90 protein-coding genes and 6 pseudogenes (2 of these 96 only partly in view) are annotated in these 115,343 nt (G+C 71.1%); 49 read left to right on the top strand and 47 right to left on the bottom strand.

The genetic code is table 11. The features are described 5' to 3' along the window. Window positions 1-151, bottom strand: partial view of an MSMEG_1061 family FMN-dependent PPOX-type flavoprotein gene (locus IH50_RS0102115; protein ID WP_030856529.1) — the 5' portion only. 515 nt of this gene lie to the left of the window's left edge; 151 of the gene's 666 nt are visible here — the first part of the coding sequence; the start codon lies at window positions 149-151; its stop codon lies off the left edge, out of view. A 76-nt stretch (window positions 152-227) separates the two neighbouring features. After that, window positions 228-740 (bottom strand): NUDIX hydrolase, encoded by a 513-nt coding sequence (locus IH50_RS0102110; protein ID WP_030856527.1) that lies wholly within the window; start codon window positions 738-740, stop codon window positions 228-230. A 151-nt stretch (window positions 741-891) separates the two neighbouring features. Between IH50_RS0102110 and IH50_RS0102105 the strand changes: the two genes are divergently transcribed. After that, window positions 892-1,620 (top strand): SDR family oxidoreductase, encoded by a 729-nt coding sequence (locus IH50_RS0102105; protein ID WP_030856525.1) that lies wholly within the window; start codon window positions 892-894, stop codon window positions 1,618-1,620. 123 nt (window positions 1,621-1,743) lie between these two features. Here IH50_RS0102105 and IH50_RS0102100 read toward each other — a convergent pair whose 3' ends face one another. The 3 genes from IH50_RS0102100 to IH50_RS0102090 all read right to left on the bottom strand — a co-directional run bounded on the left by IH50_RS0102100 (window position 1,744) and on the right by IH50_RS0102090 (window position 3,813). Further along, the gene (locus IH50_RS0102100) at window positions 1,744-2,226 is read right to left on the bottom strand and encodes a GNAT family N-acetyltransferase (RefSeq protein ID WP_030856522.1); all 483 of its coding nucleotides are present in this window, start codon (window positions 2,224-2,226) and stop codon (window positions 1,744-1,746) included. Between the two features lie 28 nt (window positions 2,227-2,254). Further along, complete coding sequence (locus IH50_RS0102095; RefSeq protein ID WP_030856520.1) at window positions 2,255-3,253, bottom strand: quinone oxidoreductase family protein; 999 nt, start codon at window positions 3,251-3,253, stop codon at window positions 2,255-2,257. A 122-nt stretch (window positions 3,254-3,375) separates the two neighbouring features. Beyond that, complete coding sequence (locus tag IH50_RS0102090; protein ID WP_030856518.1) at window positions 3,376-3,813, bottom strand: Rrf2 family transcriptional regulator; 438 nt, start codon at window positions 3,811-3,813, stop codon at window positions 3,376-3,378. 204 nt (window positions 3,814-4,017) lie between these two features. Here IH50_RS0102090 and IH50_RS43280 point away from each other — a divergent pair. The 6 genes and pseudogenes from IH50_RS43280 to IH50_RS0102070 all read left to right on the top strand — a co-directional run bounded on the left by IH50_RS43280 (window position 4,018) and on the right by IH50_RS0102070 (window position 8,703). Then, window positions 4,018-4,660, top strand: a pseudogene (locus tag IH50_RS43280) (MerR family transcriptional regulator). Then, a complete protein-coding gene (locus IH50_RS0102080; protein ID WP_030856516.1) occupies window positions 4,657-5,871 on the top strand; it encodes a glycosyltransferase in 1,215 nt (404 codons plus the stop codon). The pseudogene IH50_RS43280 and the gene IH50_RS0102080 overlap by 4 nt, the downstream one beginning before the upstream one ends. 178 nt (window positions 5,872-6,049) lie before the next feature. Continuing rightward, window positions 6,050-6,133 (top strand): annotated as a pseudogene (locus IH50_RS42325) (FAD-binding protein); the annotation flags it as partial. 83 nt (window positions 6,134-6,216) lie between these two features. Then, window positions 6,217-6,696 carry a hypothetical protein gene (locus IH50_RS0102075; RefSeq protein ID WP_030856513.1) on the top strand — a complete coding sequence of 160 codons (480 nt, stop codon included), beginning with the start codon at window positions 6,217-6,219 and terminating at the stop codon, window positions 6,694-6,696. 143 nt (window positions 6,697-6,839) lie between these two features. Next, the gene (locus IH50_RS41520; RefSeq protein WP_158801142.1) at window positions 6,840-7,103 is read left to right on the top strand and encodes a hypothetical protein; all 264 of its coding nucleotides are present in this window, start codon (window positions 6,840-6,842) and stop codon (window positions 7,101-7,103) included. Between the two features lie 571 nt (window positions 7,104-7,674). Beyond that, a complete protein-coding gene (locus IH50_RS0102070) occupies window positions 7,675-8,703 on the top strand; it encodes an IS110 family transposase (protein WP_078913800.1) in 1,029 nt (342 codons plus the stop codon). A gap of 1,382 nt (window positions 8,704-10,085) precedes the next feature. Here IH50_RS0102070 and IH50_RS0102065 read toward each other — a convergent pair. After that, entirely contained in the window at window positions 10,086-10,511 is a 426-nt protein-coding gene (locus tag IH50_RS0102065; protein ID WP_030856509.1) for an OsmC family protein, read from the bottom strand. Window positions 10,512-11,038: 527 nt separating this feature from the next. Here IH50_RS0102065 and IH50_RS0102060 point away from each other — a divergent pair. After that, complete coding sequence (locus IH50_RS0102060; RefSeq protein WP_030856507.1) at window positions 11,039-11,722, top strand: response regulator; 684 nt, start codon at window positions 11,039-11,041, stop codon at window positions 11,720-11,722. A gap of 61 nt (window positions 11,723-11,783) precedes the next feature. Here the strand turns inward: IH50_RS0102060 and IH50_RS41515 are convergent, their stop codons facing one another. Continuing rightward, on the bottom strand, window positions 11,784-12,500 hold the full coding sequence (locus IH50_RS41515) for a hypothetical protein (RefSeq protein ID WP_158801140.1): 717 nt from the start codon (window positions 12,498-12,500) through the stop codon (window positions 11,784-11,786). Between the two features lie 424 nt (window positions 12,501-12,924). Between IH50_RS41515 and IH50_RS0102050 the strand changes: the two genes are divergently transcribed. Next, a complete protein-coding gene (locus tag IH50_RS0102050; RefSeq protein WP_051767130.1) occupies window positions 12,925-14,898 on the top strand; it encodes an ATP-binding protein in 1,974 nt (657 codons plus the stop codon). Window position 14,899: 1 nt separating this feature from the next. Here IH50_RS0102050 and IH50_RS40685 read toward each other — a convergent pair whose 3' ends face one another. Next, window positions 14,900-16,282, bottom strand: a complete 1,383-nt coding sequence (locus tag IH50_RS40685; RefSeq protein WP_051767129.1) for a sensor histidine kinase — start codon at window positions 16,280-16,282, stop codon at window positions 14,900-14,902. Window positions 16,283-16,585: 303 nt separating this feature from the next. On the opposite strand from IH50_RS40685, the gene IH50_RS40680 reads away from it, so the two are divergent. From IH50_RS40680 to IH50_RS0102030, 3 genes are all read left to right on the top strand, one after another. Next, entirely contained in the window at window positions 16,586-18,736 is a 2,151-nt protein-coding gene (locus IH50_RS40680; RefSeq protein WP_030856501.1) for an AAA family ATPase, read from the top strand. A 76-nt stretch (window positions 18,737-18,812) separates the two neighbouring features. Next, window positions 18,813-19,166, top strand: coding sequence for a hypothetical protein (locus IH50_RS0102035; RefSeq protein WP_143660383.1), 354 nt, complete (start codon window positions 18,813-18,815; stop codon window positions 19,164-19,166). A 398-nt stretch (window positions 19,167-19,564) separates the two neighbouring features. After that, window positions 19,565-20,095 (top strand): GNAT family N-acetyltransferase, encoded by a 531-nt coding sequence (locus tag IH50_RS0102030; protein ID WP_234328060.1) that lies wholly within the window; start codon window positions 19,565-19,567, stop codon window positions 20,093-20,095. 359 nt (window positions 20,096-20,454) lie between these two features. Here the strand turns inward: IH50_RS0102030 and IH50_RS38635 are convergent. From IH50_RS38635 to IH50_RS38630, 3 genes and pseudogenes are all read right to left on the bottom strand, one after another. After that, window positions 20,455-20,778 (bottom strand): annotated as a pseudogene (locus IH50_RS38635) (cupin domain-containing protein); the annotation flags it as partial. 1,369 nt (window positions 20,779-22,147) lie between these two features. Next, window positions 22,148-22,819, bottom strand: a complete 672-nt coding sequence (locus tag IH50_RS0102020) for a response regulator (RefSeq protein WP_030856497.1) — start codon at window positions 22,817-22,819, stop codon at window positions 22,148-22,150. A gap of 141 nt (window positions 22,820-22,960) precedes the next feature. Further along, window positions 22,961-25,024, bottom strand: a complete 2,064-nt coding sequence (locus IH50_RS38630; RefSeq protein WP_078913797.1) for a sensor histidine kinase — start codon at window positions 25,022-25,024, stop codon at window positions 22,961-22,963. Window positions 25,025-25,336: 312 nt separating this feature from the next. Here IH50_RS38630 and IH50_RS0102010 point away from each other — a divergent pair, with 312 nt between their 5' ends. Beyond that, window positions 25,337-26,926 (top strand): alpha/beta hydrolase, encoded by a 1,590-nt coding sequence (locus IH50_RS0102010; RefSeq protein WP_030856494.1) that lies wholly within the window; start codon window positions 25,337-25,339, stop codon window positions 26,924-26,926. A gap of 801 nt (window positions 26,927-27,727) precedes the next feature. Here the strand turns inward: IH50_RS0102010 and IH50_RS0102005 are convergent. From IH50_RS0102005 to IH50_RS0101995, 3 genes are all read right to left on the bottom strand, one after another. Further along, window positions 27,728-28,843 (bottom strand): MFS transporter, encoded by a 1,116-nt coding sequence (locus IH50_RS0102005; RefSeq protein ID WP_234328059.1) that lies wholly within the window; start codon window positions 28,841-28,843, stop codon window positions 27,728-27,730. Window positions 28,844-29,072: 229 nt separating this feature from the next. Then, window positions 29,073-30,458 (bottom strand): amidohydrolase family protein, encoded by a 1,386-nt coding sequence (locus tag IH50_RS0102000; RefSeq protein ID WP_030856492.1) that lies wholly within the window; start codon window positions 30,456-30,458, stop codon window positions 29,073-29,075. A 211-nt stretch (window positions 30,459-30,669) separates the two neighbouring features. Further along, on the bottom strand, window positions 30,670-31,437 hold the full coding sequence (locus tag IH50_RS0101995; protein WP_030856490.1) for an Atu4866 domain-containing protein: 768 nt from the start codon (window positions 31,435-31,437) through the stop codon (window positions 30,670-30,672). A gap of 389 nt (window positions 31,438-31,826) precedes the next feature. Between IH50_RS0101995 and IH50_RS0101990 the strand changes: the two genes are divergently transcribed. Continuing rightward, window positions 31,827-32,126 (top strand): Atu4866 domain-containing protein, encoded by a 300-nt coding sequence (locus tag IH50_RS0101990; RefSeq protein ID WP_030856489.1) that lies wholly within the window; start codon window positions 31,827-31,829, stop codon window positions 32,124-32,126. 191 nt (window positions 32,127-32,317) lie between these two features. Here the strand turns inward: IH50_RS0101990 and IH50_RS0101985 are convergent, their stop codons facing one another. From IH50_RS0101985 to IH50_RS0101975, 3 genes are all read right to left on the bottom strand, one after another. Beyond that, window positions 32,318-33,190, bottom strand: a complete 873-nt coding sequence (locus tag IH50_RS0101985) for a helix-turn-helix transcriptional regulator (protein WP_030856487.1) — start codon at window positions 33,188-33,190, stop codon at window positions 32,318-32,320. 85 nt (window positions 33,191-33,275) lie between these two features. After that, a complete protein-coding gene (locus tag IH50_RS0101980; RefSeq protein ID WP_030856485.1) occupies window positions 33,276-34,151 on the bottom strand; it encodes a helix-turn-helix transcriptional regulator in 876 nt (291 codons plus the stop codon). 388 nt (window positions 34,152-34,539) lie between these two features. Further along, window positions 34,540-35,217: a GntR family transcriptional regulator gene (locus tag IH50_RS0101975; protein WP_030856484.1), complete on the bottom strand. Its 678-nt coding sequence runs from the start codon at window positions 35,215-35,217 to the stop codon at window positions 34,540-34,542. 150 nt (window positions 35,218-35,367) lie between these two features. Here IH50_RS0101975 and IH50_RS0101970 point away from each other — a divergent pair, with 150 nt between their 5' ends. Both IH50_RS0101970 and IH50_RS0101965 read left to right on the top strand, forming a co-directional pair. Continuing rightward, window positions 35,368-35,790, top strand: a complete 423-nt coding sequence (locus tag IH50_RS0101970) for a VOC family protein (protein ID WP_030856483.1) — start codon at window positions 35,368-35,370, stop codon at window positions 35,788-35,790. Continuing rightward, window positions 35,787-36,548, top strand: coding sequence for an SDR family NAD(P)-dependent oxidoreductase (locus IH50_RS0101965; protein ID WP_030856482.1), 762 nt, complete (start codon window positions 35,787-35,789; stop codon window positions 36,546-36,548). The genes IH50_RS0101970 and IH50_RS0101965 overlap by 4 nt, the downstream gene beginning before the upstream one ends. Before the next feature lie 378 nt (window positions 36,549-36,926). Here IH50_RS0101965 and IH50_RS40675 read toward each other — a convergent pair whose 3' ends face one another. The 4 genes from IH50_RS40675 to IH50_RS0101945 all read right to left on the bottom strand — a co-directional run bounded on the left by IH50_RS40675 (window position 36,927) and on the right by IH50_RS0101945 (window position 42,674). After that, window positions 36,927-39,578 (bottom strand): DUF6493 family protein, encoded by a 2,652-nt coding sequence (locus tag IH50_RS40675; RefSeq protein WP_030856481.1) that lies wholly within the window; start codon window positions 39,576-39,578, stop codon window positions 36,927-36,929. After that, entirely contained in the window at window positions 39,575-40,939 is a 1,365-nt protein-coding gene (locus tag IH50_RS40670) for an SWIM zinc finger family protein (RefSeq protein WP_107061954.1), read from the bottom strand. The genes IH50_RS40675 and IH50_RS40670 overlap by 4 nt, the downstream gene beginning before the upstream one ends. Window positions 40,940-41,043: 104 nt before the next feature. Beyond that, window positions 41,044-41,982, bottom strand: coding sequence for a DUF2071 domain-containing protein (locus IH50_RS38625; RefSeq protein WP_030856479.1), 939 nt, complete (start codon window positions 41,980-41,982; stop codon window positions 41,044-41,046). Window positions 41,983-42,302: 320 nt separating this feature from the next. Continuing rightward, window positions 42,303-42,674, bottom strand: coding sequence for a winged helix-turn-helix transcriptional regulator (locus IH50_RS0101945; RefSeq protein ID WP_030856477.1), 372 nt, complete (start codon window positions 42,672-42,674; stop codon window positions 42,303-42,305). A 79-nt stretch (window positions 42,675-42,753) separates the two neighbouring features. On the opposite strand from IH50_RS0101945, the gene IH50_RS0101940 reads away from it, so the two are divergent. From IH50_RS0101940 to IH50_RS0101925, 4 genes are all read left to right on the top strand, one after another. Continuing rightward, window positions 42,754-43,164 (top strand): RidA family protein, encoded by a 411-nt coding sequence (locus tag IH50_RS0101940; RefSeq protein ID WP_030856476.1) that lies wholly within the window; start codon window positions 42,754-42,756, stop codon window positions 43,162-43,164. 462 nt (window positions 43,165-43,626) lie between these two features. Continuing rightward, the gene (locus tag IH50_RS0101935; protein WP_051767126.1) at window positions 43,627-43,962 is read left to right on the top strand and encodes a beta/gamma crystallin domain-containing protein; all 336 of its coding nucleotides are present in this window, start codon (window positions 43,627-43,629) and stop codon (window positions 43,960-43,962) included. 287 nt (window positions 43,963-44,249) lie between these two features. Beyond that, a complete protein-coding gene (locus IH50_RS38620) occupies window positions 44,250-45,977 on the top strand; it encodes a protein kinase domain-containing protein (RefSeq protein ID WP_391106741.1) in 1,728 nt (575 codons plus the stop codon). 336 nt (window positions 45,978-46,313) lie between these two features. Next, on the top strand, window positions 46,314-47,222 hold the full coding sequence (locus IH50_RS0101925; protein WP_030856473.1) for a DUF1963 domain-containing protein: 909 nt from the start codon (window positions 46,314-46,316) through the stop codon (window positions 47,220-47,222). Between the two features lie 392 nt (window positions 47,223-47,614). On the opposite strand, the gene IH50_RS0101920 is transcribed toward IH50_RS0101925, so the two are convergent. Both IH50_RS0101920 and IH50_RS43450 read right to left on the bottom strand, forming a co-directional pair. Beyond that, complete coding sequence (locus tag IH50_RS0101920; RefSeq protein WP_030856472.1) at window positions 47,615-48,553, bottom strand: DUF1963 domain-containing protein; 939 nt, start codon at window positions 48,551-48,553, stop codon at window positions 47,615-47,617. A gap of 394 nt (window positions 48,554-48,947) precedes the next feature. Beyond that, a pseudogene (locus IH50_RS43450) lies at window positions 48,948-49,138 on the bottom strand (hypothetical protein); the annotation flags it as partial. A gap of 88 nt (window positions 49,139-49,226) precedes the next feature. Between IH50_RS43450 and IH50_RS0101915 the strand changes: the two are divergent. From IH50_RS0101915 to IH50_RS0101885, 7 genes and pseudogenes are all read left to right on the top strand, one after another. Next, window positions 49,227-49,457 (top strand): annotated as a pseudogene (locus IH50_RS0101915) (transposase); the annotation flags it as partial. A 750-nt stretch (window positions 49,458-50,207) separates the two neighbouring features. After that, the gene (locus tag IH50_RS0101910) at window positions 50,208-51,239 is read left to right on the top strand and encodes an IS110 family transposase (protein WP_078913814.1); all 1,032 of its coding nucleotides are present in this window, start codon (window positions 50,208-50,210) and stop codon (window positions 51,237-51,239) included. Between the two features lie 32 nt (window positions 51,240-51,271). Further along, the gene (pcaC, locus tag IH50_RS0101905) at window positions 51,272-52,570 is read left to right on the top strand and encodes a 4-carboxymuconolactone decarboxylase (RefSeq protein WP_030856469.1); all 1,299 of its coding nucleotides are present in this window, start codon (window positions 51,272-51,274) and stop codon (window positions 52,568-52,570) included. A 58-nt stretch (window positions 52,571-52,628) separates the two neighbouring features. Next, on the top strand, window positions 52,629-53,264 hold the full coding sequence (locus IH50_RS0101900; RefSeq protein ID WP_030856468.1) for an MBL fold metallo-hydrolase: 636 nt from the start codon (window positions 52,629-52,631) through the stop codon (window positions 53,262-53,264). A 52-nt stretch (window positions 53,265-53,316) separates the two neighbouring features. Beyond that, window positions 53,317-54,096, top strand: a complete 780-nt coding sequence (locus tag IH50_RS0101895; protein ID WP_030856467.1) for an exodeoxyribonuclease III — start codon at window positions 53,317-53,319, stop codon at window positions 54,094-54,096. A gap of 71 nt (window positions 54,097-54,167) precedes the next feature. Beyond that, entirely contained in the window at window positions 54,168-54,575 is a 408-nt protein-coding gene (locus IH50_RS0101890; protein ID WP_030856466.1) for a DUF6278 family protein, read from the top strand. Window positions 54,576-54,736: 161 nt separating this feature from the next. Further along, a complete protein-coding gene (locus tag IH50_RS0101885) occupies window positions 54,737-55,066 on the top strand; it encodes a hypothetical protein (protein ID WP_030856464.1) in 330 nt (109 codons plus the stop codon). A gap of 261 nt (window positions 55,067-55,327) precedes the next feature. Here IH50_RS0101885 and IH50_RS0101880 read toward each other — a convergent pair whose 3' ends face one another. Continuing rightward, the gene (locus tag IH50_RS0101880) at window positions 55,328-56,083 is read right to left on the bottom strand and encodes a hypothetical protein (RefSeq protein ID WP_030856463.1); all 756 of its coding nucleotides are present in this window, start codon (window positions 56,081-56,083) and stop codon (window positions 55,328-55,330) included. Between the two features lie 152 nt (window positions 56,084-56,235). On the opposite strand from IH50_RS0101880, the gene ggt reads away from it, so the two are divergent. Continuing rightward, window positions 56,236-58,047 (top strand): gamma-glutamyltransferase, encoded by a 1,812-nt coding sequence (gene ggt / locus IH50_RS0101875; protein WP_030856462.1) that lies wholly within the window; start codon window positions 56,236-56,238, stop codon window positions 58,045-58,047. 25 nt (window positions 58,048-58,072) lie between these two features. On the opposite strand, the gene IH50_RS0101870 is transcribed toward ggt, so the two are convergent. Further along, a complete protein-coding gene (locus tag IH50_RS0101870) occupies window positions 58,073-60,601 on the bottom strand; it encodes an ATP-dependent Clp protease ATP-binding subunit (RefSeq protein ID WP_030856461.1) in 2,529 nt (842 codons plus the stop codon). 535 nt (window positions 60,602-61,136) lie between these two features. Beyond that, window positions 61,137-61,907 (bottom strand): type I methionyl aminopeptidase, encoded by a 771-nt coding sequence (gene map, locus IH50_RS0101865; protein WP_030856460.1) that lies wholly within the window; start codon window positions 61,905-61,907, stop codon window positions 61,137-61,139. A gap of 33 nt (window positions 61,908-61,940) precedes the next feature. Between map and IH50_RS0101860 the strand changes: the two genes are divergently transcribed. The 5 genes from IH50_RS0101860 (at window position 61,941) to IH50_RS0101840 (ending at window position 67,046) form a co-directional block, all read left to right on the top strand. Then, window positions 61,941-62,210: a helix-turn-helix domain-containing protein gene (locus IH50_RS0101860; RefSeq protein WP_030856459.1), complete on the top strand. Its 270-nt coding sequence runs from the start codon at window positions 61,941-61,943 to the stop codon at window positions 62,208-62,210. 208 nt (window positions 62,211-62,418) lie between these two features. After that, window positions 62,419-63,261 (top strand): nitrilase-related carbon-nitrogen hydrolase, encoded by an 843-nt coding sequence (locus tag IH50_RS0101855; RefSeq protein WP_030856458.1) that lies wholly within the window; start codon window positions 62,419-62,421, stop codon window positions 63,259-63,261. Further along, entirely contained in the window at window positions 63,258-64,544 is a 1,287-nt protein-coding gene (locus IH50_RS0101850) for an aspartate aminotransferase family protein (protein ID WP_030856456.1), read from the top strand. The genes IH50_RS0101855 and IH50_RS0101850 overlap by 4 nt, the downstream gene beginning before the upstream one ends. Before the next feature lie 88 nt (window positions 64,545-64,632). Next, the gene (hydA, locus tag IH50_RS0101845) at window positions 64,633-66,036 is read left to right on the top strand and encodes a dihydropyrimidinase (RefSeq protein ID WP_030856455.1); all 1,404 of its coding nucleotides are present in this window, start codon (window positions 64,633-64,635) and stop codon (window positions 66,034-66,036) included. Between the two features lie 11 nt (window positions 66,037-66,047). Continuing rightward, the gene (locus IH50_RS0101840; protein WP_030856454.1) at window positions 66,048-67,046 is read left to right on the top strand and encodes a TIGR03842 family LLM class F420-dependent oxidoreductase; all 999 of its coding nucleotides are present in this window, start codon (window positions 66,048-66,050) and stop codon (window positions 67,044-67,046) included. Between the two features lie 563 nt (window positions 67,047-67,609). On the opposite strand, the gene IH50_RS0101830 is transcribed toward IH50_RS0101840, so the two are convergent. The 3 genes from IH50_RS0101830 to IH50_RS0101820 all read right to left on the bottom strand — a co-directional run bounded on the left by IH50_RS0101830 (window position 67,610) and on the right by IH50_RS0101820 (window position 70,739). Continuing rightward, a complete protein-coding gene (locus tag IH50_RS0101830) occupies window positions 67,610-68,482 on the bottom strand; it encodes a CAP domain-containing protein (protein WP_030856453.1) in 873 nt (290 codons plus the stop codon). A gap of 346 nt (window positions 68,483-68,828) precedes the next feature. Then, complete coding sequence (locus IH50_RS0101825; protein ID WP_030856451.1) at window positions 68,829-69,491, bottom strand: hypothetical protein; 663 nt, start codon at window positions 69,489-69,491, stop codon at window positions 68,829-68,831. A 183-nt stretch (window positions 69,492-69,674) separates the two neighbouring features. Next, on the bottom strand, window positions 69,675-70,739 hold the full coding sequence (locus IH50_RS0101820; protein ID WP_030856449.1) for a lipoate--protein ligase family protein: 1,065 nt from the start codon (window positions 70,737-70,739) through the stop codon (window positions 69,675-69,677). Window positions 70,740-70,958: 219 nt separating this feature from the next. On the opposite strand from IH50_RS0101820, the gene IH50_RS0101815 reads away from it, so the two are divergent. Further along, on the top strand, window positions 70,959-72,263 hold the full coding sequence (locus IH50_RS0101815) for an MFS transporter (protein ID WP_030856448.1): 1,305 nt from the start codon (window positions 70,959-70,961) through the stop codon (window positions 72,261-72,263). 123 nt (window positions 72,264-72,386) lie between these two features. Here IH50_RS0101815 and IH50_RS0101810 read toward each other — a convergent pair whose 3' ends face one another. Further along, window positions 72,387-75,671, bottom strand: coding sequence for a GH92 family glycosyl hydrolase (locus IH50_RS0101810; RefSeq protein WP_030856446.1), 3,285 nt, complete (start codon window positions 75,669-75,671; stop codon window positions 72,387-72,389). 419 nt (window positions 75,672-76,090) lie between these two features. On the opposite strand from IH50_RS0101810, the gene IH50_RS0101805 reads away from it, so the two are divergent. The 7 genes from IH50_RS0101805 to IH50_RS0101775 all read left to right on the top strand — a co-directional run bounded on the left by IH50_RS0101805 (window position 76,091) and on the right by IH50_RS0101775 (window position 86,683). Then, a complete protein-coding gene (locus IH50_RS0101805; protein WP_030856443.1) occupies window positions 76,091-77,920 on the top strand; it encodes a gamma-glutamyltransferase family protein in 1,830 nt (609 codons plus the stop codon). 100 nt (window positions 77,921-78,020) lie between these two features. Beyond that, a complete protein-coding gene (locus tag IH50_RS0101800) occupies window positions 78,021-78,866 on the top strand; it encodes an inositol monophosphatase family protein (RefSeq protein WP_030856441.1) in 846 nt (281 codons plus the stop codon). Window positions 78,867-78,968: 102 nt separating this feature from the next. Next, window positions 78,969-80,378: a phytoene desaturase family protein gene (locus IH50_RS0101795; RefSeq protein ID WP_030856440.1), complete on the top strand. Its 1,410-nt coding sequence runs from the start codon at window positions 78,969-78,971 to the stop codon at window positions 80,376-80,378. Further along, complete coding sequence (locus IH50_RS0101790; protein ID WP_030856438.1) at window positions 80,375-80,887, top strand: O-acetyl-ADP-ribose deacetylase; 513 nt, start codon at window positions 80,375-80,377, stop codon at window positions 80,885-80,887. The genes IH50_RS0101795 and IH50_RS0101790 overlap by 4 nt, the downstream gene beginning before the upstream one ends. Window positions 80,888-81,144: 257 nt before the next feature. Beyond that, window positions 81,145-81,588: a DUF3093 domain-containing protein gene (locus IH50_RS0101785; RefSeq protein ID WP_030856437.1), complete on the top strand. Its 444-nt coding sequence runs from the start codon at window positions 81,145-81,147 to the stop codon at window positions 81,586-81,588. Window positions 81,589-81,866: 278 nt separating this feature from the next. Continuing rightward, a complete protein-coding gene (locus IH50_RS0101780) occupies window positions 81,867-85,790 on the top strand; it encodes a glycoside hydrolase family 2 TIM barrel-domain containing protein (protein WP_030856435.1) in 3,924 nt (1,307 codons plus the stop codon). A 38-nt stretch (window positions 85,791-85,828) separates the two neighbouring features. Beyond that, the gene (locus IH50_RS0101775) at window positions 85,829-86,683 is read left to right on the top strand and encodes a DUF72 domain-containing protein (protein WP_030856434.1); all 855 of its coding nucleotides are present in this window, start codon (window positions 85,829-85,831) and stop codon (window positions 86,681-86,683) included. Here IH50_RS0101775 and IH50_RS0101770 read toward each other — a convergent pair. Next, window positions 86,664-87,026, bottom strand: coding sequence for an ArsR/SmtB family transcription factor (locus tag IH50_RS0101770; RefSeq protein WP_030856433.1), 363 nt, complete (start codon window positions 87,024-87,026; stop codon window positions 86,664-86,666). The two genes, IH50_RS0101775 and IH50_RS0101770, sit on opposite strands and share 20 nt — an antisense overlap. Before the next feature lie 34 nt (window positions 87,027-87,060). On the opposite strand from IH50_RS0101770, the gene IH50_RS0101765 reads away from it, so the two are divergent. From IH50_RS0101765 to IH50_RS0101755, 3 genes are all read left to right on the top strand, one after another. Next, window positions 87,061-89,013 carry a heavy metal translocating P-type ATPase gene (locus tag IH50_RS0101765; RefSeq protein WP_030856432.1) on the top strand — a complete coding sequence of 651 codons (1,953 nt, stop codon included), beginning with the start codon at window positions 87,061-87,063 and terminating at the stop codon, window positions 89,011-89,013. A gap of 68 nt (window positions 89,014-89,081) precedes the next feature. Continuing rightward, window positions 89,082-90,584 carry an AlkA N-terminal domain-containing protein gene (locus tag IH50_RS0101760; RefSeq protein WP_030856428.1) on the top strand — a complete coding sequence of 501 codons (1,503 nt, stop codon included), beginning with the start codon at window positions 89,082-89,084 and terminating at the stop codon, window positions 90,582-90,584. Between the two features lie 21 nt (window positions 90,585-90,605). Continuing rightward, a complete protein-coding gene (locus tag IH50_RS0101755) occupies window positions 90,606-91,088 on the top strand; it encodes a methylated-DNA--[protein]-cysteine S-methyltransferase (protein WP_030856427.1) in 483 nt (160 codons plus the stop codon). Here the strand turns inward: IH50_RS0101755 and IH50_RS0101750 are convergent. From IH50_RS0101750 to IH50_RS0101740, 3 genes are all read right to left on the bottom strand, one after another. Next, entirely contained in the window at window positions 91,085-91,810 is a 726-nt protein-coding gene (locus tag IH50_RS0101750) for an SIR2 family NAD-dependent protein deacylase (RefSeq protein ID WP_030856426.1), read from the bottom strand. The genes IH50_RS0101755 and IH50_RS0101750 overlap by 4 nt on opposite strands. Window positions 91,811-91,871: 61 nt before the next feature. Continuing rightward, window positions 91,872-92,375, bottom strand: coding sequence for an NUDIX domain-containing protein (locus tag IH50_RS0101745; protein ID WP_030856424.1), 504 nt, complete (start codon window positions 92,373-92,375; stop codon window positions 91,872-91,874). Between the two features lie 127 nt (window positions 92,376-92,502). Then, complete coding sequence (locus IH50_RS0101740; protein ID WP_037871848.1) at window positions 92,503-93,573, bottom strand: ADP-ribosylglycohydrolase family protein; 1,071 nt, start codon at window positions 93,571-93,573, stop codon at window positions 92,503-92,505. 139 nt (window positions 93,574-93,712) lie between these two features. On the opposite strand from IH50_RS0101740, the gene IH50_RS0101735 reads away from it, so the two are divergent. Beyond that, window positions 93,713-94,888 carry a glycerate kinase gene (locus tag IH50_RS0101735; RefSeq protein ID WP_078913796.1) on the top strand — a complete coding sequence of 392 codons (1,176 nt, stop codon included), beginning with the start codon at window positions 93,713-93,715 and terminating at the stop codon, window positions 94,886-94,888. 239 nt (window positions 94,889-95,127) lie between these two features. Here IH50_RS0101735 and pssA read toward each other — a convergent pair whose 3' ends face one another. From pssA to IH50_RS0101690, 9 genes are all read right to left on the bottom strand, one after another. Further along, window positions 95,128-95,946: a CDP-diacylglycerol--serine O-phosphatidyltransferase gene (pssA, locus tag IH50_RS0101730; RefSeq protein WP_030211852.1), complete on the bottom strand. Its 819-nt coding sequence runs from the start codon at window positions 95,944-95,946 to the stop codon at window positions 95,128-95,130. A 22-nt stretch (window positions 95,947-95,968) separates the two neighbouring features. Further along, on the bottom strand, window positions 95,969-96,625 hold the full coding sequence (locus tag IH50_RS0101725) for a phosphatidylserine decarboxylase (RefSeq protein WP_030856421.1): 657 nt from the start codon (window positions 96,623-96,625) through the stop codon (window positions 95,969-95,971). A gap of 170 nt (window positions 96,626-96,795) precedes the next feature. Next, window positions 96,796-98,001: an acyl-CoA dehydrogenase family protein gene (locus tag IH50_RS0101720; RefSeq protein ID WP_030856420.1), complete on the bottom strand. Its 1,206-nt coding sequence runs from the start codon at window positions 97,999-98,001 to the stop codon at window positions 96,796-96,798. A gap of 2 nt (window positions 98,002-98,003) precedes the next feature. Beyond that, entirely contained in the window at window positions 98,004-98,516 is a 513-nt protein-coding gene (locus IH50_RS0101715; protein WP_030856418.1) for a MaoC family dehydratase, read from the bottom strand. A 5-nt stretch (window positions 98,517-98,521) separates the two neighbouring features. Next, window positions 98,522-99,484 carry an HpcH/HpaI aldolase/citrate lyase family protein gene (locus tag IH50_RS0101710; RefSeq protein ID WP_030856416.1) on the bottom strand — a complete coding sequence of 321 codons (963 nt, stop codon included), beginning with the start codon at window positions 99,482-99,484 and terminating at the stop codon, window positions 98,522-98,524. Next, window positions 99,481-101,508 carry a protein meaA gene (locus IH50_RS0101705; protein WP_030856414.1) on the bottom strand — a complete coding sequence of 676 codons (2,028 nt, stop codon included), beginning with the start codon at window positions 101,506-101,508 and terminating at the stop codon, window positions 99,481-99,483. The genes IH50_RS0101710 and IH50_RS0101705 overlap by 4 nt, the downstream gene beginning before the upstream one ends. Window positions 101,509-101,515: 7 nt before the next feature. Further along, the gene (ccrA, locus tag IH50_RS0101700; protein ID WP_030856413.1) at window positions 101,516-102,859 is read right to left on the bottom strand and encodes a crotonyl-CoA carboxylase/reductase; all 1,344 of its coding nucleotides are present in this window, start codon (window positions 102,857-102,859) and stop codon (window positions 101,516-101,518) included. A 441-nt stretch (window positions 102,860-103,300) separates the two neighbouring features. Continuing rightward, the gene (locus IH50_RS0101695; RefSeq protein ID WP_030856412.1) at window positions 103,301-104,113 is read right to left on the bottom strand and encodes a TetR family transcriptional regulator; all 813 of its coding nucleotides are present in this window, start codon (window positions 104,111-104,113) and stop codon (window positions 103,301-103,303) included. Between the two features lie 163 nt (window positions 104,114-104,276). After that, complete coding sequence (locus tag IH50_RS0101690; RefSeq protein WP_030856411.1) at window positions 104,277-106,082, bottom strand: 3-hydroxyacyl-CoA dehydrogenase family protein; 1,806 nt, start codon at window positions 106,080-106,082, stop codon at window positions 104,277-104,279. Window positions 106,083-106,463: 381 nt separating this feature from the next. Between IH50_RS0101690 and IH50_RS0101685 the strand changes: the two genes are divergently transcribed. Beyond that, window positions 106,464-107,039 (top strand): adenylosuccinate lyase, encoded by a 576-nt coding sequence (locus IH50_RS0101685; RefSeq protein WP_030856409.1) that lies wholly within the window; start codon window positions 106,464-106,466, stop codon window positions 107,037-107,039. A gap of 6 nt (window positions 107,040-107,045) precedes the next feature. Here IH50_RS0101685 and IH50_RS0101680 read toward each other — a convergent pair whose 3' ends face one another. From IH50_RS0101680 to IH50_RS0101665, 4 genes and pseudogenes are all read right to left on the bottom strand, one after another. Continuing rightward, on the bottom strand, window positions 107,046-107,549 hold the full coding sequence (locus IH50_RS0101680) for a GNAT family N-acetyltransferase (RefSeq protein WP_030856407.1): 504 nt from the start codon (window positions 107,547-107,549) through the stop codon (window positions 107,046-107,048). Between the two features lie 20 nt (window positions 107,550-107,569). Further along, window positions 107,570-107,968, bottom strand: coding sequence for a RidA family protein (locus IH50_RS0101675; RefSeq protein ID WP_030856405.1), 399 nt, complete (start codon window positions 107,966-107,968; stop codon window positions 107,570-107,572). 53 nt (window positions 107,969-108,021) lie between these two features. Next, window positions 108,022-109,602 (bottom strand): annotated as a pseudogene (locus IH50_RS37335) (alpha/beta hydrolase). A 139-nt stretch (window positions 109,603-109,741) separates the two neighbouring features. Continuing rightward, entirely contained in the window at window positions 109,742-110,779 is a 1,038-nt protein-coding gene (locus IH50_RS0101665; protein ID WP_030856403.1) for an Rv2578c family radical SAM protein, read from the bottom strand. Window positions 110,780-110,950: 171 nt separating this feature from the next. Here IH50_RS0101665 and IH50_RS0101660 point away from each other — a divergent pair, with 171 nt between their 5' ends. The 3 genes from IH50_RS0101660 to IH50_RS0101650 all read left to right on the top strand — a co-directional run. Then, window positions 110,951-111,394 (top strand): SRPBCC family protein, encoded by a 444-nt coding sequence (locus IH50_RS0101660; protein ID WP_030856401.1) that lies wholly within the window; start codon window positions 110,951-110,953, stop codon window positions 111,392-111,394. A gap of 155 nt (window positions 111,395-111,549) precedes the next feature. Next, complete coding sequence (locus tag IH50_RS0101655) at window positions 111,550-113,979, top strand: MFS transporter (protein WP_030856400.1); 2,430 nt, start codon at window positions 111,550-111,552, stop codon at window positions 113,977-113,979. Window positions 113,980-114,123: 144 nt separating this feature from the next. Beyond that, a protein-coding gene (locus IH50_RS0101650; RefSeq protein ID WP_030856399.1) for a SpoIIE family protein phosphatase crosses the window boundary here: on the top strand, window positions 114,124-115,343 show its start. It continues 1,252 nt past the right edge of the window; 1,220 of the gene's 2,472 nt are visible here — the first part of the coding sequence; it begins with the start codon at window positions 114,124-114,126; its stop codon lies off the right edge, out of view.

Here is a 115,343-nt window from a genome sequence, read left to right as displayed (position 1 = left end):
CCCGGGTCTCCTCGGTGAGGCGGTCGGTCTCCTTGCGTAGCGAGTTCGGGTTCGGCTGCGGATAGAGTTCGCGCAGCTGGTCCTGGCTGGTGAGCGCGTCCGCCCGGAGGGAATCGAACAGCAAGCCGACGGCGTCGGTGTCGATCATCATAGGGACGACCCTAGAAGACGACCCGGTGTACCGGGGGCGGAAACCGGAACGTGCCCCTGCTCGGAGAGCCTCCGACTCAGGTCATGGGGATGACGCGTCCGGGATCTTCGATGGCCCGGGCGACGAGGTCGTGGATCATGAACTGCCCGGGGCCGCAGTTCTCCTTGAGGCGGGCGAGGTTGTCGGGGCCGAACCAGTCGTAGGCGGAATGCTTGGACCATTCCAGCTCTGGGTGGTCCAGGTCGCCGTCGACCTCGATCAGGTAGTCGGCCTCGTGACGCAGGCCACCGCCGTCGTCCCCCGTCCAGGTCGTGGTACCAAGGAGCTGCCGCACGTGGGTCAGGTGCCAGCCGGTCTCCTCCTCGACCTCGCGTGCGAGTGCCTCCAGAAGTGTTTCGCTCTCCTCGACATGGCCGCCCACGATGTCCCAGGTGCCGGGAAACAGGCGACGGTCCCCGCTCCGCTTCTGGGCGAAGGCGCGCCCCTCCCTGTTGAGGATGACGGCGCCGACGGTCCAGACCTCGCCCGCACCAGGGTTGGGCACCTCGACATCATCGTTGACGGTGAACGACCGTTTGTGAGTGGGCATGACCGATAGCGTAGACCTGGCTCTCGCCCGGCTTGCCGGAGTCGTCATGGTCAGCGGCCGTGGCATCCGTCGGGGTACCGATCTGTCCGCGCCGCAGACCGCGCCGCCGCGATGCACCGCACCAATCGATCCACGAATCAGGGACGACACCATGAGATGGGACAACCACCGCGTTGTCATCACAGCCGCCGGCCGCGACTTCGGACGGACCCTGGCCATCCGCCTCGCGGACCTCGGTGCCGAGGTCTTTCTCTCGGCACGCCACCTCGCCGCCGCCGAGCGAGTCCGCGACGAGCTCCGCGGCCGCGGCCACCAGCGGGTGCACGCCTTCGCCTGCGACCTGACGGAGCCCGCCTCGATCCGCGACTTCGCTTCCGGCGTCGCGGACCACACCGACCGCGTCGATGTCCTCATCAACAACGGCTCTCGCTATCTGACGGGGCCGGACCTGCTGTCCGCGACCGACGCCGACGTCGTCGACACCATCGCCTCCGGTGCCACGGGCACCGTCCTGGCAACGAAGAGCTTCCTCCCCCTCCTGCTCAACTCGAACAAGCCGGATGTCGTGACGATGGTCTCCGCATGCGGAACACCGGGCCACCACCGCTCGGACGCGCACGACGCCTTCTACGCGGCCAAGAGCGCCCAGGCGGGGTTCACCGAGATCCTCTCCAGGCGCCTGCGTCCTCAGGGAGTCCGGGTGATCTCGCTCTACCCGCCCGACTTCCTTAACGCCGATCCGCTCTCCGAGGAGTGGGAGACCACCCAGCGGGCGGCCGAGGACGCCCTCACCGCGCAGTCGCTCGTGGAGTGCATCCTCTTCGCCGTCGCCCAGCCCCGTGACTGCTTCATCAAGGCGTTTCATTTCGAACAGGTCTGACCCACGCACTGGCACGTCACAGTACGACGGCCGGGGCCATGCCGCTCGGACGGCCGTCGCCGACTGGGCTGTGGACATTCAGGCAGATCGAGTTGCCGATTACTCGGGGGACTTGGCAGTCCCTCATCCGGCGGGCGGAGCCGTGATCAGGTCCATGCTCGGGTAACTGCCCGTGACGAAGCCCGCGGCCTCGTACACCGGCCTTCCGGCCATGCTGGCGTGCAGTTGGACGTAGTGGATGCCCGCCGTGCGGAGGCGGCCGACCAGTGCGTCCACGATGCGGCGTGCGTGGCCTTGGCCGCGGGCGGGGACGTCGGTCACGATGCCGTCGAGGTAGCCGCGGCGTCCGTCGGGCCAGCGCGCACTGGGCAGATGGTAGGTGATCCAGGCCATGCCACAGGCGAGGAGGGGTTCACCGGGTTCGCCCCCGACGACCAGGCAGACACAGTCGTCGCGACGGTTGATGCGCTCCTCGAACCAGCCGTGGGCGATGCGCCGCCACGGCGTGTCGGCCGGCCCGGGATCCATGCCCAGGCCCTCCAGCGCGACTGCGCGCAGCCGGATCAGTTCCGGTATGTCGGCCGTGAGTGCCTCGCGAGGTTCCATGTCCTGACTCCTCCTGTTCCAGCTTGCTTCAGCGATCGATCTTGAGCAGGACACGGCCGAAGGGCCGATCCTCGATCAGATGGCGTTGCGCCTCGGCCGCCTGTTCCAGTGGCAGCACGCGAGCGACGACGGGGTTGATGCGGCCCGCTGCCAGCCACCTCAGCAGGGTTACTCTGGCAGCCCGTGCGACGTCGGGCGGGGTCGTCGTGAACGTGTAGCCACGGGCGGTGGCGTTTTTCCATATCAAGTCGGTGATGTTCACCGTTCCTTCGATGCCGCCGGCGTATCCGACACCGACGTAGACACCTCCGTGTGCGAGGGAGGCGATGCAGTCACCGAGCACCGGACCGGCGACGCCGTCGACCACGACGTCGGCGCCCCTGCCGCCGGTGATGCGTGCGACACCGGCGGCCAGGGATTCGCGGGACAGGTCGATCACGTGCTGGTGACCGGCGGCGCGTGCCTGTTCCGCCTTGTCGGTGCGGCTGGCGGTGGTCAGGACCAGGGACGCGCCTAGCTCGCGGGCCACCTCCACGGCGCCCATGCCGACAGAGCCGCCGATGCCCGGTGCCAGGACGGTGCAGCCGGCCTTCAGCCCGGCCACCCGGGTCAGCACAAGGTAGGCGGTGCTGTATCCGGCACCAGCGAACAGGGCACAGGCGGCCTCGTCGCCCACTCCGTCGGGAATCGGTATCAGCTGGGGGGCCTCCGCGGTCAGTTGCTCGCGCCAGGTGCCGTCCGTGCGCCAGCCGAGACCACCGCCGCCGACCACCACGCGCGTGCCCTCCGCCAGGCCGGTCGCTCCAGGGTCGGTGACCCGACCCACTCCGCCACCGCCGGGTACGAGGGGCGGCGCCCGGTGCAGGGAAGCATCCATCCGGCCCGCCCTGATGGTGTCGTCGGCCGGGCTCACCTCGGCGTAGGAGAGCCTGATCGACGCCCGGCCGCCGGTAGCCGGTTCGGCGGGGCGCTCCACGAGTTGCAGTTCCTCGTAGCCGCCGTGGCGCCGGTACTCGATCGCCAGCATGGCGTTACACCTCCGTAGGTGAGATGGCAGGACCACCCGGGTCCGCCGGAGGTCCGCGTCGATGAAACAAGTTCAGTTACAACTAAGGGTGAGCGCGAAACCGGCCGCGCCGGGGCGCAGGTTCAGTCGGAGCGGATGGCCAGGGTGTCCCGCAGGACGTCCGCGATCGTGACCCTCGCGAGCTCCCGGCGAACGGCCTCCTCCGCGTCGGCGTAGACGTCGCGCAGCGTGGGCCGGATGCCACGGCCGATGGGGCATGACTGGTTCGGTTCGCCGCGATGCAGGGCGAAGAGAGGCTCGTCGTGCACCGCGCGGAAGACGTCGAGCATGGTGATGGACTCCGCGGCGCGAGCCAGCGTCCAGCCGGCCCCCGCGCCGTGCCGGACCGTCACCAGCCCCGCCTCTCGCAGATCCGCGAGGCTGCGCCGGATCACGACCGGGTTTGTGGCCACGCTCGTGGCGATCTGGTCCGAGGTGACCACCACGCGTCCGCGATCGTGCACCAGGGCCATCCAGGTCAGCACATGGACAGCGACGGTCATCCTGCTGTTGGCGCTCACATCCTCCACCCCCCTTGCTGTAACAGTAATTCTTACAGCAAGGGGAGGCGGTGGAAAGCGCCGCGCACTGTCGCACACGGTCAGGACGGACGCGAGCGACGTGGACCCCCTGCGAACGCGGCCTTCGCCATGTCCCGCCCGAGCACGACTTGACCCTCCCCCTACGTCAGGCTTGAGGCTGCGTGCTGACGAAGGGGCAGGTGGATGAGCTACTCCGTGGGACAGGTTTCGACATTCGCCGGGGTGACGGTGCGGACCCTGCATCACTACGACAAGGCGGGACTGCTCTCGCCCAGTGACCGCAGCCACGCCGGATACCGCCTCTACAACGAGGCCGACCTCGTCCGTCTCCAGCAGATCCTCTTCTACCGCGAACTCGGCTTCCCCCTCGACGAGATCGCCGCGATCTTCAAGGACCCGCAGGTGAACCCCCTGGAGCGGCTCCGGGCCCGGCAGCGAGAACTGAACGAGGAGATCGCCCGCCTGCAGCGACTGGCCGAGGTGGCGGAGCGGGCCATCGAGGTCCAGAAGACCGGGGTGCCCCTGACCCCCGAAGAACGCTTCGAGGTCTTCGGCGAGGTCGCCTTCGACCTGAGTTACGCCACCGAGGCAGAGCTGAAGTGGGCGCACTCGGAAGGGCAGCGCCAGCGCACGCTGGTTCACCTCCTGCCCGCCCGACATGCACCGGCGCATCGCGGACGACTTCGTCGCCGACCCGCGCGCCTTCGCCCTGGTCGTACCGCCCTCCCAGCAGCGCCCGGGCCTGGCCGCCTACACGCGCAATGCGGTCCACGCCAACGCGGACCGCCATACGGGCCCGCGCACCGACTCCGAGGAGCAACGATGAGGATCCTGATCGCCGCGGCCGGATCGCGTGGCGACGTCGCGCCCTACACGGGGCTGGGCGCCGCACTGAGCCGGGCGGGCTACGACGTCGCCCTCGCCGCCACCGACGCCTTCGCACCCCTGGCACACGAGGCGGGCCTGGAGTTCCGCAGCCTGCCGGCCGCCACCCGGGCCCGTGGCGATGTCGCGGGCAAACGCGGCCTGATGCGGACCGCCGCCGCGTTCGTCACCGAACTCGGTCAGGGCTTCGCCGACGCCGTGGACCAAGGCACGGACCTGCTCCTGCTGTCCACCACCACGGCCCCGCTCGGCTGGCACATCGCCGAGGCCACGGGCACCCCGAGCCTCGGCGTGTACCTCCAGCCCACCGCACCGACCGGCGACTTCCCGCCCGTCGTGACCGGCTCCCGCTCACTGGGCCGACTCGCCAACCGGGCAACCGGGCGCTTCGCCCTGCGGATGGCCGACCGCGTCTACACACAGGCCGTCACACAACTGCGCCACCGCCTCGCTCTCCCTCCGGCCTCGCCGGCCGAGGCGCGCCGGCGACGGGAACGGGCGAACTGGCCCATCCTGCACGGCTTCAGCACGGCACTGGTGCCCCGACCCTCCGACTGGCGCCCCGGCCTGGACGTCGTAGGAAACTGGTGGCCCCACCACGACCCGGCCGAACGCCTGCCCTCCGAGCTTGAGGACTTCCTGTCCGCCGGACCCCGGCCCGTTCTCATCGGCTTCGGCAGCATGGCCTCCGGTGACGGGGAACGACTGAGCGAGATCGCCGTGCAAGCCCTGCACCGCGCCGGACTGCGCGGCATCCTCCAGGCCGGCAGCGCCCACCTCGCCGCCGACGGGGACGACGTACTCACCATCGGGGACGTACCGCACGCCCTGCTGTTCCCACGGCTGGCCGCGGTGGTCCACCACGCCGGAGCCGGCACCTCCGCCGCCGCGCTGCGTGCCGGAGTACCCGCCGTCCCCGTCCCGGTCACCGCGGACCAGCCGTTCTGGGCAAGGCGGCTCGCCACCGTCGGTGCCGCCACCGACCCGATCCCCTTCCGGTCCCTCACCGCTGAACGGCTCGCCGACTCCCTGCACCAAGTGGTGAAGCAGCAGACGCACAGCCGAGCCGCAGCACAAGCGGCACAACACATGGCGACCGAAAACGGAGCAGGGAAAGCCATCAAGGCCATCCAGCAACTGACCGACGGATGACGCCAATCGGTCCCTCGCGTTCGTCCCGCGTCCATCGAGGAGCCTGGGCCCCCGTGGGCCGCGTCCGCTCAGACGGGCACGCCTGCGAAGGGAGCTGACTCACCCCCTGTCACAGGGACCGATGGGGCGGTGTCTCCTGGTCGAACCGCTCGAACCCGCTCGAAACGAGGGAGACATCATGGCTGAGCATTCCGATGTGGTGGTCATCGGAGGCGGTTACGCCGGCGTCATGGCGGCCAATCGCCTGACGCAGCGCGGTGATGATGAAGGTCTCCTCGCGGCGGACGATCTACTGGGCTCCTGTGAGACCCGACCCGAGCGCGCCGCGGAGGACGAAGCATCCCTATGGAACCGACCGACCCCACGTCCGGACTCCCCTTCATCGATGAGCACCAGGTACGTGTTGTGGCACCCGCGCCGAGTACCTGGGATGCACTCACCACCTGGATCGCCCGGACCCATCTGGGGGTCAGCAGCGGATTCGCCCATCTCGTGGGCGCCGAGCCGCGTAGCGTCACCGGCATACTGCCGCTCCAAGGCTCGACCATTCCCGGGTTCGCGGTGGCCGAAAGCGTGTGCGGGAAGCGCCTCATCCTCGTGGGCAGGCACCGTTTTTCGCACTACGCACTCACCTTCTCGCTGGCGGACCACCCGGACGGAACACTGCTCAGCGCACGTTCACACGCCCTTTTCCCCAAATTGCCCGGGGCGCTTTACCGAGGGCTCGTCATCGGTTCCGGCGGCCACCGTGTTCTCGTCCGCCGCATGCTCCGCGATATCGGCCGAAGCGCGGAAAGCCGAGGGACTGCACGGGCGCCGGTATAACTCCCTCGCCTGATCGGAAGTTGATGACTGCCGCGGCGAGTGGATCGAGGCCGGGAGACCGTTGTGAGCGGTACGGACGCCGTGGATGAACGGGCTGGTCGTCGGGCGCTCACCTGACGAGTAGCTTTGCAGCAGGCGAAAGGATGGCGATGACCTTCGGTGGACTCTTGACGCTCGGGCTCATTGTCGTGGCGGTTCTGGGCGTGACCGGTGCAGGGGTTGGTACCTACGCCCTGATCTGCAACCGGATGCCTGGACGATGGCTCGCCAGAACAGTACGTAACCCCAGGCTTTGGGGAACCGGCATACTGGTCGCGGTCTCTGGCTTGGCCTTCGTCTCATGGATACCCGTCGTCATCGGACTCGGGATCGCTGTCGTCGGTCACACAGTCAACCCCACCGGGTGACCCGGATTCGCCAGACGCGCAGGGTCCATACCGCCAGGTCGGGCCCACAGCTTCCGGCGACTCGTGCACGGTAAGCAGTAAGACCTCGAGCCTGGAGCGGTGATTATGCGATAGCCTCCCGTCCCGTTCGCCCGCCTTCTGTGACGACTCCCCGTCAGTACCAGTCAAGTGCGTGCGAAAGTCAACGCCTTGTCAGCGTGCTCAATCAGGTTGAGCGTCTGTTCGGCCGAAGTCCTCCGGCAGTGATCGAGTCATGCCGCTGTACCGGCATCGATGGGATCGTTGTGCAGCGCCATCCCGGACGGGGTCTGACTCGTGAGATTTTTGACCGAAGTGTCCAGTCACAGGCATGTCGGCCATCGTTGCGGGATGCCGCCTGCCACCGAGCCAGAGGGCGTGTCCCTATAGGGGCCTTGCAGATCAGGCGCCATCACGGTTCAGACCGCCCGGGCAGGCCGGTGCCATCCACTCTGTATCTCACATAGCGGGAGGCGAACCATCATGACGACCCGACCACGCAGCACTTTTTTTGAGCACGGGTCCTCCCGTTCGGCGCGAGGTCGTCCTGGGCGTGGACACGCACGGCGAAGTCCATGTCGCGGCCGTGATCTCTCCGCTGGGAAAGATCCTTGGCACCGAGTCCTTCCCGGCGACGGCGGCCGGCTACCGTCAGCTGCTCGTCTGGGCCCGCAAGCGGGGCACGGTGCGCCGGGCCGGCGTGGAGGGCACCGGCACCTTCGGTGCGGGTCTGTCCCGCTACCTGCTGGCCCAGCACGTCCAGGTGTTCGAAGTGAATCGGCCCGACCGCGCCGCCCGCCGTCTGCTGGGGAAGTCGGACCCGCTCGATGCGCAGGCTGCCGCACGTGCCGTGCTCAGCGGCCGCGCCCGGGCCCGAGCGAAATCCGGCGATGGCCCGGTGCACAGCGCCCGGATCTACAAACTTGCCAAGGACTCCGCGGTCAAGGCCCGTACCCAGGCGATCAACCAGCTCAAAGCCGTCCTGGTCATCGCCGATCCCGTACTGCGGGAACGACTGTCCAGCCTGGGCAACCGCGAGCTGTTCCGCACCTGCGCACGCCTCGGGCCAGACGACGGTGAGGAGGGCGAGAGCGCGGTGGTCCAGGCCACCCATATGACTCTGAGAATGCTCGCGGAGCGGATCGAACAGCTCACCGGGCAGATCAATGAGCTGAACCAACGCCTGACCCAGCTCGTCGAACACCACGCCCCACAGCTACTCGTCCCGGTGGGCATCGGCCCGGACAGCGCAGTCACCTTGCTGATCACCATGGGGGACAACCCCGAGCGGCTGAACACCGAGGCGTCCTTTGCTGCCCTTTGCGGAGTCAGCTCCATCGAGTACTCCTCCGGGCGTCGGAGAACGCGTCGGCTCAACTACGGCGGCGACCGGCAGGCCAACGCCGCCCTGCACCGCATTGTCTTCACCCGCCTACGCCACGACCCGCGCACCCAGGCGTATTACGAACGCCGCACCCAGGAGGGCAAGACCCGACGTGAGATCATCCGATGCCTCAAGCGATATACAGCCCGAGAGGTCTTCAACCTGGTCAGACCGGTTTCCCACACCCCTGCGTTATAGGGGCGTCTGTGATACGCGGGTGATATGGCGAGGCCCTGCCGCGGTCCGTCATGGCGGGGTCTCTGCCCGGATCCGTGAGACGTCGAAGCCGCACCGGAGCGCTCCGGTGCGGCTTCGACGTGAGGTCGAACGCGTTGGCGCGCACGATGCGGTCGGTGCCTCTAAGGGGTCCGTGTGCCTGTAACTCTCTCGGGTGCCTGATTTGCGATCGCACCCGCTTATCCGTCCGTACCGGGGTGCGTCTTTCTCCCAGCGCGACGAGACAGGCTCATGCATCTCGATTGCTACATTGCCCGAGGGGCCGACCACTTGGCCGGGCTCACACGGCCATGATGGCCATCAGAAGCGGAGTGGTAGGCTATAAAGCTTCCTCATCGAATCGGCGACCGAGCAGGACGCCGGACTCTGGGCGGGCTATCCCGCCGTGGTCCTGGCAGGGCTGCGTACCGGACGCTCCTGGAGGCATCCGAACTTCGCCCCCTTGTTGATACGGCGCGTCGAGATCATCCAAAAACCGGCTTCACGAAACGGCTGCTCGACGATTTCACGGACCTCGGTCCAGGCGCTGTCGCCGCCGAGGAGGATGCCTTGCTCCGACGACTGACCGGCAGGGGCACACCGCCGAGGTAACCGCCTACCCTCGTCGTGGCTTCGCAGCGGCTGGCCGTCCTTTCACAAGAGGGGCTTGTGGGAAACGAGCGGCTGCTGCCGGCTCCGAGTCATCGTTGCCGCGGTACGGCCGGACCGGGAGGAATCGAGGCCGTTCCGGCCATAAAGGAGGGCCTGTCTTCCGCGACGGCCCCGGCGAGTCGAGTGATCACGATCTTGCAGCCGAGTCGTGGAGGGCGGTAGCCCATGGGAGTGCGTCGTTGTCTCAGGTATGAGCCTTCTGGGGGATAACGGAGATGGTGTGACGTTCGCTCAACTGACGGATTCCTACTGGTTGGACGACGTTAGCGGTGATTGCCGCGAGAGCAGGCAGGATGTCGAGCCCGTTGGCGCCGGCCGCGTCGTGGGCCGCTGGGCCGGCTGCGTGTGGTCATGCTGCCGGTCGCGTCGGCCACGGTGAGCGCTGCGATCGTGGTGATGACCGCCGACGGCCCGCTGGACGACCTCGGCACCCGCATACGGCCGGAAGCCGGCACGCCCCCCTGCGCCGAGCAGACAAGGGACGATAGGAAGGGGGCCGGCCCGCCGCCCGTGAGGGTGGCAGGCCGACGAGGCCGCGCCGCCTCCGGTGGCAACGCCGTGGCCTGCCCACTTCGAATCGCCACTACGCGTCTTCAGCGGGTGCGTGAGTCAGACCTCTGGGGGACTGCACCGCAGTTCCGTTGCAGACCGGCTCCGCCCGACGCGTCATGTGGCCGGTCCCCGCCCCTGTTTCAGGCCAGCTTCGCGGTCAGGGTGATGGTCGTGCCGGTCAGGGCCTGGCTGACCGGGCAGTTCTTCTTGGCGTTCTCGGCGGCGGCGACAAAGGTGTCGTTGTCGAGGCCGGGGACGGTGCCCTCCACCGTGAGGTGGATGCCCTTGATGCCCTCGCCGGGCTGGAAGGTGACGTCGGCGGAGGTGGTGAGCTTGCTGGGCGGGGTGCCGGCGCCGGTCAGGCCGTGCGACAGTGCCATGGAGAAGCAGCTGGAGTGGGCGGCGGCGATCAGCTCCTCCGGGCTGGTCCTGCCGTTCGCCTGCTCGGCGCGCGACGGCCACGACACCGGCTGCTCGCCGATGCCGGACGAGTCGAAGGTGACGACGCCGTTGCCCTCGAGCAGGTTGCCTTCCCAGACGGTGTGCGCGGAGCGCGTGGTTGCCACGGTGGTTCCCTTCGTTGAGCCTTCGGCCCCTGATCGGGGCAGCGAGCCCATCGGATCACAGGAGGACGTGGCGCGGCGGCACGGTGTCCCACGGCGATACCGGCGGTCGTGCGGTGTCAGCACCGCCCGCGAACGCAGACCCTCGTCATGACGGCACGCTTCACGAAGTTGATCGTGATTTACTTCTGCGTAAGCGTTACTGCAGGCTGTGGGGGCACGTGAGTTAGTAAGGCTAAGGGGAAGAGCTCCGACAGATGATTCCTCGGTTGCTGGAGCAACCCTTTCGGGCCGGCTTGATCAGTCGCCAGGCCGGAGAAGCGTGCCCTCTCGTCTCTCCACGTCGGCTGCGTCACGCTGCGCGCATCGACCCAGTGCGTCCCGGACGACCCGTGCAGATATCGTGATCTGTCGTCATCGAGAGCCGGTACACATGCTCGTCGTCAGCGCATCGCTCGGGCGGCAGTCGAGTCGGCCGCCCGTTTCACCCGCACCGCACGCCGGTGCACCGCACGAAGGAAGCCTCTTCCATGGAGTCCGTCCGCGTTCTGCTGGTCGACGACCAGCAGATGATCCGCACCGGTTTCCGTCTCATCCTCGAATGCGAACCGGACATCGCCGTTGTCGGTGAGGCGTCCGACGGCGACTCCGCTGTTGAGCAGGTCCTCGCCCTGCGGCCGGACGTCGTCCTGATGGACGTCCGCATGCCCGGCACGGACGGTGTCGAGGCCACCCGGCGCATCGTGGAGTCCGGTGCGGAAGCCCAGGTCGTGATGTTGACGACGTTCGACCTGGATCGGCACGTCCTGGACGCTCTCAGGGCCGGGGCCGTCGGTTTCCTGCTCAAGGACGGGCCCGCACAGTCTCTGGTGGAGGCGGTACGGATGGTGGCCGCCGGTGACGCGGTCCTGTCTCCCCGTGTCACTCGGCGGCTTCTGGACCGCTTCGCCCGTCTGCCTCAGCCGGCCGTCGGGGCCGCGTCCAGGCGGCTGGAGCATCTCACGGCCCGCGAGGTCGACGTGTTGCGTGCGCTGAGTCGGGGGCTGTCCAACGAGGAGATCGCTCAGGAGTTGGACGTCAGCAAGAACACGGTCAGGACACACATCGCTCATATCCTGGAGAAGTACCACCTGCGTGACCGGGTGCAAGCGGTGATCCTGGCCTACGACGCCGGCCTGGTCACACCGGTCGGGCACGCTTCCACCGTCCGCTGACAGGCTGCTCCTCCCTGATGGCCTCCCACGAACGAGTCGTCAGCGCATCCGGGGCGTGAAATCAGAGGCGCAACGGCGACTGCGCGGGCGGCACCTCGTACGGCACGGCCTCGCGTACACCCGAGTACCTGGTCCGGCCCCACCGGTGTACGGCGTCGGCAGAGACCCCGTACGGCGCCAGACGTCCGTTCAGACGTATCACACGGGCTTGCAGCGCCCGTTTGCTCACCGGCTCGCCGGCGGTGCCGAGCAGCAGACCCAGATCGTGACAACACCACTCACGGGAAGGCAGGCTTAGAAGTTCCAACAACACCTGCTGAGAAGCCTGGTGAGGCACGACCTGCGGACGACTCTGGGACGGTGCCCGCAGGCGTTGACGCCTCGAAGAGAGATCGATCCACCTGCGTTCGGCGACGATCCGTCCGGCCAACTCCCTAGGAGGGGTGTCCCGGGGGAGCACGTTGACGGCCCCCGCACGCAGCGTGGCGACCACGTCCACGTCCCGGGGGGCCAGCACCACGACCGAGGAGATCGTGCTGAGCACGCGCACGCGCTGCTCAAGTCGGTCCGTTCCGCCGTCCTCTGACACATCGAGGACGGTCAGTCCGTCGGGCCTGCGCAGCAGCGACATGTAGGCCGGTGCGGAACCCCATGAGTGGGACAGGGCCGGCAGCACGTGGTACGGGCGCATGGTGCGCAGCAGACGGGCTGTCTTCTGCCGGCGCAGTGAGAGGACGACATCGACGGGGCAGGAGGAGGACATCGCAGTTGTGGGCATGGGCATGGGCATGGGCATGGGCATGGGGGTGGGGGTGGGGGTGGTACTCGTGTGGCGGGGGGTGGTACTCGTGTGGCGGTCCGTCCCATGCTCGGCACCCCCGCGCGCCACCGGCTGCTCAAGCGGTGGTCGTCATGTGCTCACCTGTGCTCAACGGCGGCCGCCGAGGGTGCAGGGGCGACGAACTCTCCGCCCCTCGCGGGCGGCCGCCCGTGGTGATGCACGGACGCATATGCTCCTCTCGGAGTACTCCCGTCGCGGCCGCGCTCCGCGCTGTCGCGGTCGGCGGCCCGGGCGCGTCGGGCGGGACGGAGAGGCGGAGTGAGTGAGCACGCGCGGCGGCAGCCTGGGCCGGCGGTTGGAACGAGTCCGGGAGCGTTCATTCCTCGGACGCAGGCATGAGCTCCACTTCTTCCGCGCAGCGTTGCACGGAGCATCCGGCGCCGCCTGCGTTCTCTACCTGCACGGTCCGGAGGGCGCGGGCAAGTCGATGCTCTTGCGCCGGTTCGCGCTGGAGGCCCGTGCCGCAGGCCGCACCGTCGTACGGGTCGACGGGCGGACCACGCCGGCGACCGCCGATGCGTTCACGCGTGCCGTACGTCCCGTCACGCGGGAGCCTGGAGCCGTTCTGCTCGTCGATTCCTTCGAGCACTGCCGGTCCTTGGAGGACTGGTTGCGTGAGGAGTGCCTACCCCGCCTCCCCTGGGGCACCGTGGTCGTCGTGGCGAGCCGCCACGAGCCTGACCCTCACTGGCCGGCCGACCCGGGCTGGACGGGGCTGCTGCGTGTACTGCCCCTCGGCGGTCTGAGCAAGCCCGACGCAGCGGCGTTCCTCCGGCAGCGAGGCGTGCTCCCTCACCTGCACGACGCCCTGCTGGAGTTCACCGGAGGGCACCCCCTGGCTCTCGCCCTGGCCGCGGAGGCGGCGGTGCGCACGGAGACCGATGGCGGTGCCGATCACGCGGATCCTCCGCTGGGCCAGGACGCCGTCGCCACTCTGCTGCGCCGCCTCGTCGGTACCCCGCCCGACGAGGCTCACCAGGCAGCCCTGGACGTGTGCGCCCAGGCCCGTGTCACTTCGGTGGCGTTGCTGCGGGCGGTCCTCGGTGACCAGGGCGAGGATCTCTTCCTCTGGCTGCGCGACCAGCCGTTCGTCCAGACCACCCGGCTCGGTGTGGCCCCCCACGCCGTCGTACGCGAGGCGCTGAGAGCCGATCTACGCTGGCGTGATCCGGCCGGATTCGCAGAACTGCACCGGAGGATCCGGGGCCACCTGCTCGAACGGACGCGGCTCGGGCCCGCTTCCCGCGTCCTCGAGACCGTGGGGGACCTGCGGTTCCTCCACCGCTCCGGGCGCTTTCTGGCAGATGCGCACGGTCGGCCGTCGGGCGGCCGGGCCGAAGAGCTGCCCCGCGCGGTCGGGCACGAGGCGACGCTGATCCGCCGGATACGCCGCCAGGAGGGGCCGGAGTCGGCGCGCATAGCCGCGCACTGGCTACGCGAGCAGCCCGGGAACGTCCATCTGCGCCGCCTCGGGCCCGGTGAGGAGGACGTCGGAGGTTCGGCGTGGTTGAGGCTCATGCCCTTCGAAGGAGAGGCGGAGGACCCGGTCGTCGCCGCCGCCTGGGCGCACACCAGGAAGCACGGTCCGGTGCGGGCCGGCGAGCACATCGCGCTGGCGCGGTTCCACGTCGGCGAGTACGGCGATCACCGTCCCTCCCCCGTGATGGACGCGTCCCTCGGGCGCATGGTGGGGGACATCATCCGCGACGACAGACTGGCCTGGGCGTTCGCCGTCCTGCGCGACGACGGCTTCTGGGACTCTCATCTGCGCCACCACGCCATGGAACCGACGGCCGGCACGGTGACCGTCGACGGCCACCGTCACCGTCTCTTCGCCTGCGATCGGCGTGCCCTGCCCGCGGTGTTGGGGGGTGCGGCGAACGCTCCCTTGCTCACCGGCGCCGCTCCTGGTCCAGCCCGCTCCGGGAAGGAATCGTGCACGGCGGCGGAGATCCTGGTGCTGGGCGAGGAGGAGTTCGCCGTCGCCGTGAAGGCCGCTCTGCGAGCCTTGCACCGGCCACGTGAGCTGGCGCTCAACCCGCTCCAGCGCAGTCGTCTCGTCCTGGCGCACGGCATGGGTCTCAAGGACGTGGTCACCAGCGCGATCGGCAGCCTGCCGCTCGAGCGCGGTGGTGACAAGGGCTACCGGGCGGCGACCGCCGCCTACGTCGAAGGGGCCTCGACGCAGGCGGCCGCCGCTCGGCGCCTGGGGCTTCCCCTCAGCACCTACCGCCGCCACCTGGCGTGGGCGACACACCGGATCACGCGGATCATGTGGGAGCACGAACTGTCCGGAACCCCGCTGCTGTCACCCGCGGACCGGCCGCGGCGTTGACTCAGGTGACCGGGAGAGCGAGGACGGTCCCGGCCTCGTCGTCGTGGGACCCGGTGCCGTCGTCGTGGGACCCGGTGCCGTCCTCGTGGCCAACGGGATCGGCGAGGACGCAGGAGCTCCGGTCGTCCGGCGGGGGCGGGCCGTACACGGACGGAAGGGGGAGGGCGGCATGCACACAGTAACCGCCTCCGGGCCGGTGACCGGTGTGCAGTGTGCCGCCCATGGCCGCGACCCGTTCCCGGATCCCGACCAGCCCGTGCCCCGCCCCCCGGTCGAAGACGTGGGCCGGTGAAGGCGCGGCCTGCTCGCCGGGGCCCGCGTCGCAGATCCTCAAGGAGAGCATGCGACGGTCGTGCTCCCACGCCAGCGTGACGGCGGTGCGGGTGCGGCCCGCGTGCTTGAGCGTGTTGGTGAGGGCTTCCTGCACGATCCGGTAGACCGCCAGTTGCGATCCGGCCGACAGGTCGGCCGGTTCCCCGCTGATGGCGCAGTGGACCTGGAGACCGGCGGCACGTACCGACTCCAGCAGCGCCGGGATGGCGTCGATGGTGGGCTGCGGTGGCTGCTTGCTGGGGTCGGTGTCGTCCTCGTCGTCGGTGCGGAGCACGTCCAGCAGTTGCCGTAGCTCGGCGACGGTGGCCCGGCCGGTCTCCTCGATGGTGCGGTGCAGTTCGTGGGCCTTCTCCGGGTCGCGGGCCTGGACCCGGTCGGCGGCGATGGTCTGCACGATCATGAGGCTGACGTTGTGGGCGACGATGTCGTGCAGTTCCCGGGCGATGCGCGCGCGTTCCTCCATGACGGCGGCACGGGCTTTGGCGAGCTGTTCACCCTCCAGCGCCTTGGCGCGCTCCAGCGCCTGATCCTGCATGGCGGTCCGGGTTCGTACCAGCCGGCCGAGGGACCAGGCCGCGGCCGTCAGCACCGCCTCGGTCGTGCCCGCGGCAAGCCAGTGACCCGCGGGCGCCAGCACGGCTTCCGTCACGGACAGTGCCGGAACGTGGAGGAGCGCCACCAGAGCGGCGGTGCGGCGCTCGGTCCGCACGGCGGTCAGGAACAGGGCAGTCGCGGCGCACAGGTAGGTGGGGCTGATCGCGGTCCCCTGCGGCCCCACGAGGTGAGGGACGTAACCCAACGCCTGGAGGATGCTGCAGGTGACCGCGACAACCACGAGGCTCGCCAGCGGGAACCGGTGATGAACGGTAATGGGCGCACCGCAGACCAGGATGAGCGCGACCCACCAGCCGCCCGGCGCGTTGTGCAGGGCCTCGCTCGCAGGGACCAGGGAGGGCAGGGCCAGGCACCAGCCCGTCAGGAGAACGCCCAGGGCCAGGTCGGTCAGGGCGGGGGGCAGACGGCGGCGCGGCCACGAGTTCAGTGCGCTCATGACGGTCCACGGTAGACCGCGCCGGCCGACAGCGGCCCGCCGGGACACCGGAAGACGGCGTACCCCTCGTCCGTGGGTCAGCGCGAGCGCGGACAGTCCGATGTCTGTGCAGGAGCTTCCGGGTGCACGTACTCGTTCTCCAGGACGAGCAGGAGAGCGACCTCGTCCGGTCGGCTGATCCCCGAGTTCGCCTCGAATGCGGAGCTCGCGGACGACCGGGACGGTTGGACTGGAGGGGTTGACCGATCCCTTCGCAGAGGAGTTCCGGTGAGTCCGGGACCAGTCCCTACCCGAGCCGACCCAGTGAGCGGCAGCAACGCCACGGACCCCGTCGGCTCCTGTGGTGGCGGTCTGCTCGGCGAGCACGTGGCCGCCGCACGTGCCCGGGCCTTCGTCGGCAGGGCGGCCGAGCGGAAAGCGTTCCGAGCGGCGCTGGCGGGAGAAGCCGAAGCCCGTCCCGTCCTCTTCGTGCACGGGCCCGGCGGTATCGGTAAGTCCGCCCTGCTGCACCGCCTGTCCTTGGACGCGACCGCCGCCGGCCGGTCGGTGGTGTGGGTGGACGGTGCGAGGACGCCGGCGGACGCCTGCGGTCGCCTGGATGCGTTCCGTGATGTTCTTGACGATCCCGCACCCGTCCTGTTGGTCGACAGCCTTGAGCGGTGCACCGGGCTGGAGGCGTGGCTGCGCGAGAGCTTCCTGCCCGACGTGCCGGGTGATGCGGTCGTGGTCATGGCGTCCAGGACCCCGCCGCAGCCCGGCTGGAGAACCGATCCCGGCTGGGCCGCCTGCGCTCGGTCGATGAAGTTGCCCGCGCTCAGTGCGGAGGAGACCAAGAGGGTCCTGGGCGACCAGGACGTGCCGCCACCTTTGAACGTCTCCGTGCGGGAGTTCGCGGGCGGCAATCCCCTGGCTCTGTCCCTGGTCGCGGCCGCCGCCCGCACAGGTGGGGAAGCAGGGTGGTCTATGGACGGGGGCGTCTCCCGACGGCTGACCGCGGTCCTGTTCCACCGTCTCGTCGGCGGCCTTCCCACCGAGCAGCACCGACGGACTCTGCAGGTGACCGCCCGGGTGGGGACCGTCACGGAGGAGTTGCTGCGCGCCGAACTCGGCGCCGGCGCGGCGGCCCGGTCGTTCGCGTGGCTGCGCGCGCAGCCCTGGGTGACGGCCCTCGGATGCGGCCTGCTGCTGGACGAGGCGGTACGCAACACGGTCGCGCACGACGCCAGATGGAACGACCCCGACGGCTTCGCCGCTCTGCACGAGCGCCTGCACGACCACCTGGTGGAGCAGATACGCACCGTGCCTTTCGACCGCGCCCTGGACGCTGCGGCAGCCCTGCACCGCCTGTACCGGGACATCACGGTGCTGCCACCCGCCCATGAGTGGACCACGCGGGACAGCCACGAGGACGAGGCGTGCGGACCTGTGGACGAGGCCACCGTGCTCGGCCTGATCGCGGACTGCGAGGGGCCGGAGTCCGCGGAGAACGCACGGTTCTGGCTGCGTCACCAGCCGGAGGCGTTCAGGGTCCGGCGGCCAGTCCCGTACGGCCCACCGCGAGCCTGCTCGGCCTGGCTGAGGCTGACGGCGTACGAAGGGGAGACAGCGGATCCCGTGGTCGCCGCCGTCTGGGACCACGTCCGGCGGCACGGGCCACTGCGGGCGAACGAGCGGATCTCGGTGGCCCGCTTCCACGCCGGCCCGCAAGAGCGACGGGACGCCTCATCGGCCATGGCGCTGTCGCTGCGGTGCCTCGTCGCGGAGACCGTGCGGACCGGCGGACCGGCCTGGGTGTTCTTCGTGCTCCGGGACGACGGCGTCTGGGACGGGCCGCTGCGCCGGCACGGGCTGCTTCCCACGGAGCACCACTGGGACGTCGATGGCGTTCCCCAGCGTCTCTTCGCCCGTGACGTGCGGGTCTTCCCCGCTTCCGACTGGCTGCGCGGGCTGCTGCGCTCCGTGTCGGGTGAGGGCGACGGCCGCGACCCCTGTGATCGAGTGAACGGTGCCGGCCTCGTCCGCACGGACGAGGCACGGACGCCGACGGGTGCACTGTCCCAGCGGGAGTTCGCCGACGCCGTACACGCGGGACTGCGTGCGTTGCGGCGGCCGTCGGAGCTCGCGCTGAATCCGTTGCGGCGTAGCCGGGTGGTTGCCGTAGGCGGTGCAGACCTGGCGTCCGTGCTCCAACAGGCCGTCTACGAGCTGGCCGAGGAGCAAGGCGGGCACGGACCGCACCAGGCCGCGGTGACCGCGTTCGTCGAAGGGACGGCCACGCACCGGGCAGCGGCCGAACGACTGGGTGTGTCACTGAGCACCTACCGCCGTCATCTCAGGACTGCGGTCGAGCGCGTCTCGGCTCGTCTGTGGCATGAGGAGGTGTACCCGTCCGGTGTGCCGGACGGGTACACCTCCTCCGTGGACGACCGGGAACAGAGCCGCGTGGACCGCTGACGCACGAGGGCGGCAGCCGGAAGGGCGGCACCCTCGTGCGGGTCTATGCTTCGCGGACTAGGTGCGATTCCTCCTGGTGGCCGAGATCGCAGCGGATTCCGCGCGAAAGGATCGGCTCATGGATCGCATGCATGTTCTCGTCGCCCTGATCGCTGTTGTGGCCCTTGCCCTCACCGCATGGACCAAGCCTCTGAAGGTGTTGTCCTTCTGGCCCCTCGTCATCGTCTGCATGATCTCCTACCCCGTGGGCGCACGGTTGTTCTCAGCGTTCGAGAAGGGGCGGTCCGGCGGTGCGTGGGTCGAATGGACCTTCCTGCTCAGCGTCGCCCTTCTGATCACCGTGCTCGTCGCGTCGGCCCTCCGGTTCCTCACGTCCTCCCGAGGCCCACACACCGACCGTCACGCCTACCACCAAGACCCCGACGCGTGAGTGTCCCTCTCCCGTAGTCCGGTGAACTTTGATCTGTGACGGCCCGGGGTTCCCCTGAGTTCGGAACGCTGCTGCGGCCCCGGACCGAGAGGTCGTGTCGGTGAGCGGGGCGCGGGGCGCGCGTTCCGAACACTCCGTGTCGTTCGGCAGCGTCGCCGACACGGCTGTTCAGCCCCATGCTTCGACGGTCAGCTTCGTCACGGACGACAACCTCCCGCTCCGGCCGGGCCCGCACGGGAATGACTCCCTTCCAAGGGGCCGGGATCCTGCCACGGGGGACGACGCTGCAAATGACGGTGACGAGCCCCGGTCGGTGGCCCCGCGACGGCTGTCGGCGGTTGCCGCACTCCCACCGTGCCCTGCCCTCCGCCTTCCCTGACTCCAAGCCGAGGACCACTATGTCCGCCCCCGCCCCGATGACCACCGCACCCCATCGCCCCCGCCTGCCGCACACCGGGACCCGCACCATCACCCGTCCAGCTACGCTCGATGACTTCGACGCGGTGAACGCGCTGCACAACCGCTGCTCGCTCGAGACGCGCTTCGCGCGCTACCAGGCCGCCCGGCGTTCCCTGCGCCGGGGCGAGTTCCACCACCTGACCCGCCCCGGCCTGGGCCTCACCTGGGTCACCCACCCGGAGGACGATCCACAGCGACTCATCGCGACCACCAACCTGGTCCGCACGACCGAGCCCAGCACGGCCGAACTCGGCATTATGATCGAGGACCCGTGGCAGAGCCGTGGCCTGGGCACCACGCTGGCGCAGTACGCCCGGGAGCAGGCCCGCACCTTCGGCTGCTGCTCCATGAGTGTCATGACCGGCTTGGACAACGTGCGCATGCTGAGAATCCTGAGGACCCTCGGTGCCTCCCGGCCCGCCGTTCACCGCTCGACCGCCGACCTCACCGTCCCCGTCGAGCAGCCGTAGCCGCTGCTGCCGGGCACCGGTGTCCTCCAGGACCGCACCGATCAGCTCGGGATCGATGATCTCGGTCAACTCGCCCAGATGGCCGGGCGCATACACGTCGAGGGCTGTCGCACCGGACCTGACGCTGACAGGATTCTGCGGCAACGGGACCTCCGGGACACTCGCAAAGGCTTCGACACCATGCGAACTACCAGAGGTCCCGCCTTCTCGAGAGGGCGCACGAACCCTTAACGCACTGGCGTTGCACACAGCGGGACGCCAGCTTGGCGCACCGTGGCCGGTGACCGGTATGCGTCTGGTGAACGTCCGCCCAAGCACCGGGTACGGCGGTTGCGGCGGCGTCGCGGAGGGGCGGTCGTTCAGCCGAGGGTGTAGCCGTACTTCTCGGCAACCTCGCCCATGGCGACCACATCGGCCGGGTCGAGGGGAGGGCCGACCTGGCCCCGGACACCGGGGCGGCCGATCTCCTGGAACATGCCGTCCATGCCGCCAGGCACATAGAGGAAGTACATGCGGGCGGGGTGGCCCGGGCTGGTGTTTTTGAAGGAGTGACGAACGCCCTTGGGGACGTACACAACCCCTCCGGGTTCGACGTCGAACTGCTCGTCACCGGCGGTCACACGAAGTGTTCCCTCAAGAAGAACGAACGTCTCGGACTCGCCATGGTGGGTGTGCGGCGGGGGCCGGCATCGGCCGGAACGACGGCCTCGGCCAGGGACAGTTCACCGCCGGTGTCAGCGGCGCTGAGCAAGGTGGTGTAGGTGTCTCCTACGAGGAACACAGGGGATCCACCGTCCGGCGGTATGTGCAGTGGGGGCAAAGACATGGTTCGTACTTTCTTGCGGGTGCGGGGAGCGCTGTGGTGCGCCTGGCTTGTGGGAAGAGACGTGGCCTGTGCCCGGACCACGGGCCGTCAACCGCCACCTCGCGCCCATCCGGTGCCGGGAACGGTCGAAGAGCGGTCGGCGAAGATGCTCGCCGGACGGGTGGCGAGAACAGCGCCGCTCGTGGAGGGCGTGGCGTTCTCGGAGGTGTCGCGGGGGTGTCGCCGGGGGAGTGACGGCGGCTCGCCGGACCGGCCCGTTGCGTCGACAACTGCGGAGCGTGTGGTCTCCCAGGAGTCGCCGGAAGGATCGTCTGCCCGCCGATGGGGCCGGGTAGTTCGCGCCTCGGTGGGTCCGTCCGCCAACAGCATGAAGGGGCGGCAGAAGCGGGCGGCCGTGGTCAGCTCGTCGGGAGCCCCGCTGCCGTTCGTCTGCTCGCCGATGCCGGAGGAAACGAAGACGACGGCGCGCTCGCCCTCGAGCGGGTTCCTTCCCAGACGGTGTGTGCGGGCACGGTGGGTCCCATCCTCCTCGTGTGTCGAGCCTCTCGTCGGGGCTGCGGGACATATCCGAGCACACGATGCCGTGATACGGCGGCTGGACGAGTGACAGCAACATGACACCTTGTGTCCCTCTTGTGAGGAATGAGCCGCAGGGTCGGCGGCCGTCTCGCCGACCGTCGAATGACGCACTCCAGGAAGCGCCGATCGCCTCGACCGTCAGCGGGATTCACTTCCGCGAAAGGCATGAGGGGAGGTTCATGGCCAGAAAAAGCCATGAATTATGTAGGGAAGATGCCGTACAAGCGGCCTTCGCGTTGCTTCAGTAACTGATGTAGCGCGACTCGTCGATCGCCGGCAGGAGCAACGCGCCGTCTCGTCCGTCCGCGAGCCCCGTGTCTCGACGGCACGGATCGTCGCAGTGAGATCACGGAACGACCCGTGCGTGTTTCGTGACCTGCTCTGCCGGTGGTCTTCGTGGTCGTACCTGCCGAGTAGCAGCGCACGGGGAGCGTCCAAAGACCCGGCAGTGACTGTTCCGGGGCCTGACCCGTCCGCGCTGGGCGGCCTTGCTTTCGGGGTCCTGGACGGCAGGCGAAGAAGACTGGGCGGAGTCGGCCCGCGCAGGGCAGCGGCGGCGCAGTCCACCGCGGGTCCGCGATCGAGCCTGTCGGCTTCGCGGCCAACTCCCCCTCTGATCGCCCTGGTGCAGACAAGCGGAGGGCCGCTCAGAGAGCCGGCGTCACCGACGGGCGGACCAGCCCACTCTCGTAGGCGAAAATGGTCGCCTGCACACGATCCCGTAGGCCCAGCTTGTTGAGCACTGAGCTCACGTGCACCTTCACCGTTCCCACGGCTACTTCCAGACGCGCGCCGATCTCCGCGTTGCTCAGGCCCGTGGCGACGAGGACGAGGATCTCGCGTTCGCGGTTGGTGAGGCTGTCCAGCGCCCCTGTGATCTCCGGAGCGAAGGAGGCCCCCCGAGCGAAGGCTGCTATCAGACGCCCCGTGACCGCGGGCGCGAGGACGCCGTCACCGGAGGCGACCACCCGTATCGCGGCCAGGAGGTCCTCCGGCTCGGAATCCTTGAGCAGAAAGCCGGAGGCCCCGGCGCGCAGAGCCTCGTAGACATAGGCGTCGAGGTCGAACGTGGTGAGCACGAGAACCCGGGCGCCGCTGCCGTGACTGGTGATCAGCCGGGTCGCCGTCAGTCCGTCCATACCCGGCATGCGGATGTCCATGAGCACCAGGTCGGGCGCGAACTGTGCCGACATCGCCACAGCCGCGTCACCGTCCGCTGCCTCGCCGACCACGGTCATGTCGGCCTCGGCCGTCAGGATCGCCACGAAACCCGCGCGGACGATCGCCTGATCGTCCACGACCAGCACACGGATACCGATGGTCCTGCTCCTCTCTTCGCCCGCACCGGGGCCACTGTCTGCGCCGCATCCTCCCATGGAGGCGGTGCGCGAGACCCACCAGGTCGGCGTGCGCGTCCAGAGGCCGCTACGCAGTCGCCGACCTGTCGGCACGGACCACTTCTACATGCGAGGGGTGTTCGCCACGACGGCTCTTCGAGGCGCTTTCGGCGCTCTGCCGGCGTCCAGGCTTCCGAGCAACTGGCGCATGGCGCTCAGTGTCGCCCGCGTAGCGGCGGCCACCTGCTCCAGGCTGCCCTCCTCAGCCGAGGAGATCATCCGGTCCGTCTGCCGGAGCACCGTCTCCCGCAGACCGACGGCGACTCGCTGCCGTTCGCCGTGGACCATGGCCCTCGTGCTCGACAGCACAGTGGTGAGGGCCGTGTCCTCCCGGCCCAGTTCCCGCCTGCGACGCCTGTGCATCAGCCATCCCGCCCCCCAGGCGGCCGTGCATCCCAGGCCGGACACGACCAGCGTCCAGCAGGCGAGGAACAGCACGAGAAAAGGCCCGGCCGGGTCTCCGAGCAGCGTCCCGTCGGCGGCGAAGGCGGCCGTGAAGGAGATCGCCGACGGGAGAACCGCGGCGGGCACGGACAGAAACGACAGCCGTGAGCCCGCCGGAGATGTCAGTGGATGCGCCGTCGGCGGCGGGACGTGTCGGCCGGAGGGCACGGGCGCGGTTCTCAGGACCCGGCCGTACGCCGCGACCGCGTAGACCGCGGCCGGTGCGACGATGCCGTCGCCGAGGAAGCAGATCGCGGAGGACGGCGGCAGCGCACCACCGCGGAGCAGAACCGGCCACAGGAGGGCGGCGGCCCCGGTCACCGCCAGGACCGCCCAGGGCGCGTGGCGGCGCCACAGCAACGGCAGTGCGTGGAGGGTCAGCACCGACACGAGCAGCAGGCATGTGCCGGCCTCGTAGCCGGCGTCCTCCGCCTTCGTCAGGGCGACGCCCGACGCCACCGCGGCGGCCGAGCCGAAGACCGCCCTGTCCGCGATCCGCTGTTCGCGAGGAAAGTCGCGCCGGCTTCCTGGGCTCGGCCGAGGGCCGGACGCGGCGTCGGGGAGCACGGCGTGTACGCGCCAGCCTCCGTCGGGGCGGGGTCCCGCGGACAGCCTCCCGCCGAGGACGGCGGCACGCCGGTGCATTCCTTCCACCCCCCGGCCGGAGCCGATCCCCGCCGTGCCGGTGTCCGCGCCGCCGGGCGGCCTGCCGTTGTCGACGGTCAGGTGCAGGGTGTCCCCGGCCCGTTGCACCCGCACGCTGACCGCGGCGCCCGGCGCGTAGCGCAGGGCGTTGGTCAGGGCCTCCCGGATGATGCCGTGGGCCGCTTCCGCCGCGGGTCCGGTGAGATCAGCGGGCAGGGAGACGGAGACGGGGCGGCCCAGCCTGCTGAATCCGGCGATCAGCGTCTCGATCGGAGCGGTCATCGCCTGGGGAGCCGGTGGGTCGTCCACCTGCATGACCGCCACGAGACGCCGCAGTGCGGACTGGGTCTCCCGTGCGGTGCGGCGCGCGAACGCGAGTGCCTCCGCGGCCAGGTCGGGCCTGCTGTCACCGAGCCTGCGGGCGGCCTCGACGGATACCACGACGGAGGTGAGGTGGTGCGCGCTGATGTCGTGCAACTCACCGGCCAGCCGTTCCCGTTCCGCCTCGGCGGCGCGCGCCCGCTGCTGCTCGGCACCGGCCAGCCGCTCCGCCGTGGCCTGCCGTTCCCGCAGCCAGTGCCGGCGGCCGGTGCCGAGAGCGGACACCAGCAGAAAGGGGCCGACACCAGTGAGCCAGTCGGAGAGGAGAAGACCGCCGACGCCGTGCCGTGCGGCCGCCTGCAGGAGCTGGACGACGGCGACAGCCGCGGTCGCGCCCAGGCCGACGGGCCAGCTGCACAGAACGGTGACGGTGAACAGCGCCACCATGACCGCCAGCCCCGGTACCAGGCCCAGCAGGTCGGGTGGCGCCAGGATCTGTCCCACCACGGACACCGCGACGATGACGCCCAGGGCGGCGAGCGGTGCCCGGTGACGCCGATCGAGCGCCACCGCAGCGAGCGCCGTGGCACAGAAGGCGGTGATCCATTCAATGGTGTCCGGCGGCTCCTTCGAAGACGCAACGACGCTGAACCACAGCAGCAGTTGCGCTCCCATGAACAGTACCGGCAGTGGCCTGACCCGACGTCCTTTCCCCATTGGCGCAAGTGTATGGCCGGGCGTCGCCCTTCCCGTCACCGCGGGGTTCAAGGGGTCACGCGGTGCCGGCCCTGCGGTCGCGCCACCGCTCTATGTCCCGCGGACTAGGCGACGATCCTTCCGGCGGGCGACGGGGCGGCACGTTCAGCGCGAAAGGATCGGCACATGGATCGCGTCGTCGCGTCGAGCCTCCGGGGGGATCAGGTCCTTCCAGGGCACACGCACCGACCGGTACGCCCACCACCACGACTTCGTGTGAGCGGCCGTCCACTGCGCCCGTATCACCCACACCAACTGGAGACCGGCACAAGCATGCCCGCACAACCTCGCATGTCCCGGACCGCTGTCGCCCTGGCGTCGCTCGCCGTGCTGGCGGCCACCGCGGTGACAGCCTGCAACCCCGAGACCGCCGACGACGCTCGCGGCGATGCCGCGACACCCGCGGTGCCCACCGCTCTCAGCGAGCAGGAACTGAAGTGGAGCACGTGTTCCGCTCCGTCCACGGCCCAGGGCGGCGGAGACAGGCCCGAGAAGCTGCCGGACGGAACGACGTGGCAGTGCAGCACCATGAAGGCTCCGCTGGACTACGCGGACCCCGACGGCGAAACCATCGATCTGGCCCTGATCCGGGCGAAGGCGTCTTCGGACTCCGGCGAGAAGCACCTCGGGTCCCTGGTCTTCAACTTCGGCGGCCCCGGCGGCTCCGGGGTGCTCACCCTCCCCCTCGCCGCCGGCGACGAGTACATGACGCTTCACAAGCGCTATGACCTGGTCAGTTTCGACCCTCGCGGGGTCGGGGACAGTGCCGGCGTGCACTGCCTGGACACGAAGGCCATGGACGCCTGGCTGGCCGCGGACGCCACCCCTGACGACGCCACGGAGGAGAAGGCCCGCGAGCGTGGGGTACGCGCGTTCGCCCGGGCCTGCCAGAGCGAGTCGGGCGCGGTGCTGGATCACGTCGGCACCCAGGAGGCGGCACGTGACCTCGACCTGATGCGCCACGTCCTGGGCGACGAGAAACTCAACTACTTCGGCATCTCCTACGGCACACAGCTCGGCGGCGTCTACGCACATCTCTTCCCGAAGCGTGTCGGGCGCTTCGTCTTCGACGCCGTGGTCGACCCCACCGAGGACGCCCTGCACGGTGCCCTCGGCCAGGCGAAGGGGTTCCAGGGCGCACTGCGCAACTTCCTGGAGGACTGCGCACGGCAGGACTCCTGCTTCTTCGAAGGCACGAACCCGCAGCAGGGCGAGAAGGACATCATCGCGCTGCTCGAGCGCCTGGACACCGACCCCCTGCCCACGGAGTTCGGGCGTCCCCTGACTCAGAGCCACGCCCTCAACGGCATCGCCGCCGCCCTCTACGACCAGGAGAGCTGGCTGCTGCTCAGGGGCGGACTGGAGGCCGCCATGGACGGCGACGGCAGCGCACTGCTGCTGCTCTCCGACCTCCTCAACGAACGGATCGACGACGACGGATACGCCAACATCAACGCAGCCAACACCGCGGTGAACTGCGCGGACTACAAGGACCGCTTCACCCTTGAGGACGTACACCGTCACCTGCCCCGATTCCGCACGGCATCTTCGGTGTTCGGCGACTGGATGGCCTGGGGGCTGCTCCAGTGCACCGGCTGGCCCGCTGACGGCCACGCATCCACCGTCGAGGTGTCGGCCGACGGCGCGAACCCAGTCCTCGTCATCGGCAACACCGGTGATCCGGCCACTCCCTACGAGGGTGCCAAGAAGATGGCGGACGAACTGGGAGAGAAGGTCGGCGTCCACCTCACCGTGGACGGCGAGGGGCACGGCACCTACGCCGTCAACGACTGCCTGACCGAGCTGGTCGACGCGTACCTGCTCGACGGGACGGTCCCGGCGAACGACACCGTCTGCTCGTGACGTCGGCGTCCCCGCGGCTTCCCTGAGCCACCGTCCCCAGCGGCGGGCAGGTCCGCTGCCCGCCGCTGGGGACGGTGACGTGGATCCGCCCGGCCTCGGGGCCCGACGGATCACCAAGGTCTGCGTCCGGCGGGTCGCCGCCCGCACGGCTCAGGGACCGGGCCGCCTGGAGCCCGGCGCGGTCCCCCGGCGGCCACGACGTCCCACCCGCCCCGGTGCTCCTCGTGCTGTGGGCGCGCCCCTGCCGAGGTTCGCATGCGCTGAACGGTTGGGGGCGGATGGCACAGCGCGGACAGATTCGGTCGCCGTTGACCGTCCCGTGCGACGCGACGGTCCGACCACTACATCGGTGCCGATGACAGCCGGGGCTCGGACGGAGGCCCGGCTGGGTGCGGTACCACCGGGTTCGGGCCCCGAGGGCACCGTCCAGGGGCGGTATCCGGTCCGGTGAGGCGGCGGGTCCGGGAACCGCCCCTCGTACGAAGGACGACGGTCTCGTCACGGACGGGTCTCTGATCAGCGGTCAGGAGGGGACCGGGCCAGAGATTGTCGCCCCCGGGTTCCGGCAGACCGTTTCCGCTGACCGCCCGGACAACGCTTCTGCTCCGTCCGATGCGCCTCGATGACCGGCATCCGCACCGGACGGACTCCGCTGCCGAGCCCGGCGCGTTCGGCCGGCGGCGGTTCCGGCTCTCGCGGGCCCGCCCGTGGCACGGCGGGGGAGCAGCGGTCGGCGTACGGCTGTCGGGGGAGGGCCTTGCGGGGGCCGAAACGCGCTGCGTGCCGGGCCGGCGGCGGGGGTCACGGGGTGGGGTGGCGCATGGCCGGCAGGATCAGGGAGGCGCCCAGAAGGAGCACCCCGGCGACGACGAGCAGAATGCCGTCGAAGCCCAGTCCCGTGAGCGCACCGGCGAGCTGTGGGCCCAGGCTGGCGCCGATGAACATGCTGCACCCGTAGAGGGCGACCGCCGCACCACGTGCCTGCGGGGCGTTGGCGTTGATGGTCTCGACGACCGCGGGCGCCGCTACCGCGACGGCGGCCACGAACAGCAGCAGGGCCAGGGCGAGCAGCGCCGTGTGATCACCGAGGAAGGAACCGGTGGCGACGGTGAGAGAGGCCAGTGCGAAGGCGAGGGCCGCGCGCAGGGGCGCGGGCAGCCGTCCGAGCACGGGGACCAGCAGGGGTACGGCGATCAGGGCGGGGAGCGCGCTGGCCCGCAGGGCGAGGATCGCGGTGGCATCGCCGGTGACGGCCGGTGGGCCCGCGATGGCCACCGCCGTGTAGAGGGAGACGAAAGCCGTCATCAGGGCGACGGTGGACAGGCACAAGGCGCCCAGCCGCGGCTGTCGCAGCAGCCGCGGCATCGCCGCGAACGCCTGCAGCAGTCCGCCGTCGGTGCCTCCACGCGGAGTGGGTCGCAGGACCCGGCGCACCGGGAACAGGTTCAGGGCCATCAGCACGGCACTGATCCAGAAGACCGCACGCCAGCCGATTCCGGCCGCAACGGCCTGCGCACCGACCTGAACAACGACGGCGGCGGCGAGCATGCCACTGGTGATGCAGGTGAGGGAGGTGCCGCGGTGTCGAGGCGCGATGTGCCGGACGACGTAGGAGAGCGCGGCAGGGGCGAAGGTCGCGGCGGTCAGTCCCTGCAGGCTGCGCAGCACGACGGCGGTGGGAAGGTCGGAGACCGCGCTGACCGCCGCGGTGGACGCCGTGGCGGCCGCGAGCCCCACGGTGATCACGGCGCGTGGTCCGTAACGGTCGCAGAGCGGGCCGGCGAAGAGGAACCCGGCTGCGTAGGCGAAACCGAACGCCGTCGCCGTCCACGTGACCTGACCGGGTGTGGTGCCGAACTCGGTGGCCATGGGGTGCAGCAGTGCCAGGACGGTGTACATCTGACCGACCATCAGCATGCCCAGCGTGGTGAGCAGTGCTGTGGTCCTGGCGGCCGGGGCCCAGCCTGGTGGCCGACCGGGCGTTCCGCTCCCGGTTGTGTGATCGAGTGCGCTGGTGGGGTGGGGCATGGGGACTCCGAAAGAACGTCTGGTGGCCCCGTGTGCGGCATGACCGACCGATGGCAGGCGCCGGGGACCGGGTCGCCCCCGGCCGGCGAGGGGCCGGCCGGGGGCGGTAACGGGGTGATCAGGCTGCGTGGGTGTTCAGCACGTACTCGCGTGAGGCGTGGACCTCGCTGCGCAGGGCGGGCAGGTCGACGTCGAGGACCTGTCCGTCCCACTTGCGGGGCTCGCCGTTGATGAGGACGGTGCTGATGTTGCGGGCGTCGGAGCCCAGTACGAGGGTGCCGATCGGGTCGTTGAGCGGCATGTTGTTGAGGTCCTCGGCCTGGATGACCAGCAGGTCGGCCTTCTTGCCGGGGGTGAGTGAGCCGGTGACGCCCTCCAGCCCGTTGGTGCGGGCGCCCTGGAGGGTGGCGAAGTCCAGGACGTCGTGGGTGGTGATGCGGACCGGCTGCCGGCCGGTGCCGTGGGCGGCGTTGACGGCCCGCATCCGCTGGATGGCGTGCAGGGCCCGCATCTGGGTGAACATGTCGCTGGCCAGGGCGACTTCGACGTCGATGCTCAGCCCGGGACGGATGCCGACGGACAAAGCCTCGTCGACGGCGGGGATCGCGGTCTCCAGGCCGATCTGGGCGTCGGAGGTGGGGGCGAGGGCCACGGTGGTGCCGCTTTCCCCCATCGCCTTCCATGCTTCGGGGCTCAGTCCGGTGGCGTGGATGAGGGTGACGTCGCTGCCGAGGATGCCGTCCTTCGCCCAGTTCAGGATCACCTCGGAGGAGGCTGTGCCGAAGACCGCGTCCACGCTCACCCCGATGCCCAGGTCCTTGGCGACGCGGGCGAGTTCGGGGCCGTAGGCGAGGGCCGGGCCGGCGATCTCGTCGGTGGCGAGCGTCGCCAGGCGCAGGGTCAGCAGCTGGTCGTCACTGTGGAAGTACTTCTCCTTGAGGCGTGTCAGGTCGCCGGGCCACTGCTTGTCCCAGTCACCGAAGTGCGGGCCCATGGAGGCGTGCACACCGCGGATGCCGGTGTCGCGGAGGGCCTCGACGGCGGCGTCGGAGTGTTCGGGGGTGCGGGAGTTGTGGGAGAAGTCGAGCATGGTCGTGATGCCGCTGTCGATCGCGGTGAGGGCGGCCAGCTTGGTGCCGGTGTACATGTCCTGGGGCCGGTAGACGGTGGCGTAGCCGGCCAGGGTGGACATGACGTAGGCGCCGAGGTCGTCGACGTCCGGCATGATCCGGCGCAGCTGGGCCTCCCAGGCGTGCCGGTGGGTGTCGACGAAGCCGGGGCTGAGGACGGCGCCGGTGGCGTCGACGACCACGGCGTCACCGGCCTCGAGACCGGGACCGACGGCGGTGATGGTGTCGCCCTCGACGAGCAGGTCGGCGTTGGGCAGGACACCGAGGTCGGCGTCCATGGTGACGACGGTCGCGCCGGTGAACAGGATGCGCCGTTCGGCCGCGGGGCGACGGCGGAGCTGTTCGAGGGCGGCGGTGGCGTTGACGTGGGTCATGGAAAAGCTGCTTTCAGTACTTCGGGGAGGGGGAGGGCTGCCGGGAACGCCCGGCAGCCCGGTTTCCGGTTCTGGCGGGGCCGGCCCCGGCAGCCAGGGCGCCGTTCACCCGGGCGTCGCGCGTCCAGGACCGAAAGGCTGCGGAGGCACGGTCCGGGCCCGGTGTTGTCGCCGTGTGTGCGGGCGGCTCGGCCGTTGCCGGCCGGGCGGTTCAGCCCAGCTTCATGACGTAGCCCGCGTGGTGCAGCTCGTCGCCCCTGAACTCTCCGTAGGCCCAGAAGCCGAGGTCGTCCAGGTAGTCGATGCGGTCGCCGTCGATCCAGAACCGCCCCTGGTAGGCGTGGGGGCGGCCGCCCCGGGTCTCGTCGTAGCGGCCGTCCGCGGTGAGTTCCTGGTGCAGGAAGTCCTGCCGGTCGATCCAGACGCCGAGCCGTGGGCTGCCGGTCAGGTCCGGAGCGGCGGGGATGCCGGCCTGGGGGGTTGTGGGCCCGCCGGGAATCTCCGTGCCCGACCACCGGACGGGACGGCCGGCCGCGACCAGTGCGCGGACCTGCTCCGGGTGGGACACGAGGGTGGCCACCGCGCTCGGCACGTCGGCGGCGAGTTCGTCGGGTACCACCAGGAAGTCGGTGTTGTTGCCGGGCGTCAGCGTCGCGACGTACTCCGAGCGCCGGCCGCGGCCGCCGGCCAGGGCGACGGTGTCCACGACGGCGGGGACGATGGTCGTGCCCGTGCAGTCGACGACGATGGCGTTGTCGTCCTGCGCCGCGGTGATGATGCCGGGGCCGACGCCGACGATCAGGTCGCCGACGAACAGGATGTCGGCACCGGTCATGGTCCCGATCAGCGGGTCCATCGTCACGATCCGGGCGTTGGTGAACAGGACGGGGCGGCCCCCGTCGTTCGAGAGGATCTCGTCGAGCGCCTCCGGGTGCCAGCTCAGGGCGCTGGTGTGGGCGTGGGTGTCGTTGGTGGTCATCGTTTTCCTCAGGGGTTCGGCTCTTCGGTCCGCCCGGCGAACGAAGCGGGCGTCCTCACGGGCGGGTCGCGGCTGCTCGGCGTCACGGCAGCCGCATGACCACCAGGTTCGTCCGGCCGGACAAGCGGAACCAGGCCGCCGTGCACCAGGGTGCACGGCACCCACCCATGCCCGGCCGGAGGAGAGCGGAAGGGGCCGGCACCATGGCCGGCAGGGAGATGACGGGTCCGGCACAGGCCCGGCGCAGAGCGTCCGGGAAATCCGTCCGCCCCGGCACGTCACTCCCGCTCCGTTCCGCCCCGGATCATGGGTGCACGGCTCCCAGGAAGCCCGTACCCGGGGACGCGGCGGCCTGGCCACGTTCCGTCATCGGGCCCGAGAGTGAAGCCATGACCAGCAACGACACGCCTCGCGCTCCCCACCCGTACGTCGGGATGTGGGTGACCGCGGACGGATTCATCCGCCAGGAACTACTGCCGAACGGCCGCTACGACGAGGCCCGCGGACGGCGCCGGAGTGCCTACACCGGCCGGTACACCGTCAGCGGCAACCACATCGACTACGTCGACGACACCGGCTTCACCGCCACAGGGGACGTTCGCGACGGCGTTCTCTTCCACGAGCACTTGGTGCTCTACCGTGAGGGCGATCACCGCGTCCGGCGGGAAGGTACGGGGTCGCGCGGCTGAGGGACCTGATCCTGGTTTCCCGTGGGGCCGTCGGTTCCGGGCGGCGACGCCGGGAACGGGCGGCCGACGGTACGAGGCACGGTTGCCCTCACCGGCCCGAACACGTCCAGATGCCACAGTGAGGGCTCGTCGCCGGCCGGCGAGCCCTCCTTCTCGTCCAGGGCCCTTTCACAGGCGGGGCCACACAGCAGTCAGCTGTTGCCGGACGACAGCGAAACCTCCCGCACCACCTCTGCCGACGCCTCTTCGCCGGCACCGGACCGAAGCGCGGTGAAGGCAGCCGCGGTGACGCTCGCCGGCTCGGCCTGGTAGACGACCAGCTGCTGATGCGGGGCTCCCCCCACGGTGAAGGCCGAGAACTGGATCTCCAGGGCACCCACCTCGGGATGCAGCAGGTACTTCTCCTGCTGTGTCTTGCTCCTGACCTCGTGCAGTCCCCACAGCCCGGCGAATTCGGGACTCCTCCCGCGGAGCGTGTCGACGACTTCGGTGATCCGCGGGGACTCGGGGTCGTGTCCGAAGGCCGCACGCAGTTCGGCCACGCACGAGTGGGCGGAGTCGTCCCAGTCCCTGTAGAAGGCACGTCCCGCCGGGTCCAGGAAGACCATGCGAGCCAGGTTGTCGAACCGTTGGAATCCGCTGTGCAGGGCCGCGGCGAGCGCATTGCGCGCCAGGATGTCCAGGGCCGGGCCCAGGACGAAAGCGGGGGTGTCGGGCCAGCCGTCGATCAGCCGCAGAAGGTGGGGGTGAACCCTGTCGTAGCCGGCCGGAACACCGCGACGTTCCTGGGGCGCCCTGGTGAGCCTGCGCAGATGGTCGTGCGCCTCGTCACTGAGGCGCAGGGCGGCGGCGACCGCGTCGATCACCTGCGGGGACGGGCTGGACTCCCGTCCCTGTTCCAGGCGCATGTAGTAGTCGGCGCTCACCCCGGCGAGCATGGCGACCTCCTCACGGCGCAGCCCCGGCACCCGCCGGCGCCCGTGCTCCGGAAGCCCCACGTCCAGCGGTTTCAGGGCTTCGCGCCGTGCTCTCAGAAAGTCTCCCAAGGGAGTGGTGTCGCTCATTGTTCCAACCTAACGGAGAGGCCGGCCCGCCCTTCGTCCCTCTCGTGCGGGCCTGGCCGGTGGACCCGGCCCGAACGGCGGCGACTCAGTCGAGCGCGGCGCCGGCCGCCGGCTCCTCGGCCACTGCGCCGGCACTGAGGGAGCCGAGCAGGGACAGTGCGTCGGCGGACGCCGTGCCTGGTTCGGCCTGGTAGACGACGAGCTGCTGCGTCGGGGCGCTGTTGACGGTGAAGGACTCGAAGTGCAGTTCCAGGTCACCGACCTGAGCATGGTGGAAGCGTTTCGCCTCCCGCGTCTTGGCGCGCACGTCATGCCGCGCCCACAGCGTGGAGAAGTCCGCACTTCTCAGGGACAGCTCACCTACGACCTGGCTCAGGCGCGGATCCTCGGGATCGATGCCGGCCGCACGGCGCAATGTGGCCACCGTCGACTCGGCCGCACGGTCCCAGTCCCGGTGAAACCGCCGCGCGACCGGGTCCAGGAACGTCATGCGCAACAAGTTGTCACTGTGAGTGAAGTCGGCGTGAAGAACGCTCGCGAGCCGGTTACGGGCCAGGATGTCCAGTACGGGGCTCATGACGAAGGCAGGCGTGTCACGCCACGTGTCGAGGAGACGCCTGAGGTGCGGGGCGACTCGTTCCACGCGCGGTGCTCGGCGTGTCCGGCGGGTGGTCGGGCCGGCCACGCGGTGCAGGTGGGCCATCGCTTCGCCGTCCAGCTGCAGTGCCCGCCCCACGGCCTCGAGGATCTGCCGGGACGGATGCCGCTCGCGGCCCTGTTCGAGACGCGTGTAGTAGTCGGAACTCACCCCCGCGAGGGCGGCCACCTCCTCACGTCGCAGACCGGGCACCCTGCGACGACCGGAGGTGGGAATCCCCACGTCGCAGGGGCGCAGGCGGGCGCGCCGCGCCCGGAGGAAACCTCCCAGCGTGTTGTCGACGAGCTCCTTCTCTCTGTCCATACGTCGAGGCTAGAGCGGCGCGACGCACTGCCGTAGGGGCGAGGGAGGGTGCGCTTACCCTGGGAACAGCACACCCTGGACAGTCACACCCCTGTCCGAGTCGACGACGGCCTTGCTCTCCGAGGGCGGCACAGGCCGAGTGCTTCCCACCCGTCGCAGGTGAAGCGCCGCGACTGGTGAAGCGCCGCGACTCCTCAGCACTGTCTTGGCATGCGTCTGCCTGGCCGGTCCGCCCTGCGCCGGGAGATCCGAGCCGGTACGACGTGGTGACGAACCGGAACCGGAACCGGAGCCCACCCACAGCCACTCGCCGCTTTCCGGCTGCCTGGCGCATACGGGCACGCTCAGGTACGGCTGGACGCCTCGGTGCCTGACGTGGTGCCTGACGTCACGGTGCGGTCGGCAGACCGGCCAGCAGACTGCGCCGCGCGGATTCCACATGCTCTTCGGCCCGGCGGGCCAGCGTCCGGATGTCGCCGGAGCGCAGGAGAGCGGCCAGCTCGCGATGCTCGTCGACCACGCGTGCGCGGTAGTGGTCGTAGGCCACGTCGACGCGGCTCAGCTGGAACAGGTGCACCTGAGAGCGGATCGCCTCCCAGGCGGAGGTGAGCCTGCCGTTCCCGGCCGCGGCATAGATCTGGTCGTGGAAGGCGATGTCCAGCGCCACCAGCCGGGGGGCGTCACCGCCCTCGGCGATCTCGGCCGCCATCTCGGTCACCAGCCGATCCAGCGCGGACAGCTGCTCCGCGGTCGCGGCTCGCCGCGCGGTGGTCGCGGCCAGACGGTCCAACGCGGCCCGCAGCGCGTAGACCTCCTGCGCATCCTCGGCCGTCACCCTGATGACGGTGGTGCCGCGGTGCCAGCCGCCACGCACCAACCCCTCGTGCTCCAGCCGGGCCAGTCCCTCCCGGACCGAGCCACGGCTGACCTCGAGGCGTTCGGCCAACTCCACTTCGCGCAGTGGGGCTCCGGGCGGGAAGTGACCCGAGAAGATCGCGGCGCGCACCAGGTCGGCGGCTTCGTCGGCCAGCCCGCGCCGGGCGGCCTTCGGCAGTGCAGATGACATGCCGCCATGTTGACATCCGGACAATCGCAACCACCAGACCAGCCAGGCGACTCGCCCCGGACTTCCAGCCGACTCTTGTCCTAATGTTGACATTGAAAGATCGGGTGGGTCAGGCTGCCCTGGCCGCCGACTCCACCAGAGGGGACCCCGATGCCACACCGACCCGCTTTCCACCTGGCCGTCCCGGTCGACGACCTGGCCGCCGCCCGCGGCTTCTACGGACAGGTGCTGGGTCTGCCCGAGGGGCGCAGCGCCGACCACTGGGTGGACTGGAATCTCGAAGGCCACCAGTTGGTGACCCACCTGGTGCCGACCGTGCCGCAGCCGGCGGGTACCAGCGTGGTGGGACAGCACCGGGTGCCGATCCCGCACTACGGTCTCCTGCTGCCCGAACAGTCCTTCCACCAGTTCGCCGAGCGGTTGCGAGCCGCGGGGGTACGCTTCGACATCGAACCGCATCGCCGCTTTCCCGGTGAACCCGGCGAACAGTGGACCATGTTCTTCCGCGACCCCGCGGGCAACGCCCTGGAGTTCAAGTCCTTCCGTGACGAGTCGATGGTGTTCGCCCGATGAGGGGCGTGCTCGTCACCGGTGGATCGCGGGGCATCGGCCGCGCCGTCGCGAGGGCCTTCGCCGCCGGCGGTGACCGGGTCGCGGTGCAGTACGCCGGTCGCCGTGCGGACGCCGAACGGACGGTGCGTGAGCTTCCCGGCACCGGGCACACACTGCTGCAGGCCGACCTGGGCGAGCCAGGTGCGGCCGAGCGGACCGTGGCCGAGGCGGTGGCCGCGCTCGGTGCCGTGGACGTGCTGGTGAACAACGCGGCCCTGGCACCCGCGGCGGACACCCGGCACCCCATCGCCGAGACCCCGCTGGAGCACTGGCAGCAGGTCTGGCGGCGGATGGTCGACGTCAACCTGCTGGGCGCGGCCGACTTGTGCTGGGCCACAGCCCACCACCTCGTCGACCGGGGCACCGGCGGGGCGATCGTGAACATCGGCTCGCGCGGCGCGTTCCGGGGCGAACCCGATTTCCCCGCCTACGGGGCCACCAAGGCCGCCCTGCACGCCCTCGGTCAGTCACTGGCCGTGGCCCTGGCTCCGCACGGCATCGCGGTCACCTCCGTCGCGCCCGGGTTCGTGGCCACCGAACGGCAGACGGGGAAGTTGTCCGGCCCGGAAGGAGAACGTCTGCGCGCGGAGAGCCCCTTCGGGCGCGTCGGCACCCCGGAAGAGGTCGCCGCCACGGTGCATTTCCTCGCCTCCCCGGCCGCGGCATGGGCCTCGGGAACCATCGTCGACCTCAACGGCGCGTCTTACCTGCGCACTTGACACCCAACCGTGCGAGAGAAGAACGGCGCGCGTGTGGGGCCCCGCCCACGCAGGGGACCAGCTCGGCCTGGCGGTGACGGTGCGCGGGAAACTGGAACCGCTGAGAACGAAGATGGCCGAGCTCGTCGATCGCGGCGGTACGGGCCCACGGCGAACGCAGCCTGACTCACCCCGCCGTCGTCGCCCTCGACCGACTCGGCATGACCGCTGCCCGAGCGACAGGAGTTGTCGCGCTCGGAGGTCCTGGGGTCGGCCTCGGCCGCACTCCGTGCCGCCGAGGCCGACCACCTCCCGCTCGAGCCGGCCGGCATCAAACCGTCCCTGCCGCACCACGTGCCCCTGCTGCGGGATCCCCCGGGCGGATGCGCCTCTTCGGACCTACGTGCCGGCAAGTGCTGCGCGTAGGCGACGGGCCTGGCTCACCAGCCGTGAGCTGCCCCGCCGGTCGGCTATCGGGCCGAGTCCGGGTATCTCGCCCTGGGCTCCGGTACGTTCGGCGCACTCGGCGGCCACGGTGAGCAGTTCGCCGAGGCCGCGGGACTCGGCCGGGGAGAGGTCTTTGGACAGGAGCGGTGGCAGCGCGTCACGCAGCACGGTCCAGACGGTGCGGTACGCGCCGGTGGACGCGGCCGTTCCCAGGGACTCCGCCAGGCGGCTCGGAGCGACGACCCCGATGAGCATCAGCGCACCGAGGTCGGTGGCGAGCGCACCGGGATCCAGCTTCTTCTGTGCCGCCAGCAGCAGCAGTGCGTCGACCGCGGCGATTCTGTCCTCCTGGCGCTGGACGCCGAGCCCGCCGGCCACCACCAGGGACGTCGCGGGCCCGCTCGCGCCGGGTGACTGCGCGAGCAAGGGCAGGACGGAGCAGACGTCCGGATCCTTCTCGGGGTACTGCGCGCAGGGCAGGACGTGCTGTATCAGCCGCAGGGCTATGAGTTCGGGGTGCTCCGGCAGCAGGGCGGGCCAGTGGGTCTGCTGGACGGCCGCGGTGGCGGCGCACCAGCACCGGTGGTGGGAACCGAGTGCCGGACTCCCCAGCTCACGGAAAGGGAGTGGGAACATGTGCAAGGCGGTGATCTCGCCGGACCGGACGACCGGTGTCGTTCGGTCCGTCACCGTGCGGTGCAGGACCGTGCCGGTGAGGCCGCCGGTCCGCAGCCAGTCGGCGAGCCGCTGCCCCTCCGGGGTGCCCAGCAGTGCGGCCCGCTCGGCGGCGGCCTCGGCGGCCGCCCGGTCCGTGGTGCGCACCCGCAGCAGGGCCTGTGCGAAGTCGCACGCTCCGACGTGGGCGCCCAGCCGCTGGTACGTCTTCAGCCGGTCGGTCAGTTCTCCGGGCTCCAGCAGCCCGTTGTCCCAGCTCGGCGTCGACAGCAGGAACGGCTGCGGATCGGTGAGCAACCTGTGGGCGATCTCCCAGAAGCGGGCCCGGAAGGGGCCGTTCGGGAGGCATCCGGCATGCGCGCCCCCGCCGTCGAGCACTGCCTTCGCGGTGCGCGGTGCGATCCGCTGGTGGAGGCCGGCGAGGACCAGGTCGAGGGCGAGTCGCGGGGTGAAGCGGACATGGGAGGGGGCGAAGGCGGAGGGGACCGAGTCGTCGGGGAGAGGCCGGCGACAGGTGCGGGACCACCACCGCGTCGCCGCTACCGGCTCGAGCGCCTCCAGCAGAGCTGCTCGATCCTCATGGGCCCAGCGCACCAGTCCGTCCAGGGTCCGCTCGAAGTCGGCGACGGGCAGGATGCCGTGGGAGGCCAGCAGCGCGCCGGTCTCCTCGGCCGTCTCCGCCACTGAGGCCGGCGGCGACGCGAGCGCGACCGGGGACGGAACGGGAGGCAGCGTGTCCTCGCCGGCCGCCTGCAGAGCTTCTTCCGCTCCGGTTCCCAGGGCTTCGACCACTCGGGTGCGCAGGCCGGGGGCGATGGGCGCGGCCGAGGTGAGGATCTCTTCACGCGAGAGGGCGTCGGTCAGATGTGTCCCGTGCTGCTCGATCAGCTTCAGGGCCCTTTCCTGGGCTTCGGAGTCCTCGTGGGTGAGGGCGTGGGACGCGGCCGGGAGCAGTGCGTCGGCTGTGGCGGTGTCGCGGGTGACCACTGTGTCCAGCAGTTGCAGCTGAGCTCGGACCAGGTTCTTCTCCGGCCGGGTGAGCACCGCTCGCGTCATGTCGGCCAGGTCATGCGTCGGCAGGGAGCCGGTCAGGGCGAGCTCGGCGAGGACGGACTGGGCGTGGACGGCGACGGGCTGGAGCGCGTCGGCGGCCAGGGCCCGCCAGTCGGCGACACGGCCGGCGTGCTCCTCGGCGGACAGACCGAGGTCGAGCAGCAGCCGGTGGAACACCCGCTGGTCCACTGCCGTGCCGCCGCGCAACAGCCGCCCCAGACATCCGTCGACCATGGTGGCGCGGTCGAGCGTGCCTTCCGCGGTGAGCCGCGCGAGAGCGAGAAGCCAAGGGTTGTCCTTGTTGGAGTGACCGCTGTTCAGCGCCTGGCCGGTCCCCCCTGCCGTGAAGAGGCCGGCCACCATGGGCCTGAGGTAGGGCGACTGCCTCAGCCGCTCGGCGATCACGTCGGTGTTCCAGCCATTGCCGTAGATGTTGCGTATCCACGCGTGCACGGAGGCGTCGGTCACCGGCATCGGGCATCGGGCCGCCTGCACGATCGCTTCGAGAAGGTGATACCGGATGTCCGTGGAGGGCCTGCGGTCGGCGATCCGGTGCGCCAGCTCCGCCAGCCATCCGGCGGGGCGCTCCTCGAGCATGGGGGGGAATCTCTTCTCCGCCACCCACATGCGCTCCCAGCCGGAAGCAGTGAGCCAGGACGCGACGGCCGCCGCTCCGCTCTGGCAGCCGAGGCCCGCCACCAGCAGCGCAGGAGAGGCCGCTTGGAGCTGCGGCGTCACCCAGGCGTCGCGGAACTCCTTGCGCAACGCCTTCAGCGCCGGCAGTTCCCCACGCCGTTCGGCGGCCGTCATGCCGTTCACGATCGTCACCACGTCGTCCGTCCGCCCGCCGCGCACCGCTTCGATCAGCTTGCTCAACTGTTCCTCTCCCGTCGTGCCATGCGTACCGCCAACGCGTGCTTGCAGGGGCCGCGTCCACCCCGGTATCTCGCCCACCACAGGCAACTGCACCTCAGGACGCCGGCGTCCTCGCGCACCCGGTGGGTGTGGCCGTCCTCGGCCGTGACGGTGCCCATCGCGCCGTCCAGCGTCACAGCATTGGCCGACAGCAGGGCACGGGCATGCCGCAGCCTCGGGTTGTGACGCTCGGCGAGACCGGAGTCGTAGGGCAGCTGCCGGTGGAAATAGGCGGCTTCGGCCGTGTCGTAACCCACCCGGCCGGAGGTCGCCAGGCGCGTCAGCGCCGACCGGACCCGCGCGGTGGTCAGTCCGCAGGCCGCGGCCAGAGCACTCACGTCGATCCGCGGTTCCCACGCCAGCAGCACGGCCACCAGTTCCGCGTCCTGGACGGTCTCGTCGTCGGCCAGTGCCTCCAGTACGCCGCCCTCACCGGAGAAACCCCTCGCGGGGTCCGGGGAGAGAGTGAGCGTCAGGCGCATGCCCGGCAGAACCGCTTCCCAGGCACTCGCGGTGGCCGCCCTGCCGTCCCCCACGGGACCGTAGACACGCAGCGCGGTAGCGTGCCGCAGCACACGGTGAAACGCGGCCAGCCGCTCCGGTCCGGGCAGGCACACCGCTCCTGGTGCGGGACACGTCGTGGGCCTGAGTCCCTGCCGGACCGGCACGAACCAAACGGGGCCGCGCGGTCCTCTTCCACCGCCGCGAGGAAGGGACCGCAGGAACCGGACTGCCTCGGACGCGGCCAGTTCGGCACGCAGGTCGAACCCGGCAGCGATCGCCTGCGCCTCCGCGAAGCCGCGCAACCACCTGCCGGGCAGGGGCACCTTCTTCTCCACCACCGCGCCGCCCAGTGCGGTCACCGCCAACTCGTCCGGCCCCACCCGCAGATGAACCGGATCGCGCGGGCCGACGCGCGTGAGCGCCTCACGCAACGGGTTGTTGACGTCGAAGTTGCTGGTGCCGTGCCCGATCTCTCCCCCGTCGAGTGCGTCTGCCGGCACGTCGAGCCGTGCGTAGACACCGCAGCAGCCGGAGAACGACTCGAAGCGGAGCCGGTCGCCGTTGCCGGTCACCACCGGGTCCAGCCAAGCCGCCAGGCGAGGCCGGTAGTAGCGGGCGGCGGCGATGTCGGCCACCGAGAGCAGGCCGGCGGCGGCTGCCTGCGGACTGGTGAGGAAACCCGAGAAGAACCGGGGATGGTCCTGGAAGCCGGAGGGCGTCGCGCCTCGGGAGGTCTCCAGCCCCAAGAGGCTCCCGTCCGCCGAAGCTCCGAGTGCGGAGGGACGCGCATAGGCGAGGCTCCGCGATGATCGCGTCATGGAGGAGACACTAGAGGCGACCACCGACAATGCCCTGATCAAGCCCTCGCGACCGGCACCCGAACGAAGAAAGCCCACCGGTCCGGGTCCGCCTTTGCCCCGCTTCAGAGCGGATCGCGTGCTTCACTCTCGAGAAGGAACCGCACACGCGGTACCAGGAAAGCGAACGGTTCGGCGTTTCCGACGAGAGCACTGGCCGCGGCGGACACGACCGGCCCGGAAAGAGCCGTGCAGGAATCGAGTGGGATACCGAGAGAGATCTCCTGCCGGGTCACCTGTCCGTGCCACGGCTGGACCGAGAGCGCACGGTCCTGAGGCACGCAGTAGGCGAGCATCCTCCCGTAGTCGGGAAAAGCGCGTCGCCAGGGTCCATCCGTCGGCCACTCGGGCAGCGGAACGAGGTGGGCCTCGGCATCCGGGGCGGTACCGCGCCCCGGAGCCAGAAGAAGATCGATCCGATCGTCCTGCGCAACGAGTACCGAAGCTCGGTCGAGAACGTGCATGGGCAACCCCTCGGCGACCATGCGCGCACCGAGGGCGTGCACCGTGCGGTCGACAGCGGTACTGAGGAAGTAGACGCCCAGGGAACCTGTGCGGGGGTGGCGCACGTAGATCCGCCAGTTGCTCTGCAACGGGGAGGGCAGGAGCCGCCGCCACCGGCCGAGCAGCGCCGGCCCCAGATGCCCATGTCGGTAACTCAGGAAGGTCACCATCGCCTGGTCACCGCTCTCGCCGAGACGCTGCAGCTCCAGGCCGGGCGGGACCAGGGGCGCGATGCGGTGAGCATCGACCACGTAGTTGACGTAGACGACGTCGGTCACGTCGCTGACAAAGACGACTGAAGGGATGTGCTCACACAACCTCCGTAGCAGCCGACTCCCGGCCACCCGGTTCAGCGGTGCGGCGAGCCGGCCTCGCGGATGAACCCATGGCGCGTACCGCCCGTACCTGGTCTGCCGGCGCGTGCGACGCAACGAACGCTCGGCGGACCAAGCGGCCAGGCCGACCGACAGGACGGAGCCGAGCACGAGGAGCGTGAACATGAAGGCAGTATGGCAACCGCGGCGAATCCGGCTTCGGCCGCCAGGGACGTGGCATGCGGTCTCACCCCAGTACTCGGGCCACGTTCGTGAGCCGGAGCCCGCGCCTGCCAGTGGCCGTCCGCGGTGAGCAATCCGGTACGGTTCCGCCCGCCGACGTTGTCGTCGGTCGACTGGGCCCCCAGCCGATTGCCGGTCTCCTGGGAGCTGCCGGTCACCTGTTTCCCGACAACGGACCCGGCGGGGTAGGTCCGAAGGATTACGCCCCGCCGATGAAGGCAGAAACGTGTCGCGAAGCGCGGGCGGCCTTCCCGCTCCGCATGTCACCTGGCGTCGAAGGACTCCCGTGCCTTTTCGATCTGGGGCATGTACGTCCGTACCCAGTCCAGGAGGACATCGACGGGCGGGCGCATGGTCTTCCCCAGCGGAGCGACCCGGTACTCCACTGCGACCGGCCTGGAGCTCACGACCTCGCGCTCGATGATGCCGTTGCGCTCCAGTCTGCGCAGGGTGACAGTCAGCGACTTCTGTGTGACCGAGGGGATCGCACGGCGCAGCTCGTTGAAACGGCGTGGTCCCTCGCACAGCTCGCTGAGCACGCTCAAGGACCACTTGTCCAGCACTTGGTCGAGCAGTTCGCGGTGCGGCGCCGGGATGCTCAGTTCGTCGTCGTGGGAAGAGGCGGTATCGGTCATGAAACCTGGTCTCGTTGAAGTGTCCTGTGACTCCTAGGTATCAAAGGTATACGAGGTCCGTCACCGGAAGGAGACCACCATGTCCGTCCAACGTTTCGCCCCCGAGGGCTTGCTGCAGCCCGCGCCTTACCATCACGTCGCCGTCGGCACCGGCAGCAGACACGTCCACGTCAGCGGGCAGACTTCCAGCCTCGCGGACGGGACCCCCGTCGCGCCGGGAGATCTCTCCGGGCAGGTCGCGCAGGCACTGCGGAACACCGCACGCGGTCTCGCCGGGGCGGGCGCGACGTTCGACGACGTGGTGCGACTGACCGTCTACGTCACCCAGTGGAAGCCGGAGAAGATGGGCGCCTTCATGGCGGGCGTCGAGAGCGTCGCGGACGAGATCGGGCTGCCCCAGCCCCTCCCCCCGGCGTCACTCATCGGCGTCGACTGCCTCTTCGACCCCGGCGTCCTCGTCGAAATCGAAGCCACCGCGCTCGTCGACTGACCGACCGCTTGCACAGGCCCGCCCACCTGTGGCAGGTCCAGAACTCAGCTCTCCACCGACGCGCTTGTGGAAGGGCTTCGCATGTCCCAGCCGGGCGAGGACGCCCGGCCCGACCATCCCGGTTCAGCGCGGGAACACCCGCCCGGCCGACGCTTTCGCTGCCCGAGGGCACACGGCGCGCGCGACGCAGCTGTGCGCCGTTCCAGCCCTGAGAGGGAGTAACCGCTACCGGGGCCGCCTGGTGCGAAGCGGACCAGTACGTGAACCGGTGCGGTCACTCCAACTCGTGGCTCACGTGCAGGGGCTGTCGGAACACCCCACCGAGATGCCGCCCCGCTGAGGCATGCGAAGACCGGCGCATTCCCCACGAATGATCAGGACAAGACGGCCCCTCCCTGTACGAGGCGGTCGTCATCAGAGCGGCACACCGTGGCCGCACCCTATGGAAAAGGATCAATAGTCATGAAGCGTTCCACTTCGCGCATCGCCGTCACTGCGATGGCGGCGGCAGCCCTGACGGCTCTCCTTCCGGCCTCTCCGGCTGCCGCGATCAACCAGACCGACTGCGGCGACAGGACCGACTTCGTCAAAGTCTGGTACGACGGCGGTGCACGGACCATGTGCTTCGCCAACGGGGGCACTGTGACCCTTCAGCTTCCCGACGTCACGAAGGTCACCTCCGGCGACAACAACGTCGCGATGTTCCTGGGCGCGCGAGCAGTCACCATGAACAAGTGGTCCACCCTGGTCGACACCGAAGGACTCAACGCGACGCTTCACGCCCTCCAGATCTACTGACCCACTGCCAGGGTGCCGGGCCGCACAGGCCCTTTCGGTGTACGGCATGCTCCGTGACGCGCCGGCAGCGTCCCCACGCGGCCCGGGGCATGCCCGCCTGCCCTCGCAGCCCTACCGGGGGTACACCTCGTACCTTCTGGCACCTCCCCACGGCCGACCGGTAGCTGCCCCAACGATGGCCTTCCTCCTCAACGACGCATCGCGATACGGCAGTTGCCCGGCCGCCGGCAAGACTGCGCTCCCGTAAGCTGCGTCGGTCCGATGCGTGTGTACGGGAGGAGTTCGTCGTGGTGCAGCCGTTGGAACAGGAAGATCCGGACTCCCTGGGTGACTACCGGGTGGTGGGTCGACTGGGTGAAGGCGGCATGGGGCGGGTCTTCCTGGGGCGTTCGCCGAGCGGCCGGTCCGTGGCGATCAAGGTGGTGCACGCGTCGCTGGTGCACGAGCCGGAGTTCCGGGACCGGTTCCGACGCGAGGTGGAGGCGTCGCGTCTGGTCGGGGGAGCCTTCACCGCCCCCGTGATCGACGCCGACACGGAGGCCGAACAGCCCTGGATGGTCTCCAGCTACATCCCCGGCCCCTCGCTCCACCAGGCGGTCGCCGAACAGGGGATCCTACCCCCGGTGACGTTGGCCGCGCTGGCCGCGGGTCTGGCCGAGGCCCTGGTCTCCATCCACCGGGCCGGCCTGGTGCACCGCGACCTCAAGCCCTCCAACGTGCTGCTCACCGACGACGGCCCGCGCGTCATCGACTTCGGCATCGCCCGCGCGCTCGACGCCAGCGCGCTCACCAGGACCGGGGTCACCATCGGCTCGGCGGGCTTCATGTCCCCCGAGCAGGTCGCCGGCGGCGAGATCACCGCGGCCAGCGACGTCTTCTCCCTGGGCGCGGTGCTCGCCTTCGCCGCCACCGGGACCGGCCCGTTCGGCGTGGGATCGGCGCCCGCCATGCTCTACCGCGTGGCCTACGAGCCCCCGGACCTTCAGGGCGTCCCGGACCCCGAGCTGCGCGCCCTGCTGGCCAACTGCCTGGCCAAGGAACCGGCACTGCGCCCCACTCCGCAGCAGATTCTCCGCCGGGTGGCCCCGGCCGCTCCCTGGGCCCCGCACATGCCGATGTCCGGCCTCCCATCCACCACCGGAGAGACCGGTGGGCCCACGCGGCCCGCCACCCTCGCGGAAATGTTCACCCAGTACGCCGGGGCGCCGCTCTCCCCGCCGGGGTCGTCCGGCGGGCGGGTGTCCGCGCCGGGCGACCCCCGCCGGTCCATTCGTCGCGACGTGATGGCCCCGGCCGTCGGCGTCCACGCGGAGGAAGCGGTTCCCGCATCCGGGTTCGGTCCGGCGTCCGGGTACTCGCCGGTCTCCGCGGGAGCCGTGCCCGGCCCCGGTTCGGTGTCGGCGGTGCCTCGCCCCGTCGCGGCCTGGCGGCTCGACGAACGTTCCGGAACGCGGGCGTCGGACGCCGCCGGACGCCACCACGCCACGGCCACGGCGGTCAGATGGGCAACGCGCCACGGTGAGGGCGCCGAGTTCAACGGGTTCAGCAGCGAAGTGGCCACCGAAGGCGCGGTGATCGATACGGCACGCGGCAGCTTCACCGTCGGTGCGTGGGTCCGGCTCGGTGTGATCCCTCCCCACTTCGTCACCGCGGTCAGCCAGGACGGCGAGGAAACCAGCGGCTTCTACCTCCAGTACTCCCCCGACGAGGGCCGCTGGGCCTTCGCCCGCCCGGACCTGCGCGTCACGTCGATGTCCGTACCGGTCGCCGGTGCGTGGACCCACCTGACCGGTGTCTGCGACAGCGTCGCCGGTGAGTTGCGCCTCTTCGTGAACGGCGTCCAGGAGGGCGCGATCCGTGACAGGATCCTGATCTGGTCCGAGGGGCCCTTCGTCATCGGCCGGGGCCGTTACGGCAGGAGGCCGGTCGATCACTTCCCGGGCAGCATCAAGGACGTCATGGTCTTCGACCGTGCCCTCACCGAGGGGGAGATCGTCGGCCTGCTTCAGCCATGACCCGCCCAACAGCCCGAATGGCCGGCTCGGAGAACAGGGGGCACTGCCAGCTGTTCGCGGTGGGACTCGGCGTTCACAGCGGCGGGGCTGATGCAGGTCCGCGGTCGGCTGGTGGGACAGCGGACCTCGGCTACGGGCGGCGATGGCCGAAGGGTGACGCGGTGTGTGGACAGCCGTAGGGCGGCTGGCAGTTGGCTACAAGGACGTTGTCGGAGGGGTGCCTTACCGTGTTGATCAGGCATCGGGCCCGCCCGCACGGTGCCGGTCACGGATCCCTCATCAGAAAGCGACTTCGTGGACAACTGGACCAGCACCGTCGGCCCCTCCGGAGATCCTGTGGGGCAGACGTCCCGCAGCAGCGCCTTCCGGGCCTTCGCCCGGCGGCACGGAGTCTCCGACGACGCCATCACCCGCCTGCTGTGGAGCATGGAGCCGGCGGTGTACTTCGACTGGAAGGCCCCGGGGAGTGTCCGGCCCGATGACCGGGTGATCGGTTACATCGGAGGGGCGCCGGAGCTGCCCCTGGACATGGAGTGGGACATGGGCGACGTCTTCGTCGCCTCCTTCGACCTCGAGGCGGTGCCCCGGACGCTGTTCGACGACGGGCTGCCCCGGGAGGGGCATCTCCTGCTGTTCACCTGGTCGGACGCGGGCGGCGGCAAGGCGCTCTACATACCGCCCGGGACCGAGACGGCTGTGGCCCCGGTGCCCGTCCCGAGCGAACTGGACCTGCGTCTCGGGTCCTCCCACATGGTGCTGGAGCGCAGGACCATGGTGGCCTCCCGCGACGACGCCTGGGACGCCCACGCCTGGCTGATCGGCGAGGAGTACGGGGGCATCTGGGACGAGGTGGAGGACGAGGAGGCCGAGTGGCACGCTCGGCTGGGGGCCGCCGTCGAGGAGTACGCCACCAAGGTCGGCGTCCGGCCGGCCATGAACAACAGCACCGACAAACTGCGGGGAGTGCAGCGGAACGTCCACGACAGCTGGGACTACGTCACCGAGGCGTTCCAGCGTCTGCGGGAGGAGGCGGTCCTCGAACTCAGGGACGCCCCGGAGCGGTTCGACGAGGTGTACGACCGGGCGTGGCGGGAGCTGCCCGAACAACCGCTGCTGCACCTCGCGACCTTCAACATGGAGTCGCTGCAGTACGGCTGGATGGACGGCGACATCAGCTGGTTGATCAGCCGCGACGACCTCCACGCCAGACGGTTCGACAAGGTCGAGCACCACTGGCTGGGCTGACCCCGGCGGCTCGCGCACACGCCCCGCGCGATCGCCTCGCATGAGACGGTCCTTCGCTGGTGTGTCACGTTCGGACAGACCTACGCCGACGCGCTCCGCCGTCGGCATCTCCGGTCCGGGGTGGCCGGTGCACGAACCACCGGTCCGTCGACGGCCGCCCCGCGCTCCGGTACCAAGAGTGGTCGAAGAGCGGTCGGCAGTGATGCTCGCCAGGCGGGTGATGAGCACAGCGCCGACGCGGACGCCGGTGTCGAGTAGGGCCTCGACGGCGGACGCCGGGCAGTCGGCGAGATGGAGCAGTGATGCGGGTCGGTCGGCTGCGCGAACTGGACTTCCGACCTGGGCACACGGCTCCGACACCCGCCGGGCGTAGCAGGGAGAAGAGGGAGTGTTCAGCAGTAATAGGACTGCATGACGCGGTCGAAGCGCTGCGCCAGAAGGTCCTCACGGCGGATGATCCAGCTCACCTCGCCGTCGCCGGTGTCGAACAGCTCGGACTCGCCGAACTCCAGGAGGTTCAGCCAGGGGCCGCCCTCCTTCCACCACGCTTTCTCCAGACCCTCGGCATACAGCTCGTCGAACCTCTCCGGGGTATCCCTCAGCGTGACCACAGCTTCTTCGCACCGCTCCAAGAACTCCCTGCCGTACTGGCACCAGTAGTCCCGAGGACTCAACAACTCCCCCCGCAGGGTGCAGGTCCGGTGCACGAAGGGGATGCTCCCGACTTGCTCGGCGTACTCCGTGATCGCCTCCAGAAGCGGACGGAGCGTCTCCCTGTCGTCTTCGTGGACGTCATCGAGGTCAGGCATCAGAGCCCGGGGATGGTCGTACTGGTGCTCGGGAGCCCATGTCCAGCCCAGGGGGTCCCATGATGTACCGGGGCGGTAGACCAGTGTCCGGCGCTTAAGGACCTGTGTCGTCCACGTGTTGTACGGGGCAATGACCGAGACGCCCCCGGGTGCGGGTCGTACGGTCGTCTCGGTGCCTGGCGGTACGTACACCACCGGTGCGGACTCGTCGTCCTCGTAGCCGACGTTCGTGAAGAACAACAGGTGTCCCTCACGGGGAAGATTGAGGGACAGGGGCTGCTCCGGTATCGCGGCCAGGTCCAGGCCGGCGACATAGACTTCCCCGCCCTCCCAGGGAACACTGGTGGGCAGCTCGGGCAGGCCGCCGGTGTGACCGACCACGATGTCGTGAGGGCCGACAGCCGCCGGATCGACCATGTCCAGGTGTACGGACGGCTGCATGCACCACATGATGCGAGTGATGGCGTCGTCGGAGACGCCGTGTTCACGGGCGAAAGTCCGGAACTCGTCTGTGTATGACATACCGTCATCCTCACACCTGCCACTGACATGCCATGCGCTCGGGCTTCGTCAGCGGACCGCGTGCGAGGCACCTTTCCGGTGCCGTCGGCATGCTCTCGGCCGGCTGGCAGCTGGGCAGTCGGCCAGTAGGGCCGTGCCATCGGCGTACCAGGCGAGGAATTGCGGCACTCAAAGCGGACCTGGCCGCGGAGGAGGGCGCAGCAGCCGAACCGGACGTCTCCTCATGCCCACCACATCCGGGCCGCGGCAGCACGATCACCCGCAGCCTGTCCGGCGTCCAGCTCGTCGCCTCCGGCGCCCGTGCCGGCCTGGTGGACGCGATCGACGCGGTCCTGCCTGGCGCCTCCTGACAGCGCTGCCGCACCCACTGAAGCCGTAAGGAATCAACCTGCCGGGGTGGCGCCTTCGTTTGTGCTGCGGTGAGGAGATCAGCGGCGGATCGGTAGCGGGTACTGGCCGGGGACGGGAGGAGTCCGGCTTCGGCGAGCAGGGGGCGGATCTCGCGGACCGTGTTGCCGATCGAGGATCTGCTGACGTCGCCCAACGCCTCGCGAGGATGTCCATAGTGCACAACTTGCGCAGATAAGTGGTGGTCCTCGACCTGGACCGGATCGCCCTTGGGTGCGTACTTGGGCGCCGCCCAGCACGACCTGCTGGCCTTCAGATCCAGCGACAGATCTGGTTGAACAACCCGCAGGAACGGCTACACGAGGAGATCCTCCCCCACGGCTGCGCCGCGGGAGGTGCCCCCAGCTGCACCGACGTGGTCGGCATCTTCCCCGACCGCACCGCCATCATCCGCCTCGTCGGAGCGGTCCTGGCCGAGCAGAACGACGAGTGGACCGAAGCCTGCCGCTATATGGGCCGCGAACTCCTCGTCAAGGCCCGACTCCAACCGATCTAGTCAGAAACCGACGACCCGGCCGTGCCTACCGAACTCACCGCATAGCCTCGCACGAGATCACCGAGGCCACCGAGTGGCCGTCGATACACCACTCCAGCGGACGTGACCCTCAGTGTGGCGCCGCTGCGCTGATGGCGGTGCCCTATTCGAGACGAGGGCAGCGGCCTGGTCGCAACAGGTACAGACGCCTTTTGTGGGTGGGTCCGCAGTCGATCCAGAACCAGGAGCCCAATTGCGGTGAATGGGCCCCATCGGGGTGCTGATTACGGAGTGGGGCCGCTGCCGTAGCCGGTGAGGTCACTACCTCCTTGCGTGACGCCTCCCCGTCAATACCGGTCAGGAGTGGACGAAAGGCAACGCCTTGTCAATCCGCCTAATCAGATTGAGCATCGGTTCGGGCGAAACCATCCGGCAATGATCGAGTCATGCCGCTGTGCCGGGTTCGATGGGACGGTTGTGCAGCGACATCCCGGACGGGGTCTGACTCGTGAGATCTATGACCGAAGTGTCCAGTCACGGGCCTGTCGACTGTCGTTGCGGGATGTTTCTGCTGCCACCGAGCCACAGGGCGTGTCCCAATAGGGGCCTTGCCACGATCAGGCGCCATCACGGTTCAGACCGCCCGAGCAGGCCGGTGCTATCCACCCAGCCAGCACGTCATCACGTGGGAGGACGACCACCATGAAGACCCGACAATGCAGCACCTCCTCGAGCACGGATCCTCTCGGTCGGCGCGAGGTCGTCCTGGGCGTGGACACGCACGGCGAGGTGCATGTCGCCGCCGTGATCTCCCCGCTCGGGAAGGTCCTGGGAACCGAGTCCTTTCCCGCGACTGCGGCCGGCTACCGACAACTGCTTGTCTGGGCCCGCAAGCGGGGGACGGTGCGCCGGGCCGGGGTGGAGGGCACGGGCACCTTCGGCGCGGGCCTGTCCCGTTATCTGCTCGCTCAGCAGATTCAGGTGTTCGAAGTGAACCGGCCCGACCGCTCGGCCCGCCGGCTGCTCGGCAAGTCGGACCCGCTCGATGCCCAGGCCGCAGCGCGAGCCGTGCTCAGCGGTCGCGCCCGGGCCCGGGCGAAATCCGGCGACGGTCCGGTGCACAGCGCCCGGATCTACAAACTCGCCAAGGACTCCGCAGTCAAGGCCCGCACTCAGGCGATCAACCAGCTCAAGGCCGTCCTGGTCATCGCCGACCCCGCCCTGCGGGAACGCATGTCGAGCCTTGGCAACGCCGAGCTGTTCCGCACCTGTGCGCGCCTCGGCCCGCACGACGGTGGTGGGGGAGACGAGGACGCGGTGGCCCAGGCCACCCATATGACATTACGCATGCTCGCCGAACGCATCGAGCAGCTCACCGGACAGATCAATGAACTGAACCAGCAACTGACCCGGCTCGTCGAACGCCACGCGCCGCAACTGCTCGTACCGGTGGGCATCGGTCCGGACAGCGCCGTCACCCTGCTGATCACCATGGGAGACAATCCTGAACGGCTCAACACCGAGGCATCCTTTGCTGCCCTTTGCGGAGTCAGCCCCATCGAGTACTCCTCCGGCCGGCGGAGCACGCGCCGGCTCAACTACGGCGGCGACCGGCAGGCCAATGCCGCCCTGCACCGCATTGTCTTCACCCGCCTGCGTCACGACCCACGCACCCAGGAGTACTACGAACGCCGCACCCAGGAGGGCAAGACCCGACGAGAGATCATCCGATGCCTCAAGCGATACGCCGCCCGCGAGGTCTTCAACCTGGTCAGACCGGTGTCCCGCGCCCCCGCGTTATAGGGGCGTCCGTGAGACGTGAGAGGGTCTGGGGCGTGAGCGAGACACCACCCAACACCCTGCAATACCGCTTTGACGGGCCAGAAGACGCTCCGGTTCTGATCCTGGGTCCCTCACTGGGTACCACATGGCACATGTGGGACCGGCAGGTTCCCGAGCTGACGAAGCAGTGGCGTGTGTTCCGGTTCGATCTGCCGGGGCACGGAGGCGCCCCCGCCCACCCCGCGGGCTCGGTCGCCGAACTCACCGCGCGGCTGCTCGCCACCCTCGAGAGCCTCGGCGTGCAGCGCTTCGGCTACGCCGGCTGCGCGCTCGGCGGTGCCGTCGGGATCGAGCTGGCCCTGCGCCACCCCGAGCGGCTCGCCTCCCTCGCGCTGATCGCCGCCTCGCCCCGCTTCGGTACGGCGGACGAGTTCCGCCGGCGCGGGGTCGTCGTACGGACCAACGGGCTCGACCCCATCGCCCGTTCCTCGCCGGAGCGCTGGTTCACCGGCGGGTTCGCCGCCGCCCAGCCCGCGATCACCGAGTGGGCCGTGCAGATGGTGCGCACCACCGACCCCGGCTGCTACATCGCCGCCTGCGAGGCGCTCGCCTCGTTCGACGTGCGGGCCGGACTCGGCAGCGTCGGCGTGCCCACCCTGGTGCTGGTCGGCTCCGAGGACCAGGTCACCGGCCCCGCCGAGGCCCGTACGCTGGTCGCCGGGATCCCGGACGCCCGGCTCGCCGTCGTGCCGGGCGCCTCCCACCTGGTGCCGGTGGAGCAGCCGGCCGCCGTCACCGACCTGCTGGTGCGGCACTTCTCCACCGCCTGGCAGCCCGCCTTCGAGTCCGTCACCGGGCAGACCGTCCTGCCCGCGGCGGCGGTGAACCCGGTGCCGGCCGCCGCCCCGCCGCAGCTCGCGCCCGTCGCCGAGATCGCCCCGCCCGCCGCACCGCGGCAGCCGCAGGGCGGACCCGACGCGTACGACACCGGCATCAAGGTCCGCCGGGAGGTGCTGGGCGACGCGCACGTCGACCGGATCCTGGCCGACGCCGACGCGTTCTCGGGCGACTTCCAGGAGCTCGTCACCCGCTACGCCTGGGGCGAGGTCTGGAACCGGCCCGGACTCGACCGGCGCACCCGCAGCTGCGTCACCCTCACCGCCCTCGTCGCCGGCGGCCACCTGGAGGACCTCGCCTTCCACACCCGGGCCGCCCTGCGCAACGGGCTCACCCCGGACGAGATCAAGGAGGTGCTGCTCCAGACGGCCGTCTACTGCGGCGTCCCGGCGGCGAGCAGCGCCTTCCGGGTGGCCCAGCAGGTCGTCCGCGAGGAGACCACGCCCCAGGAGTGAACCCTCCCCCGGGGGGTGCTCCGCGCGGCCGTGCACGGGACGGGAGCAGGATGGAATCATGAAGCTCATCAAGAAGTCGCACTCCTGCGTCCGCCTGGAGAAGGACGGACGCGTCCTCGTCCTCGACCCCGGGATGTTCAGCGAGGAGGACGCCGCCCTCGGCGCGGACGCCGTCCTGGTCACGCACGAGCACCCCGACCACTTCGACGAGGGCCGGCTGCGGGCCGCCCTGGAGGCGAATCCGGCCGCCGGGATCTGGACCCTGAGGTCGGTCGCGGAGCAGCTCTCGGCGGCCTTCCCGGGCCGCGTGCACACCGTCGGCCACGGCGACACCTTCACCGCCGCCGGCTTCGACGTCCAGGTCCACGGCGAACTGCACGCGGTGATCCACCCGGACATCCCGCGCGTCACCAACGTCGGCTACCTCGTCGACGGCGGGAAGCTCTTCCACCCGGGTGACGCGCTCACCGTCCCCGACCGGCCGGTCGAGACGCTGATGCTGCCGGTCATGGCCCCCTGGAACAAGATCTCCGAGGTCATCGACTACGTCCGCGAGGTGCGGCCGCGGCGCGCCTACGACATCCACGACGCCCTCCTCACCGACCTCGCCCGGCCGGTCTACGACCGTCAGATCGGCGCCCTCGGCGGCGCGGAACACCTGCGGCTCGCACCGGGGGGCTCCGCCGAGCTGTGAGGCGGCGGGCGGCGGACGTGCGCTGTCACAGGTGCCGGGTAGGTTGTGGACCATGCGCATCGCGACCTGGAACGTGAACTCGATCACCGCCCGCCTGCCGAGGCTCCTGGCCTGGCTGGAGAGCAGCGGCACGGACGTGCTGTGCCTCCAGGAGGCCAAGGTCGCCGAGGAGAAGTTCCCGGTGGAGGAGGTGCGCGAGCTGGGCTACGAGTCGGCGGTGAACGCCACCGGCCGGTGGAACGGCGTGGCGGTGCTCTCCCGCGTCGGTCTGACGGACGTCGTCAAGGGCCTGCCGGGCGACCCCGGCTACGACGGCACCGTCGAGCCCCGCGCCGTCTCCGCGACCTGCGGCCCGGTCCGCGTCTGGTCGGTGTACGTGCCCAACGGGCGCGAGGTGGACCACCCCCACTACGCGTACAAGCTCCAGTGGTTCGAGGCGCTCAAGGCCGCCGTGGCCGGCGACGCGGCGGGCGGCCGGCCGTTCGCGGTCCTGGGCGACTACAACGTGGCACCGACCGACGACGACGTCTTCGACCGGGCCGTCTTCGAGGGCTCCACCCACGTCACCGCCGCCGAGCGCGCCGCCCTCGCCTCCCTGCGCGAGACCGGCCTCTCCGACGTCGTCCCGCGCCCCCTCAAGTACGACCATCCCTTCACGTACTGGGACTACCGCCAGCTCGCCTTCCCCAAGAACCGCGGCATGCGCATCGACCTGGTGTACGGCAACGAGCCCTTCACCAAGGCGGTCACGGACTCCTACGTCGACCGCGAGGAGCGCAAGGGCAAGGGCGCCTCGGACCACGCGCCGGTCGTGGTGGACCTCGACGTGTGACGGGGTGCCGGCCGTCGTCCGGGTCCGCGCGCCTGTGGTGTGCGACACGGGACGAATGACAGGCTGGAGGTATGAACATCCCTTTCCTGGGCAACCGGCGCCAGAAGGTGGGGTTTCCCGATCCCGAGGGCATCGCGGAACTCCTCGCCGAGTGCGAACTGCTGCGCTCCCAGGCCGGCCGGGCGGGCGTCCGGCTCGACGACTCCCCGGCCTCGTTGGAGGCGCTGGACCAACTGGTGCCGCGCTGGCGGGACGACGAGGAGGCCTCGGCCTGGCTGGGCAACGACGCGGGGCTGTACCTCGGCACCGTCATCGTGCGCACCGTCCCGGGGGCCGCCTGGGAGATCCGCGCCGACGGGCAGCCGGTCGTACGGATCGCCTCCGGGCGGGAGTTCGACGTCGTGGACGCCGGACACGCGTGGGCGGCCAGCGGCGTGCCCGAGCTGTCCCAGTTGTACGCGGAGGTCGCGGAGGCGTGAGGCCCCGGCCCTCCGGCCCCCGGCCCGCGGATCGGTGCACATCGGCGTGAATCGGTGTAAATGCGGCTAACGCCCGAAGGGTGCGTGTCGCATCCTTCCGTTGATCTTGTCCGGATACGGTGCGGCGACCACCGCACGGCTGAGGACGAGGAGGGGCGGGTGTGGCCGTCGATCCGCTGATCGAGCCGCGTGACGTCGACACGTACTCCGGGGACCTCCGCGTCCCGCGGGACACCGGGCTCACCGCGGACAGGGGAGAGGCGGCCGTCGTCGAGGCCCGGGAGGGCATGCGGCGACCGGCAGGCGAGGGCATGACCGTGATCGTGGTCGCGCGCGAGACGGGCTTCGCCCGCCCGGCCGCCCACCGCGTGGTCCTCAGGGCCGGCGGCCGGATCGTGGGGAACCGTACGCCCGACGGGTTCCCCGGCGCTCCGCGCGGCGACCGCGCCGAGGACTTCCCCTCCGAGATCCGCGAGCACCGAACGGGGTGACGCCCGTAGACTCCCCCGCCCGGACCTCGATTAGAATGGTCCCTTCATCCCGGTGGGGGAGGGGACTCCGCGCCAGGAGCGGGGACACCGCCACCGGGAGGGGCCCACCGCCCCGCGTCCAACGGGGCGGCGGATCACATCGGCCAGACCCGTCCGGCGGCAGCCGGAGATCACTGCTCGCGTGGCGGACGCGACCCCGACGGGTCGCCCGCCGGTGAGGAGAAGGTCAGCTGCGCGCCGGACGGGTGGTGCTGAACAGGGTCACTCCGCCCGGTGACTGTTACGTGGCGCGGCGGCCGGCAGCGCGGCCCGCGCGGCCCTGGTCACATCCGCGACCAGTTCGACCACATCGGGGCCGTACGCCTGCGAGTTGATCACCTTCAGCAGCAGGACGAACGAGTTCGAGCCGTGCTTGCGGGCCAGCCGCTCGTGGTTGCGGGCGAGATAGCGGGTCGCGGCCTGGTTGGTGATCGCGCGCTGGCCGCAGAACAGGAACACCGGCCGCGTCTCGCGCCGTTCACCCGCGGTCAGCCGCGCCAGCAGCACGTACTCGGTGACGCCCGGGTCCATGCGGTAGCGCTCGGAGCCGATCTGGAAGGCGCCCCGGTCCGGGCCCGGCTCCGGATCGACGTTGACCCGCACCCCCGGCAGCATGGCCGCCATGTGGGCCACCATCCGCCGGTTCGACCCCGGCCCGCCCACACAGAACTCGGTCCGCTCGCCGAAGCCCTGGTGGGCCGCGTCCTGGGTGACCATCTGGACGTGCGCCCCGCAGTCCTTGACCAGCGCGGAGAGTTCGAGGAGCGCGAACACGTCGAAGCGGTGCACCGCGGGTTCCGCCGTCGCCGGATCGCGGTTGACGACGAGCAGGCACTCGGCGTTCTCCGGCAGGCCGAAGAACGCCTGCTTGCGCCGGAGCTTCCGCCTCCACAGATAGGTACGGGCCATCCAGCCCAGCGCGGCGCTGATGCCGGCGGCCACCACGCCCAGAACGATGTTGCGCACGTCGTCATTCATGGGCGCGCATGCTAGCGCTCCCACGCAAACCCGTGTTCGAGACGCAGGCCGCACGGTCCACCGGACGACGGGACGGCACACCCCTCCGGCATCCCTGACGGGAGCCCGAAGACGAACTAGGCTGCGCGGACAGCCGTTTACCGGAGGTGCGGATGCGTCGTCCTGTCGTACGGAATCTCACGGTCCTGGCGGTCGGTGCCGCCGTGCTGTCGGTGGGGGCGGCCCCGCCGTCCGACCGGCACGAGGCACCCTCCCGGCACATCCCCGACAAGGTCCCGGTGGCCGTCGGCCACGGCGGCGCGGTCTCCAGCGTCGACGCCGACGCCTCCGCCGCCGGGATCGAGATCCTGAGGAAGGGCGGCAACGCCGTCGACGCGGCCGTCGCCACGGCCGCCGCGCTCGGCGTCACCGAGCCCTACTCGGCCGGTGTCGGCGGAGGCGGCTACTTCGTCTACTACGACGCCCGCTCGCGCACCGTGCACACCCTCGACGGCCGCGAGACGGCCCCGCTCACCGCCGGCTCCGGACTGTTCCTGGAGAACGGCGAGCCGATCCCGTTCGCCGAAGCCGTCAGCAGCGGACTCGCGGTCGGCACCCCCGGCACCCCCGCCACCTGGCAGCGGGCGCTCGACAAGTGGGGCGAGCGCGGTCTGGGCACGGTCCTGAAGCCCGCCGAACGCCTCGCCCGCGACGGCTTCACCGTCGACGAGACCTTCCGCGCACAGACCGCCGCCAACGAGACCCGCTTCCGCCACTTCCCCGACACGGCCGAGCTGTTCCTCCCGGGCGGCGAACTCCCGGCCGTCGGCTCCACCTTCAAGAACCCCGATCTGGCCCGCACCTACAAGGAGTTGCGCCGCGAGGGCGTCGACGCCCTGTACCGGGGCGACATCGGCCGGGACATCGTACGGACCGTCGACAAGCCGCCCGTGGACCCGGACTCCGGCTGGAACGCCCGCCCCGGCGAACTGTCCGAGCGCGACCTCACCGCCTACCGCGCGAAGTCCCAGCCGCCCACGAAGACCTCGTACCGCGGCCTGGACGTCTACTCCATCGCGCCCTCCTCCTCCGGCGGCACCACCGTCGGCGAGGCACTCAACATCCTGGAGCGCACCGACCTCTCCGACGCGAGCGACGTCCGGTACCTGCACCGCTTCATCGAGGCCAGCCGCATCGCGTTCGCCGACCGGGGGCGCTGGGTCGGAGATCCCGTCTTCGAGGACGTACCGACCAGGGAACTGCTCTCCCAGCGGTTCGCCGACTCCCGCGCGTGCCTCATCAGGGACGACGCCGTCCTCACCAGCCCCCTCGCCCCCGGCGACCCCCGCGACCCGCGGCCCTGTGCGAGCGGCGGCGAGGCCGCCCCGACGACGTACGAGGGCGAGAACACCACGCACCTCACCACCGCCGACCGGTGGGGCAACGTCGTCGCCTACACCCTCACCATCGAGCAGACCGGCGGCAGCGGCATCACCGTGCCCGGCCGCGGATTCCTGCTCAACAACGAGCTGACCGACTTCTCCTTCGCCCCGGCGGACCCGGCCGTCCACGACCCGAACCTGCCGGGCCCCGGCAAGCGGCCCCGGTCGTCCATCGCGCCGACGATCGTGCTCGACCGGCACGACCGGCCGGTGGTGGCGCTCGGCTCGCCCGGCGGCTCCACCATCATCACCACCGTGCTGCAGACCCTCACCGGCTTCCTCGACCGCGGACTGCCCCTGGTCGACGCCATCGCCGCGCCGCGCGCCAGCCAGCGCAACACGGCGCTGACGGACCTCGAACCCGGCCTGTACGGCAGTGAGGTCAGGCAGCGCCTGGAGGCCATCGGGCACTCCTTCCGGGAGAACCCGGAGATCGGCGCGGCCACGGCCGTCCAGCGGCTGCCGGACGGCCGGTGGCTCGCGGCGGCGGAGAAGGTCCGCAGGGGCGGCGGATCGGCGATGGTGGTCCGTCCCGCACGCTAGGAACATGCGGGGGACACCGGCGCGCTCACAGCTCGGGCGCCGGTGTCTCCCGCGTACGGAACGCCAGGCGCCCGTCCTCCGTGTCCACCGTCACCCGGCCGCCCTCCCGGACCCGGCCGTCCAGCAGCAGCCGGGAGAGCTGGTTGTCGACCTCCCGCTGGATGGTGCGGCGCAGCGGCCGGGCGCCGTACTCGGGCTGGTAGCCGCGCTCGGCCAGCCAGTCCACGGCCGCGTCGGTGAAGTCGACCGAGATGTTCTGCCCCTTGAGCCCGCGCCGGGTGCTCTCCAGGAGCAGGTCGGTGATCCGCCGCAGCTCCTCCGCGGTCAGCTGGCGGAACACCACGATCTCGTCGATCCGGTTGAGGAACTCGGGCCGGAAGTGCTCCCGCAGCGGCCGCAGGATCTGCTCCCGCCGCGCCTCCTCGTCGGCGTCCGCGCCGCCGGACGCGAAACCCAGGGTCGCGCCGCGCCGCGTGATCACCTCGGAGCCGAGATTGCTGGTCATCACGATCACGGTGTTGGTGAAGTCCACCGTCCGGCCCTGCGAGTCGGTCAGCCGGCCGTCGTCCAGGACCTGGAGCAGGATGTTGAAGACGTCCGGATGGGCCTTCTCCACCTCGTCGAGCAGCAGCAGCGAGTACGGGTGCCGGCGCACCACCTCGGTGAGCTGACCGGCCTCCTCGTGCCCCACGTAGCCGGGCGGGGCACCCACCAGCCGGCTCACCGTGTGCCGCTCCTGGTACTCGCTCATGTCCAGGCGCACCATCCGGTCCTCGCTGCCGAACAGCGCCTCGGCGAGCGCCCGCGCCAGCTCCGTCTTGCCGACACCCGTCGGGCCGAGGAACAGGAAGCTGCCGATCGGCCGGTCGGGGCTGGCGAGCCCCGCGCGGGAGCGCAGTACCGCGTCCGAGACGACGCGCACCGCCTCCTCCTGGCCGACGACCCGCTGGTGCAGGTGCTGTTCCAGACCCAGCAGCCGGTCCTTCTCCTCCTCGGTGAGGCGGCTGACCGGAATGCCCGTCTGCCGGGCCACCACCTCGGCGATCGACTCGGCGTCCACCCACAGGCTCTGCCCCTCGTCGACCTCGCCGTCGCCGCCCGCGTCCGTGATCCGCCGCTTCAGCTCCATAATGCGGTCCCGCAGCTGCGTGGCCTGCTCGTACTGCTCGTCGGCGACCGCCTGGTCCTTGTCGCAGGTCAGCTGCTCGACCTCGCGCTCCATGGCCCGTACGTCCGTGCCCTTGGTCCGGGCCCGCAGCCGCACCCGCGCGCCGGCCTGGTCGATCAGGTCGATGGCCTTGTCCGGGAGGCGGCGGTCGCTCAGATAGCGGTCGGACAGCTCGACGGCCGCGAGCAGGGCCTCGTCGGTGTAGCGGACCTGGTGGTGGGCCTCGTACCGGTCCCGCAGACCGCGCAGGATCTCGATCGCGTCGGCGGGCGTCGGCTCGGGCACCATGATCGGCTGGAAGCGGCGGGCCAGCGCCGCGTCCTTCTCGATGCGGCGGTACTCCTCCAGGGTGGTCGCGCCCACGATGTGCAGCTCGCCGCGGGCGAGGGCCGGCTTGAGGATGTTGCCGGCGTCCATCGAGCCGCCCTCGCCTCCGCCCCCGGCGCCGACGACGGTGTGCAGTTCGTCGATGAAGATGATCAGCCGGTCGGAGTGGGACCGGATCTCCTCGACGATGTTGTTCATCCGCTCCTCGAAGTCGCCCCGGTAGCGGGTCCCGGCGACGACGCCCGTCAGGTCCAGGGCGACCACGCGCCGTCCGAGGAGTATGTCGGGCACGTCCCCCTCGGCGATCCGCTGGGCCAGTCCCTCCACGACGGCGGTCTTGCCGACGCCCGCGTCACCGATCAGTACCGGGTTGTTCTTGCCGCGCCGGGAGAGCACCTCGACGGTCTGCTCGATCTCGTCGTCGCGTCCGATCACCGGGTCGACACGGCCCTCGCGGGCGAACGCGGTGAGGTCACGGCCGTACTTGTCGAGGGTCGGCGTGCCCGTCGCGGGGCGGGGCCGCTCGGCGCGGGCGGGCGGGGCCTCCGGTGCCTCCGGGGGACCGGAGGGGGAGAACCGGGCCGCGTTGAGGATGTGGCCGGCGGCCGAGTCGGGGTTGGCGGCGAGGGCGGTGAGCACGTGCTCCGGGCCGATGTAGCCGGCGCCGGACGCCCTGGCCATCTCGTGCGCGTCCAGCAGGGCCCGCTTGACGGCGGGGGTGAGGGACAGGGAGGTCGGCGGCGGGGCCTCGCCGGGGCCGTGCTGTACGGGGCCGGAGCGGTCGTCGATCTCGGACGCCAGGGAGTCGGGGTCCGCGCCGGACCGGCTGAGCAGGCTCCGGGTCGGCTCGGCGGAGAGGGCGGCGCGCAGGAGGTGCTGGGTGTCCAGGTCACGGCTGCCGTGTTCGGCGGCGTACTGGGCGGCGCCGCGGACCAGTTCGCGGGCGGGCTGGCTGAGGAGTCGGCCGATGTCGATCTGGCGGGGGCGTTGTCCGCCGAAGAAGCGGGCGAGGAATTCTGCGAAGGGGTCGCCCTCCGGGCCGACGAAACCACTCGTCATCGTCATCCGTTCCTTCGCTGGGTCGACGTGCCGGGGCCGGGTAACCCGGTCGGGGCTCGCTCATGCCCACGATGACACGATCTGTTTGGGTGGGCATGTCCAGCTTCTTGGTGCGGTGCGGTGCGGTGCGGTGCGGTGCGGGGGTGGGCTGCGCGGCCCGGTGCTTGTGGGGTGCCCCGTGCTGGTGCGGGCCGGGGGTGTTCGCGCTGCCCGGCGCTTGCGGAGTGCCGTCGCGCCCACCCGTGCCGCCCCAGCGGCACGACTGCCCGCGGAGACGGGGGTGGGTCGCGCTGCCCGGCGCTTGCGGGGTGCCGTCGCGCCCACCCGTGCCGCCCCAGCGGCACGACTGCCCGCGGAGACGGGGGTGGGTCGCGCTGCCCGGCGCTTGCGGGGTGCCTCCCCCACTCTCGGCTTCGCTCGAGCGGGAGGTACCCCCATCGCCCACCCGTGCCGCCCTGGGGGTACCTCCCAGGCCCTTGAGGCACTGGGGGAGGCACGATTGCCCGCGGGAGCGGAGGGAGGCGGCTGTCTGCGGTTACAGGCGGGCTGTGAGGATGCGGGGGCCCGTTTCCGTGATCGCCACCGTGTGTTCCACGTGGGCCGCGCGGGTGCCGTCGTTGGTGCGGAGGGTCCAGCCGTCCGGGGCGGTGTGGTAGGTGTCCGTGCCGCCCGCGATCAGCATGGGCTCGATCGCGAACACCATGCCGTGGCGCAGGGGCATGCCCCTCCCCGGCCGGCCCTCGTTCGGCACGCCCGGGTCCTCGTGCATGCGGCGGCCGATGCCGTGACCGCCGAAGTCCTCCATGATGCCGTACCCCCCGGCGCGGCACACCGTGCCGATCGCGTGCGCGATGTCGCCGATGCGGTTGCCGACGACGGCCGCCCCGATGCCCGCCGCGAGCGCCCGCTCGGCGGTCTCGATCAGCGTCACGTCGGCCGGGCGCGGGGTGCCCACGGTGAAACTGATCGCCGAGTCCCCGGCCCAGCCGCCCAGCAGGGCGCCGCAGTCGATCGAGACGAGGTCCCCGTCGCGCAGCCGGTAGCCGTCCGGGATGCCGTGCACGATCGCGTCGTTGACGGACGCGCAGATCACGGCCGGGAACGGGGTCGGCGCGAAGGAGGGCCGGTAGCCCAGGAAGGGCGAGGTCGCACCCGCCGCGCGCAGCACCTCCCGCGCCACCTCGTCCAGCTCCAGCAGGGAAACGCCCACGTCGGCGGCGTTCCGTACGGCCGTCAGCGCGTTCGCGACGACCTGGCCGGCCTCGTACATGGCATCGATCGATGTGTCGGTCTTCAGTTCCACCATGCCAATTACTATACCGGTATTAGAATGGGTGCCATGGTGCGCACCCCCTTGACCCCCGAAGAGCGCGAACGCGGCGAGCGGCTCGGCCGGCTGCTGCGCGAGGCGCGCGGCGGCCGCAGCATGGCCGAGATCGCGGCGGAAGCCGGTATCTCCGCGGAGACCCTCCGCAAGATCGAGACGGGGCGTGCCCCGACCCCGGCCTTCTTCACGGTGGCCGCGCTGGCCGGCGCGCTCGGCCTGTCGATGGACGAGCTCGTGGGGCGCTGCGCCCCCGCCGAGCCGAGCACGTCGATCGCCGCCTGAGTCCGGCCCCGGTCCGGCACCCGGCCCACGTCCCGCCCGGCCGGGCGGGACGCGGCGGGCAACTCACCCACAGGAGTGTGAAACGGCGTCGACTCCACGGCCGCGGCGACGATGGTCTTGGCAAGGCCGCCCGAGAGGCTTACGTTCGTCCCTCTACGACCGTTTCTACGGGCGTAGAGGCTCTGACGTCGTGTCGAAGGAGCAGCTCATGGCCAACGTCGTACGTGCCGCTCTGGTCCAGGCCACCTGGACCGGTGACACCGAGTCCATGCTGGCGAAACACGAGGAACACGCCCGTGAGGCGGCCCGGCGGGGCGCGAAGGTCATCGGGTTCCAGGAGGTGTTCAACGCCCCCTATTTCTGCCAGGTCCAGGACCCTGAGCACTACCGCTGGGCCGAGCCCGTGCCCGACGGGCCGACCGTCCGCCGGATGCGGGAGCTGGCCCGCGAGACCGGCATGGTGATGGTCGTGCCGGTGTTCGAGGTCGAGCAGTCGGGCTACTACTACAACACCGCCGCCGTGATCGACGCCGACGGCACCGTCCTCGGCAAGTACCGCAAGCACCACATCCCCCAGGTCAAGGGTTTCTGGGAGAAGTTCTACTTCCGGCCCGGCAACCTCGGCTGGCCGGTCTTCGACACCGCCGTCGGCAAGGTCGGCGTCTACATCTGCTACGACCGTCACTTCCCCGAGGGCTGGCGGCAACTCGGCATCAACGGCGCCCAGTTGGTCTACAACCCGTCCGCCACGCACCGCGGCCTCTCGTCCCACCTGTGGCGTCTCGAGCAGCCGGCGGCGGCCGTCGCCAACGAGTACTTCATCGCCGCGATCAACCGCGTGGGCCAGGAGGAGTACGGCGACAACGACTTCTACGGCACCTCGTACTTCGTCGACCCGCGCGGGCAGTTCGTCGGCGACGTCGCCAGCGACAGCAAGGAGGAACTCGTGGTCCGGGACCTGGACTTCGGCCTCATCGAGGAGGTGCGGCAGCAGTGGGCCTTCTACCGCGACCGCCGCCCCGACGCCTACGAGGGGCTGGTGCGGCCGTGACCGACGACCTGCTGGGCCGCCACCGGTCCGTGCTGCCCGACTGGCTCGCCCTCTACTACGAGGAGCCCATCGAGATCACCCACGGCGAGGGACGCCACGTCTGGGACTCCGACGGCAACCGCTACCTCGACTTCTTCGGCGGCATCCTCACCACCATGACCGCCCACGCCCTGCCCGAGGTCACCAAGGCGGTGAGCGACCAGGCCGGGCGGATCGTCCACTCCTCCACCCTCTACCTCAACCGGCCGATGGTGGAACTCGCCGAGCGCATCGCGAAGTTGAGCGCCATCCCGGACGCCCGGGTCTTCTTCACCACCTCCGGCACCGAGGCCAACGACACCGCCCTGCTGCTCGCCACCGCCTACCGGAACAGCAACACGATCCTGGCGATGCGCAACAGCTACCACGGCCGCTCCTTCAGCTCGGTCGGCATCACCGGCAACCGCGGCTGGTCCCCGACCTCCCTCTCCCCGCTCCAGACGCTCTACGTCCACGGCGGCGTGCGCACCCGGGGCCCGTTCGCCGCGCTCGACGACTACGACTTCGTCGCGGCCTGCGTCGACGACCTGAAGGACCTCCTCGGCCACACCCGCCCGCCCGCCGCGCTGATCGCCGAGCCGATCCAGGGCGTCGGCGGCTTCACCTCGCCGCCCGACGGCCTGTACGCGGCCTTCCGCGAGGTGCTGCACGAGCGGGGCATCCTGTGGATCGCCGACGAGGTGCAGACCGGCTGGGGCCGCACCGGCGAGCACTTCTGGGGCTGGCAGGCCCACGGCCGCGGCGGCCCGCCCGACATGCTGACCTTCGCCAAGGGCATCGGCAACGGCATGTCCATCGGCGGGGTCGTCGCCCGCGCCGAGATCATGAACTGCCTGGACGCCAACAGCATCTCGACCTTCGGCGGCACCCAGATCACCATGGCGGCCGGCCTCGCCAACCTCAACTACCTGCTGGAACACGACCTCCAGGGCAACGCCCGCCGGGTCGGCGGCCTGCTCATCGAGCGGCTGCGGGCCGCCGCCGCCCACGTCCCCGCCGTACGCGAGGTCCGCGGGCGCGGGCTGATGATCGGCATCGAACTGGCGAAACCCGGCACCGACGAGGCCGATCCGGCGGCCGCGTCCGCCGTCCTGGAGGCGGCCCGCGCGGGCGGCCTGCTCATCGGCAAGGGCGGCGGCCACGACACCAGCGCCCTGCGCATCGCCCCGCCGCTGTCCCTCAACGTCGCGGAGGCCGAGGAGGGTGCCGACATCCTCGAGAGCGCCCTGCGCAGCACGCTGTAGCACCGGCTCACAGAGCCCGCAGAGCCCGCAGAGCCCGCAGAGCCCGCAGAGCTCGTATCGCTCGTATCGCTCGTAGAGAGGGAGCAGCATGAGCAGCCGCACCGTCATCCGCGGTGGCCTCGTCATCACCGCCTCCGACGAGATCCACGCCGACGTCCTGATCGAGGACGGCCGCATCGCCGCCCTCGCCGCCTCCGCCACCCCGGCCGCCGACGCCTTCACCGCCGACCGGACCATCGACGCCACCGGCAAGTACGTCATCCCGGGCGGGGTCGACGCCCACACCCACATGGAGCTGCCGTTCGGCGGCACCTTCGCCTCCGACACCTTCGAGACCGGCACCCGGGCCGCCGCCTGGGGCGGTACGACCACCATCGTCGACTTCGCCGTACAGAGCGTCGGCCAGTCCCTGCGCCAGGGGCTGGACGCCTGGCATGCCAAGGCCGAGGGCACCTGCGCCATCGACTACGGCTTCCACATGATCGTCTCGGATGTGAACCAGGAGACGCTCAAGGAGATGGACCTGCTCGTGGAGGAAGGCGTCACCTCCTTCAAGCAGTTCATGGCCTACCCCGGCGTCTTCTACTCCGACGACGGCCAGATCCTGCGCGCCATGCAACGCTCCGCCGACAACGGCGGGCTGATCATGATGCACGCCGAGAACGGCATCGCCATCGACGTGCTCGTCGAACAGGCCCTCGCCCGCGGCGAGACCGACCCCCGCTACCACGGCGAGGTCCGCAAGGCCCTGCTGGAGGCCGAGGCCACCCACCGCGCCATCCGCCTCGCCCAGGTCGCCGGCGCCCCGCTGTACGTCGTCCACGTCTCCGCGACGGAAGCGGTCGCCGAGCTGGCGCGCGCCCGCGACGAGGGTCTGAACGTCTTCGGCGAGACCTGCCCGCAGTACCTGTTCCTGTCCACCGACAACCTCGCCGAGCCGGACTTCGAGGGCGCCAAGTACGTGTGCAGCACCCCGCTCAGGCCCAAGGAGCACCAGGCGGCCCTCTGGCGGGGCCTGCGCACCGACGACCTCCAGGTGGTCTCCACCGACCACTGCCCCTTCTGCTTCACCGGCCAGAAGGAACTCGGCCGCGGCGACTTCTCCAAGATCCCCAACGGCCTCCCGGGCGTGGAGAACCGTATGGACCTGCTCCACCAGGCCGTCCTCGACGGGCACATCTCCCGCCGCCGCTGGATCGAGATCGCCTGCGCCACCCCGGCCCGGATGTTCGGCCTGTACCCGAAGAAGGGCACCCTCGCGCCCGGCGCGGACGCCGACGTCGTCATCTACGACCCGCACGCCGAGCAGGTCCTGTCGGCCGGCACCCACCACATGAACGTCGACTACTCGGCCTACGAGGGCAGGCGGGTCACCGGCCGGGTCGAGACCGTCCTCTCGCGCGGTGTCCCCGTCATCACCGACCGGGAGTACACCGGACGCGCCGGACACGGCGTCTACACCCCGCGGTCCACCTGTCAGTACCTCACCTAGGAGAGCCGCGCATGGACTTCGGACTCGTCCTGCAGACCGACCCGCCGGCGGCACAGGTCGTCAGCCTGATGCAGCGCGCCGAGCGGTGCGGCTTCACCCACGGCTGGACCTTCGACTCCGCCGTGCTGTGGCAGGAACCCTTCGTGATCTACAGCCGGATCCTGGCCGCCACCACGACACTGAAGGTCGGCCCGATGGTCACCAACCCGGGCACCCGCACCTGGGAGGTCACCGCCTCCACCTTCGCCACCCTCAACGACATGTACGGCAACCGCACCGTCTGCGGCATCGGCCGCGGCGACTCCGCGATGCGCGTCGCCGGACGCCGGCCCAACACGCTGGCCCGCCTCGGCGAGGCGATCGGCGCGATCCGCGACCTCGCCGAGGGACGCGAGGCCGAGGTCGACGGGCAGCCGCTGCGGATCCCGTGGGTACGGGACGGGAAACTGCCCGTCTGGATGGCCGCGTACGGGCCGAAGGCGCTCGCCCTCGCCGGACGCAAGGCCGACGGCTTCATCCTCCAGCTCGCCGACCCCTTCCTCACCGAGTGGATGGTGAAGGCGGTCCGGCAGGCCGCCACCGACACCGGCCGGGACCCCGACGCGCTCACCATCTGCGTCGCGGCGCCCGCCTACGTCGGCGACGACCTGGCGCACGCCCGGGAGCAGTGCCGCTGGTTCGGCGGCATGGTCGGCAACCACGTCGCCGATCTCGTCGCCCGCTACGGCGAGCACTCCGGCCTGGTCCCCGAGGCGCTGACGTCGTACATCAAGGAACGGCACGGCTACGACTACAGCCACCACGGACGGGCCGGCAACCCGTCCACGGACTTCGTCCCCGACGAGATCGTCGACCGCTTCTGCCTCCTCGGCCCCGCCGAGGCCCACATCGAGAAGCTGCGCCGGCTCAGGGAGCTCGGCGTCGACCAGTTCGCCGTCTACGCCATGCACGACGACCGCGAAGGCACCATCGACGCCTACGGCTCCACCGTCATCCCCGCCCTTCGCTGACGAAGCCGTTCCGCCGCGGGCCCGGTGCCGCCACCGCTCCCCGTGCCGGCAGGCTCCGTACCGTCGCCGCCGTACTCGCGAGCGCGGCGGCCGTCGCGGCGTTGACCGGGTGCGCCGGGTTCGAGTACCGGGAGGACATCTGCGCCGCCGGAGAGTACCCCGCCCTGTTCGTGGGCGATACCGGTTCCGTCTGCGTCTCGGAGGGGGAAGCGCCCCCCGGCGGGGTTCGTGAAGTACCCGCAGGGCAAGGTGCCGCGGCAGGTCGACGACAAGTGGGACCTGTACTGGGACACCCGCACCCTCGACAAGGACGGCAGGGTCATCGACGCTCCTGCCGCGAACTGATCCGCACGACCCGCTGCGACCCGGCTCCCGCCCCACCGGCCGGGACCGTCGCTTTGGGGCGAGGGTGGTCAGCGGAAGTCTGCCGTGAACGGGCGGCCGGGCGTCGCGGCGAGACACGGAGACCTCCGTGCGGTGCGTTCCTGGACAGGTACACCACATCGGAGGTCTTCACCGTGTTCACGACCCGCCGGTGTCGACGGGGCTCGTGATCAATACGCCTAGCGGGCCGTGCCGAAGTCCTGGGTCCAGTAGGAGCCGGGCTGGGCGAGACCGACGCCGATCTCCTTGAACGCGCAGTTGAGGATGTTCTCCTTGTGGCCGGGGCTGTTCATCCAGCCGGTCATCACCTGCTCGGGGGTGGAGTAGCCGTAGGCGACGTTCTCGCCGTAGGTGCTCCAGCTGTAACCGGCGCGGGTGATGCGGTCGCCGGGGGAGGAGCCGTCCGACCCGGTGTGCGACATGGTGCCGCTCGCCGCCATGTCCTTGCTGTGGTCCTGCGCGGCCTTGGTGAGGGTGGCGTTCACCTTCACGGGGGAGCAACCGACCTTGCCGCGTTCGGCGTTGACGAGCTCCACGACCTTGGCGACGGCACTGGAGGCGTCGGCGGGCTCGGGGGCCGGGGCGGCGGGCTTCGGAGCCGCGGTGGTGGGTTTCGGAGCGGCGGTGGTGGGTTTCGGAGCGGCGGTGGTGGGTTTCGGAGCCGCGGTGGTGGGCTTCGGAGCGGCCGTGGTGGGCTTCGGAGAAGCCGTGGCGGGCTTGGAGGCGGCCGCCCCGGGAGCCTTCGTCTCCGGCTTGTGCGACGGCTTCGCGCCGCTGTCCTTCGGCGTACCCGGCTTCGCGGCGCTCGCGGTGGCGGTCGGCGTGTCCGACGGCAGGGCCGTCGGCTCACCGTGCTGCTGACTGCTCCACCGGCTGTACCAGCCGGGGTCGCCCCTGTGCTCGGCCCCGGCCGCCGTGACCTGGTCCTGCCGCTGTCCCTCGTCGGGCCAGTCCGTGCAGGCCATGGCGACCGAGGGTATGCCTATGACTCCTACGGCGACCGCCGCGACGACCGTCCGCCGGTACCGCTTCTGATGGCGATGCTTTCCCATGCGTGACCTCACCCCTGCTGTCCGGAGGCTGGTCATTCTTGGGACGCCCCGGCACCGGGCGCAAAGGGCTCATCTCCTACCGTGCTTCGTAGACCGGGAGGGGGCTTGCGGCGGGCGGGAGACCGTGCCGACCTGCCCGTCAGGGGCCCGGCGGAGAGCCTGTCGCCCCGTCAGAAACCCCCGCATGGCGAAGAAGGCATGGTGCTCGGCTTCCCACCGGATCACCATCCGCAGGAGCCCGCTCCGCAATCATGGCAAGACGGACAAGTCACCTATGTCGCCAGAGGGAGTCCTACTAAGCGACCCGAACAGATCGCCGACTCCTGTGACAGATGTCACGGAATCATCAATTCCGGTTTTTCTCCAGGGCCGCCACCGCCTCTTTCGCGGCCTTAATGGCGCCCTTGTTGATCTCGTCCGTGCCCGGCGCCTTCTTCGACTCGAAGTCGCTGCCGTTGTACGTCACGATCACCAGCGCGTTGGAGGCACGGGCCACCACCACGCCCTCGCGTGTCTGCTGCTTGTCCTCGGTGGTGAGGTTCACGACGGAGTACGCCGCGTCCCCGAGCCCGGGGACCGCGCCGCCGCCGCTCTTGTCCTCCAGCCGCCCCTGGTACGACCGCTCCGCCGCCTCGTCCGACTCCAGCACCTCGAAGGAGACGTCGAGCCAGCGGTACTCGTAGCCCTTGAGCGCGTTCCAGGAACAGGTGCGGCGCAGCTTCGAGTCCGTGGACTGGATCTCCTTGCCGGCCGTCTTGGCGCCCGGCACAAGGGACTTGACGCTCTTCTCGGCGATGCTGCCGCACGGCGCCGGCGCGGCGGCGTACGTCTTCGCCGCCTGCGTCTGCGAAGGAGCGGACGCGGACTGGGTCTTCGTCTTCTCGGCCGGCTTGTCCGCGGCTTCCGGCGCGGCCGGCGAACCGGAGGACAGCGCCCAGCCGGCCGCGGCGAGGACGACCACGGGGGACAGACGCGCGGTCAGGGCGATCGGCAGAGGAAAGGAACGCACGGCGCACTCTTCGTGGGGGACGGTGCGGAGGGGGGTCCGCACAGCGGACGGGACGTCAGTGTCACACGGGTTCCCATGGTGCGGGAAGGGGCAACTCGCTCCGTAGGGAGGCGGTGACAGGGACGTACCGTCCGGGGCGTCGTCTTGCCGCAATTCCCCCCGTGAAGAGGTGATTTGCGTGCGTCAGGGGACGCGGGCGGTCCACTCCGGCGTGGTGAACTTCGTCCGGGCGTACTCCTCGGCGAGGGCCAGCTCCTTCTCCGTCACCTTGCCGTCCGTCAGGCCGTACCGGGCGCGGAACGAGTCGATCATCCGCTCGATGACGGCCTCGCGCGGCAGACCGGTCTGCCGGCGCAGCGGGTCCACCCGCTTCTTCGCGCTCTTCGTGCCCTTGTCGGACAGCTTCTCGCGTCCGATGCGCAGGACGTCGAGCATCTTGTCGGCGTCGATGTCGTACGCCATCGTCACGTGGTGCAGCACTCCGCCGGGGCCGCCGTCCGGGCCCACGATCCGCTTCTGGGCGGCGCCCGCGATCTTGCCCTGGTCGGTGGCGATGTCGTTCAGCGGCTGGTACCAGGCGCGGATCCCCATCTCGCCGAGCGCGCCCAGCACCCAGTCGTCGAGGTAGGCGTAGCTGTCCTGGAACGACAGCCCCTGCACCAGCGCCTCCGGCACCGACAGCGAGTACGTGATGGTGTTGCCGGGCTCCACGAACATCGCGCCGCCGCCGGAGATCCGGCGCACCACCTCGACGCCGTGCCGCCGGGCGCCCTCCGGGTCGACCTCGTTGCGCAGCGACTGGAAGCTGCCGATGATCACCGCCGGGGCGCCCCACTCCCACACGCGCAGCGTCGGCGGACGCCGGCCCGCGGCGACCTCGGCGGTCAGCACCTCGTCCAGCGCCATGTGCAGGGCGGGGGACTGCGGGCCCTCGTGGATCAGCTGCCAGTCGTAGTCGGTCCAGTCGGTGGCGTGCGCGAGCGCCCGGCGCACCGCGATGCCGACGCCCTCCGGGGTGAGCCCGTACATCACGGTCCCCTCGGGGAGGGCCGCGTCGATCCGCGCGGCCAGACCGGCGGCGTCGGTGTCGGCGGGGGCGCCGTCCAGGGCACGGTTCACGGCGTCCAGCGCCTCGTCGGGTTCGAGGAAGAAGTCGCCCGCCACGCGTGCGCGGCGCAGCACGCCGTCCTCCACGTCCACGTCCACGACGACCAGCTTGCCGCCGGGAACCTTGTACTCACCGTGCACGGCTCCGCCTTTCACTGCTGACACCCGCGCCAACACCGGCGAGGGCCGCCCTGTTCCCGCCCGCGGAAACGCCGCCGTGCCGAGGGGCCCGCGCTCCCGCCGCGTCCCGGTCGCCGCGAGGGCGGTCGGAAACCGGATTGATCAGCGCGCCTCCGCCTCCTAACCTGTGCAAGTAAGCGTTACCTAACTTTCACAGCATGCGCCGGGAGCCGCGGAAACATGATCAAGAAGCTCGGCGCGGTACTGCCCGACCTCACACCCTGGCGCTCCTCCCGGGACTTCCGCCTCCTGTGGGTGCAGGGCCTGGTCACCTACCTCGGCAGCGTGATGGCACTGATCGCGCTGCCGCTCCAGATCAAGGAACTGACCGGTTCCCCCCTCGCGGTGGGCGCGATGGGCGCCGTCGAACTGGTGCCGCTCGTGGTCTTCGGCCTCTACGGCGGCGCACTCGCGGACGCGGTCGACCGGCGCAAGGTCATCGTGCTCACCGAGGCGGGACTGGGACTGCTGGCCGTCGTCCTGCTGCTGAACGCGTTGCTGCCGCACCCCATGCTGTGGCCGCTGTACGTGGTCGCGGCCGGTGTGGCGGCACTCGCGGGACTCCAGCGCCCCGCCCTGGACTCGCTGCTGGCCCGGATCGTCCCCCACGACCAGCTCGCCGCCGCGGCCGCGCTCAACGCTCTGCGCTGGCAGGCGGGCGCCATCGGCGGACCCGCGCTGGCCGGCCTCGTGGTCGCGTACGCCGGCAACGTCCCCGCGTACGCCACCACCGTGGTCTGCTTCTGCGCGTCGGTCCTGATGTGCCGCCGGCTCTCACCCGTACCGCCCGTCGAGCACGCCGCCAAACCGTCGCTGCGCGGCATCGTCGAAGGGGCCCGGTACGCCTGGTCGCGGCCGGTGCTGCTGGGCACCTACGCGGTGGACCTCGCGGCGATGATCTTCGCCTTCCCCAACACCATCTTCCCCTTCCTCGCCGACGAGCTCGACGCCGACTGGGCGCTGGGCCTGATGTACTCGGCGGGAGCCGTCGGATCGCTGCTGCTCAGCCTGACCAGCGGCTGGGTCTCCCGGACACAGCGGCACGGTCTGTTCGTGGTGTTCGGCGCCACCGGCTGGGGCCTGGCCATGGCGGCGGCCGGCTGGGCGTCGAACGTCTGGCTGGTGCTGGTCTTCCTCGGCCTGGCGGGAGCCGGGGACATGCTGAGCGGTCTCGGCCGCTCCACCATCTGGAACCAGACCATCCCCGACCGGCTGCGCGGCCGGCTCGCCGGCATCGAGGTCCTCTCCTACAGCGTCGGCCCCCAGCTCGGCCAGGTCCGCGCCGGGGCGATGGCCGGCTGGACCGGCGCCCGCCCGGCGATCTGGAGCGGCGGCCTCGCCTGCGTCGCCGCGGTGGGCCTGCTCACCGCCGCGCTCCCCAAGCTCGTCGGCTACGACGCCCGCACCGACGAGGACGCCCTCCGCCGTGCCGCCGAGGGCACCGCGACCGCACCGGACCGTGAGGACGTCGGCGCCGACCGGTGACCCGCCGCCCGGCCGGGGCCGGTTCACGGCAGCCCGTACGCGGGCGGCGGCGTGACCACCAGGGTCACGCCGCCACCGAGCGGCCTCCCGGCCGGGAGGCGAGGGCCGAGAACGTACGGAGCCCTACGTGAGGGTCATCGCGTAGATCTGCACCCGGGGATCGTCCTGCAGGCCGAGGGAACGCACCGTCTTCGACGCGTCGAGGCCCGTGGAGGAACCGAACAGCCGCACCGGCGGGCCGTCCACACCCTGCCCGCGCTTGATCCGGTGCGGCATCTCCAGGGCCACGGAGCCGCCCTGCGGGGCCGATCCCGCCCAGTCGCCCACGGTGACCGGCAGTTCGGCGGTGGTCCCGTCGGTGTAGCGGACGGTGAGCACGGTCGCCACCGGACCGTGGTGGGCCGCGGCGACCATGTGCAGCGCGCCGTACGAGCCGGCCGGGAGCAGCATGGCCTGACCGCGGGCCTCCACGAAGTTCGCGGCCGTCCCGGACGGATCGGGGGCGTCGTAGGTCACGCCGTCCCGGGCGACCGGACCCGCCGCGGGCAGCAGATCACCGTCGTAGCTCCATCCCCCTCCGTCGAAGTCGCCCTCGCCGGACGCCGCGACGGTCGCGGTTCCGTCGTGGTTCAGCTCCTTGCCGAGGTCCACGGCACACTGCCCGTCGGCGTCCGCCGCGCAGCGGGCCGCGGCGCGCACCTCGATGCTGGCGGTCCGTTCCACGCCCTTCACGCCCTTCGCGTCCGCCGTGATCCGCACGGTGTACGTACCCGGTGCGGTTCCGGCCGGCACGATCACGTCCACCGTCGCGGTCCGCTGGACCGGGAGCCGTTGGGACGTGAGCGAGAAGGGCTTGGAGGTCTTCACGGTCCAGCCGCCGGGGGCCTTCGCGTCCACGTCGACCCGCAGCGTGCCGGGGGACTGGCCCAGCACGTCCAGGTTCAGGCGGACGCTCTGCGCGCTGTCGGCCGTCGGCAGGACGTCGGAGCCGGTGCGGAGCGACGCGTCGAGGTGCCGGCGGGAGTCGGCCGCCGCGCGGTTCACGGACGGCGGCTCCGCCGCCTTGCCCGTACCCCACGCCGACGGCTTGCCGCTCATCTCGAAGGCGAGGGTTCCGCCCTTGGCGACCGCGTCCCAGTCCAGCCAGGTCCTGCGCAGGTTCTTCCCGTCGAACTCCGCCCGCTTCACGTAGCGTTCGGTGTCGCTCGTGCCCGGCGCCTTCACGGTCAGGGTGCCGCCCTGCCGCTTCCCGTAGTCGCCGATGCGGATGACCGCCGACGGGAACTGCGGGCTGGAGACGGCGAGGAAGTCACCACCGTTCGTCGTCGGGTACAGCCCGAGGGACGAGAAGACGTACCAGGCCGACATGGTGCCCAGGTCGTCGTTGCCGGTCATGCCGTCGGGCCCGTCCGTGAAGAGCGTCATCGCGGCGCGCACCACGGTGGCGGTCTTGGCGGGCGCCCCGGCCCACAGGTACATGTACGGGGAGTGCAGATCGGGCTCGTTGTTCGGGTTGTAGGTCGGCTTCCCGTAGTAGTCGTACGGGGCCGAGATCCAGTCCTCGCGCGCGGTTTCGGCGGGGTCCGCGAGGAGCTTGTCGTACGCGAAGAAGGCGTCGAGCCGCTTCTCGGTCTCCCGCCTGCCGCCCATCAGGGACACCAGCCCGGCCGGGTCCTGGGGCACCAGCCACTGGTACTGGTAGGCGCCGCCCTCGTGGAACTGGTGGCCCGCCTCCACGGGGTCGTACGGCGTCAGCCAGGTGCCGTCGGTCGTACGTGGCCGGAACTGCCCGATGGAGGAGTCCCACAGGTTCCGGTACCACTGACCGCGTGCCGCGAACACGCGGGCGTCCGCGGTGTGCCCCAGCCCCTTGGCCATCAGCGCCAGCGACGCGTCCGCCGCCGCGTACTCCAGGGTCGCCGAGGCGGGATGACGGCAGTCGTTGTCACCGCCCTTGTCCGGACAGTCCTTCCCCGGTTCCAGCCCGCTGGGTATGTAGCCGCGCTCCAGGTAATCGGTGATTCCCGCACGGCCGTTGTAGGGGGAGTCGTCCGGCGGCGTGGAGAGGGCGTTCTTCCGCAGGAGCGCGTACGCCTCCTCCTCGTGGCCCGCGAGCAGGCCCTTGGACCACGCCTCGACCAGGAAGGGGGTCACCGGGTCGCCGGTCATGATGTTGGTCTCGCTGTTGGCGAGCGACCAGCGCGGCAGCCAGCCGCCGTCCCGTCCGATCGCGACGACCGACAGCGCCACATCGCGGGCGACCTTCGGCTCCAGCATCTGGAGCAGTTGGTTCTGCGGCCGGTGGGTGTCCCACAGCGACAGGTTCTGGTACGGCGTGAACCCGGACGCGGTATGGGTCTTCCCGTCGAAGCCGGCGTACCGGCCGTCGACGTCCCCGGCCAGGTTCGGGTGCAGTTGCGCGTGGTAGAGGGCCGTGTAGAACGCGCGTTGCCGCTCGGCCGGCCCGCCGCCGATCCTGACGGCGGCCAACTGCCGCTCCCAGGTGGCGTGCAGCGCCGCGCGGGTGGCGTCGAAGTCGTACGAGTCGTCCGTCTCCGCCTTCAGGTTCTTCCGGGCGCCCTCGAGGCCCGTGTAGGAGAGGCCCACCTTGACGACGACGTCACGGTCGGTGCCGGCGTCGAAGGTCACCCAGGCGCCGTTGCCGCCCTCACCGGCCGCGTCCCGCTCACCGGGGGAGCGGGTGGAGCCCCGCCAGGTGCCGTGCGAGGCGAACGGCCGGTCGAAGGTCGCCGTGAAGTAGACGGTGTGCCGGTCCTTGCCCGCGCAGAAGTTGCCCGCCTCGACCCGGCCCTCGACCGTCCGGTCGCCGACGACATGCACCTCCGAGCTGTACACCCGCTGGTTGGCCTTGCCCGTGTTGAACAGGACGTTGGCGCGGTCGGTCGAGGGGAAGGTGTAGCGCTGCCATCCCGTGCGGGGCGTGGCGGTCAGTTCGGCGTCGATGCCGTACGTCTTCAGCCCGACGCGGTAGTAGCCGGGTTCGGCGTCCTCGTCGTCGTGGGAAAAGGCCGAGCGGTAGGCGTCCGGGTCGACGGTGTCGACCGCGCCGGTCGTCGGCATGAGCGGCAGCTCGCCCATCACGGAGCAGCCCACGCCGGAGAGGTGGGTCTGGCTGAACCCGTGGATCTTGTTCTGCTGGTAGTCGTAGCCGCCCTGGCCGCCGGTGTCCGGGCTGACCTGGACCATGCCGAAGGGGGCACTCGCGCCGGGAAAGGTGTTGCCGAAGTTCTGTGTGCCGATGAACGGGTTGACCAGGGAAGTGAGTTGAGGATCGGCCGCGGAGGTCTGGGCGACGGCCGGCACCGGTCCCAGGGCGCCGCCGGCGACGAGCAGTGCGGCGAGGGCCGTCGATGCGCGGTGACGCCATCGGCGGAGAGGTCTGTGCATGGAAGCGGTCTCCTGTTCCTCACCCGTCATGTGCGGTACGACATGAGGGGTGATCTCCGAGCGACGGACGGAGCGGGGGCCTTCGACCGGTCACACGTGCGGTGCTCGGGCAGGGGCGGGGGACACGCACCCGGCCTGGGCCGGTCGGTTCGTGCGCAGGTCATCGATGTGAGCCTCCCCTCGCAGTGCGATCAGCGGCATCCGGCTGGACGGAAGCGGACTAGATCACGCGCTTGACATCGTTGTCAATACTTTTGGCGCCGACCGGTCCCCGACGCGAGCGGACGCGGACGGGGAGCCGGACGGGCCGGTCGGGGAGCCGAGCGGTTCGGATGCCTTCTCCGTGAGGCCAGGGTTCTCCCCACGGGACGCTTGATGTTGGATGGGCCGACCGACGCACGCCGACACCGAGGTGAGAGATGCAGTTCACGACTCGACCCACCCTCCAGGGCACCTTCGGCATGGTGTCCTCCACGCACTGGCTGGCCTCGCAGTCGGCGATGGCCGTGCTGGAGGACGGCGGCAACGCCTACGACGCCGCCGTGGCCGGAGCCTTCGTCCTGCACGTCGTCGAACCGCACCTCAACGGACCCGCCGGCGAGGTGCCGATCCTGCTCGCACCGGCCGGCGGTGAGGTGCGGGTGCTGTGCGGGCAGGGCGTCGCCCCGGCCGGGGCGACCGTCGCCCACTACCGGGGGCTCGGCCTGGACCTCGTCCCCGGCACCGGACCGCTCGCCGCGGCCGTGCCCGGCGCCTTCGACGCCTGGATGCTCCTGCTGCGCGACCACGGCACCAAGACCCTCGCCGACGTCCTGAAGTACGCCATCGGGTACGCCGAGGACGGGCACCCGCCCGTGGAGCGCGTCGGCCGGACCGTCGAGACCGTACGCGAGCTGTTCGAGACGGAGTGGACCTCCTCGGCCGAGGTGTACCTGCCCGGCGGCCGGCCCCCGCGCGCCGGTGAGCTGCTGCACAACCCCGCCCTCGCCGCCACCTGGAAGCGCCTGTTGTCCGAGGTCGCCGGGGTCGGGGACCGGGAGGCGCAGATCGACGCCGCGCGGGAGGTGTGGCGGACCGGGTTCATCGCCGAGGCCCTGGTCCGGCAGTCCGGGCGGCCCACCATGGACACCAGCGGCGAACGCCACACCGGCACCCTGACCGCCGCCGACCTCGCCGGCTGGTCCGCGACCTACGAGACCCCGGTGACGTACGACTGGAACGGCTGGACCGTGTGCAAGGCCGGCCCTTGGAGCCAGGGCCCGGTCCTGCTCCAGCAACTCGCCCTGCTCCCGCCGGAACTGCCCCGCTACGGCTCCGCCGAGTACATGCACCTGCTGATCGAGGGCTGCAAGCTCGCCATGGCCGACCGCGAGGCCTGGTACGGGGACGCGGCCGAGGTGCCGCTCGACGACCTGCTGTCGGACGAGTACAACGCCGAGCGGCGGACCGGGATCGGCCCCCGTGCCTCCCACGAGCTGCGGCCCGGCAGCCCCGGCGGGCGCACTCCGCGGCTGAGCGCCCACGCGCGCGTGGTGGTCACCGAGGAGCCCGGCTTCGGCCCGATGGGCGTCGGAGAGCCCACCATCGCCAAGAGCCCGACGTCCCCCGTGCCCGGTGAACCCGACGTCCTTGCCGACGGCGGCACCCGCGGCGACACCTGCCACCTCGACATCGTCGACCGCTGGGGCAACATGATCGCGGCCACCCCCAGCGGCGGCTGGCTCCAGTCCAACCCCGTCGTGCCCGAACTGGGCTTCCCGCTCGGCACCCGGCTGCAGATGACCTGGCTGGAGGAGGGGCTGCCGGGCACGCTCACCCCCGGACGCCGCCCCCGCACCACCCTCACCCCGTCCCTGGCCCTGCGCGACGGGGTGCCCGTCATGGCGTTCGGCACACCCGGCGGGGACCAGCAGGACCAGTGGCAGCTGCACTTCTTCCTCGCCGTCGCCCTGCGCGAGCGGGTGCGCGGCGGACTCGACCTCCAGGGCGCCGTCGACGCCCCCAACTGGCACAACGACAGCTTCCCCGGCTCCTTCTTCCCGCGCGGCATGCGCCCCGGCAGTGTCACCGTCGAGTCCCGCACGGACCCGGCGGTGGTGGAGGCGCTCCGCCGCCGCGGCCACGAGGTGACCGTCGGCGACGCCTGGTCGGAGGGCCGGCTCTGCGCGGTCGCCCGGGACCCGGCCACCGGCGTCCTCTCCGCGGCGGCCAACCCGCGCGGCATGCAGGGCTACGCGGTGGGCCGCTGAGCCCACGACGGCAGGGGCGGGCACCCCGTCTTCATCCCGATTCCACCCGCTGTGCACCGGACGGGCGGGGATTGTCAGTGGCGCGTGTTCTCATGGGGGCATGATCGAGACCAACGAAACCATCGACGAGTTTCTCCCCCGGCACACCTCCGACGTGGAGGAACTGGTCCGCAAGGCCGCGGCCCAGGAGATCGTGCCGCGCTGGCGGCGGCTCGGCGAGCACGACGTGGACCTCAAGGCCGGCCCGCACGACCTGGTGACGGACGCCGACCGCAACGCCGAGCTGTACCTCACGGACGCCCTCCCCGCCCTGCTGCCCGGCTCCGTCGTGGTCGGCGAGGAGGCAGTGCACGCCGACCCGGCGTCGTACGAGGCGATACAGGGCGACACACCGGTGTGGATCGTCGACCCCGTCGACGGCACCCGCCAGTTCGTGCGCGGCGAAACGGGCTTCTGCACCCTGGTCGCCCTCGCGTGGCGCGGAGTCGTCCACGCCTCCTGGACCTACGCCCCCGCCCGCGACCAGTTCGCCACGGCCGTACGGGGACGGGGCGCGCACCTCGACGGCGAGCCGCTGCGCGCGGGCTCCCCGGAACCCGGCCGAGACCTCCGCGTGGCCACCTCCCACCCGGACTACACCACGGACGAGCAGAAGCGCGCCCTGCTCGGCCTGTGGACGGACGGCGTGGCCCCCCGCGCCTGCGGCTCGGCCGGACTGGAGTACCTGGCGATCGCCCGCGGCGCGTTGGACGCCACCGCGTTCTCCTGGGAAGCCGCCTGGGACCACGCGGCCGGTCTGCTCCTCGTGGAGGAGGCCGGCGGCACCCACCTCACGCGTGCGGGCGAGCCCTTCAGTATCAGGGGCGGCAACACCCTGCCCTTCACCGCGGCCCGGGACGAGGCCACGGCTCGCCGGGTGGTGGAACTGCTGACGGACGGAGCCTGATGCCACACCCCTCTCCGGAGGCCCCGGGAGAACGCCGGCGCCCCGGCATATCCTGATCCCCCAGTGGCCGTCGGCTGACGAAGGAGTCCGAAGGTGCCGTCGATGCTCGATGCGGTCGTGGTGGGGGCGGGGCCGAACGGGCTGACCGCTGCGGTGGAGCTGGCCCGGCGCGGCTTCTCGGTGGCCCTGTTCGAGGCGAAGGACACCGTCGGCGGCGGGGCCCGCACCGAGGAACTGACCCTGCCCGGCTTCCGTCACGACCCGTGCTCCGCCGCCCACCCCCTCGCCGTCAACTCACCCGCGTTCCGCGCACTGCCCCTGGAGCGCTACGGACTGGAGTGGCTGCACCCGGAACTCCCCATGGCGCACCCCTTCCCGGACGGCACGGCGGCCGTGCTGTCCCGGTCGGTGGGGGAGACGGCCGCCTCCTTCGGACCGCGCGACGCCGGCGCGTACCGCCGGCTCGTCGAGCCCTTCCTGCCCAAGTGGGACACCCTGGCCCGCGACTTCATGTCGCTGCCGCTGACCGCGCTGCCCCGCGACCCGGTCACCCTCGCCCGTTTCGGCCTGCTCGGCCTGCCCCCGTCGACGTGGCTCACCCGCCGCTTCCGCGACGAGCGGGCCCGCACCCTGTTCGCCGGTCTCGTCGCCCATGTCATGGCCCCCCTCGGCGGCTTCGCCACCGGAGCCGTCGGCCTGGTCTTCGCCCTCGCCGCGCACGCCCGCGGCTGGCCGGTCGCCCGCGGCGGCTCCCAGGCCATCTCCGACGCCCTCGCCGCGTATCTGAAGGACCTCGGCGGCAGCGTCCACACCGACTACGAGGTCAAGCGCCTCGACGACCTGCCGCCGGCCCGGGCGTACGTCTTCGACACCTCGCCCACCGCCCTGGCCCGCATCGCCGGCTTCGGCGGCCATTACGCGAACTACCGTTACGGCCCCGGCGTGTTCAAGATCGACTACGCGCTGGACGGCCCCGTGCCGTGGACCGCGCCCCAGGCCCGCACCGCCGGCACCGTACAGATCGGCGCGGACAGCACCGAGATCGCCGCCGCCCTGCGCGCCGCCTCCCGTGAGGGCCGCGCCCCCGACGCGCCGTTCCTCATCACCGTGCAGCCCGGCGTCGCCGACCCCACCCGCGCCCCGGCCGGCAAACACGTCTTCTGGGCGTACGGACATGTGCCCCACGGCTGGACCGGCGACCTCACCGACGCCATCGAACGCCAACTGGATCGCTACGCCCCCGGCTTCCGTGACCGCGTCCTGGCCCGCGCCACCGCGGGACCGCCCGAACTCGCCGCCCGCAACGCCAACTACGTCGGCGGAGACATCGCCACCGGCGCGGTCTCCGGACTCCAGCTCCTGCTGCGCCCCAAACTGTCCCTGTTCCCCTACGCGACCCCGCACCCGGCCGTCTTCATCTGCTCGTCGGCCACCCCACCCGGCCCCGGCGTGCACGGCATGTCGGGCCACAACGCGGCGAAGGCCGTCTGGAGGAGGCTGCGACAGCCGTGACCCCCACCCTCACGCTCGTCCAGGGCGACATCACCGATCAGAGCGCCGACGCGATCGTCAACGCGGCCAACTCGTCCCTGCTGGGCGGGGGAGGCGTCGACGGCGCGATCCACCGCCGGGGCGGCCCGGAGATCCTGGCGGAGTGCCGCGCCCTGCGCGCCTCCCGGTACGGCAGGGGCCTGCCCACCGGCCAGGCGGTCGCCACCACCGCCGGCCGCCTGGACGCCCGCTGGGTGATCCACACCGTCGGCCCGGTGCACCAGGGCCCGGGCAGTGATCCCGCGCCGCTCGCCTCCTGCTACCGGGAGTCGCTCCGCGTGGCCGACGAACTGGGCGCCCGGACGGTCGCGTTCCCGGCGATCTCCACCGGTGTGTACCGGTGGCCGATGGACGACGCGGCCCGCATCGCGGTGGAGACGGTGCGGAACACGCCGACCGCCGTCGAAGAGGTCAGGTTCGTCCTCTTCGACGAACGGGCCTACGCGGCGTTCGCCCGGCACCTCGGCTGACGGGAACCACGGGGCCCGTACCGGACTGTCCCGAGCGGCGGAGGCGGCGAACGCGGTGTCAGCCGACCTCGCCGACCGGTCCGACGGTCAGCGCGCCCCCGCCGGAACCGTCGGTGACGGGCACCGGGCCACCGGGCCAGGCGTCGCCGACGCCAACGCGCCGGTGACGTCCCGCTGTCGTGGGCCGGCGCCGTACCGGACCCGGCGAGGCACCCTCCGGCCGCGAGCCGTGCCGCGGAGGGTGACAGGGTGGGGGCATGCGTCTGTACGAAGAACGACTCGGCGTGCCGCGCACGTGGTTCTGGCTCGCCGTCCTGCCGGGTGTGATGGCCGCCCTCGTCCTGCTGCCCCTCGGGCCCGTGGCCGCCGCCGGCGGACTGGCGGTCGCGGTGGCCCTCACCGCGCTGGGGCTGCGCGCCTACGGCGCCGCCCGCATCGTCGTGACGGCCGGTCACCTCACGGCGGGCTCGATACGGCTGCCCGTCAGCTCCCTGGGCATGACCGAGATCCTGGACGCCGAGGAGGCGTTCCTCTGGCGTACCCGACGGGCGGACGGACGTGCGGCGATGCTGTTGCGCGGCTACGTCCCGACGGCCGTGCGCATCGAGATCGACGACCCGGACTCCCCCGAGCCCTATCTCTACCTCTCCACCCGTCAGCCGGTCACGCTTCTCGCGGTGCTCTCCTTCGCCCGTCGCTGACGGCACCGCCGGACCGGTTCCAGCCGTGGCGGGCCTGGACGGCCGGCGTCCACGGCCGGGAACCGCGCCGCCGAACCATCAGGACCGCACAAACAGCGACGGGATCATTGCTTCGGTTGTGTTCGAGTTCTAGGGTGTGGCTGGCCCAGTAGTCGCTCCGTCACCATCAGTCGCGATTCCTCCCTGCCGTAACGCGCCGCGTTCTTCGGTGCGTCGAGGGGAATCCGACGTGCCCTCAGTCCGCGCAGTGCTCTGTCGTACCGAGGAAGGCCACGGTCATGCCGCACCCGCACCCGCACCCGTCTCCCGCCGACCGGTCCCCCCGCCCCGGACAGCCGGTCGTCAGCCGCCGCCGTCTCCTGGAGTCCGGCGCCGCCGTGCTCGGCGCCCTCGCCCTGTCCGCGCCGCCCGGCGCCGCGCACGCGGCCGGCCGGCGGGCGGCGGCCGACGCGCCCCCGGAGTGGAACGACTTCGGCGTCTTCCGGCTCGGCACCCAGCCGCCGCACACCACGCTCATGCCGTACGCGGACGTGCGCCAGGCCCTCGCCGCCGACCGCACCCGCTCGCCCTACCGGCTGAGCCTCGACGGCACCTGGAAGTTCGCCTACGCCGACCGCCCCGAGGACCGGGACACCGACTTCCACCGCACCGACACCGACGACACCGGCTGGGACACCATCCCGGTCCCGTCCGTGTGGCAACTGCACGGCCACGACGTCCCGATCTACCTGAACATCACCTACCCCTACTGGGGCCCCAACGGCCGCGGCGAGGACCCGCAGCCGCCCGCCGCCCCCACCCGCCACAACCCGGTCGGCCAGTACCGGCGCACCTTCACCGTCCCGCACGACTGGAAGGGACGGCGCACCTTCCTCCACTTCGAGGGCGTCAAGTCCGCCCACTACGTGTGGATCAACGGCGAACTCGTCGGTTACGACGAGGACTCCTACACCCCGTCCGAGTACGACATCACCGACCACCTCAGGCCCGGCACCAACCAGATCGCCGTGGAGGTGTACCGCTACGCCGACGGCGACTGGCTGGAGGACCAGGACATGATCCGGCTGAGCGGCATCTTCCGCTCGGTCTACCTGTACTCCACCCCGGCCGTGCACCTGCGCGACTTCAAGCTGGACACCCCGCTGAACGACACCTACACGCAGGGCGAGTTGGTGGTCACCGCGAGCGTACGGGCGTACGGCGGCGGCGGGTCGGGCCGGTACACCGTCGAGACCCAGCTGTACGACGCCCGCGGCCACGCCGTCTGGTCCCGTCCGCTGGAGCAGACCGCCGACCTCGGCACGGCCGGCGCCGGCGAGGACGTCACCGTACGGGCCTCGAAGGCCGTGACCCGGCCCCGGCTGTGGTCGGCCGAGCACCCGGACCTCTACACGGCCGTCCTCAGACTCCGCGACCCGGCGGGCGAGGTGATCGAGACCCTGTCCCACCGCGTCGGCTTCCGCGAGTTCGCCATCAGGGACGGGCTGATGCGGATCAACGGAAAGCCCGTCTCCTTCCGCGGCACCAACCGCCACGAGATGCACCCGTCCCACGGCACCGCCCTCACCCGCGAGAACCTGGTCGAGGACATCGGGATCATCAAGCGGATGAACATCAACTCCGTCCGCACCTCGCACTACCCGAACAACCCGCTGTGGTACGAACTCGCCGACGAGTACGGCCTCTACCTCGTCGACGAGACCAACCTCGAGACCCACGGCATCCGTGACGAGTACCCGGGCGACCATCCGGAGTGGACGGCGGCCTGCGTGGCCCGCGCCCAGAACATGGTCCACCGCGACAAGAACCACCCCTCGGTGGTCATCTGGTCGCTCGGCAACGAGGCCGGCGGCGGCTCCACCTTCACCGCCATGCACGACTGGATCCGCTCCTACGACCCCACCCGCGTCATCCAGTACGAGGGCGACGACCGGCCGGGCATCAGCGACATCCGCTCCCGGATGTACGAGAGCCCGTCCCGCATCGAGCAACGTGCCGCGGACACCGCCGACACCCGGCCGTACGTCATGATCGAGTACTCCCACGCGATGGGGAACTCCAACGGCAACTTCAAGAAGTACTGGGACGTCGTCCGCCGCCACGACGCCCTCCAGGGCGGCTGGATCTGGGACTTCGTCGACCAGTCCCTCTACACACCCGTCCTCGCCCGCACCCTGCTCACCGAGTCCGGACCGGCCGGACTGCGCGGCGAGATCCTCGCCACCCGCGGCACACTCGACCGCGACAAGGGCCTGTCCGGCATCACGGTCTTCGAACGCCACGACAGCCTCGACCTCACGGGTTCACTGACCCTGGAGGCCTGGATCACCCCCGGCGTGACGGGCTACCACCAGCCGGTCATCGCCAAGGGCGACACCCAGTACGCGCTCAAACAGAGCGGCCGCACCCTGGAGTTCTTCCTCTACGGCGGCGGGCAGTGGATCGCCGTCAACTGGACCGTGCCCGACGACTGGACCGGCCGCGAACACCACGTCGCGGGCGTCTTCGACGCGGACGCCGGCACGCTGACCCTGCACGTCGACGGCGCGGTGAAGGCCACCCGCACCACCGACCGGCGCCCCGACAGCAACACCGCGCCGCTCGCGCTCGCCTCCGACGCCGACAACCAGACCCGCGAGTTCAGCGGCACCGTCCGCCGCGCCCGCGTCTACGCCCGCGCCCTCACCGCCGCCGAACTGGCCTCCGACGACCGGGGCCCTGGCGACGACGGCGTACGGTTCTGGTTCGACGCCGCCACCGTCGAGGTGGAGCGGAAGCGGCCCGAGGAGAAGAGGTTCCTCGCCTACGGCGGTGACTGGGGCGACAACCCCAACGACGGCGCCTTCGTCGCCGACGGCATCGTCACCGCCGACCGCGGCCACACCGGCAAGGCCGCCGAGATCAAACGCGTCTACCAGGCGATCAACGCCGCCCGCACCTCCGACGACGGCGACCCCGGCGCCGTCACCCTCACCAACGAGTACCTGTTCACCAACGTCCGTGAGTTCGACGGCCGTTGGGAACTCGTCGCCGACGGCGAGATCATACGGCGCGGAAGGCTGACCCGGGACCAGCTCGACGTGCCGCCACAGTCCGAGAAGGCCATCACCCTGCCCGTACGCCTGCCGAAGGACCCCGCACCGGGCACCGAGTACTTCCTCCAACTGTCCTTCACCACAAGGGAATCCACGCCGTGGGCGAAGGCCGGCTTCGAGGTGGCCCGGCAGCAGCTCCCGTTCGACGCCGGAAGCCCGGCCGTGACCCCCGTACCGCTGTCGCGCGTCCCGGCCCTGCGCCACGAGGAGCGCGACGACGACATCAGGGTCACCGGCAGGGACTTCTCGGTCACCGTCGACAAGAACACCGGCACCCTCACCTCCTACGAGATGAAGGGCACCCGCCTGATCACCTCCGGACCGGTGCCCAACTTCTGGCGGGCACCCACCGACAACGACCACGGCAACGGCCAGCACACCCGCAACCAGACCTGGCGCGACGCCGGCGCCCGCCGGAAGGTCACCGGCGTCACCGTACGGACCCTGGCCGACCGGGCCGTCGAGATCAAGGTCGGCGGCACCCTGCCCACCACCACCCAATCGACGTACACCACCACTTATACGGTGTTCGGCAACGGCGAGATCAAGGTCGACAACACCCTCCACCCGGGCGCGCCGGACCTGCCGTACATCCCGGAGGTCGGCACGCTGCTGTTCCTGCCGCGCCGCCTGGACCGCCTGCACTACTACGGACGCGGCCCCGAGGAGAACCACTGGGACCGCAACACCGGCACCGACGTCGGCCTCTACACGTCGACCGTGGCCGACCAGTGGACCCCCTACATCCGCCCGCAGGAGAACGGCAACAAGACCGACGTCCGCTGGGCCGCCCTGACCGACGGCAGGGGACGCGGCCTGCTGGTGTCGGGCGAACCCCTCCTGGAGATCAACGCCTCGCACTTCACCCCGGAGGACCTGTCGGCCGGCGTCCGGCACGACTACCAGCTCACCCCGCGGGACGCGGTCGTGCTGCGGGTCAACCACCGGCAGATGGGCGTCGGCGGCGACAACAGCTGGGGCGCGCACACCCACGACGAGTTCAAGCTCTTCGCCGACCGCGATCACACGTACACCTACCGGCTGCGCCCGCTCACCGACGTGGCCGGGGCGACGGCGGTCTCGCGCCGGCCCACGGCGACCGAGTAGGAGGACACATGCGCGGGAGCCCGGGTACCCGGGCTCCCATGGGTGACATCCTGGTCGGGGCCTGTTCGTGGACGGACCGCATGCTCGTGACGAGCGGCTGGTATCCGAGCGGGCGGCGGGACGCCGAGGGACGGCTGCGGCACTACGCCTCCAGGCTGCCCGTCGTCGAGGTGGACTCCGCCTACTACGCGCTGCCCAGCCGCCGCAACAGCGAACTGTGGGTGGAGCGCACACCGGACGGCTTCCGCTTCGACGTCAAGGCGTTCTCGCTGCTGACCGGCCACCCCACCCGGCCGCAGGCGCTCCCCGCCGACCTGCGGGACCGGCCGGTGGACGGCGCCCTCCTCGACGAGGTGTGGAGGAGGTTCGCGGAGGCGGTCGGGCCGCTGCGCGAGGCCGGGCGGCTGGGCGCCGTGCTGTTCCAGTTCCCGCCCCGGTTCGCGCCCGGCGCCCCGGCCGAACGGACCCTGGAGGAGTGCGCGGAGCGCACGGCCGGCTGGCCGCTCGCCGTCGAGTTCCGGCACCCGGGGTGGTGGGCGGCGGAGCGGGCCGAGGACACCCTCGCGCTGCTGTCCGGGCTGGGCGCGACGGCCGTCGGCGTGGACATGGCCCAGGGCCTCTCCGGCTCCCTGCCGCCCGTCGCACCCGTCAGCCGCCCCGCCCTCGCCGTCGTACGGTTCCACGGCCGCAGCAGGGACTGGGGGAGGGGGAGCAAGGAGGACCGCTTCCGCCACGACTACGACGTGACCGAACTCGCCGCCTGGGTGCCCCGGCTGCGGCGCGCGGCGGAGCGGACGGACGAACTGCACGTGCTGTTCAACAACTGCTGCGCGGACGCCGCCGTACGCGCCGCCGAGACCATGCGGGGGCTGCTCACCCCGCGGTGTCGCTGATCCCCAGCCGCAGGTGCTCCACGTGGTAGACGGCCTGGTCGAGCAGCCCGGCGACATGGTCGTCGTGCAGCGCGTACACCACGGAACGTCCCCGGCGCTCGCCGACCACCAGGCCCAGATTGCGCAGCAGTCGCAGCTGGTGCGAGCAGGCCGACTGCTCCATGCCCACCTCCGCCGCCAGCTCCGTGGCCGGGAGCGGGCCCTCGCGCAGGCGGGCGAGGATCAGCAGCCGGGAGGGCGTGGACAGGGCCTGGAGCGTGGTGGCGACCTTCGCGACGTTGTCCGCGTCCAGGCGCACCCGCGCGGCGTCGTCCTGTGCGGAAACGGCGGCTCCATGACCCATGTGGACATCCTACTCATCACATATGAACGCATGAATGGATCTTCATGTGTTCCTGTATGGTGGCCGGGTGTCCGTGACTCTCGCCCCCGCGCCCCGGTCGTCCGTCGGTACCCCGGCTCCGCGCCGCCGTACCCGTGTCCTCGCCCTTCCGGAAGCCCGGTGGGCGCTCGCCTCGCTCGTCGCCTTCCTGGCCGGGATCGCCGCCGACCTCGGCGGTGCGCCCGGCTGGGCCGGCGGGATCCTGTACGCCGTCGCCTACGCGTGCGGCGGCTGGGAACCGGCCCTCGAAGGGCTGCGCGCCCTGCGCGAGAAGACCCTCGACGTCGACCTGCTGATGATCGTCGCCGCGCTGGGCGCCGCCGCGATCGGACAGGTCCTCGACGGTGCCCTGCTCATCGTCATCTTCGCCACCTCCGGCGCCCTGGAGGCCCTGGCCACCGCCCGCACCGCCGACTCCGTGCGCGGCCTGCTCGACCTCGCGCCCACCACGGCGACCCGGGTGACCGGGAGCGGCGAGGAGACCGTGCCCACCGCCGAACTCGCCGTCGGCGACGTCCTGCTCGTCCGCCCCGGAGAGCGCATCGGTGCCGACGGCACCGTCCTCGACGGCGTCAGCGAGGCCGACCAGGCCACCATCACCGGCGAGTCGCTGCCGGTCGTCAAGCGCCCCGGCGACGACGTCTTCGCCGGCACGCTCAACGGCACCGGTGCCCTGCGCGTCCGGGTCGGCCGCGACCCCGCCGACTCGGTCATCGCCCGCATCGTGACCCTGGTCGAGGAGGCCTCCCGCACCAAGGCGCCGACCCAGCTCTTCATCGAGAAGATCGAGCAGCGGTACGCGGTCGGCGTGGTCGTCGCCACCCTCGCGGTGTTCGGCGTCCCGCTCGCCGTCGGTGAGAACCTCACCGACGCCCTGCTGAGGGCGATGACCTTCATGATCGTCGCCTCGCCGTGCGCGGTCGTCCTCGCCACCATGCCGCCCCTGCTCTCCGCCATCGCCAACGCCGGCCGCCACGGCGTCCTCGTCAAGTCGGCGGTCGCCATGGAACGCCTCGGTGAGATCGACACCGCCGCCCTCGACAAGACCGGCACCCTCACCGAGGGCACCCCCGAGGTCACCGCCGTACGTCCGCTGCCCGGCTCCGGCCTCGACGAGGACGCCCTCCTCACCCTGGCCGCCTCGGCCGAGCACCCCAGCGAGCACCCGCTGGCCCGCGCCGTGGTCACCGCCGCCCGCACCCGCGGCCTGCCCCTCGCCCCCGCCACGGACTTCACCGCCGCACCCGGCCACGGCATCACCGCCACCGTGAACGGGGCCGTGGTGACCGTCGGGCGAGCCGACCCGGCGGACGCGGAACACGGCGAGACCGCCGTCCGCGTCACCCGCGACGGCACCCCCGTCGGCACCCTCGCCCTCACCGACCGGATCCGTTCCGACGCCCCGGCCGCCACCTCCGCCCTGACAGCCCTCACCGGCACCACCCCCACCCTCCTCACCGGCGACAACGAGCACGCCGCCGCCCGCGTCGCCGACGCGACCGGCCTCACGGACATCCGCGCAGGACTCCTCCCCGAGGACAAGGTGAACGCCGTACGGGACCTCCAGACGGCCGGCCGCAAGGTGCTGTTCGTCGGTGACGGCGTCAACGACGCGCCCGCCCTCGCCGCCGCCCACGCCGGCATCGCCATGGGCCGCGCGGGCTCCGACCTCGCCCTGGAGACGGCGGACGCGGTCGTCGTACGCGACGAACTCGCCGCCGTCCCCGCGGTCGTACGGCTCTCCCGCACCGCCCGCCGGCTGGTGGCGCAGAACCTCGTCATCGCGGGCACGGCCATCACCGGCCTCGTCCTGTGGGACCTCATCGGCCACCTCCCGCTCCCGCTCGGCGTCGCCGGCCACGAGGGCTCCACCGTGCTGGTCGGCCTGAACGGGCTGCGACTGCTCCGCGAGTCGGCATGGCGATCCGGGCAACCCCAGGACACATGACGTCGATGTCGGATTCCCGCCAGACCGGGGCACCGGACGTGCCCGATCCTTGAGGCATGCAGAAGGGGATGCACACCGACACAGAGCGCTGCGTGCGCGCCGTGCGGTCGAAGGACGCGCGGTTCGACGGCTGGTTCTTCACCGCCGTCCTCACCACCGGCATCTACTGCCGGCCGAGCTGCCCGGTGGTCCCGCCCAAGGCCGAGAACATGGTCTTCCACCCGAGCGCGGCGGCCTGCCAGCAGGCCGGGTTCCGGGCCTGCAAACGCTGCCGGCCCGACACCAGCCCCGGCTCACCGGAGTGGAACCAGCGGGCCGACGCGGTGGCCCGTGCCATGCGCCTGATCGCCGACGGCGTCGTCGACCGCGAAGGCGTCACCGGTCTCGCCGCCCGGCTCGGCTACAGCACCCGGCAGGTCGAACGCCAGCTCCTCGCCGAGCTGGGCGCGGGCCCCCTCGCGCTCGCCCGCGCCCAGCGCGCCCAGACCGCGCGGCTCCTCATCGAGACCACGGCACTGCCGATGGCGGAGATCGCCTTCGCGGCCGGCTTCTCCTCCGTCCGCGCCTTCAACGACACCGTCCGCGAGGTCTACGCACTCACCCCGGGCGGACTGCGCGCCCGGGCACCGAAGGACACCTCCCGCACCACCCCCGGAGTGCTCTCCCTCCGCCTGCCGTTCCGCGCCCCGCTCAACCCCGACAACCTCTTCGGCCACCTCGCCGCCACCGCCGTACCCGGCGTGGAGGAGTGGCTCCCCCACAGCCCTAAGGGCGTGGGAGGTACCCCCATCGGCGCCTACCGGCGCACCCTGCGCCTGCCGTACGGCCACGGCGTCGTGGCGCTCACCCCGCACCCCGACCACATCGCCTGCCGCCTCACCCTCGGCGACCCCCGCGACCTCACCGTCGCCATCAGCCGCTGCCGCCGCCTGCTCGACCTGGACGCCGACCCGGTCGCCGTCGACGAGCAGCTGCGCGCGGACCCGGTCCTCGCGCCCCTCGTCGACAAGGCACCCGGCCGCCGCGTGCCGCGCACGGTCGACGCGGACGAGTTCGCCGTCCGGGCCGTCCTCGGCCAGCAGGTCTCCACGGCCGCCGCCCGCACCCACGCGGCCCGCCTGGTCACCGCGCACGGCACCCCCGTGGACGACCCCGAGGGCGGCCTCACCCACCTTTTCCCGTCCCCCGGGGCACTGGCGGAGCTCGACCCCGAGACCCTCGCCATGCCCCGCACCCGCCGTACCACCTTCACCACCCTCGTACGCCGGCTCGCCGACGGCGACCTCCACCTGGGCGCCGACAGCGACTGGCCCGAGACCCGCGCGAAACTCCTCGCCCTCCCCGGCTTCGGCCCCTGGACGGCCGACGTCATCGCCATGCGCGCCCTCGGCGACCCCGACGCCTTCCTCCCCACCGACCTCGGCATCCGCCGCGCCGCCCGCGAACTGGGCCTGCCCTCCACCCCGGCCGCCCTCACCGCACGCGCGGCGGCCTGGCGGCCCTGGCGGGCGTACGCGGTCCAGTACCTGTGGGCGACGGACAGCCACCCCATCAACTTCCTGCCGGTGTAGAGAGACCAGGGATCCCAGCCGATGAAGCAGCACACCGTGACCGACAGCCCCTACGGCCCGCTGACGCTCGTCGCCGACGACGGCGTCCTGTGCGGCCTCTACATGACCGACCAGCGCCACCGCCCACCGGAGGAGACCTTCGGTGCCCCCGACGACACCCCCTTCGCCGAGGCGCGGGAGCAGCTCGCGGCGTACTTCACGGGCGAGTTGAAGGAGTTCACTCTCGAACTGCGCCTGCACGGCACCCCGTTCCAGCGCCGCGTCTGGGACCGACTGACCCGCATCCCGTACGGCGAGACCCGCACCTACGGCCAACTCGCCGACGCCCTCGGCAACGCGAAGGCCTCCCGCGCGGTCGGTCTCGCCAACGGCCGCAACCCGGTCGGCATCATCGTCCCCTGCCACCGCGTCATCGGCGCGAGCGGCGGCCTCACCGGCTACGGCGGCGGCCTGGAGCGCAAACAGCGCCTGCTGGACTTCGAACGCGCAGCCGCCCTGTTCTAGGCGGCGATCCGGCGCAGCAGCGCCGGCAGCGAGGTGCCGATCGGCTCGCGGATCACCTCGTCGGCGAGACCGTCGTACGGGGTCGGCTCCGCGTTGACGATGATCAGGCGGGCCCCATGGCCGGCGGCCACCTCCGCGAGCCCGGCGGCGGGGTGGACCTGGAGGCTGGTGCCCGCGGCGACGAAGACGGTGCACGCCTTGCTGATCGCCGCCGCCTCGCCCAGCACCACGGGATCGAGGTGCTCGCCGAACATCACCGTCGCCGGCTTGAGGACGCCGCCGCACCCCAGACACGGCGGATCGTCCTCACCGGCCGCGACCCGGGCGAGGGCGTCCTCCATCGCGCCGCGCGCGTGACACCTGGTGCACACCACACTCCGCACGGTGCCGTGGAGTTCGAGCACCTTGCGGGCCGGCAGGCCGGCGAGCTGGTGCAGCCCGTCCACGTTCTGCGTGATCACCCGCACCGGCACCCCGGAGCGCTCCAGCTCGGCCACGGCGCGGTGCGCGCCGTTCGGCTCGACGGCGGACATGAAGTTCTCCCGCCGCATCCGCCAGGAGCGGCGGCGGATCTCCGGGTCGCCCATGTAGTACGCGTACGTCACCAGTTTCTCGGCCTCGGGATCGCGGCGCCACAGGCCGTTGGGTCCGCGGTAGTCCGGGATACCGGAGTCCGTGCTGACACCGGCACCGGTGAGGAGGGCGACGAGGGGCTTGCTCATGCGGCCGAGGGTAGGCCGCGCGGCACCGGTGCGGCGAGCGGATAAAACGCCGGGCGCGGGCTCAGCGCACCGGGTACCCGTCCTCCAGCTCCGCGGTGCCCGGACCGCCGGCGAGGACGTCCAGCGCGGCCGACACCCGGCGCCCCAGGGAGCCCTGGAGATACTCGGCCAGTTCCCCGCGCGGCACCAGCCGCCAGGACAGCAGCTCCGACTCCTGCAGCCGGATCGCCGCGAAGTCGTCCGCGCCGAGCACGCCGCCGTCGTACAGGTACGCCACCACCGGCGGCCGCCCCGGCCCCCGCACCCAGTCCACCGCCAGCAGCCGTCCCAGCTCCCGGTCCAGCCCGATCTCCTCGGCCGTCTCCCGCCGCGCCGCCTCGCGGGGGCTCTCCCCGTCGTCCGACTCGATCGTCCCGCCGGGCAGCGCCCACCCCTCCCGGTAGTTCGGCTCGACGAGCAGCACCCTCCCCTCCTCGTCCCGGAAGAGAACGGCGGCGCCGGCGAGGACACGGGGGAGGGAGGCGATGTAGGAGGCGTAGTCCTGGACAGGCTGAGTGGTGGTCATGCCCGGAAGGGTAATCGTGGCGCCGGGCACCGCCGCGGGCACGGAGCCGGGCCCGCGGGGCGCACGGCAGCACACGCCGGTCCCATGATCGACACCGGAGGCGCGTGCGCCGGGGCACATCGCACGGTCACCCGGCTCGGGCCAGCCGCAGCGTGCGTTCCGCCAGCTCGCTGATCCGGACCCCGTCGAAGCCGAAGACGGCGCTGCGGACCGTGTCCTGCAGGGGGTCCTTCCACTGGCCGGGGACGGCCGGGGCGCCGCACAGGACGCCCGCCACCGAGCCCGCCGTCGCACCGTTGGAGTCGGTGTCCAGGCCGCCGCGCACGGTCAGGGCGATGGTCCGGGTGAAGTCGCCGTCGCCGTACAGCAGGCCGGCGGTGAGGACGGCCGCGTTCGGGACCGTGTGGATCCAGCCGAGGCCCGCCGTCTCCTCCGTGAGCGTGGTGAGCGTGTCCTCCCAGGCCAGCCCGGCCTCGTGCAGGGAGGCCACCCGGCGCACGGTGCGGGCGAGGCGGCTGCTCGCCGGGATCACCGTCAGCGCCTCGTCCACCGCGTGCCGCACGGTGGGCGCCGTGAACGCCGCCGAGATCAGCGCCGCCGCCCACATCGCGCCGTACACGCCGTTGCCGGTGTGGGAGAGCACCGCGTCCCGGCGGGCGAGCGAGGCGGCGCGATGCGGGGCGCCCGGGGACGTCCAGCCGTGGATGTCGGCGCGGATCAGGGCGCCGATCCACTCCTGGTAAGGGTTGTCGTAGGTGGCGGTGAGCGGGGGCTTGAGGCCGTTCGCGAGGTTGCGGTAGGCGGCGCGTTCGGCGGTGAAGGTCTGCAGGTACGGCAGCCGCAGCAGCCACAGGTCGCCGACCTGCTCGGTGGTGAAGGCGAAGCCGTGGGTCTCCAGCAGGTCCAGGCCGAGGATCGCGTAGTCGACGTCGTCGTCGCGGCAGCTCCCGTGGACGCGGCCGCGGACGCAGTCCCGCCACTCGGGGCGCAGGTCGAGGCCCTCGCTCTCGGTCGGCGGCTCGGGAAGGTAGTCAGTGAGGGGGAGGGCGTCCGTCCGGCGGAGGTAGCGGTCGATGCGCTCGCGGGTCCACACCTCGCCCTGCTCCACCGGTTTGCCGAGCATGTTGCCCGCGATCCGGCCCAGCCAGCCTCCGAGGATGCGGTCGGCGAGTCCCGGCTCCGTGTCCACAGCGCTCATCGCGGTCATGGGACCGGTGTACCCGGTTCCCGGCCGTTTCACGGGCTGGGCAGGGCATGGCGGCCGCTGTGTCCGCCGGTTTAGGGTCGCAGCGGCGCGACTCGGCCTTGACACGCGCGAGGCCCGGAGAACGAGGGGAATGCAAGTGGCGGACGCTGCAGAGAGCGGCACTCGTACGACACGGCCGGCACCGCGGGTGCTCGTCGCCGCGGACAAGTTCAAGGGGTCGCTGACGGCCGTCGAGGTCGCCGAGCGGGTGACCGCCGGGCTGCGCCGGGTCGTACCGGACCTGGTGGCCGAGGCGCTGCCGGTGGCCGACGGCGGTGACGGCACCGTGGCCGCGGCGGTCGCGGCCGGGTTCGAGCGGCGGGAGGTACGGGTCGCCGGTCCCCTCGGCGACGAGGTGACCGCGGCGTACGCGCTGCGCGGTGACACGGCCGTCGTGGAGATGGCGGAGGCGAGCGGGCTGCAGCGGCTGCCGGCCGGTGTCTTCGCGCCGCTCACGGCGTCGACGTACGGCTCAGGGGAGCTGCTGCGGGCCGCGCTGGACGCGGGGGCGCGCACGATCGTGTTCGGGGTGGGCGGCAGCGCCACCACCGACGGCGGCGCGGGCATGCTGTCGGCGCTGGGCGCGCGGTTCGTGACGGCGGACGGTGAGCCGGTGGCGCCGGGCGGCGGGGGGCTGGCCGGGCTGGCGTCGGCGGACCTGTCGGGGCTGGATCCCCGCCTCGGCGAGGTCGAGCTGGTACTCGCGAGCGATGTCGACAACCCGCTGACCGGGCCGAAGGGCGCCCCGGCGGTGTACGGCCCGCAGAAGGGGGCCTCGCCGGAGGACGTGGAGACGCTGGACACGGCGCTCGCGCACTTCGCGAAGGTGCTGGAGGGGGCGGTGGGGGCGAAGGCCGCCGAGTTCGCCGCGGCGCCCGGTGCGGGGGCGGCCGGGGGGATCGGGTACGGGGCCCTGCTGCTGGGCGCCGCCTTCCGGCCGGGCATCGAGGTCATGCTGGACGTGCTCGGGTTCGCGCCGGCGCTGGAGCGGGCGGATCTGGTGATCACGGGGGAGGGGTCGCTGGACGAGCAGACCCTGCACGGGAAGGCCCCTGCGGGGGTGGCCGCGGCGGCGCGTGCGGCGGACAAGGAGGTCGTCGCGGTGTGCGGGCGGCTGGCGCTGCCGCCGGAGGTGCTGGGGCGGGCGGGGATCCGGCGGGCGTACGCGCTGACGGATCTGGAGCCGGATGTGACCGTGTGCATCGCGGATGCGGGGCCGATCCTGGAGCGTACGGCGGAGCGGATCGCGCGGGACTTCCTGAGCTGAGGGTTTCCCGCCCCCGCCGCCCCTTCCCGTCCCGACCCGGGGCTCCGCCCCGGGCCCCGCTCCTCAAACGCCGGAGGGGCTGAAATCAGCCCGTCCGGCGTTTGAGGACGAGGCCCGTTCAGGGCCGAAGGGGGGTCCGGGGGCGCAGCCCCCGGGGACGGGACGGGAAGGGGCGGCGGGGGCGAAACAAACGGGCCCCGAACCCATCCGGGTCCGGGGCCCAAGCACAACGCGCCGCGTTACGGCAGCTGCGCCGCCCGCGCCTCGCGACGGTTGTCGCGGAAGTTGTTCACCCGCCGCGCCGTGGCGAACAGCGGAATCACCGCGCCCATCACCAGCTGCAGCGCACACCCCGTCTGGAGCAGCAGCTGCCCGCTCGGCGCGTCGAACGCCCACGCCGCCAGCAGCCCCATCGACAGCACGATCCACGACAGCATGGCCACCGCGAGGCGACCCCGCGGCTTCGGGTACTCCACCCGGCTCACCATCAGCCACGCCGTACCGATGATCGCCAGCAGCGTCGCCACGAACGGCAGCTCGAGCAGCACGATCGAGACGACGGTCAGCGCGCCGAACGGCGACGGCATGCCCTGGAAGGTGCCGTCCTTCACCGTGACGCAGGAGAACCGCGCCAGCCTCAGCACCACCGCCAGCAGCACCACGATCGCCCCGACCGCGGCCACTCTCTGGTGCGCGTCGTCCGCGACCATGCCGTAGACCAGGACGAAGTACGCCGGCGCCAGGCCGAAGCTGATCAGGTCGGACAGGTTGTCCAGCTCCGCGCCCATCGGCGAGGAGCGCAGCTTGCGCGCCACCAGGCCGTCGAACAGGTCGAAGACCGCCGCGCACAGCATCAGGATGACGGCGGTGGCCGCGCTGTGGCGGGCCATGCCGGTCTCCTGGCTGCCCTGGAGGTGCGGGATCAGGATGCCGGTGGTGGTGAAGTACACCGCCATGAAGCCGCAGGTGGCGTTGCCCAGGGTGAGGGTGTCCGCTATCGACAGGCGGAGCGAGAGGGGCATCTCCTCCTCGTCGTCCGCCTCGTCGGCCTCGGGCACCCAGCCGGCCTGTGTCTCGGGATCAACCACGGTCAATGCGAGTCACCCCAGCCACGGTCTTCTGACCGACCTCGACGGCCACCTCCACGCCCTCGGGCAGGTAGATGTCGACGCGGGAGCCGAACCGGATCAGGCCGATGCGCTCGCCCTGCTCGACCTTGGTGCCCCGGGGCACGTAGGGGACGATACGGCGGGCCACCGCGCCGGCGATCTGGATCATCTCGATGTCGCCGAGCTCGGTGTCGAAGTGCCACACGACGCGCTCGTTGTTCTCGCTCTCCTTGTTGAAAGCGGGAACGAAGCCACCGGGGATGTGCTCGACCGACGTCACCGTGCCGGACAGCGGGGCCCGGTTCACGTGGACGTTGAGCGGGCTCATGAAGATCGCGACGCGGGTGCGCCCGTCCTTCCACGGCATGATGCTCTGCACCACGCCGTCGGCGGGCGAGATGACCCTGCCCTGGGCGATCTCGCGCTCGGGGTCGCGGAAGAACCACAGCATCCCCGCCGCCAGGGCGGTGGCGGGGACGGCGACGGCCTTGGCGGCACCGGAGCGCCGGGAGCGGAGCAGACTGACGGCTGCGGTGGCGACGGTCGGCAGAAGCCACGGCGATGCTCCGCGCGCGAGGCGTACGCCGGCGAGGCTGTCGCGGTGTGCAGAGGTTTGGCTGTGGGGCATGGATGACCTTCGTAGCGGATGATGCCGCGCACTTGCGGGGGACGGCGGCTTTCCGGCGATCGTAGCGGCTCCGGGCCGTAACTGGGTAAGCCAGTCAGCCGAGTCGGCGGTCGAAGAGTACATACGGGGTGTGATCCACTTCTCCAAGAAAACACCCCGTATCCGGACATCTAACCCTGGAATCGATACTCTTCGAGCAGTCGGCGGCCGATGATCATTTTCTGGATCTCGGCGGTGCCCTCACCGATCAGCAGCATCGGCGCCTCCCGGTAGAGGCGCTCGATCTCGTACTCCTTGGAGAAGCCGTAGCCGCCGTGGATCCGGAAGGAGTCCTCCACGACCTCCTTGCAGTATTCGGAGGCGAGGTACTTCGCCATCCCTGCTTCAAGGTCGTTTCGTTCACCGGAGTCCTTTTTGCGTGCCGCGTTCACCATCATCGCATGCGCGGCCTCCACCTTGGTAGCCATCTCCGCCAGCTTGAACTGGACGGCCTGGTGCTGGGCGATCGGCTTGCCGAAAGTGTGACGCTGCTGGGCGTACCGGACACCGAGCTCGAAGGCACGCTGAGCGACCCCGCAGCCACGCGCCGCCACATTGACACGGCCGACCTCGACCCCGTCCATCATTTGGTAAAAACCTCGGCCGGTGACCCCGCCGAGCACCCGGTCGGCGGGAATCCGCAGGTCGTCCATGATGAGCTCGGTCGTGTCGACGCCCTTGTAGCCCATCTTGTCGATCTTGCCGGGGATGGTCAGGCCGGGGCGCACCTCACCGAAGCCCGGCTCCTTCTCCACCAGGAAGGTCGTCATCGACCGGTGCGGCGCCGTGCCCTCGGGGTGACCCTCGTCACTCCGCACCAGAACGGCCACCAGCGACGACGTGCCGCCGTTCGTCAGCCACATCTTCTGGCCGCTCAGGACGTACGCGTCACCGTCCTTCACCGCCTTCGACGTGATCGCCGACACGTCGGAGCCGAGCCCCGGCTCCGACATCGAGAAGGCGCCGCGGATGTCGCCGGCCGCCATCCTCGGCAGGAAGTGGTCCTTCTGTTCCTGCGTGCCGTGCTGCTTGAGCATGTACGCCACGATGAAGTGGGTGTTGATGATGCCGGAGACCGACATCCAGCCGCGGGCGATCTCCTCCACGCACAGCGCGTAGGTGAGGAGGGACTCGCCCAGACCTCCGTACTCCTCGGGGATCATCAGACCGAACAGACCGAGTTCCCTCAGCCCGTCGACGATCGCTTGCGGGTACTCGTCGCGGTGCTCCAGCTCGGTGGCGACCGGGATGATCTCCTTGTCCACGAAGTCGCGGACGGTGGAGAGGATCTCCTGCTGGACGTCGGTCAGACCGGCGGTCTGGGCGAGGCGCGCCATGACTACTTCCCCTGTTCCTTGAGCTCCGGGCGGCCCGGCTGCTCGCCGCCGCGCTCCTTGATGTACGTCTCGGTCGGCACCATCACCTTGCGGCGGAACACACAGACCAGGGTTCCGTCCTGCTTGTAGCCCTTGGTCTCGACGTGGACGATCCCGCGGTCGTTCTTCGACTTCGACGGCCACTTGTCGAGCACGGTCGTCTGGCCGTAGACCGTGTCGCCGTGGAAGGTCGGCGCCACGTGCCTCAGCGACTCGATCTCCAGGTTGGCGATCGCCTTGCCGGAGACGTCGGGCACCGACATGCCGAGCAGCAGGGAGTAGACGTAGTTCCCGACCACCACGTTCCTGCCGAAGTCCGTCGTCTTCTCGGCGTAATTGCTGTCCATGTGGAGCGGGTGGTGGTTCATGGTGAGGAGACAGAACAGGTGGTCGTCGTACTCCGTGACCGTCTTGCCCGGCCAGTGCTTGTACACCGCCCCGACCTCGAACTCCTCGTAGGTGCGTCCGAACTGCATGGCGCTCAGCCCTCCGGGATCTCGAACTTCGACGTGCGCCGCATACCGGCGGCGCGTCCCTTGCCGGAGATGACCAGCGCCATCTTGCGGCTGGCCTCGTCGATCATCTCGTCGCCGAGCATCGCCGAGCCCTTCTTCCCGCCGGCCTCGGACGTGTAGTAGTCGTACGCGTCCAGGATCAGCTCGGCGTGGTCGTAGTCCTCCTGCGACGGCGAGAAGATCTCGTTGGACGCCTCCACCTGGCCCGGGTGCAGCACCCACTTGCCGTCGAAGCCGAGGGCCGCGGCGCGGCGCGCGACCTCGCGGTAGCCGTCCACGTTGCGGATCTGGAGGTAGGGGCCGTCGATCGCCTGGAGGTCGTTGGCGCGGGCGGCCATCAGGATCTTCATCAGGATGTAGTGGTAGGCGTCCGCCGGGTAGCCGGGCGGCTGCTCGCCCACGACGAGGGACTTCATGTTGATGGACGCCATGAAGTCGGCCGGGCCGAAGATGATGGTCTCCAGACGAGGGGAGGCCTGCGCGATCTCGTTGACGTTGTTCAGGCCGCGGGCGTTCTCGATCTGCGCCTCGATGCCGATCCGGCCGACCTCGAAGCCCATCGTCTTCTCGATCTGGGTGAGGAGGAGGTCGAGGGCCACCACCTGCTGGGCGTCCTGGACCTTCGGCAGCATGATGCAGTCGAGGTTCTGGCCGGCCCCCTCGACGACCGTGACGACGTCCCGGTACGTCCATTCCGTCGTCCAGTCGTTGACGCGCACGACGCGGGTCTTGCCGGTCCAGTCGCCCTCGTTGAGGAACTTCACGATGGTGTGCCGCGCCTCGGGCTTGGCGAGCGGGGCGCAGGCGTCCTCCAGGTCGAGGAAGACCTGGTCCGCCGGGAGGCCCTGCGCCTTCTCCAGGAAGCGCGGGTTGCTTCCCGGGACCGCCAGACAGGAGCGGCGGGGGCGAAGGCGGTTGACGGTCGTCATACGGGGACCTCCAGAGGGTCGAGCTTGTTCGCGGTGCGGATCTCGTCGACGATGCGGCCGATGATCCCGGTGATGTCGAAGTCCTTCGGGGTGAAGACCGCGGCGACTCCCGCGGCCCGCAGCTGTTCGGCGTCACCGTTCGGGATGATGCCACCGGCGATCACCGGTATATCTGTGGCACCGGCCACACGGAGCCGTTCGAGCACGTCCGGCACGAGCCGGGCGTGCGAGCCGGAGAGGACGGACAGGCCCACCGCGTGCACGTCCTCCGCGAGGGCGGCGTCCACGATCTGCTCCGGGGTGAGCCGGATGCCCTGGTAGACCACCTCGAACCCGGCGTCGCGGGCCCGCACGGCGATCTGCTCGGCGCCGTTGGAGTGACCGTCCAGGCCGGGCTTGCCGACCAGGAAGCGCAGCTTGCCGACGCCGAGGTCCTTGGCCGTCAGTTCCACCTTGCGGCGCACCTCCGACAGCGCCGAGCCCTCCTCGGCGGCGACCGCCACCGGGGCGGACGAGACACCGGTCGGCGCCCGGAACTCCCCGAACACCTCCCGCAGCGCCCCCGCCCACTCGCCGGTCGTGACGCCGGCACGGGCGCACTCCAGGGTGGCCTCCATGAGGTTGTCGGTGCCCCGCGCGGCCTCCTTCAGCCTCTCCAGCGCCTTGCAGGGGCGCGGATGGTTGAACGGGGGCTGGTAGCGGGTGTCGCGCCAGTGCTGGAGCGAGGCGATGACGCGGGCCTCCACCGCCGGGTCGACCGTCTGGATCGCGGTGTCCAGGTCGGCGGTGAGCGGGTTGGGCTCGGTGCCCTCGAAGGCGTTGACACCGACGATCCTCTCCTCGCCCGACTCGATCCGGGCCCGGCGCTCGGCGTGCGAGGCGACCAGCTGGGACTTGAGGTAACCGGACTCGACGGCGGCCATCGCGCCGCCCATCTCCTCGATCCGCCCCATCTCCGCGAGCGAGTCGCCGACCAGCTCCTCCACCTTCGCCTCGATCACCTTCGAGCCCTCGAAGATGTCGTCGTACTCCAGCAGATCGCTCTCGTACGCCAGGACCTGCTGGATGCGCAGCGACCACTGCTGGTCCCAGGGCCGGGGCAGGCCCAGGGCCTCGTTCCAGGCCGGAAGCTGTACGGCACGCGCGCGGGCGTCCTTGGAGAGGGTGACGGCCAGCATCTCCAGGACGATCCGCTGGACGTTGTTCTCCGGCTGCGCCTCGGTCAGCCCGAGCGAGTTGACCTGGACGCCGTAGCGGAAGCGGCGGTGCTTGGGGTTCTCGATGCCGTACCGCTCGCGCGTGACCTGGTCCCAGATGCGGCCGAAGGCGCGCATCTTGCACATCTCCTCGATGAACCGGACGCCCGCGTTCACGAAGAAGGAGATACGGCCGACCACGTCACCCATGCGTTCCTGCGGCACCTGGCCGCTGTCGCGTACGGCGTCGAGCACGGCGATCGCGGTGGACATCGCGTACGCGATCTCCTGCACCGGCGTGGCCCCGGCCTCCTGCAGGTGGTAGCTGCAGATGTTGATCGGGTTCCACTTCGGGAGGTGGGAGACCGTGTACGCGATCATGTCCGTCGTCAGGCGGAGCGACGGGCCCGGCGGGAAGACGTGCGTCCCGCGGGACAGGTACTCCTTGACGATGTCGTTCTGGGTCGTGCCCTGGAGCCTGGTGACGTCCGCGCCCTGCTCCTCGGCGACGACCTGGTAGAGCGCCAGCAGCCACATGGCGGTGGCGTTGATCGTCATCGAGGTGTTCATCCGCTCCAGGGGGATGTCCTGGAACAGCCGGCGCATGTCGCCGAGGTGCGCGACGGGCACCCCGACCCGGCCGACCTCGCCGCGGGCGAGGACGTGGTCGGAGTCGTAGCCGGTCTGGGTCGGCAGGTCGAAGGCGACCGACAGACCCGTCTGGCCCTTGGCGAGGTTGCGCCGGTACAGCTCGTTGGACGCCTCGGCCGTGGAGTGACCGGCGTACGTGCGCATGAGCCACGGCCGGTCCTTCTGACGCTCACTCATGCGGACCTCAGGTGTTCCGGAAGCGGTTGATGGCGTCGATGTGCCGTGCGCGCTTTTCGTGGTCGCGCACGCCCAGACCCTCCCCGGGTGCCATGCACAGCACGCCGACCTTGCCCTGGTGCAGGTTGCGGTGCACGTCGTAGGCGGCCTGGCCGGTGTCCTCGAGGGAGTACACCTTCGACAGGGTCGGGTGGATCTTCCCCTTGGAGATCAGCCGGTTGGCCTCCCAGGCCTCGCGGTAGTTGGCGAAGTGCGAGCCGATGATGCGCTTCAGCGACATCCACAGGTAGCGGTTGTCGTACTGGTGCATGTAGCCCGAGGTCGAGGCGCAGGTGGTGATGGTGCCGCCCTTGCGGGTGACGAACACCGAGGCGCCGAAGGTCTCGCGGCCGGGGTGCTCGAAGACGATGTCGATGTCCTCGCCGCCGGTGAGTTCGCGGATGCGCTTGCCGAAGCGCTTCCACTCCTTCGGATCCTGGGTGTTCTCGTCCTTCCAGAACCGGTAGCCCTCGGCGCTGCGGTCGATGATCGCCTCGGCGCCCATCGACCGGCAGATGTCCGCCTTCTGCTCGCTGGAGACGACACAGATCGGGTTGGCGCCGCCGGCGAGCGCGAACTGGGTGGCGTAGGAGCCGAGTCCGCCGCTCGCGCCCCAGATGAGGACGTTGTCGCCCTGCTTCATGCCGGCGCCGTTGCGGGACACCAGCTGCCGGTACGCGGTGGAGTTGACCAGACCCGGGGCGGCGGCCTCCTCCCAGCTCAGGTGGTCCGGCTTGGGCATGAGCTGGTTGGACTTCACAAGTGCGAGCTCCGCCAGGCCGCCGAAGTTGGTCTCGAAGCCCCAGATGCGCTGCTCGGGGTCGAGCATCGTGTCGTTGTGGCCGTCGGACGACTCCAGTTCGACGGAGAGACAGTGGGCGACGACCTCGTCACCGGGCCGCCAGGCGTTGACGCCGGGGCCGGTGCGCAGCACGACGCCCGCGAGGTCGGAGCCGATGACGTGGTACGGCAGGTCGTGGCGCTTGGCCAGCTCGCTGGTGCGGCCGTAGCGCTCCAGGAAGCCGAACGTCGACAGCGGCTCGAAGATCGAGGTCCACACCGAGTTGTAGTTGACCGAGGAGGCCATGACGGCCACCAGGGCCTCGCCCGGGCCCAGTTCGGGCAGCGGCACGTCGTCGAGGTGGATCGACTTGCGGGGGTCCTTGTCGCGGGTCTCGAGGCCCGCGAACATCTCCGTCTCGTCCTTGTGCACGGTGATCGCGCGGTACGACTCGGGGAGCGGCAGGGCGGCGAAGTCCTCCGACGTGGAGTCGGGCGACTGGATCGCGGCCAGGATGTCCTTGACGGTCACGGTGTTGCCTCCGGCGATGAGCGCCCTGAGGGAGGGGCGCTGAGGGTTACGTCGGTGTGCTGCTGAGGGTCGGGGGTGCCGTCGGTCCGGCGGTGGTGCTTCGGCAGCGCTGGGTGTGCGCGGGAGGTTGCCTGTGACGCAGGCGTCCGGACGTGCGGGCGGCGGGCCCGCCGGGACTCGCCCGGACTCCTTCAACGTATGGCACGCCGTGTCAGCCCGCAAGGCACTGAGTGTCAGAAATTGGGCTCAGGTGAAATCTTTACGCATCAGATGAGCGATGATCGATCGAACGGGCCTGGAAAGGCCCGCGAAAAGGGGTCCTGACATGGCAAAACGGCCACCCCGTGGGGTGGCCGTCATCACAGTGGTGAGGAGCTTTTCCGTGCCCTCGGCGTCTGTTCAGCGCTTCTCGGCGCCCGTCCAGTGCTTCTCGGTGTCCGTTCAGCGCTCCTTGAGCGCCTGCTCGATGGTCCGCATCACCTCGTCCAGCGGGGCGTCCACGTGCGCGACCGTCACCAGGACCTCGCCGTGCGTGGACGCCGAGGACACGGACGGCTTCGGCGGCACGGTGCGCCGGCCCGCCATGATCCCGCTGCCGAAGGTCTTGCGGACGATCGCGAAGGCGTGGTCGAGCTGGGCCTCGACATCACCCTGGCCGTCGGCCCGCAGCCAGCGCCGCAGCACGTGGTTGTGCGCGGTGACCACGGCGGACGCGGCGACCTCCGCCAGCAGCGGGTCGTCGTTGGCGTCGTCGTCGTGCGCGTGCTCGTCGAAGTGGCCGAGCAGATAGCGGGTGAAGAGACGCTCGTAGCGGGCCACCGACGCGATCTCCGCCTCGCGCAGGGTGGGCACCTCACGCGTCAGCTTGTAGCGGGCGACCGAGATCTCGGGCCGCGCCGCGTACATCTTCATGACCTCCTTGATGCCACGGCACACCGTGTCGAGCGGATGCTCGTGCGCGGGGGCGGCGTTGAGCACCGCCTCGGCGCGGACCAGGGTGTCGTCGTGGTCGGGGAAGATCGCCTCTTCCTTGGAGCGGAAGTGGCGGAAGAAGGTGCGCCGGGCGACCCCGGCGGCGGCCGCGATCTCGTCGACGGTGGTGGCCTCGTACCCCTTGGTCGCGAACAGCTCCATCGCGGCGGCCGCCAGTTCCCGGCGCATTTTGAGCCGCTGGGCGGCGGCACGGGAGCCGGCGGCGCTTTCCGGCTGCTCGGTCGTGGCGGGCGTACGTGCTGACTTGGCGGGCTGGGACATGCCCTGAACGTACTGCATGTGCGCAGCTCGGTGCGCATGACCGGGGTTTCCCCCGCCCTCGGCGGGCGGGGGAGGGGCACTGAGGGCGGGCGGCGGGAACCGGTCGGGGCCGAGCAGTCCGCCCCACTCCGCGCCACCCTCGTACCGGTCACCGGGGTGCGGCTCAGCGCTTGGCATATTCGCGGAAGCCACGGCCGGTCTTGCGGCCGAGGCAGCCCGCGGCCACCAGATGCTCCAGCAGCGGCGCCGGCGCGAGACCCGGATCGCGGAACTCGCGGTGCAGCACCTTCTCGATGGCGAGCGAGACATCGAGCCCGACGACGTCCAGCAGCTCGAACGGACCCATCGGATAGCCGCCGCCCAGCTTCATCGCGGCGTCGATGTCGTCGAGGGACGCGTAGTGCTCCTGCACCATCTTGATCGCGTTGTTGAGGTACGGGAACAGCAGCGCGTTCACGATGAACCCGGCCCGGTCGCCGCAGTCCACGGCGTGCTTGCGGATCGTGCCGCACACCTCCCGCACGGTGGCGTGCACGTCGTCGGCGGTCAGCACCGTGCGCACCACCTCGACCAGCTTCATCGCCGGCGCGGGGTTGAAGAAGTGCATGCCGATCACGTCCTGCGGGCGCGAGGTGGCGCGGGCGCAGGCCACGACCGGGAGCGAGGACGTGGTGGTGGCGAGGACCGCGCCCGGCTTGCAGACCTTGTCCAGCGTCGCGAAGAGCTGCCGCTTGACCTCCAGGTCCTCGGCGACCGCCTCGACCGCGAGATCGACGTCGGCGAAGTCGTCGTAGCTGCCCGTCGGACGCACCCGCTCCAGAGTCTGGGCGGCGGCCTCGGCGGTCATCCGCCCCTTGTCGACGGAGCGCGCCAGGGACGTCCCGATCCGGGCCCTGGCCCCCCGTGCCTTCTCCTCGCTGCGGGCGGCCAGGACCACCTCGTAGCCGGCCTTGGCGAAGACCTCGGCGATACCGGAGGCCATGGTGCCCGAGCCCGCGACACCCACCGAACGCACCGTACGGCCGGGGGCCGCGAAGACGTCCCCGAGCGGGGTGCGGGCGTCGCGCACGACGGTCTTGCCGCCGGGTGCCTCGTACGTGTAGAAACCGCGCCCCGCCTTGCGGCCCGTCAGGCCCGCTTCGCTGAGCTGCTTGAGGATCGGGGCCGGCGCGTGCAGCCGGTCACGGGACTCGGCGTACATGGCCTCCAGGACCGTACGCGCCGTGTCGACGCCGATCAGGTCGAGCAGCGCCAGCGGGCCCATGGGCAGCCCGCAGCCCAGCCGCATCGCGGCGTCGATGTCCTCGCGGGAGGCGTAGTTCGCCTCGTACATCGCGGCGGCCTGGTTGAGGTAGCCGAACAGCAGCCCGTCGGCGACGAACCCGGGCCGGTCGCCGACGGCCACGGGCTCCTTGCCCAGGTCCAGCGCGAGGCCGGTGACCGCGGCGACGGCCGCGGGCGCGGTCAGCACGCTGGACACGACCTCGACCAGTTTCATCGCCGGCGCCGGGTTGAAGAAGTGCATGCCCAGCACCCGCTCGGGGCGGGCCGAGTCGGCGGCGAGACGGGTGACGGACAGCGCGTTGGTACCGGTCGCCACAATGGTCTCCGGCCGCACGATCCCGTCGAGTTCACGGAGGATCTGCTGCTTGATCCCGTACGACTCGGGCGCCACCTCGATCACCAGATCGGCGTCGGCCGCCGCCGCGAGGTCGGTGGAGGTGGTGACGCGGGCGAGGAGGTCCGCGCGCCGCTCCTCGGTCAGCCGGCCGCGCTCCACGGCGTGGGCGGTGGAGGACTCCAGGACGGCGACGCACTTCGCCGCCTGCGCCTCGCTGATGTCGATGCCGATGACGTCGCGGCCGGCACCGGCCAGGACCTCGGCGATGCCGGTGCCCATCGTGCCGAGGCCGACCACGGCGACGGTCCGGAGCGGGGACAGGGGGGTGTCGGAGAGGGGAGTGGCCATCGCGGGACTCCAGGAATGAGGGTGACGACGGGAAACACGCCCGGGTGCGCCGAAGGGCGCACCGGGTGCGTGCGGGATGCGGGTGTGGCCGGGCTGCGAGCGCACACGCCCGGTGCCGTCGGTGAACGACGGTGGATCCGACCGGCCCTGTCCCGGGGCCGAGCCGTACTGCGGTACACGAGGTACCGAACCGACTGCTCCCCCACGGCCTCGAAGGCGTGGGAGGTGCCCCCAGCGGCGGCCGCGTCACCAGACCGCCGTGAGGAGGGTGCGAGTGGGTAACTCGCTCGTCTGAGCTTAACTCGCGGGTAACGAGCGCGCCAGTCCCCGGCTTTGTGATGTACGTCCCGGACGGCCCCGCACACCCCTAACCTCTCAACCATGGACGAAGAGTTGCGATCACTCACGGAGCGCTTACGGACGGAGTCGGGCGGATCGACGGCGTACGACCGTCTCCTGGCCACGGACGACCCCGACACCCTGGCCGGCGTCCTCACCGCACCGGGACAACCGCTCTGGGCCCGCGAACTGGCCGCGTTCCGGCTGGGACTGGCGGGGGACCGCAGGGCCTTCGAGGCACTCGTGCTCCTCCTCAACCACCGCGACCCGCCGCGCTGCGCCTCCGCCGCCCACGCCCTCGCCCGCCTCGGCGACCCGCGCACCGCCCGCGCCGCCGCCGCCCTCGCCACCAACGAACTCCGCGTCGCCTACGCCCTGCACCCGGTCCGCCTGCTCACCGCACTGCGCGCCCCCGAGACGGTCCCCGCCCTGATCACCACGCTGCGGCGACGACTGAACCCCCACGACCCCTATCGCCGGGTCGCGCTGGCCTGCGTGGAGGGACTGGGCGAACTCGGCGACCCGCGCGCCGAACCCGTACTGAACGAAGCCCTCGCCCACCCGGCCCTGGCCGAGGCGGCGGTCCACGCCCTGGCCCGCATCCCCCGGCCGCGCTAGGAGGTGTCAGCCGGTGAGCTCCCGCGCGTACCGCACCTCGGGCACCAGCACGCCGGTCACCTCGAAGGGCTCCTCCGCCCCGTCCGCCCCGAACCCCGCACGCTCGTAGAAACGGCGGGCGCGGGTGTTGCCCTTGAGGACCCACAGGTACATGCGCTCGTGGCCGGCGGCGGCGCAGCGGCGGACCGCCTCGGTGAGCAGCGTCCGCCCCATGCCCCGGCCGATGTGCTCGGGGGACAGGTACAGGGCGTACAACTCGGCGTCCCCGGTGCGCACATCACCGTCCCGGTAGGGGCCGAACGCGGCCCACCCGGCGAGCTCACCCCCGTCGGTCTCGGCGACGAGGTTCACCACGCTGCCGTCACCGTCGGCCAGACGGGCGCGGTGCCGCTCGGCGTCCGCCGCGATGTCGAGGCCGTCGAGATACGGCTGCGGGACGAGCCCCCGGTAGGCGTGCCGCCAGCCCCGTATCCGTAGCGCGGCCACGCGGTCGCAGTCGTCCACCGTCATCGCGCGCGGCGGGAAGCCGCTCACGCCGCCACCACCGCGAACGCCTCGATCTCCATCAGGAACTCCGGGCGGACCAGGCCGGCGACCTGGACGGCGGACGCGGCCGGCAGCCGGTCGTCGGGTATGTGCTCGGCGCGGACCGCGCGGATGGCCGGCATGTGCGCCATGTCCGTGACGAAGAAGGTCAGCTTCACCACGTCGTCGAAGGTCGCCCCGGCGGCGGCCAGACAGCGCCGCAGGTTCTCGAACACCTGGCGGGCCTGGGCCCCGGCGTCGCCCTCGCCGACGAGCCGGCCCTCCTCGTCCAGGGCGAGCTGGCCGGAGACGGCGACGAAGCGGCCGGTGCCCGTCACCACGTGGGTGTACTGGGCCGCGGGGGCCACGCCGTCGGGGGCGGGGATACGGGTCAGGTCGCTCATGCGTTCATGATGGACCACGGGTACGACAGTCCGTCCCGACGGGCCGTCAGGCCTCAGCTCCGGAAGCCGAGCAGGCCGTGCAGGGTCGAACCGCGCGCCGACGTCGGTGCCGCCTTCGACGTCAGCGGCTCGGGGTCGGGCAGCGCCGCGCACACCGCGTCGGCCTCGCCGCCGCTCCCGCGCGGCACGGTCCCGTCGGCCAGATAGGCCGCCAGATGCCGGTCCAGGCAGGCGTTCCCGCTCAGCGTGACGCCGTGGTTGCCGCCGCCCGACTCGACCACCAGGGCGGAGCGCGCCAGCAGCCGGTGGACGGTGACACCGCCCTGGTACGGGGTGGCCGCGTCGTGCGTCGCCTGGAACAGGAGAGCCGGCGGCAGCTTGTGGTTGCGGACGCGTTCCGGGTGAAGGGACTCGGCCGGCCAGAACGCGCACGGCGCGTTGTACCAGGCGTTGTTCCAGGCCATGAAGGGCGCCCGCTCGTACACCTCCCAGTGGTCCTTGCGCCACTGCCGCCAGTCACGCGGCCAGGCGGCGTCCCGGCACTGCACCGCGGTGTAGACGCTGTAGCCGTTGCCGCCGGCGGCGTCGCCCGCGCCGAAGTTCTCGTACGCCTCGATCAGCGGCTCGGCGTCCCGCTCGTTCACGTACGCCGAGAACGCCTCCGCGAGATAGGGCCAGTAGCCGTTGTAGTAGCCGCCCGGGAGGTAGGTGTCCTCCAGTTCGGCGGCACCCACCTTCCCACCGGCCGGGTCCTTCTTCAGGGCCGCGCGCATCGCGTACCAGGCGGTCTCGAGCTTCTCCGGGTCGGTGCCCAGCCCGTACGCCGAGTCGTACGCGGCGACCCAGGCCAGGAAGGCGCGGTGGCGGTCGTTGAACGCGTGGTCCTAGTTCAGATTGGCGTCGTACCAGACCTCGGTGGGGTCGACGACCGAGTCCAGGACCAGGCGCCGCACCCGCTGAGGGAACAGTTTCGCGTAGACGGCGCCCAGATAGGTGCCGTAGGAGTAGCCGAAGTAGCTGAGCTTCTCCGCGCCCAGCGCCCGCCGGATCACGTCCATGTCGCGCACCGTGCCGCCCGTGTCGATGTACGGCAGCAGATCCGCGTACGCGCGTCCGCAGGCCGCGGCGAAGGACCGCACGCGCGCCAGGTTGGCCCGTTCGACCTCGGGCGAGGTCGGCACCGGGTCCGGGCGCACCGGGCCGAAGTGGTCCGGCGCGCAGTCCAGCGCCGGCTCGCTGGCGCCCACCCCGCGCGGGTCGAAGCCGATGACGTCGTACTGGGCGGCCACCTCCTTCGGCAGCGCCGCCGCGACGAACCCGGCGAGCGTCAGACCGCTGCCGCCGGGGCCGCCCGGGTTCACCAGCAGGGGGCCCTGGTACCGCTGTGCGGTGTGCGGGACGCGGGACAGCGCCAGCGTGATCCTCCGCCCGGCGGGCTCGGTGTGGTCGAGCGGCACCTCGACGGACGCGCACTGCAGCGCCGGGTAGTCGTCGGTGCCGCACTCCTTCCACACGGGTCGCGCGGCGTGGAAGGTCTCCGCGGCGCGCGGGGCGCCGGCCTGGGCGGGCGCGGCCGTGAGGCTTCCGGCCAGGACGACGGCGGCACCGCACAGCACGGCTGCGCTTCTTCTCATGACGGGGTCCTCCCGGGACGGAGGTGCTGCGGACCGCGGGGCTCACGGTTCACGCGGCATCGTCCCGATGTGGGGCCGCATCCGAACATGTTCTGTTGATTCTTGACCCGATCGGATCGCCGGAAGCGCTCGAACGCTCTTAAAGGAGCGTCAGTTGGGTCGGTTCGGCCACTGGGGACCCGGCCGGCCCGGCGGCGCGGATCCGGCGGGCCGTCTGCGCGCGGGCGGGGCCGATGCCGTACTCCTGGGCCAGCTCGTGCACCTGCCGGGTGATGCGGCGCTGGTACCACTTCGGGGCGTAGGCGCCGTCCGCGTACAGCCGCCGGTAGCGGGCCACCAGGTACGGATGGTGCCGCCCGAGCCAGGCCATGAACCACTCGCGGGCGCCCGGCCGCAGATGCAGCACCAGCGGGGTGACGGAGGTGGCGCCCGAGGCCGCGACGGCCCGCACGGTCGCCCGCAGTTGGTCGGGGCGGTCACCGAGGAACGGGATCACCGGCGCCATCAGGACCCCGCAGGCGATGCCGTGCCCGGTGAACGTCCGGACCACGTCGAGGCGCCGCTCCGGTGCCGGAGCGCCCGGCTCGACCGTCCGCCACAGCTTGTCGTCGGTGAACCCGACCGAGACCGAGACGCCCACATCGGTCACCTCGGCGGCCTGCCTCAGCAGCGGCAGGTCCCGCAGGATCAGCGTGCCCTTGGTGAGGATCGAGAACGGGTTGGCGTGGTCGCGCAGGGCGGCGAGGATGCCCGGCATCAGCCGGTAGTGGCCCTCCGCGCTCTGGTAGCAGTCGACGTCGGTGCCCAGCGCTATGTGCTCGCCCTGCCAGCCGGGGGAGGCCAGCCGGTGGCGCAGCAGCTCGGGTGCGTTCGTCTTCACCACGATCTGGCTGTCGAAGCCGAGGCCGGTGTCGAGGTCCAGATGACCGTGGGACTTGCGGGCGAAACAGTAGACGCACGCGTGCGAGCAGCCGCGGTACGGGTTCACCGTCCACTCGAACGGCATGCGGGAGGCCCCCGGCACCCGGTTGACGAGGGAGCGGGCCCGGATCTCGTGGAAGGTGATTCCGGCGAACTCGGGCGTGTCGAAGGTGCGGGTCGTGACCGTCTCCGCGTCGAACAGGGCGGTGCCGGCCCGGCTGTGTTCGGAGTCCGGTGAGAGGTTCTCCCCGCGCATGACGCCTCCTCGGTGTCGCTGCGGCACAGAATAGAACAAGTGTTCCCTTGATCGTGCGAGTGACATCTTCGGTCACTCTCCCGATCACATCCGGACCCCCGATTTGGGCGGCCGGGCGCGGGGGTGGTTGGCTTGCCCCGACCCCGAGAACCCAGGCCCTGGAGGTAAGCGATGGCGCAGGTCGAGGCCACTACGGAGCGGATCGTCGCGGCGGACGCGGAGACGGTGTTCGACGCCCTCGCCGACTACAGCGGCACCCGCGGGAAGGTACTGCCCGAGCAGTACAGCGAGTACGAGGTCCGCGAGGGCGGCGACGGCGAGGGCACCCTCGTGCACTGGAAGCTCCAGGCCACCAGCAAGCGCGTGCGCGACTGCCTCCTGGAGGTCACCGAGCCGACCGACGGCGAACTGGTCGAGAAGGACCGCAACTCCTCCATGGTCACCACCTGGCGGGTCACCCCGGCCGGTGAGGGCCGCTCCCGCGTCGTGGTGACCACCGTCTGGAACGGCGCCGGCGGCATCGGCGGCTTCTTCGAGAAGACCTTCGCGCCCAAGGGCCTCGCCCGTATCTACGACGCCCTGCTGGCCAAGTTGGCCGCGGAGGTCGAGAAGTGAGGGGTGGCAAAGCCTCGTAAACGGTGCGGAGGTGGCTTCTCACCGTTTCGAGTGATCTCGTTACGGCCTTTCTCGGTCCCGTAACTCACCGCGCTTGCTCGTAGTTGTCGCTTTTACGCGGGAATTGTCCGGCGGTGCGACGAGGGGAGCGGCACGTGGGCGGGATCACTCTGACGCAGGACGAGCCGGCCACGGCACCACCGGCCGGGGGCCCGCCGCCCCCGGCACCGGCCGTGGAGCAGGGCCTGAGCCCGCGCCGGGTCCGGCTGGTCTTCCTCGCGCTGATGCTCGCACTGCTCCTCGCCGCCCTGGAGCAGATGATCGTCGCCACCGCGCTCCCGGGGATCGTCGGCGAGCTGCACGGCCTGGACCGGATGTCCTGGACGATCACCGCCTATCTGCTCACCGCCACCGTCGGACTGCCGGTCTACGGAAAGCTCGGCGACCTGTTCGGCCGCAAGGGCGTCTTCCAGTTCGCGATCCTCGTGTTCGTCGTCGGCTCCGCGCTGGCGGGCCGCGCGTCCACCATGGACGAGCTGATCGCCTGCCGCGCGGTGCAGGGCGTCGGCGCGGGCGGCCTGCTGACCGGCGTTCAGGCGATCATCGCGGACATCGTGCCCGCGCGCCGGCGCGGGCGCTTCATGGGACTGATCGGCGCCGCCTTCGGCCTCGCGTCCGTCGCCGGGCCGCTGCTCGGCGGCTACTTCACCGACCACCTCTCCTGGCGCTGGTGCTTCTACGTCAACGTCCCCTTCGGCCTCGTCACCATGGCCGTCGTCGCCCTGGCGCTCAGACTCCCCAAGCCGGCCGCACGGGGCCGCTTCGACGTCCTCGGCGCCCTGCTGCTGGCCGCCGCCTCCACCTGCCTGGTGCTGCTGACCGGTTGGGGCGGCACCGAGTACGCCTGGGACTCCCGGGTCGTGCTCGGACTCGGCGCGGGCGCCGCCGTCACCACCGTCCTCTTCCTCGTCGTCGAGCGCTTCGCCGCCGAACCCCTCATCCCGCTGCGGCTGTTCCGGGACTCCGTTTTCAACGTCAGCGGCCTGGTGGGGCTGGTGACCGGCGTCGCCCTGTTCGGCGCCGCCAGTTACCTGCCGACCTATCTCCAGATGGTCGAGGGGGCCTCCGCCACCGAGTCCGGACTGCTGATGCTGCCCATGACGGGCGGCATCGTCGGCGCCTCGATCGTCTCCGGGCAGCTCATCAGCCGTACCGGCCGCTACCGTTGGCACCCCGTCGTCGGCTCCGCCCTCTCCGTCGTCGGCATGTGGCTGCTGTCCCGTCTGGAGACCGGCACGCCCCGGCTGCACTACAGCCTCTGGATGGCCGTCCTCGGCGCCGGCATCGGCATGGTGATGCCGGTGCTGATCCTCGCCGTGCAGAACTCCGTGCGCCCCGCCGACCTCGGTACCGCCACCAGCGCCAACAACTTCTTCCGGCAGATCGGCGGCAGCGTCGGCGCCGCCGTCTTCGGCACCCTCTTCGCCGGCCGGCTCGCCGACGCGCTCGACGAGCGCCTCCCCGCGCACGCGGGCAGCGGGCCGCCGGCCGCCGAGTCGATCACCCCCGAGTTCGTCCACGCGCTGCCGCCCGGGCTGCGCGACGCCTATGTGCAGGCCTACGCCGACGCCATGCCGCGCATCTTCCTCCACCTGGTGCCGGTGCTCGTCCTCGGCCTGCTCATCGCCTTCTTCCTCAAGGAGAGACCACTGGTGTCCCACCACGCCCCCACCGCCGACCCCGCCGACCTCACGGCACAGGTGCCGCACGCGCGCCCCCACTCCCCGAACGGGGGGACCCCCGCCCCGCCCCGCTCCCCGCACACAGGCGGCATCCCCGTCTGCGGGACCGTGCAGCACCCCGACGGGACCGTCGTACCGCGCGCCGCGCTCACCCTCATCGACGTCACCGGACAGCAGACCGGACGGGGCGCCAGCGGCGAGGACGGGCGGTACGCGCTGGCCACGCCGGGACCGGGGTCGTACGTCCTGATCGCCGCCGCCGGCGGTCACCAGCCGCAGGCGGTCTCCGTGACCGTCGGCGAGCGGCCCGTCGAACTCGATGTCGTCCTCGGCGGCGCGGGCCGTCTCGCCGGCAGCGTCGTCACCGCCGACGGCACCCCGGTGCGGGACGCCGCCGTCACCCTCACCAACGTCCACGGGGAGGTCGTCGCCAGCACCCGCAGCGGCCGGGAGGGCGGCTATGTCATCAGCGAGCTGGTGGCCGGGGAGTACACCCTCGCCGCGAGCGCGCCCGCCTTCCGTCCGGCCGCCCTCCCCGTCACCGTCCAGGCCGCCCGCGAGACCCGTCAGGACGTCGAACTGGCCGGTGGCGCGGTGCTGCGCGGCACCGTGCGGGCCGGCGGCGGACGGCCCGTGGAGGAGGCCCGCGTGACCCTGCTGGACGCGGCGGGCAACGTCGTCGACACCCTCACCACCGGACCTGACGGCATCTTCCGCTTCGTCGACCTGTCGTCCGGTGAGTACACCGTCATCGCCGCCGGTTACCCGCCGGTCGCGACCGTGCTCCAGATGGCCGGCGGAGGCCGCACGGAACGCGACCTCCAGCTCGGCCACGAGGACTGAAACGGTCGCTCACGCGCGGGAACGCACGCCGGTGCGAGCACGGGCGGGCAATTCCCGCGTTGGCGCACATCGCGGCCGACCGTGGCCGTACGGTGGTGACGGCGGTACAGATCTTGCACAGCCGGGGGAGAGAGGGCCTGGGCCATGGACCGTGGCACCGAGCGGGACGCACCTCCGGAACGCCGCGCGGGAGACGGCGCGGCGACCGAACGGGGCGGCGCCGGCCGTATCCCGCTGGCCGTGGTCGTGGTCGACCGCGACGGACTCGTCTCCCACTGGAGCAGGGGCGCGCGGCGCCTGTTCTCCCTCGCCAAGGAGGACGCGATCGGCCGCCCGGCGGCCGACCTGCTGCCCGTGACCGGGGCCCTGCCCGAGGAACCGGGGGAGTCCGGGGACGAGGAGCCCTACGGGGCGTACGCCGCCTACGACGATCTGGGGCCCGGCCTCGGCGCCTCGCTCGGCGGAGGCCTGTCCTACCCGGCGGCGGGCCGGGCCCGGCTGACCGCGGCCGACGCCGGACGGGTCGACGTGCTGTGGTGGGCCTACCCGCTGGTGGGCCCGGGACGCGAGCGGCTGCTGGTGCTGGCCGCCGACGCGGACGGACTGCTGCGCACGGACGAGGCCGGGACGTTCGAACGGATCGCGCCCGGCTTCGCCCTGCACACCGACTTCCCCGGCTCCGAGGAGCTCGCCCGCCGGCTCCCCGAGATCCTCCCCAGCATGAGCGTCGGCGACAGCGCCCGTATCGTCGCCCAGATCCTCGAACTGGGTTACCCCATCCTGGAGTTCAGCCGGAACGACCGGGTGCCCGTCACCCCCGACTGGGGCGTGCCCCGGCGCGTCGAACGCCGGGAGCGCCGCGAACGGGCCGCGCGGGCGCTGGCGGCCGGCGAGCCGGTGCCCGAGGAACTGCGCGACGAGGGCGAGGACCTCGAGTACGCCGCCGTCCGCGAACGCCTGGAGTTCCTCAACGAGGTCAGCTCCCGGATCGGCACCTCCCTCGACCTCTCCCGCACCATCGTCGAGGTCAGCAAGGCCGTCGTGCCCCGCTTCACCGACGTCGCCGGCACCTATCTGCGCGAACAGGTCGTCGCCGGTGAGGGATTCGACGAGGGCGTGCCGGACACCACCACCCTGTGGCACCGGGTCGCCCTGGAGCACACCGACGAACCCGGCCGCTGGGACGACGTCGTCCCCGTCGGCGAGGCCATGCCCTTTCCGGCGCACACCCCGTTCTTCCAGTGCATGACCACCGGCGAACCCGTCCTCGTGCCGCGCATCAGCGAGGAGATGGGCCACGCCATCGCCTCGCAGTTCGAGAAGCGCGACATCCGGCCGCTGATCACCGGACGGTCCATGCTGGT

Origin of the sequence: Streptomyces sp. NRRL S-37, from assembly GCF_000721605.1 — a bacterium.
Lineage (GTDB): Bacteria > Actinomycetota > Actinomycetes > Streptomycetales > Streptomycetaceae > Streptomyces.
Note: the sequence above shows the minus strand (reverse complement) of the source record. Positions and strands in the feature narration are given on the sequence as shown.

Coding starts and splice junctions, on each gene's coding strand:
- IH50_RS0102110 (WP_030856527.1), bottom strand. CDS start 740: ATGCCCACTCACAAACGGTCGTTCACCGTCAACGATGATGTCGAGGTG.
- IH50_RS0102105 (WP_030856525.1), top strand. CDS start 892: ATGAGATGGGACAACCACCGCGTTGTCATCACAGCCGCCGGCCGCGAC.
- IH50_RS0102100 (WP_030856522.1), bottom strand. CDS start 2,226: ATGGAACCTCGCGAGGCACTCACGGCCGACATACCGGAACTGATCCGG.
- IH50_RS0102095 (WP_030856520.1), bottom strand. CDS start 3,253: ATGCTGGCGATCGAGTACCGGCGCCACGGCGGCTACGAGGAACTGCAA.
- IH50_RS0102080 (WP_030856516.1), top strand. CDS start 4,657: ATGAGGATCCTGATCGCCGCGGCCGGATCGCGTGGCGACGTCGCGCCC.
- IH50_RS0102075 (WP_030856513.1), top strand. CDS start 6,217: ATGGAACCGACCGACCCCACGTCCGGACTCCCCTTCATCGATGAGCAC.
- IH50_RS41520 (WP_158801142.1), top strand. CDS start 6,840: ATGGCGATGACCTTCGGTGGACTCTTGACGCTCGGGCTCATTGTCGTG.
- IH50_RS0102060 (WP_030856507.1), top strand. CDS start 11,039: ATGGAGTCCGTCCGCGTTCTGCTGGTCGACGACCAGCAGATGATCCGC.
- IH50_RS41515 (WP_158801140.1), bottom strand. CDS start 12,500: ATGCCCACAACTGCGATGTCCTCCTCCTGCCCCGTCGATGTCGTCCTC.
- IH50_RS40685 (WP_051767129.1), bottom strand. CDS start 16,282: ATGAGCGCACTGAACTCGTGGCCGCGCCGCCGTCTGCCCCCCGCCCTG.
- IH50_RS0102030 (WP_234328060.1), top strand. CDS start 19,565: ATGTCCGCCCCCGCCCCGATGACCACCGCACCCCATCGCCCCCGCCTG.
- IH50_RS38630 (WP_078913797.1), bottom strand. CDS start 25,024: ATGGGGAAAGGACGTCGGGTCAGGCCACTGCCGGTACTGTTCATGGGA.
- IH50_RS0102010 (WP_030856494.1), top strand. CDS start 25,337: ATGCCCGCACAACCTCGCATGTCCCGGACCGCTGTCGCCCTGGCGTCG.
- IH50_RS0102005 (WP_234328059.1), bottom strand. CDS start 28,843: ATGCTGATGGTCGGTCAGATGTACACCGTCCTGGCACTGCTGCACCCC.
- IH50_RS0102000 (WP_030856492.1), bottom strand. CDS start 30,458: ATGACCCACGTCAACGCCACCGCCGCCCTCGAACAGCTCCGCCGTCGC.
- IH50_RS0101995 (WP_030856490.1), bottom strand. CDS start 31,437: ATGACCACCAACGACACCCACGCCCACACCAGCGCCCTGAGCTGGCAC.
- IH50_RS0101990 (WP_030856489.1), top strand. CDS start 31,827: ATGACCAGCAACGACACGCCTCGCGCTCCCCACCCGTACGTCGGGATG.
- IH50_RS0101985 (WP_030856487.1), bottom strand. CDS start 33,190: ATGAGCGACACCACTCCCTTGGGAGACTTTCTGAGAGCACGGCGCGAA.
- IH50_RS0101980 (WP_030856485.1), bottom strand. CDS start 34,151: ATGGACAGAGAGAAGGAGCTCGTCGACAACACGCTGGGAGGTTTCCTC.
- IH50_RS0101975 (WP_030856484.1), bottom strand. CDS start 35,217: ATGTCATCTGCACTGCCGAAGGCCGCCCGGCGCGGGCTGGCCGACGAA.
- IH50_RS0101970 (WP_030856483.1), top strand. CDS start 35,368: ATGCCACACCGACCCGCTTTCCACCTGGCCGTCCCGGTCGACGACCTG.
- IH50_RS0101965 (WP_030856482.1), top strand. CDS start 35,787: ATGAGGGGCGTGCTCGTCACCGGTGGATCGCGGGGCATCGGCCGCGCC.
- IH50_RS40670 (WP_107061954.1), bottom strand. CDS start 40,939: ATGACGCGATCATCGCGGAGCCTCGCCTATGCGCGTCCCTCCGCACTC.
- IH50_RS38625 (WP_030856479.1), bottom strand. CDS start 41,982: ATGTTCACGCTCCTCGTGCTCGGCTCCGTCCTGTCGGTCGGCCTGGCC.
- IH50_RS0101945 (WP_030856477.1), bottom strand. CDS start 42,674: ATGACCGATACCGCCTCTTCCCACGACGACGAACTGAGCATCCCGGCG.
- IH50_RS0101940 (WP_030856476.1), top strand. CDS start 42,754: ATGTCCGTCCAACGTTTCGCCCCCGAGGGCTTGCTGCAGCCCGCGCCT.
- IH50_RS0101935 (WP_051767126.1), top strand. CDS start 43,627: ATGAAGCGTTCCACTTCGCGCATCGCCGTCACTGCGATGGCGGCGGCA.
- IH50_RS0101920 (WP_030856472.1), bottom strand. CDS start 48,553: ATGTCATACACAGACGAGTTCCGGACTTTCGCCCGTGAACACGGCGTC.
- IH50_RS0101900 (WP_030856468.1), top strand. CDS start 52,629: ATGAAGCTCATCAAGAAGTCGCACTCCTGCGTCCGCCTGGAGAAGGAC.
- IH50_RS0101895 (WP_030856467.1), top strand. CDS start 53,317: ATGCGCATCGCGACCTGGAACGTGAACTCGATCACCGCCCGCCTGCCG.
- IH50_RS0101890 (WP_030856466.1), top strand. CDS start 54,168: ATGAACATCCCTTTCCTGGGCAACCGGCGCCAGAAGGTGGGGTTTCCC.
- IH50_RS0101880 (WP_030856463.1), bottom strand. CDS start 56,083: ATGAATGACGACGTGCGCAACATCGTTCTGGGCGTGGTGGCCGCCGGC.
- ggt (WP_030856462.1), top strand. CDS start 56,236: ATGCGTCGTCCTGTCGTACGGAATCTCACGGTCCTGGCGGTCGGTGCC.
- IH50_RS0101870 (WP_030856461.1), bottom strand. CDS start 60,601: ATGACGAGTGGTTTCGTCGGCCCGGAGGGCGACCCCTTCGCAGAATTC.
- map (WP_030856460.1), bottom strand. CDS start 61,907: ATGGTGGAACTGAAGACCGACACATCGATCGATGCCATGTACGAGGCC.
- IH50_RS0101860 (WP_030856459.1), top strand. CDS start 61,941: ATGGTGCGCACCCCCTTGACCCCCGAAGAGCGCGAACGCGGCGAGCGG.
- IH50_RS0101855 (WP_030856458.1), top strand. CDS start 62,419: ATGGCCAACGTCGTACGTGCCGCTCTGGTCCAGGCCACCTGGACCGGT.
- hydA (WP_030856455.1), top strand. CDS start 64,633: ATGAGCAGCCGCACCGTCATCCGCGGTGGCCTCGTCATCACCGCCTCC.
- IH50_RS0101840 (WP_030856454.1), top strand. CDS start 66,048: ATGGACTTCGGACTCGTCCTGCAGACCGACCCGCCGGCGGCACAGGTC.
- IH50_RS0101830 (WP_030856453.1), bottom strand. CDS start 68,482: ATGGGAAAGCATCGCCATCAGAAGCGGTACCGGCGGACGGTCGTCGCG.
- IH50_RS0101815 (WP_030856448.1), top strand. CDS start 70,959: ATGATCAAGAAGCTCGGCGCGGTACTGCCCGACCTCACACCCTGGCGC.
- IH50_RS0101810 (WP_030856446.1), bottom strand. CDS start 75,671: ATGCACAGACCTCTCCGCCGATGGCGTCACCGCGCATCGACGGCCCTC.
- IH50_RS0101805 (WP_030856443.1), top strand. CDS start 76,091: ATGCAGTTCACGACTCGACCCACCCTCCAGGGCACCTTCGGCATGGTG.
- IH50_RS0101800 (WP_030856441.1), top strand. CDS start 78,021: ATGATCGAGACCAACGAAACCATCGACGAGTTTCTCCCCCGGCACACC.
- IH50_RS0101795 (WP_030856440.1), top strand. CDS start 78,969: ATGCTCGATGCGGTCGTGGTGGGGGCGGGGCCGAACGGGCTGACCGCT.
- IH50_RS0101785 (WP_030856437.1), top strand. CDS start 81,145: ATGCGTCTGTACGAAGAACGACTCGGCGTGCCGCGCACGTGGTTCTGG.
- IH50_RS0101780 (WP_030856435.1), top strand. CDS start 81,867: ATGCCGCACCCGCACCCGCACCCGTCTCCCGCCGACCGGTCCCCCCGC.
- IH50_RS0101775 (WP_030856434.1), top strand. CDS start 85,829: ATGGGTGACATCCTGGTCGGGGCCTGTTCGTGGACGGACCGCATGCTC.
- IH50_RS0101770 (WP_030856433.1), bottom strand. CDS start 87,026: ATGGGTCATGGAGCCGCCGTTTCCGCACAGGACGACGCCGCGCGGGTG.
- IH50_RS0101765 (WP_030856432.1), top strand. CDS start 87,061: ATGGATCTTCATGTGTTCCTGTATGGTGGCCGGGTGTCCGTGACTCTC.
- IH50_RS0101760 (WP_030856428.1), top strand. CDS start 89,082: ATGCACACCGACACAGAGCGCTGCGTGCGCGCCGTGCGGTCGAAGGAC.
- IH50_RS0101755 (WP_030856427.1), top strand. CDS start 90,606: ATGAAGCAGCACACCGTGACCGACAGCCCCTACGGCCCGCTGACGCTC.
- IH50_RS0101750 (WP_030856426.1), bottom strand. CDS start 91,810: ATGAGCAAGCCCCTCGTCGCCCTCCTCACCGGTGCCGGTGTCAGCACG.
- IH50_RS0101745 (WP_030856424.1), bottom strand. CDS start 92,375: ATGACCACCACTCAGCCTGTCCAGGACTACGCCTCCTACATCGCCTCC.
- IH50_RS0101740 (WP_037871848.1), bottom strand. CDS start 93,573: ATGAGCGCTGTGGACACGGAGCCGGGACTCGCCGACCGCATCCTCGGA.
- IH50_RS0101735 (WP_078913796.1), top strand. CDS start 93,713: ATGCAAGTGGCGGACGCTGCAGAGAGCGGCACTCGTACGACACGGCCG.
- IH50_RS0101725 (WP_030856421.1), bottom strand. CDS start 96,625: ATGCCCCACAGCCAAACCTCTGCACACCGCGACAGCCTCGCCGGCGTA.
- IH50_RS0101720 (WP_030856420.1), bottom strand. CDS start 98,001: ATGGCGCGCCTCGCCCAGACCGCCGGTCTGACCGACGTCCAGCAGGAG.
- IH50_RS0101715 (WP_030856418.1), bottom strand. CDS start 98,516: ATGCAGTTCGGACGCACCTACGAGGAGTTCGAGGTCGGGGCGGTGTAC.
- IH50_RS0101710 (WP_030856416.1), bottom strand. CDS start 99,484: ATGACGACCGTCAACCGCCTTCGCCCCCGCCGCTCCTGTCTGGCGGTC.
- IH50_RS0101705 (WP_030856414.1), bottom strand. CDS start 101,508: ATGAGTGAGCGTCAGAAGGACCGGCCGTGGCTCATGCGCACGTACGCC.
- IH50_RS0101695 (WP_030856412.1), bottom strand. CDS start 104,113: ATGTCCCAGCCCGCCAAGTCAGCACGTACGCCCGCCACGACCGAGCAG.
- IH50_RS0101690 (WP_030856411.1), bottom strand. CDS start 106,082: ATGGCCACTCCCCTCTCCGACACCCCCCTGTCCCCGCTCCGGACCGTC.
- IH50_RS0101685 (WP_030856409.1), top strand. CDS start 106,464: ATGGACGAAGAGTTGCGATCACTCACGGAGCGCTTACGGACGGAGTCG.
- IH50_RS0101680 (WP_030856407.1), bottom strand. CDS start 107,549: ATGACGGTGGACGACTGCGACCGCGTGGCCGCGCTACGGATACGGGGC.
- IH50_RS0101675 (WP_030856405.1), bottom strand. CDS start 107,968: ATGAGCGACCTGACCCGTATCCCCGCCCCCGACGGCGTGGCCCCCGCG.
- IH50_RS0101665 (WP_030856403.1), bottom strand. CDS start 110,779: ATGCGCGGGGAGAACCTCTCACCGGACTCCGAACACAGCCGGGCCGGC.
- IH50_RS0101660 (WP_030856401.1), top strand. CDS start 110,951: ATGGCGCAGGTCGAGGCCACTACGGAGCGGATCGTCGCGGCGGACGCG.